The sequence below is a fragment of the Vibrio sp. 03-59-1 genome, assembly GCF_013114135.1.
Classification (GTDB): domain Bacteria; phylum Pseudomonadota; class Gammaproteobacteria; order Enterobacterales; family Vibrionaceae; genus Vibrio; species Vibrio cortegadensis.
In genome coordinates this window covers 115,343-230,685 of record NZ_VTYA01000004.1, presented here as the reverse complement: position 1 = coordinate 230,685, position 115,343 = coordinate 115,343, and the positions used below count along the sequence as shown (strand labels likewise).

The following is a 115,343-nucleotide window of genomic DNA, read 5'->3' as shown; positions in this document are numbered from 1 at the left end:
TCACTGGCGACAAAATAGTTTTGTTTACTTTTCCAGTTATCTTCAATGGCGGACAGATCCATTTTTACCACCACAACCCCTATAATTTCGGCCGCATAAGTAACTGGGTAAGAGTAATAGTAACCACGTAAACCAGATGTTGAACCGAGTGCGAAATATTGACTTTCTGAGCCGACAATTGCTTGCTTGAAATAAGGGCGAAAAGCGAAATTTCGTCCGACAAATGAGCGCTCTTTATCCCAATTACTGGCAGAAATCGTGGTGCCATATTGATCAATGAGGTAAGTATCAGATGCTAGAACGACATCATTCACATGTTCTAAATATCGGTTGGTTAACTCAATTTGAGCGCTGTTTTGGGGCTGAATAAGCGCATCAACGAGCTCCTGATCCTGAGAGAGTAATTCAGGAATATGGGCGTATTTATCCAGTTTACTGGTGATATGACTGGCAAAGCGATCGAGCTGCGCTTGGTGTTCTAATACCAACAGATTGTAGCTGTGTTTCCATACCCATTGGCCGCCTAATAGAGCACAAAATAGATAAAGTAAGACAAAAATCAGCGAGATACGTTTGAGTTTGGACATCCTTTTCTCCATGTACAGCTCCTATAAATAGGGTACGGCTTTGAATGTCTCGGTGGCGAAAAAATTATCAACTATGTGCTGCAAAACAAGAGCAAGATCTCTTTTTGAGCTTTTTAATAAAAAAAGCCCTTCATTCCCTTGAAAAAGTCGCTATTGTCCCCATTTCTGATGTGTCTAATGATAAGTTGATGCTTTTTTTATCACTTAGCACGAGAATTTAGGACATTAAGCACCATGCATAGGTGAACGACTCGACAGGTCTGATTCAGATCGCTAGAATGTCGCGTCTAAATTTCTGTCCTGAGGCTAATAGGAGATACCTTTTATCACTCATTTTTGAGTTGAATAAAGATATCGCTGATTAGTCCGATATTTAACCTTGGTTTCACCCGTTAGGTATCGATGCTCAATTTTAAATTAGGTGTTCGGATAGAGCACTACACAAACATGATGCTAACAACGAAAGGCAACTGCCTCAGTTACGGCTCATACGCTCAGATTACTGAGCCAGTTTTGAGGTTTATATAATGCAAGTTACTGTTGAAAAACTAGAAGGCCTAGAGCGCCGTCTTAACATTACTGTTCCAGCTGCTAACATCGAAGATGCAGTAACAGCTGAACTACGCAACATCGCGAAAAACCGTCGTTTCGATGGTTTCCGTAAAGGCAAAGTGCCAATGAAGATGGTTGCTAAGATGTACGGCAAAGCTGTTCGTCAAGACAAAATGGGCGAAGTAATGCAACGTCACTTCATCGAAGCGATCGTTAAAGAGAAAATCAATCCAGCTGGCGCACCAACATTCGCACCAGTAGAGACTGAAGAAGGCAAAGACATCGTTTTCAACGCAACTTTCGAAGTTTACCCAGAAATCGAACTTGCTGGTCTTGCTAACATCACTGTTGAAAAACCAGCAGTAGAAGTTAAAGAAGAAGACGTTGCTGAGATGATCGAAACTCTACGTAAGCAACAAGCAACTTGGGCTGAAGTAGAAGAAGCTGCAACAGAGAACTCTCGCGCAACTATCGATTTCGTTGGTTCTATCGACGGTGAAGAGTTTGAAGGCGGCAAAGCTGAAAACTTCCCTCTAGAGATGGGTGCTGGCCGAATGATTCCTGGTTTTGAAGATGGCATCGCTGGTAAGAAAGCAGGTGACGAATTCGAAATCGAAGTAAACTTCCCAGAAGATTACCATGCTGAGAACCTAAAAGGTAAAGCAGCTAAGTTCGCTATCAAACTAAACAAAGTTGAAGCGCGTGAACTTCCAGAGCTAAACGATGAATTCGTTTCTAAGTTTGGCGCAGCTGAAGGCATCGACGGTCTTAAAGCTGAAGTTCGTAAGAACATGGAACGTGAGCTTAAGCAAGCTGTTAAAAACCGCATCAAAGAGCAAGCGCTTGACGGTCTAGTTAAAGAGAACGACATTGACGTTCCTTCTGCTCTAATCGATCAAGAAATCGGTACTCTACGTGAGCAAGCTGCACAACGTTTCGGTGGTAACCCTGAAGCTGCTGCACAACTTCCACGTGAGCTATTCGAAGAGCAAGCTAAACGTCGCGTAGTTGTTGGTCTTCTTCTTGGTGAAGTAATCAAGTCTGAAGAGCTAAAAGCTGACGACGAGAAAGTGAAAGCACTTATCGAAGAGATGGCGACAGCATACGAAGATCCAACAGAAGTTATCGCTTACTACGAGCAAAACGAGCAAATGATGCAAAACATGCGCAACGTAGCTCTAGAAGAGCAAGCAATTGATGCGATCATTGCTAAAGCTCAAGTTTCTGATAAAGAAGTTAGCTTCAACGAGCTAATGAATCAGCAACCAGCTTAATAAGCAATATATTTCGTAGATGGTTGACTTAACGTAAACTATTCTGCTAACAATGGTCCGTGTGATTATATCATCCGGGCCATTTATTTTAGGGACATAAGAATATGAGCTACCAAGAAAACAATGCAATGTCGCCGATCATGAACGCACTCGTACCTATGGTGGTTGAACAGACTTCCCGTGGTGAGCGTTCTTACGATATTTATTCTCGTCTATTAAAAGAACGAGTTATTTTCTTAACAGGTCAAGTGGAAGACCACATGGCAAACCTTGTCGTGGCTCAACTGCTTTTCTTAGAATCTGAAAATCCAGATAAAGATATTTTCCTATACATCAACTCTCCAGGTGGCAGCGTTACTGCGGGTATGTCTATTTACGACACTATGCAGTTTATTAAGCCAAATGTGAGCACAGTATGTATGGGCCAAGCTTGTTCAATGGGTGCTTTCCTGTTGGCTGGTGGTGCGCCGGGTAAACGTTATGTATTACCTAACTCTCGCGTAATGATTCACCAACCACTAGGCGGCTTCCAAGGCCAAGCTTCAGATATCCAAATTCATGCTCAAGAGATCCTTACTATTAAGCAAAGGCTAAATAATTTATTAGCTGAGCATACGGGGCAACCATTAGAAGTGGTAGAGCGTGATACCGATCGTGACAATTTCATGGCTGCAGATCAGGCAGTAGAATACGGTTTGGTGGATGCAGTTCTTAATCATCGTGGTGAATAGTTACCAAGGGTAATTGTTTAACGCAAATTGATTAAAATTGATATACACTCAAAGCATAAGAGTAAAGGCTAAGAGGTTAGCGAATGACAGACAAAAGCAAAGAGAGTGGAAGCGGTAAATTGCTTTACTGCTCTTTCTGTGGCAAAAGCCAGCACGAAGTTCGCAAGCTAATCGCCGGTCCTTCAGTTTACATTTGTGACGAATGTGTCGATCTATGTAACGACATTATTCGTGAAGAAATCAAGGATGTTTTGCCTAAGAAAGAATCTGAGGCACTTCCTACGCCACGTGATATTCGTGAGCACCTTGATGACTATGTAATTGGCCAAGATTACGCGAAAAAAGTGCTAGCTGTTGCGGTATATAACCACTACAAGCGTTTACGTAATGGTGATACAACGAGTGAAGGTGTTGAGCTAGGTAAGAGTAACATCTTGCTTATCGGTCCTACTGGTAGTGGTAAAACATTACTAGCAGAAACACTGGCTCGTTTTTTAGACGTACCATTTACAATGGCAGATGCAACTACATTAACCGAAGCTGGTTATGTAGGTGAAGATGTAGAAAACATCATTCAAAAACTGCTACAAAAATGTGACTACGACGTGGCAAAAGCTGAGCGTGGTATCGTCTACATCGATGAAATCGACAAGATTTCACGTAAAGCTGAAAACCCATCAATTACACGTGATGTATCTGGTGAAGGTGTACAGCAAGCGCTATTGAAACTGGTTGAAGGTACAATTGCTTCTGTTCCGCCACAAGGTGGTCGTAAGCACCCGCAACAAGAGTTTCTACAAGTAGATACATCTAAGATCTTATTTATCTGTGGCGGTGCATTCTCCGGCTTAGATAAAGTGATTGAGCAACGTGTAGAAAAAGGTTCAAGTATTGGTTTCGGAGCAGAAGTTCGCTCTAAAGACGAAACGAAGACGGTTGGCGAGCTATTTAGCCAAGTTGAACCTGAAGACCTAGTGAAATATGGATTGATTCCAGAGTTCATTGGTCGTCTTCCTGTTACCACAACGCTAACTGAGTTGGATGAAGAAGCACTGATTCAAATTCTTTGTGAACCAAAAAATGCGCTAACTAAGCAGTATGCTGCATTATTTGAAATCGAAGAGACCGAATTAGAGTTCCGTGAAGATGCCCTACGTGCTATTGCTAAGAAAGCGATGGAGCGTAAAACAGGTGCTCGTGGACTTCGTTCTATTCTAGAAGGTGTATTGCTAGATACTATGTACGAGCTTCCGTCTTCAACAGATGTAAGCAAAGTAGTGATTGATGAATCTGTAATTAAAGGTGAATCTGATCCTTTATTAATTTATAGCAATTCAGACAATCAAGCCGCTGGCGCAGAGTAAGCGATAAGCAAATATACGAAGGAGGTAAGCAATTACCTCCTTTTTTTTATTCTTTCATTGAATCCAACCAATTAGCCCCCATATACTGCTCATAAGACTAAGCGGAAGAGAGAAAAATATGAACTTGGAACGTTCCGAGCGTATCGAGATCCCCGTACTACCTCTACGTGATGTAGTGGTTTACCCTCATATGGTTATTCCATTGTTTGTTGGCCGTCAAAAATCAATTAGCTGTCTTGAATCAGCAATGGACGCAAACAAGCAAGTATTACTTGTCGCTCAAAAAGAAGCCGACACCGATGAACCTGCCATTGATGATCTATTCACTGTTGGTACGGTCGCGACCATTCTACAGCTCTTAAAATTACCAGACGGTACCGTTAAAGTACTTGTCGAAGGGCAACAGCGCGCGAAAATTCATCAGTTTAAAGAAAATGAATTTTTCTTAGCGGATGCTGAGTATCTAACGACGACTGAACTTGATGATAAAGAGCAAGAAGTGATTGTTCGCAGTGCGATTAATCAGTTCGAAGGCTTTATTAAGCTGAATAAGAAAATACCACCAGAAGTACTGACTTCCCTTAACGGTATTGATGAAGCAGCGCGTTTGGCTGACACCATTGCTGCACATATGCCTCTTAAGTTAGTGGATAAGCAGCATGTATTAGAGATTCAAGATGTGACAGAGCGTCTTGAATTCTTAATGGGACAAATGGAATCGGAAATTGACCTGCTACAGGTTGAGAAGCGTATTCGAGGTCGTGTTAAGAAGCAGATGGAAAAATCACAGCGCGAGTACTATCTGAATGAGCAAATGAAAGCGATTCAGAAAGAGCTTGGCGAAACGGAAGATGGCGTTGATGAATTCGAAGTTTTAAAACAGAAAATCGAAGAGTCTAAAATGCCACAAGAAGCGCGTGATAAGACCGAACAAGAGCTTCAAAAACTGAAAATGATGTCGCCAATGTCTGCTGAAGCCACCGTTGTGCGTAGCTACATTGATTGGATGATTGGTGTTCCTTGGACGAAGCGTTCAAAAGTTAAGAAGAATCTTGCGAAAGCCGAAGAAATTCTTAATGAAGACCATTTCGGTTTAGATCGAGTGAAAGAAAGAATCCTTGAGTATTTGGCGGTTCAAAACCGAATCAACAAGCTTAAAGGCCCAATTCTGTGCTTGGTTGGTCCTCCTGGTGTAGGTAAAACGTCATTAGGTCGCTCAATTGCTTCTGCAACAGGACGTAAGTACACACGTATGGCACTGGGTGGTGTTCGTGACGAAGCTGAAATCCGTGGCCACCGCCGTACTTACATTGGCTCAATGCCGGGTAAGTTAATCCAGAAAATGTCGAAAGTTGGCGTGAAAAACCCACTATTCCTTCTGGATGAGATCGATAAGATGTCTTCTGATATGCGTGGAGACCCGTCATCTGCACTTTTAGAGGTGTTAGATCCTGAGCAAAACAATGCTTTCAACGATCATTACCTAGAAGTCGATTACGATCTGTCTGATGTCATGTTTGTTGCAACATCGAACTCAATGAATATTCCAGGCCCTCTTCTGGACCGTATGGAAGTGATTCGTCTTTCGGGCTATACCGAAGATGAGAAACTAAACATTGCGAAGCGACATCTTGTTGAGAAGCAAGTTGAACGTAATGGTTTGAAACCTAAAGAGATCACGATCGAAGACTCTGCCATTATCGGCATAATCCGTTACTACACACGTGAAGCCGGTGTACGTAGCCTTGAGCGTGAAATTTCCAAGATTTGCCGTAAAGCAGTGAAGAACATTCTTCTAGATAAAGACCTGAAGAGTGTGACTGTCTCTATGGATAACTTGAAAGAGTATCTTGGTGTACAACGTTGTGATTTCGGTAAAGCTGATGACAGTAACCGTGTCGGCCAAGTCACGGGTCTTGCGTGGACGGAAGTTGGCGGTGATCTATTAACTATTGAAACAGAATCAATGGTTGGTAAGGGCAAACTGACTCAAACGGGTTCTCTTGGCGATGTGATGCAAGAGTCAATTCAAGCGGCAATGACAGTGGTACGCGCACGTGCAGAGAAGCTTGGGATCAATACCGACTTCTACGAGAAGCGTGACATCCACGTTCATGTTCCTGAAGGTGCAACACCTAAAGATGGCCCAAGTGCTGGTACCGCGATGTGTACAGCGCTTGTGTCTAGCTTAACGGGCAACCCCGTGAAAGCAGAAGTCGCAATGACCGGTGAAATTACGCTTCGTGGTGAGGTGCTTCCTATCGGTGGACTGAAAGAGAAGTTACTTGCTGCGCACCGTGGTGGTATTAAAACGGTCCTTATCCCGAAAGATAATGAGCGTGATTTGGAAGAGATTCCAGACAATGTTATTGCTGATTTAAAAGTCATTCCAGTGCAATGGATTGATGAAGTGCTTAAAGTGGCATTAGAGCGAGACCCTACTGGTGTTGAGTTTGCTGCTGAAAAATAGTGATGTACAGCATAAATAAGTAAAAGATTACGCTGATAAGTTCAAAAAAACTTGTCAGCGTTTTTTTTGGACGCTAAGTTAATCCACTAAAGCGTGCAGCCCAGTTACAGTAAGGCTTTAGGCTAAATTTAAATCTAAAACGGAACGAAGCCACCTTAAAAAAATAATCATAGGTGACACAAAGGGGAATCACAGTGAATAAAGCACAATTAGTAGAATCAATTGCAGAAAACGCAGATATTTCAAAAGCATCAGCTGGTCGCGCATTAGACGCATTTATCAGCGCTGTTGGCGATACACTTCAATCCGGTGACCAAGTGGCACTTGTTGGTTTTGGTACTTTTAGCGTACGTACTCGTGCAGCTCGTACTGGCCGTAACCCAAAAACTGGCGAAGAGATTCAAATTGCTGAAGCAAAAGTTCCAGCATTTAAAGCAGGTAAAGCACTAAAAGACGCTTGTAACTAGATTCGATTATTCGAGCAGACAAGCACTTGATACTGAGATAGGCACAAATTCTCAAATATTAAGTCGAACTTTTTTAATTTATGCGCATCCTACTGATGCGCATTTCTTTTTCTGATATTATCGCGCAATACATAATATTGATTTTGAAGTCCTTACTTCATTTCCGGAGAGCAGTTAAATTATGATGGATCGATTACGCGAAGGCGTGAATAGCATCGCGATAAAAATTATCCTTGGATTAATCATCCTTTCATTTGTTTTTGCTGGTGTAGGTAGCTACATCACTGGTGGTGGTAATAACGCAGCAGCGAAAGTTGGCAATACAGAGATTGGTCGTGGTGAGTTTGAACAAGCATACCAAAATGAACGCAACCGCATGCAATCTCAAATGGGTGATTACTTTGCACAGCTTTTAGGTGATCCTGCTTATGTCGAATCATTCCGTAGGTCTGTATTAGATCGTATGGTGAATGAATTGCTTTTAGAGCAACATGCAGACGCATTAGGCTTGCGAGTAAGCGATGCTCAAATTCGTACTATGATTTTAGAAATGCCTCAATTCCAAAATGATGGCAAATTCGACCAAGATATTTACCAGTCCGCACTTCGTCGTGCTGGTTTTAGCGCTGAAAGCTTTGCGGAGTACATGCGTCGTGACGTAATGCGTACTCAGCTTCTTACGGCACTAGAAAGTAGTGAGTTTACGCTGCCAAGTGAGATTGATGCTCAGAGCAAGCTAATTACTCAAACTCGTGATATTCGCACGGTAACTTTGTCACTCAATGAATTTGCGAAAAACGCAGAATTGACGGACGAAGAGATTCAACAGTTTTACCAAGATAATGCCGCACGCTTTACTCGCCCAGAGCAGGTAAAAGTCGCTTATGTTGAGCTATCTGCTGAGCAACTAAAATCGCAAGTAACCGTTTCTGATGCGGATGCACAACAGTACTACCAAGATCATATGGATAAGTACTCAACAGCAGAACAGCGTAAAGTGAGCCACATTCTGACTCAAAGCGAAGACGCTGCAGACGCTATTTTAGCTGAACTTAACAATGGTGCTGATTTTGCGACACTCGCTGAAGAAAAATCAGAAGATTTCGGCAGTGCAGAAGCGGGTGGTGATCTTGGTTGGGTTGAACGTGACGTAATGGACCCTGCATTTGAAGCTGCAGCATTTGGTTTGCAAAAAGCGGGTGACATTAGCGCCGTGGTGAAATCTGATTTCGGTTTCCACATCATCAAATTAGATGAAGTGAAAGCGTCTGAAGCTCAACCGTTTACTGATGTTGTTGGTGAAATCAAGACTGAACTGGTTGATCAGAAAGCCGTTGATCAGTTCTACGAGCTGCAATCTGAATTAGAGAGAGTGGCGTTTGAATACCCTGACTCATTAGATGATGCTGCTCAAGCTATCAGCCAAGAGATCAAAACCACTGACTTCATCTCTCAAGTTGATGCGCCAGAACTACTGAAAGCACCTGCGGTTATTGACGCGATTCTTAGCCCTGAAGTGAAAGAAGATGGTTTGAATTCAGAAGCGATTGAAGTTGCTCCTGAGCATATTATCGTTGTTCGTGTAGAAGATACTCGCGATGAGAAAGTGCTGCCTTTAGAAGACGTGAAAGCACAAGTGGTTACTCAGCTTTCAAAAAATAAAGGTGAACAGCAAGCTATCGAACTTGGTTCGACGTTGGTGTCAGAACTAGAAGCGGGCAATACTGCGATTTTAGCTGACAATGGCCTAGAGTTTGGTGATGTTGAGACTATCGACCGTAGCTCTCCATTGGCAACGTCAGTATTTACTTTCGCTAAGCCAGAAGCTGATAAAGTGACATTTGGTCAATCTAAAGATGCTGAAGGCAATATCATTGTTGTTGAACTGTCTAACGTTGCAGCAAATATTAACCCTGCATACAGCGAACAGATTGGTGCTCAACTTGAGCGTAGCAACACTCAGCAAGATCTGAATGCCGTGCTAAGTGTATTACGTAAAAATACCAGCATTGAGTATTATGTTGTGAGCCAGTAGGCAATTAACATGTAATAGATATGAATATGAAAACGGGTCACATTTGCGGCCCGTTTTATTTTTCTGGCTTCCCCAACCTTCATTTCTGCATCATCGCTATTATTTCATTCCAATCTATTTAAAAGGAATTGAATATGCTTTTACGTAAATACCTATTGACTCTGATTCTGGCGATATCATTACCCATTTCTGCTTTTGCGGCTGAAGAGAGTACGCTCACTAAGCATGATGGCATTGAAATTACGGTGAATATTAATACCGCTTCTGCAGAGGAGCTTGCCACCTTACTAAAAGGTGTTGGTAAGAAGAGAGCACAAGATATTGTGGACTATAGAAAAGCCAATGGTGAGTTTCAATCGGCTGAAGAGTTGACGAATGTGAAAGGTATTGGAAGGTCAACATTAGAAAAAAACAGTGAAAGAATACAGTTATAAAGCTACGTAAATAGAGCTACATAAATAGAGCGCAAGGTACTGTTACTTTGGCTATGTCTCTAACCGCTTAAAGGGTCTCATGAAATATCATGAAAAGATTTACTCATGAGACTCGTTATCTGATGCGGTGATTTTTTGGACTGATAGGGTGAGCAAAGCTAACAAAGTTCCTCCGAGAGCCCCTACTAGGTGTGCCTCAATGGCCACTCGGGCGTTGATCATTGCACTCGTGCTTATTGACGCTCCGTATGATTGCTCCCAAGCGACTTTAGCTACTAATCCACCCACGAGTAGCCAGCTGCTTTTCCTTCCCTCTAAAGCTTCTCTGAGTGCGAAATATCCAAATAGTCCATGCAGGACACCTGACAACCCAACATAGCGTTGCATCTCTGTTGCCAATAAAGCGATACCAACCACTGCACTGCAACAAAACAGCACAAAAGCAACATGCTTAGCCGTCGGTTTAAATAAGTGAGTAATAACCCATAGCCCTGCAATGTTCATGATAAGGTGCATGGCATTGGTATGAGTGAGGTTTCCTGTTAGGATCCGCCACCACTGGCCAGAAACAATGGCGGATGCATCCCATGTTGCCCACGATTGTAATTCTGGTATCTGAAAAGCAAGGCAAACGCCGCTCATTATTACTAAAAATAGGTACACTGTTACTCCATGTATAGATATTGCAGTAAATGTCGAAAATCACTCAAAGCATGCATATGTGACTGGATTAAAACCCTTTCGACTTCGGTTGAGCTTATCATTCTTCAGCATTCGACAGAAGAAAATAGACCGATGGGAACGGCGAGAATTCTATCTCTTTCATTGCCGAACAGTCGACTAATCGTAGGTGAAGACTTTTCTGATAATGTAGAACTCAATGGTTTGCTCAGTGAAAGTGAGGTCGAGCATGTCATTCTTTACCCAAGCGAAAAATCGACAGATATTCAGGCGTTCAAGCAGGTACAAGATCCTGACAGAAGGTTTGGAGATGAAAAGAGACTACGTGTGATTCTGTTGGATGGAACATGGAAGAAAGCATTTAAAATGTGGCAAGTATCGAACAATTTGCGCGACTTAACTTGCATCCACCTGCCAACGGATCTGCAGGGGAATTATCGAATTCGGAAAGCCCCTTCAAGTAATAGTCTTTCAACGGTAGAGGCGGGCTATCATATTTTGTCTTTGCTAGAGCCTGAAAATGATTTTTCACCGTTGCTTGAAGCATTTGATAACATGATTGAGTTTCAAATTAAGCAAATGCCCCCTGGAGTGTTTGAAAAAAACTATCTATCAAAACTCAGTGATTAGAGGGCAATGATTGGGTTTTGAGCCCACTTTTAATGGGATGAGAACAATTGTTGGTGTAACTGCTGGGCAAAACCATCGGTCATCGCAGAAATATAGTCAGCGATAACTCTCATTCCATCGCCATGCTTCTGGCTGGCATCTCGCCACAATTGTTGTGTTGATTCGGGTAGTAATCTTTCTGGATCGGCGCTAAAAGCTTCAAACATATCCATTATGATCTGTTGACCTTTGTACTCAACAATTTGGACTTGAGGTATTTGGATAACAAACTGGCTAACAAAGCCTTTTAAGACTTCTAGGGCGTCGGCCATCGGTTTCTCTAAGTATGCATTGTACGCAAGTAGTTCTGATTCGAAGGGTGCAGGAACCTTTTGAATGCTAATACTGGTCAGCAGGGCGTTGACCATTCCGCCTATGGCATCTTTTCTTAAATGATGTTTTCCAGAAAAAAGCATCTCATTGATCGACTCTAGGTTGGATTCAAACCACTTATCACCACATTCTGCTAATTGACTTGCTGCAGACTCTTGCCATTGTTGGCGAGTCACTAAACCTAGCACGATGGCATCTTCAAGATCGTGGATCCCATAAGCGATGTCATCGGCAAGCTCCATAATCGAACAATCAATGGATTTATACTGGGTTTTCTGGTGCTCAAACTCTGAAACATCACTTTCACGCATTGTGGAGAATAGCGCTTTATCTTGGGTGCTAAGAGGAGAGAATACCCAATCAAGAATCGGTTTATCTTGGTCGTAAATACCTTTTGCCGGAGACCAATCTTTCGCTTTTAGTCGACGTTGATGCTCAACAGGTTTGGGCTGAACTTGCGAACGAGTTTGGCTCAATAATGCTGGGTACTTAATTAAACCCAATAGAGTACGTCGAGATAGGTTCATACCGTGATGCTCTGTGTATGGTTCTAAACGGCTTACTATTCGAAAAGTTTGGGCATTGCCTTCAAAGCCGCCATGATCACGCATCATATAGTTGAGCGCGACTTCTCCTCCATGTCCATACGGTGGGTGACCAATGTCATGGGCAAGGCAAATGGACTCAATTAAGCTATCAGAAGGTAACAGGCAGCGATACTCAGGCTGTTTCTTTTTGATCTGAGCCACAATGCCAGATCCTAGCTGTGCAGCTTCTAAGGAGTGAGTGAGCCGCGTTCGGTGGAAATCATTAACCGACGTACCATGAACCTGGGTTTTAGCTTGTAGGCGTCTAAAAGCCGCAGAGTGTAAGATCCTAGCGCGATCTCGTTGAAATGGGCTTCGATGATCATCACGTCTAATTTTATGTTCGTCATTATCTCTTTCTAACCACTGAGGGTTTAAGTCAATATCCATGCTGTGACTCCTCTGTTATCCCCTTACGTTACAGTGTGTTAGTTGATTTCGTCTAGTGTTAATTCAAAGCTTGGTGCGAAGGTTTGCAGAAAGTACTCCATTTCAGGCGTATGTCGCTGTTGCAAAGTCTCTTCTAAGCGGCGTTTGGCGAGTGCATATTCATGGTTTCCGGCGCTGAGTTCTTCCAAGCATTTTAAGTAAGCACAGATAGAGTCCGCTTGCTTCACAATGGCAGCGTCTTCAGAATGAGCTGAATGTGAGACAAGAAACGGTGCAAAGTCCTCTTTAAATTCGTCAGGTAGCATAGAAAGAAGTTTATGCTCTGCCGCTGCTTCGATTTTTTTATACTCTTTGGCAATTTCGGGGTTGTAGTATTTGACTGGAGTCGGAAGATCGCCAGTAAGGACCTCGCTGGTATCGTGGTACATGCCTAAAATGGCTATTCTTTCTGGGTTTAATGTGCCGTCAAATTTCTTATTTTTTATTACTGCAAGAGCATGAGCAACGAAAGCGACTTGTAAGCTATGCTCAGATATATTTTCTTTGGATATTGATCGCATCAGTGGCCAACGCTGAATCAGCTTCATGCGGGCTAAATGAGCAAAGAAATGGCTCTTTTGAGGCGTTTTTCCTTCTATAACGGTCTCTTCCATAACTATCTAATCCTTTATTGTTTATCTCTTAGTGCTTATTGGTTTCATAATGCTTATTGGTTTAATAGTGGCTTGTTGATTTTACATCATAAAAAAATAGGCGCTGTAATGTACAGCACCTATTAAGAGTAGAGATAAAGGTTTACGAAAGAAAGGTTTACTGGCTATAACCCGATAAGAAACGCTCAAATCGACCAATGGCGAGTTCTAAGTCTTCCACTCGTGGTAGTGTCACAATGCGGAAATGGTCCGGTTTTGGCCAGTTAAACCCAGTGCCTTGTACGAGTAACACTTTTTCCTGTTTAAGAAAGTCGAGAACCATTTTTTGATCGTCCTTGATGTTGTACATCTTGGTGTCGATCTTAGGGAATAAGTACATCGCACCTTTCGGTTTGACACAGGACACCCCTGGGACTTGGTTGATCAGTTCCCAAGCACGATCTCGCTGTTCGAGTAATCGCCCTCCAGGAAGAATTAATTCGTTGATACTTTGATAACCCCCCAACGCTGTCTGAATAGCATGTTGCATAGGCACATTGGCACACAGACGCATGGAGGCAAGCATCTCTAGGCCATCAATGTAGCCTTTAGCAAATTGCTTAGGTCCTGTGATAAACATCCACCCACCACGGAAGCCACATACACGATAAGCTTTAGATAGCCCGTTAAAGGTCACCATTAATACGTCATCGGCTAGTGTTGAGATAGAGGTGTGGGTTGCACCGTCATAAAGTACTTTGTCGTAAATTTCATCAGCAAAAATAATGAGCTTATGCTTACGAGCAATTTCTACGATCTCTAATAGGAAATCGCGGCTGTAAACCGCACCTGTCGGATTGTTTGGGTTAATAAGAACAATACCGCGAGTTTTTGGCGTTATTTTTCTCTTAATATCATCCAGATCAGGGTACCAATCTGACTCTTCATCACACAGGTAATGAACCGCGGAGCCCCCAGACAAAGCAACTGATGCCGTCCATAGTGGGTAATCCGGTGCTGGAACCAGCATTTCATCGCCATTATTCAGTAAGGCTTGCATTGCCATCACAATCAGTTCAGATGCACCGTTTCCGATATAAACATCTTCAACATCAAGATTGAGTAGTCCGCGACGCTGGTAGTGCTGAACCACCGCTTTTCTCGCGGAATAAATGCCTTTGGAATCACAATAGCCTTGAGACGTGGGTAAGTTACGGATCACATCCACAAGAATCTCATCTGGGGCGTCAAAACCGAATGGGGCTGGATTACCAATATTGAGCTTCAGTATTTTATGCCCCTCTTCCTCCATGCGCTTAGCATGTTTGAGCACAGGTCCTCTAATATCGTAGCAGACACTGTTGAGTTTTGACGACATCCCGATATTTTGCATTGCCAAATTCCTAAAAAATAATTAATTACTTTATTAAAGTACATCAAATCACTGTTTGATAGAATAAAAATCTGTAAATAAGCGCATTAACGGGTGAGCTTTGTACATTTTGTTATGTGTGTTTATTGTTAATAAACACAAAACCTCAATCGCATCCTTGATTTGATAGTGGTCTATAAATAGAGTATCCCCCAATATACGAATTTTTGATGTGTACGAGGTTGATTTGTCCCATTTTTATCAAGCCATACAAACGTTAGTTGAGCGAGTGAAGAGCTCGACTCCCAAAGAGGTTCGCCTTGTTGAAAGGTTGGATGAAAAGCCTCCGTTTGTATTTATTGACTGGCTTGAAGCTCAACCTATATTTCCTAAGTTTTACTGGCAATCTCGTGATACTCGTGAAGAAGTGGTTGCTTTAGGTAAGGTACATACGTTTTCAGATCCCGCTCCCGCTTATACGATTCTCGGTGAAGGCCAACGGATCTGGGGAGGGCGCTCGTTTGACGGCCATACAGAAAAGAATCGTCGTTGTATGGAGTCATTTTTCTTTTTACCGCAAATAGAATTGATTCGATATGATGATCAATGGTCGATAGCGGTGAATTTACCGTCTGAAAAGCAAACTTTGATCAACGCTCTCAATAAAATAGTTTGTGACGTGCAGAGTCTGCTTCCGTTGAGTGCTCAGATAGAGCATACCGAGCATACGCCATCAAAAGCGATTTGGGCTGATTTAGTGGAACGAGTGCTTTCTGGCATTGAAGCGGACGATTTCAAAAAGGTGGTTCTGGCAAGAAAGACTGTCTTAAAACTCGATGCTCCAATTTGTTCGGCACAATTACTTAAAGCAAGCTATGAACAGAATCACCATAGTTTTCATTTCATGGTGTCGTTAGATTCGAAGCATAGCTTTATGGGATCAACACCTGAAAGGCTTTATAGTCGCTTTGGACAAGAGCTACATACCGAAGCGCTGGCAGGCACGATTGGCCGTGGTAAGAATGCGACGCAAGATATGGAATTGGCGAATTGGTTATCTCAAGATGCAAAAAATCTTAATGAAAATCAGTACGTTGTTGATGACATTGTTGAAAGGTTAACCCAGCACTCAGAAACCGTGAATGTTCAGCAAGAGGCAAGATTAGTTCGACTAAGAAAAGTGCAGCATTTAAAGCGAAGCATTCACGCACAACTCAAGCCGAACACCAATGGTGTGCAACTGCTTGGTGCTCTTCAGCCAACCGCTGCTGTAGCGGGTTTACCTCGAGCAGAAGCGATGCAATTTATTCAAGAGAATGAACCTTTTGCTCGCGGTTGGTATGCTGGATCTGTCGGTTATATTAGTCACCAGAAAGCGGAATTTTGTGTCGCGATCCGCAGTGCATTGATTGTTGATAATCAAGTTCAATTATTTGCTGGCGCAGGGATTGTACCGGGTTCTAATGCCGAACATGAATGGCAAGAGTTAAATAAGAAGATGGCAACGTTACTTAGTTTAATATCAGACAATCCACCGTTAGGTGTTGCATCATGAGTACTGACCAAGCGGTTCTTAATCGTATTTGGTCTGAGACCTTATTGGAAGAGTTGGTAAGACTAGGTGTTGAAGAGGTTTGTGTTGCTCCGGGGTCACGTTCGACACCGTTAACACTGGAAGCCGATGCAAACATGCACTTGAATCTGCATACACACTTCGACGAAAGAGGCTTAGGCTTTTTAGCATTGGGATTGGCGAAAGCGAGCAATAAACCTGTGGCGATTATTGTCACATCGGGTACTGCTGTCGCTAACTTGTTGCCAGCCATTGCAGAATCAAAATTGACAGGGGAGAAGTTGGTGGTGTTAACCGCAGATCGCCCTGTCGAATTAGTCAATTGCGGTGCGAATCAAGCCATCGATCAAGTCGGTATTTTCTCTTCTCATGTGGTGGCAGTTCAAAATTTACCTAGCCCATCAACGTCCGTCCCTCTAGTTTGGCTATTGACGACAACGGATAAGTTACTGCACCAGCAACGTTTAGCGGGTGGCAGTGTACACATCAACTGTCCATTTCCAGAGCCTTTGTACTCTTCAGGCTCAAAAGAGGCTTTTTCTGACTACTTAGCGCCATTATCTCGCTGGAAAAGCAGTAGTGAGCCTTACACTCATACTTTTCAAACTTATTCAGCAGCGGTAAGCGATGTTCAACCTGCAGATTGGATTGATAAAAAAGGCGTGATTATCGTGGGAAGCTTGCCGCTGCAAGAGTCTCAGAAAGTGGCAGATTTTGCCCAGTCTATTGGCTGGCCGTTACTGTGTGATCCTCAATCGGGGATAAGTAGTGCATGGCGTCATTATGATTTGTGGATGCAGAAAGCCGAAACAAAAGAGACGCTGGCTCAGTGCGATGTGATCATTCAGTTTGGTGAGCGAATTGTCTCCAAACGCTTAAATCACTGGATTGAGCAGACTGTGCCTAAAATGTGTGGCCAGTATTTAGTGGTTTCACCTGATGCACATCGTATTAACCAAAGTCACCTTCCGCAACGGCATGTTGTGAGTTCGGCGAGCCAATTTATTGAGTCTTGTTCTCTACCATTGATAGGGATGACAAACTCGGGCTGGGCAGACGGCCTTATCTGCTCATCGGAAAAAATTACTCATCTCGCTCAAGCTCAGGCATCTAGTGGCGAGGACTTAACCGAGTTGGTGGTTGCTGTTGATGTCGCGACTCAAGCTGAGCAACATGATGTTTTTCTAGGTAATAGTTTGATTGTTCGCTTAGTGGACATGCTAGGGGATTTATCCAATAACGAAGTGTTCACTAACCGAGGTGCTTCGGGAATTGATGGGTTAGTGGCTACGGCTTCTGGTGTCCAGCGAGCTCGTCAACGTTCGATGCTGATGCTTATTGGAGATACTGCGCTGCTCTATGACTTGAATTCATTAGCGTTGTTAAACCATTGCCCCCAAGCGATGGTGATTGTGGTGACAAACAACGATGGTGGGGCAATTTTCGATCTACTTCCTGTGCCAAAACAGAAGAAACAGTCGTTATATCAAATGCCTCACGGGTATCAATTTGAGCATGCCGCGAAGCAATTTAATTTAGCTTATTGCCAGCCGCAAACGCTTTCTGCATACCGTCAGGCAATTGCTGAGCATTTTGAATCGGGAACGGGTGTTTTACTTGTTGAAGTGATTACCCAAGCAGAGCAAGCGTCAACTCAATTGAATCAACTTATGCAGCAGATCAATGCTTCATAGTCAGCTGATGTTACCGAGCGGTTCGGACGAGAAACCACTACTGTTGTTTCTGCATGGCCTGCTTGGAACGGGCAAAGATTGGCAAGCGTGTTTGAATGAGCTGCACGATTACCCACAGCTTATCGTTGATCTTCCCGGTCATGGGCAGAGTCAGCATTTGAGTTGCGATGGGTTTGAGCATTGCTGTCAGCTCATCAAACAAACCATACTTTCTGCGTTAGATCGTTCCTTGATGTCTCCCCAATATCCTATAATTCTCGTGGGCTATTCTCTTGGTGGGCGGATTGCGATGTACGCAGCTGCAAAAGAGTTACTGTCTTGTTTTAATATTCAGTTGATGATTATTGAAGCCGGAAATTTCGGCTTATCAGATGAAGAGGCTCGAACTGCACGCTGGGATAGTGACCAATATTGGGCTGAACGATTCACTACCCAACCGATCGAACAGGTTTTATCCGATTGGTATCAACAAGGTGTCTTTTCTTCACTAAACCATGAGCAAAGACAAACCTTGATCGCTAAGCGCAGTGATAATCTTGGTGACTCGGTCGCAAAAATGCTGTTATCAACCTCTTTGGCGAAACAGCCTTATTTATTAAGTGATTTGCAGCAATCGTTGCTACCTATTCATTACCTCTGTGGAGAGAAAGACGCCAAATTTTGTCAGCTTGCAAAAGAAAGTCAGCTCTCTTTTTCGCAAATAGACAACGCAGGGCATAATGTTCATCAGGAGCAACCAAAGCAAGTCGCAACCGTTATTCGCTTATTAAGTGAATCAATTAAATCGATTAATGACGTTAAACATTAATCATGAAATAGAACAATGGGAACAACCATGGCAAAAACAGTAGGCATTTCAGAAGAAGAACTATACGCACCGGTAAACTGGAAAGATTGCGGGACTGAATACGAAGACATTCATTACCAAAAATCGAGAGATGGCATCGCAAAGATCACTATTGCGCGTCCTCAAGTTCATAATGCATTCCGCCCACAGACTGTGAAAGAGATGATTAATGCGTTGGCTGATGCGCGTTATGACGAAAAAGTAGGTGTGATTATCCTGACGGGTTTAGGTGAAGATGCATTCTGTTCTGGTGGTGACCAAAAAATCCGTGGCGATTACGGCGGCTACCAAGATGACAGCGGAACTCATCACTTAAACGTGTTGGATTTCCAGCGTCAAATTCGTACTTGTCCAAAACCTGTTATTGCAGCCGTTTCTGGCTGGGCTGTTGGTGGCGGTCACGTATTACACATGATGTGTGATTTAACCATTGCGGCTGAAAATGCTCAGTTTGGTCAGACAGGGCCTAAAGTAGGCTCTTTTGATGGTGGCTGGGGCGCATCTTATATGGCTCGTATTGTAGGACAGAAGAAAGCGCGTGAGATTTGGTTCTTATGTCGTTTCTATAATGCTCAAGAAGCAGAAGCGATGGGTCTGGTTAATACTGTTGTACCTGTTGCGGATCTTGAAAAAGAGACGGTACGTTGGTGTCGTGAAGTTCTACAACATAGCCCAATGGCGTTACGTTGCCTGAAAGCGGCGCTTAATGCGGACTGTGATGGTCAAGCGGGCCTTCAAGAGTTGGCTGGTAATGCGACGATGATGTTCTACATGACTGAAGAAGGCCAAGAAGGACGTAACGCATTTAATGAAAAGCGTCGTCCTGATTTCGATAAATTCCCGCGTAACCCATAATTCATTTGGTGATTTTAAGTTTAGGTGATGAATTTCACCTAAGCTTATGACTCTTCTATTCTCAGTGACTTACTTATCACCGTTACCAACTTATCACCGTTACCAACTTAGGACTCAAATTATATGCGCACTGCCAAGCTCTATCGCTACGCTCTCCCTATGGACAGTGGGGTGATACTTCGCGAAAACAAACTGACAGAACGTCAAGGCTGGATTGTTGAAATTGAACAGGACGGAAAGCAAGGGCGTGGAGAGATAGCGCCATTACCCGGTTTTAGTCTTGAATCGATGGAAGAGGCGGGCCAGCAAGCTCAAGCGCAACTGGAAACATGGGTAAATGGTGGTGAATTCTCGTTTGAGGCGTTAGTACCTTCAGTTGCATTCGGCCTATCAATGGCAAAGATGGAATTGAACAGTGAGTTACCCATAGAGGGGAATTATCAAGCGGCTCCTTTGTGTAGCGGAGACCCTGATGAGTTAATTCCTGTCTTGAATCAGATGGATGGAAAGAAAGTTGCCAAAATTAAAGTCGGACTGTACGAAGCCATTCGCGATGGAATGATTGTTGATCTGTTTTTAGAGTCAATTCCAGATTTATCACTTCGTTTAGATGCGAATCAAGCATGGAAGTTAGCCAAAGCTCAGCAGTTTGCCAAGTATGTTACGCCTTCTGTTCGTCAACGGATTGCGTTTATTGAAGAGCCTTGTCAGTCGCCTGCCGATAGCCTTGCCTTCGCCATTGATACCGGAATTGCGATCGCTTGGGATGAGACATTGCAAAAAGCAGTTCGAGAGCCAAACTTTTCGTTAGGTGAACTAACGGGGGTGAAAGCGATCGTGATTAAGCCAAGTTTGATCGGTTCTGCCTATTTTTGTATTGAATTGATTGGAAGAGCTCAAGAGCTTGGTATTCAGGTCGTGATCAGCTCTAGTATTGAGTCGAGCTTAGGTTTAACTCAGTTGGCTCGTTTTTCAAAATGGCAATTGCCGGATGAAGTCCCAGGGTTGGATACGATAGGCTTGTTTAAGTCGCAATTGGAAATCTCTTGGCCTGATTGCGATATTCCGGTAACACCACTCGCAGAGCAAGAATTGGTGTGGCAGGGGTAATATGTCAGCATCGGCATTACTAAAAAAATGGGCTCAGCAGAGCCCTTTTTCAACAGCGTTGATCTCAGGAAAAATGCAGATCAATTGGCAAACGTTGAAATGTATTATTGATGATTATGCTTTGTCTTTACGCTCCCAAGGGCTTGGTCGTGGTGACGTTTTGGTTTTTGTTGGTAAGAATCAACCCGAATTTCCGCTTGTTTATCTGGCCTGCTTACGTCTAGGCATTCTACCTGCGATTTGTCCTCCTCAGCCCTTGGCGCAGCTTAAGCGTAAATTAGATATTTTGTATGCAGAGACTCAGGTTCCGTCAATTTGGATGCCCAACCCCAGTGAGCTTCCTCTCTCTAAGGCAGAGTTAGAGCGACTAGCGACCACAAATCAAATAGTAAACGTCACTCCGCTGCACTTGCTCGAACTCTCACCGGAGAATGAGGGTGGATTAGTGTTAGAAACGCCTCACAGTCACCCTAAGGGACTTGGCTCAATTATCTTCACCTCTGGCTCAACGGGAGAACCGAAAGCGGTCGCACATACTGAGTCGCAGCATATTGCTTCAGCGGAAGGCCTTCTGGAATGTTTTGAATATCAAGCATCCGATCTGTGGCTATTAAGCTTACCGATGTATCATGTGTCTGGATTGGCGATTATCTGGCGTTGGCTGGTGGCCGGGGGGGAGCTCAAGATCGGTTCCGGGGATTTGGACATCGATATTCAAGAGGTTACGCACGCCTCTTTAGTGAGCACCCAGCTAAAGCGATTACTCGATAGCAAGCAGCCACTTACCCTCAAACGCGTACTGCTCGGGGGAAGCCATATCCCGCATACGCTAACGCAACAAGCACAGTTAGTCGGTATTGATACTTGGCTCGGCTATGGGATGACAGAAGCCGCTTCAACGGTGACGGCCAAACGACTCGATTCAATATCCAGTGCGGGATTCTTATTACCGAAGCGGAAACTGAAAATCGTTGATCAGCGCATCTATATTAGTGGTGAAACGCTTGCGAGTGGTTATTACCATCAAGGCCAATTAAAGCCGCTGAATGAGGGAGGTTGGTTTGATAGTAAAGATTTAGGTCAGTGGCAATCTGATGAGCTAATGGTATTAGGAAGGGCGGATAATCAGTTTATTTCTGGTGGAGAGAATATTCATTGTGAAGAGATTGAAGCAGTGCTGAACCGTCATCCTCAAATTCGGCAGACGTTTATTATTCCCGTCGAAGATGCTGAGTTTGGTTTTCGACCTGTGGCGATCATCGACAGTGAGCGGTTAGATGAGGATTTCGCTTATCGTCAGTATTTGGATGGGAAACTCGATAAGTTTAAGTTTCCAATCGCATACTTTCGGATGCCTGTAATAGAATCGGTAGGGATAAAAGTGTCACGTAAAGCGCTATCAAACTGGCTTCAACAGACAGAGTGGATGCACCTGCGATCAGAAAAGGGCGAGTAGTCAATTTGCCTTTTTGAATTAACTTATTTGAATTGGATATGTGTTAGTTCAAAACGGCATTTATTATTTTTATAACCTAGCTTCATAATAAGCATCAAAGATAAAGGACTTTGGAATAACGGACTTATTATGAAAATCATTATCCTTGTGGCAATAGTGCTGCAAATTACCTTAGCGATTCAGAGCGAAGGTCTCGTCCGCTCTATTGCCGAATTAACCGCTTTTTTGCTCGTTGCCTCATTGGTACTCAATTACAAGCAATCCGCTCAAACCTCATCTGCTCAGCAGTAACCATGTTAGCGATCCGACGGAGATCATCAGCCATAATGAGACTCCGAAAATTAGCGGTTTAGCACCTGCGGCTTTAAGCTTTTCAACTGAAATACTGCAACCAATCAAAAATAGGCAAACCACGAGTGCCTGTTTTGATAGTTGGAAAATCCCTTGATAAACCACATCAAATTGCGGCAAAGCGTCGCTGACAAAAATCGCAAGACAGTAGAAAACAATGAAAAATGGAATGGTGATTTTTTTCTGTTTATTGCTAAAAATGAGCGAGCTGATAAATGCGACAGGGATGATCCAGAGTGCGCGCGCAAGTTTTAAGGTAGTCGCGGTTGTCAGAGCCTCTTCACCATAGGCAGAAGCCGCGCCTACGACAGAAGAGGTATCGTGAATCGCAATCGCTGCCCAAGTTCCAAATGTATGCTGGCTTAACTCTAGAGCATGTCCAATGACAGGAAATAGAAATAGAGCAATAGAGTTCAATACGAAGACGGTTGCAAGGGCGATCCCAATTTGGTCATCGTCCGCTTTGATCGCTGGAGCGACGGCTGCGATCGCGCTACCCCCACAAATGGCGGTGCCAGCAGAGATAAGATAAGCGGTATGCTTTTCAAGTTGCATTTTTTTCGCCAGTATCCAGCCAACACTGAGAGTGGTGAGGATACTAGTGACAATCAAACCGATACCATCACTGGTAACGGACAGAGCTTGCTGAAAGTTAATCCCAAAGCCAAGCCCAATAATGGAGTAGGCCAGTAGCTTCTTGGTAATTTTAGCCACTGCAATCTCTTTTGGAACTAAACCCAATGTGGCTAATAAAAAGCCAATGACTAACGCTGTCGGCGATGTGATATACGGGGTTAGGCAGATGATAATTGCCAGAAAAAAGGCAGCCTTTTGTTTAAAGTTAGTCATTGTGTTTTTCTAATATGGATGTGAGTGAGCATTCTACCGTTAAGCCTCTGGTAAGTAAGTCTAAATGTTTTGAACTCTTGTTCAGAAAAACTTAACGCCAATCTCCTCTTAGCTCTGATACTTTTTCACGCATTAACTGTGTTGTCGCGAGCTTTGCCTCAACCGGTGTTCCCGCTTCAATTTCTAACTTTGACCATAATCGGGTCGGTAGGCCTTTGCAGGCGGAACCTTTGTGTCGACTGAAGTAGCTTCCCCATAATCCTTTCAAACTCATTGGAATGACAGGAACAGGAGATCGTCTGATAATGATGTCCATCCCGCGCATAAAAATGCCAATTTCGCCATCTGATGTCAGAGTGCCTTCTGGGAAAATACAGACTAAATGCCCCTCAGAGAGAGCTTGTTCAACATCGGTAAAAGCTTGTTTTATTGATGAACGATTTGTCGCGGAAATAGGTATGACCCCCGCTCTTTTTAAGAATCGTTTTAAAGGAGGAAGGTTTGCGTACTTCTCTTCCATCACAAATCGAATCAAACGCGGACAGACGGCACTGAGCAATAAAGCATCCATATAGCTTACGTGATTGCACACGATGAGTGCGCCACCCTGTTCTGGAAGGTGGTGCAAATTTTTATGCTTAACGCGGTACATGGTGTGAGTGAGTACCCACATTAAAAAACGAACTAAAAATATAGGGACTTGAAAACATAAATAAATGGTAACAAGTAGATTCAACACGGCGAGAACACTAAAAAGTTGCGGTATTGATAGCGATAGAACGGATAAGCAGACAATACCAAGAATCGCACTGCCAACCATAAATAGAGAGTTATAGATGTTCAGAGCCGCAATCACTTGCGCCCTTTGAGTGACTTTTGCTCTTTGTTGCATTAGTGCATACAAGGGCACAATGAAGATCCCACCAGAGATCCCTAGAAACAGTAATGAGAAATAGAGCGGCCATAACGGTGCGTAACTAACGAATTCAGCAAAGTGGGTAAATTGAGGTAGTTCGCTCGGAATAGAGGTGGCCATTAAGAAGCCAAAGATGGAAATACCCAGGCTACCAATAGGTACAATGCCGATTTCAATTCTATGTCCTGACAGTTTGTCGCAAGTCAGTGAGCCGATTGCGATACCAACAGAAAACAGAGCGAGCAGAAAGGAAACACTGCTTTCGGTACCTTGCAGGTAAATCTTGGTGAAATTTGGAAATTGAGTTAAATAAGACGCGCCAAGAAACCAGAACCAGCTTATAGCCATGATGGCTTGGAAAATCGTACGATCTTGTTTCGCAATGCCTATGGTTTGCTTTGTTTGAGCAATAGGTCGCCATTTAAACTGAATATCAGGTGCTGAAGCGGGAGAGTGTGGAATAGAGCGACTAGCCAAGTAACCCATGAGAGCAAAGAAAATGACGCAGCCTGCTGCGATATATTTTGCATATTCAGCGGATGCGATAACACCAGCGCCAAGAGTTCCCAGTAAAATGGCGATAAACGTTCCCGTTTCAACCAAGGCATTGCCCGGGACGAGTTCTTTTGGCTTTAACTGTTGCGGTAATAATGCGTATTTAACGGGGCCAAAAAATGCAGATTGTGTTCCCATCAAAAATAGTAAGACCAATAGGATCGCATAGCTTTCAAAAATGAAGCCGATGGCTCCTAACGTCATGATTGCAATTTCAGCTAACTTAACTTTACGGATAAACCATGACTTCTCATACTTATCCGCGAGAATCCCAGCGGAAGCCGAGAATAGGAAAAAGGGAAGAATGAAAAGGCCTGCCGCAAGATTGATGAATAAGTGGCTAGAGACGGGAAGTGCCTCTTTACTCGCAAATGCGACGAACAGTAACAAGACATTTTTGAAGATGTTGTCGTTGAAAGCTCCGAAAAACTGCGTCACAAAATAGGGAAGAAATCTTCTTTGAGTTAACAGCGAAGACTGGCTGCTATGAGACATTTTGTATCCTTTGAATTACCAGTTCATCAGGTAATTTGAGATTAGGTTATTAATAAGTTCTTTGCCATCAATTGGTTCAGAGGAAAAGAATTTGTCATCAACGCTGAGTAGTGTAATTCCGTGTACGCCAGACCATAGTACTCGACTTGCTTGTAGTACTTCTTGTTTTGAGCGAGAAGGCGCTAGCTCAGCAAGCAGCGACTCAAGCATTCCAGTCATATTATCAATACGTTCAGCTTGCCATTCAGGTAGCTGATCACCATTCATATTATGTTGGAAAATTAACTGCCAACGATAAGGGTGTTGCTGCGCGAAATCATGATAGCAAAAGGCGAGCTCATAAAGTGCATCTTTAGAGTTAGTTGTTTTTGAGACAACAGTATTCGCTTGTTCGGATAGTTCATCTAATGTTTGTGCTATGGCATGTAGCAGCAATAGATTATAGTTGCCAAACACATTGACTAAGGTGCTTGGAACGTAGCCAATCATATTTGCTACTTTTCTTAAACTCAGCTCGTGATGCGTATTTTCTTCTAAAAAAGCTTTTACGGTATCTAACGTGAGGCTAACTAACTGTTCTCGGGTGTGATCGTTTCTACGTGCCATGATTAACTTCTTAAATGAACAACGTTCAATATACTAGTCAGCTGTTGGATAGGCGTCAACAAGCACCCATGATTATCTTAATAAAAACGGTGTAATTTGTGTGGTGTCGCAATATTCTGATACATGTCCAGCATAGGTTGAATATTTCATTGTGTATAGTTAACGAGTATGATTGCGAGATAGGCAAGATAGAAACCTAAGGATAAACATGAAACGTTTTTTTTCGCTTGTAGCACTATTGATGGTATCAGTGGCTATAACGCCAATCGCTGAAGCTAAGAAATTTGGTGGTGGCAAGTCATTCGGTAAGAGCTTTAAAACTGCTCCTGCTCCTAAACAACAGAATACGAATACGCTGAAGCAAGATCAAACGGGTAAAACCGCGGCTAAGAGTTCAAGTAAGAAAGGCTTGATGGGCGGTCTATTGGGTGGTCTGTTAGCTGGTGGTCTGTTGGCCGCTTTCTTTGGTGGTGCTTTTGAAGGGATCCAATTTATGGATATCCTGATCATGGGCCTGATTGCATTTGTCATCTTCAAGCTCATGCGAGGTATGCTTGGTGCAAAGCAAGGCTCTATGAACCAGCATCAAAGGCAGGAAGCCTTCGGAGGCGCTCACTCTCAGAAGTTTGAACAGCAGCCTAATGTACATAATTTTGAACAAACCCAATCCAATGGTGGCGGTTTTGGAAATGTTGCGCAAAGTGATATCCCGCACAACTACCCACCGGGTTTTGATCAAGTTGCATTTATCAATGGTTCTCGCGAGCACTACAGAACGTTACAGGGTGCATGGAATCATAATGAACTGCATACGATTGAAGAGTATGTATCAGCAAGCTTGTTTGAAGATCTTAAATCTGAGCGTGCAAAATTAGAAGGTGAGCAACATACAGACGTTATGTATGTAGACGCTGAGATTGTTCGTGCAGATTATGACTCATCTAAGGCTCAGTTAAGTTTGCAATTTAGTGGTCGATACCGTGATGCTTCAGAGGGTATTGAAGAGAGCATCGAAGATGTTTGGCACTTAGAACGTGACTTAACAACATCAAATGCCCCTTGGCTTATCGTTGGCATTCAAGGCTAGAGTATACTGTAGCTCGATAACACCATCATTTAAGCGCCTAGCATGAACCTGCTAGGCGTTTTTTTATACCTGTAACTTTCAAATAAAATAGATTAGGCATTCTATTTGTTGGGTTTTTGTTAAATCTAACTTCCCTTTCAGTTAACTAACTGGTAATAATATTGGCAGATGCGCAAAAAGCGCACAGTTTATATTATAAAAAGTACCAAATTCACAACATCCTATTACTACGTTGCTTAAATCAAGGAGTTAAGATGAAAGCAAATCAGATCATTGTTACTGCATTCCTCGCTGGAGCTGCACTGCTATCTTCGACCAGCCTTTTAGCTAAAACAGCGAAAGTCGCGGTATCACAAATTGTTGAACACCCAGCATTAGATGCAACACGCCAAGGCTTACTTGATGGATTAAAAGCCAAAGGTTATGAACAAGGTAAAAATTTAGAATTTGATTTTAAAACCGCTCAAGGGAACCCTGCAATTGCTGTTCAAATTGCGCGCCAATTCGTCGGTGAAAGCCCTGATGTTTTAGTGGGCATCGCGACACCAACGGCTCAAGCTCTTGTCTCGGCCACTCGCTCGATACCTGTTGTGTTTACTGCGGTGACGGATCCTGTCGGTGCAAAACTGGTTAGAAAGTTAGAGAAACCGGGGAAAAACGTTACGGGTCTCTCTGATTTATCTCCCGTTGAACAACATGTGGCATTAATCAAAGAGCTCATGCCGACAGTTAAATCCATTGGCGTGGTTTACAACCCTGGTGAGGCGAATGCTGTCAGCTTGATGGAGCTGTTAAAAGCGAGTACTGATAAACATGGCATCGAACTGGTTGAAGCGACAGCATTAAGAAGTGCTGATGTGCAGTCGGCGACACAAGCTATTTCAGCTAAATCTGATGTGCTGTATGCACTGATTGATAATACAGTGGCAAGTGCGATAGAAGGGATGATTGTAGCTGCAAACCAAGCGAAAACACCTGTTTTTGGAGCCGCAACTTCTTATGTTGAACGCGGTGCTGTTGCGAGCTTAGGCTTTGATTATTACCAAATTGGTGTACAAACATCTGATTACGTCGTTGCTATTCTTGAAGGTCAAGATCCAGGTTCACTTGATGTGAAAGTGGCAAAAGGTTCTGACTTAGTCATTAATGCAGGCGCGGCAAAAAAATTGGGTATGGTCATTCCTAATTCAGTCTTAGATCGAGCGACGAAAGTTCTAAAATAAGGAGTTAAGCGTGGTGAATTATCGCCACGCTTAAAGCAGAAAAGGAGAATTTATGTCTGCTTTTGCGTTTTTTGGCGCGATTGAAATAGGTCTTATCTATGGCCTAGTCGCGTTAGGTGTCTACCTAACATTTCGAGTTTTAGACTTCCCCGATTTAAGTGTCGATGGCAGTTTTCCTATGGGTGCTGCGGTTGCTGCTACTGCTATTGTGGCGGGAATTGATCCGTGGGTTGCGACGGGAATGGCGATCGTTGCAGGGTCAATGACGGGCTGGGTGACTGCCTTTTTAGCGATAAAGTGTGGAATTTTGCATCTGCTCGCCTCTATTTTGACTATGATTGCAGCGTTTTCTATCAATATTAGGATCATGGGTCGCCCAAACATGGCTTTGCTTGGTGAGGATACAATTTTAACGCCTTTTGAAGCGATGGGAGATTCAATGTATGTCCGGCCATTAGTCGTTGGGGTCCTTGTCTTGTTTTCAGCTTGGTTTGTTATCCGATTGCTTAATAGTGATTTTGGTTTAGGGCTAAGAGCCACAGGTGTGAACTCGCGAATGGTGTCAGCACAGGGGGGAAGCACCTCGTTTTACACTTACTTTGGTTTAGCGCTATCGAATGGCTTCGTGGGTTTCGCGGGTGCGCTATTTGCTCAAACCAATAGCTTCGCTGATGTCACCTCTGGCGTAGGAACCATTGTTGTCGGTTTAGCGGCTGTGATTTTGGGGCAGACACTCATACCAAGTCGTAAGATTTGGATGGCTGTGGTTGCTGTTATTGTCGGTTCTGTTTTGTATCGTTTAGCCGTAGCTTTCGCGTTGAGTTCAGGAATGTTTGGTCTACAAGCATCAGATTTAAACTTAGTCACAGCTGTACTTGTTGCCGCGGCGCTGATTGCACCAAAAATGAAAGGGAAGCTGAAAGCAAAAAAGCTCAGTAAGCCGATAAAGATCGAGGCACGAACAGAGTCAAGTAAATCATCAGGGGAGGCGGTATGATTCGTTTAGAAGATATTCAGGTCACGTTTAACCCTGGAACGATATTAGAAAACCGAGCGTTGAGAGGGGTTGACCTCGAAGTACCTGAGCATCAGTTCCTCACTGTGATTGGTTCGAATGGTGCGGGTAAATCGACCCTGCTAGGGGCGGTAACGGGTGAAACACCGATGATCGGAGGAAACGTTATCATTGATGAGTTAGACGTTACCCGAAAAACGGTCGACCAGAGAGCGACTCAATGTGCTCGTGTGTTTCAAGATCCTTTAGCGGGAACTTGTGGTGATCTCACCATTGAAGAGAATATGGCGCTCGCGTATATGCGAGGAAAGCGTCGAGGTTGGAATCTTTCTCTCTCTTCAAAGCGCCGTAAACTTTTTCAAGAGCGAATCAGTATTCTTGGTTTAGGTTTAGAAGATCGTTTAGGTGATAACATTGGATTATTGTCTGGAGGGCAACGCCAGGCTGTTAGCTTGGTTATGGCGACTCTGTCAGATAGTAAGCTATTGTTGCTTGATGAGCATACGGCGGCGCTCGACCCACGCATGGCTGCGTTTATTATTGATTTAACAAAGAAAATAGTTAAAGAATTTAATCTAACCGTCATGATGGTTACTCACTCAATGAAAGATGCATTGGCGTGCGGTGACCGTACGGTAATGCTTCATCAAGGCGAAATTGTGCTTGATGTTGCTGGTGAGCAACGTGCCAATATGCAAGTCCCCGATCTACTAGAAATGTTTACTAAAGTCCGAGGCGAAGAGTTGGCTGATGATAGCTTGTTGCTCAATTAGATCTTATTGTTCAACCTAAAGCTTGTTACTCAACCAAAGCTTATTAATTAGTCAAAGCTGATGTTATCGGCGCTACGCCCTCTAGCTCAGCCTACTAAATGTGATCCCCCTTTCAGTTTTTAACGATTTTTGAAAACGAGAAGGGGGATTTTTCTTATCTGTACATGTTTTAAAATGGGAAAAAACAGACATGTGGGATGCTTATGAATACGCCATTTCTCTACCACGCTCAAACTACTGATGGTTTGAGTTGCGACAATGATCTACTCACCGTTGTTTTCAAAACGGAAGCTATTGAGTTCGATAAAGTTCAAGTCAGACATGAACCTGACAATGAGGAGTACCTTGTTGATCTGCATAAAACCCATCGCCACGGTCGGCTTCAATGCTGGGAAGCGACGTTTGTCATCAATAAAGATCGCCCACTTACTCACTACGTATTTAAAGTTGTTATCGGCACTCAGCAGTATTGGCTAGATGCGAAAGGCGTCAGTAAGCGGATCCCTGCAAAAGAGTTTCATTTTAAATACAACGCCACTCAACAACCTCCAGAGTGGGTGAGTAAACAAGTTTTTTATCAAATTTTCCCGGATCGTTTTTGTAATCAAGATCCTGCTCTTAATATTGTCACCGGTGAATACCAAGTCAAAAATGGCACTCGTGACGTTATCGCGAAATCTTGGGGAGAGCCTGTGAGCCTTCAACCAGGAGAAGGGGGAATTGAGTTCTATGGCGGTGATCTTGCTGGTATTGAAAGTAAGCTCGATTATTTGCAGGATCTAGGAATCACTTCGATCTATCTGAATCCAGTTTTCAGTTCGCTGAGTAATCACAAATATGACACAACGGATTATTTCAATATCGATCCGCACCTTGGTACAAATCAACAATTTGCCTCTCTGACAGCCAATATCCATCAGAGAGAGATGAAAATTGTGCTGGATGCCGTATTCAATCATACGTCAGCTGAACATCCTTGGTTTGATAAAAGTGGCAAGACCGAGTGTGGTGCTTTTCATCATCCAGACTCCCCTTATCGGGATTACTATTTCTTTCAGGGAGAGTCGAAAGAGTATATCGGTTGGAAAGGCGTAAGCAACTTGCCAGTTCTGAACTTCGAAAATCAACAGGTGAAGGATTACATCTATCAATCAGATGACGCGGTGATCAAGCATTGGCTACGCAGTCCTTATAACGTTGATGGGTGGCGCTTTGATGTGATCCATATGCTTGGAGAGGGCGAGGGCGCGAAAAATAACGCTCACTATGTTCAAGAGTTTAGAAAAGCATCCAAGCAAGAGAATAAAGACGCTTATGTGCTAGGAGAGCATTTCTTCGAAGCGACCTCTTGGTTGCAAGGGGATCAGGAAGATGGGTCGATGAACTATTATGGCTTCGCACACCCATTAAGAGCGCTACTCGCCAAACAAGATATTAGCTACGATCCCATTGATATCGATGCTTGTGATTTTGTTGACTGGCTGCTGGAGGCTAAAGCCAAACTACCTTGGGCTAACCAACTGACACAGTTAAACCAAATGGATAGCCATGACACCGCGAGGTTCATTTCTCTGGTTAACGGTGATCAAGCCTTAATGAAAATCGCATCAACGCTATTGATGACTTATGTGGGTGCTCCGTGTTTATATTACGGAACTGAGATCGGGCTTGAAGGGGGGAATGACCCTGATAATCGCCGTTGCTTCCCTTGGGGAGAGGTCGGCAATTCGCCGTGGTTTAGCCACTACCAATCTTTAATTCACTTAAGAACATCAAGTCATGCACTACAAAAGGGCTGGTTACATCCTTTGCATGTGGATGAAAAGAGCTTTGTGTTTGCCAGAGTGTTAGAACAGGAAATAGTTCTTGTCGCAATTAACCTGAGCGATGATGAGTTGGAGTTAGTTCTGCCTGTTTGGCAGTTCGGGTTTGAAGGTGGTAAAGCGATGAGCCTGATGACTGAAAAGCAAGATTGCATTATTGATGGAGGAGAATTCCGTTTAGTGCTATCACCACTAGAGTCTCAGATCATCAGGTTGGAGCACACACCTAACGTGACATAAACGAATCTTGAAATACAGAGCCATATCGCTGTTACTGGCTTCTAGCTAGATCAGCGATAGGCTTATACGGTAGGTGAGAGGTAAATTACGCCGGTAAAGCATCTCTATAGCGTTGAATATGTTCAACAATTGGCGCTGCCTTTTTGAACGTTCGAATCTCTCTAAACAGTTCATCTGCTTGATCGTACTCTTTACGTAAATAAGCAAACCATTGTTTTGCCCTATTTGGATAGTACAGGCCTTTATCACCCTGAATTTCAAATTCTGAATAGCGAAGTAACAAGTTAACGACTTCAGGCCACGGCATTCTCGGATGGTTATGTTTAACCACATTGCCTAGATTTGGGATGTTAAAAGCTCCGCGGCATACCATCAATGAGTCAACCCCGGTTGCTGCTTTGCAAGCTTGGCCATCTTGATAGTTCCAAATTTCGCCGTTCGCAATTAAAGGTAAACTCGTTTTTTCTCGAATCTTATTGATGTATTCCCATTTTATTTCGCTCGCTTGGTAACCACCTGATTTAGTACGTGCATGGACGGTTAATTCGTTGGCTCCAGCTTGCTCAATGGCATCAACAATTTCAAAACAGTCTTCAGGATCTTCCCAACCTAATCGAATTTTAGCGGTGACTGGAATGTGGGCAGGAACGGCTTCTCGGCAAGCTTTGATTACTTGATACATGAGTTCAGGATGTTGCAGTAATGCTGCTCCGCCCTTACTTTTATTCACCATTTTTGCAGGGCAACCAAAGTTAAGATCGATGCCTTTCGCGCCAAGCTCCGCCGCTCTAATCGCATTTTCCGCCATCCAATTAGGCTCTTGACCAAGTAATTGAATATGTACAGGCACGCCAGATTGAGTTTGAGAGCCTTGAAGCAATTCAGGACACAAACGGTGAAACACATGTTCTGGCAGCAGTTGATCGACAATCCGCACAAATTCGGTGACACAGAGATCGTAATCATTAATCTCTGTAAGAATTTCACGCATTAAATGGTCTAACACGCCCTCCATAGGGCCCAGTATCACTCGCATAACCAACCGCCGACTAAATTAAGAGGCGCGATTGTAGTGGTTAGAGCTCGAAATGTCACTAGATCTGACGGCGTCTCTATTGGGAGGTGCTGTGATAATGGCTATTATCAAATAAACGGCTAACAAAATAGGTAGAGACGTTTATAATGTTTCGCAAATGGTATCTTTAAAAAGTTAAACAAGACATGTATCAATTACTGACATTACCCGACACAGATTTTCCTCTTTCAAGTGTGTATTTAGAAGGTGCGATTTTTGCGAGTAACCTAGCCACTAAACCTCTTGATCCTGAAGTTTGGCTACAGCTGCTGCTTGGTGAAGAGCTAAATACGGTGAAAGCCGTCGTTGTGGAGCAGATTAATAAACAGCACAACTTACTTCAGCGTAGCGAGTTTGAATTAACACAGTTACTTAGTGAGGGTGACTTCTCTGACAATTTAGCGGACTTCGCTGAAGGCTTTATGAATGTATGGCCTGTGATTGAGACACAGTGGGAAGAGGCAAACATTGGAGAAGGGAGTATGCGCATGTTGCAGGCATTCCTAACCACTCTAATGTTGGCGATTGATGAAGAGCAGACGCAACAGCAGATGAAAGAGGCTGGCTTTGATCAAGTCCCTGCACTTGCCGATTTTACTGATCAATTGGATGTCATGGTGGTAGAAGTAGCGCTTGCAGCAGATGAAGCGATGCTTGGCAATAAATCACAGATAGTTAACCCATTTAAGGGAATTGGTCGCAATGATCCTTGCCCATGCAACAGTGGGAAGAAATTTAAGCAATGTTGTAGTAATAAGTAGCGTTGCAGTAAATAGCCATATCGATTAAAGAAAGGGCTCATTACGCTAGCCAGCACGACTTAGTGGCGCTGAAGCGTAATGAGCTTTATACATTAAGAACTATCTACAAACTAAGAACTATCTACAAATTAAGAACTATCTACAAATTAAGAGCTATCTGCAAAGAGTTAAGCTTTTGGCTGCTTAACAAATTGTGCAAGGATAATGATGGCAAGGGCCACTAAATTACCTGCAAAAATGATAACGAGCCATTGCGGCATTGATAACGTTAAAAATTGCCAAACGACTTCACTGCAATCCCCATAAGCTTCAAACATCCACGGAACCCATTGGTTTAATGGAGCCCAGTCAGTGAAGGTGACAAAGAGGTCACAAGTTGCGAAGGGAGAAGGGTTAAATTGATAATCCACATGTTGCATCGCTAACGCTAACCCTTTGTAGGCGCTTGCCCCCCAGGCCGCCAGTCCTAACCAGCGAATAATAGGATTTGATGGATTGATTAATCCTAATAATGCAGCACCACCAATCCCCATCATGGCAACTCTTTCATAAATACACATTACACATGGGGATAGCATAACAACATGTTGGAAGAACAGTGCGCATGCTTCGAAAAAAACGATAAAGATCAGTAAGAGAAGCCAAGACAGTCTGCGTGCAGAGAAAGCCTTAATAGCGGCAAGAGCATTCACAAATAATATCCTTCTATACTTAAGTTACTTGAATTTGGTCTGATCGAAAAAATGGAACGGACCAAAAATGAAAAAGCCCTGAATACTCAGAGCTTTTTATCTTGGATTAGTTTCGTAATCAACTAAAAAATTTAGTGACCACCTGAAACTGCCGATGTTGCGGATGGAATATGGTGAGAAATCCAACCTGCATCGTAAAAATAAGCTGTGGATGGTTCTAAGAAGAACACGATACCGACCAAACCAACAACAGCTAATACAACCGTATATGGAAGTGCCATTATGACCATTCGTCCGTACGACAAACGAATAAGTGGTGCTATCGCTGACGTTAGTAGGAATAGGAATGCAGCTTGACCATTTGGCGTTGCAACTGAAGGTAAGTTAGTACCTGTATTAATGGCAACCGCAAGTAAATCAAATTGATCTCGGTTGATTAACCCTTCAACTAACGCTGTCTTCACTTCGTTGATGTATACCGTTCCTACGAACACGTTATCCGACACCATAGAGAGCAAACCGTTTGCGAGATAGAAAAGCGCCAGTTGCGTTCCTTTATCTTCAACGGCAAGTACTGAGTCGATGATTGGCTTAAAGAGTTCTTGGTCGATGATTACAGCAACAATCGAGAAGAAAACCGCAAGTAAAGCGGTGAACGGAAGTGCTTCTTCGAATGCTTTTCCTAAAGAGTGTTCTTCAATCACGCCAGTAAATGCAGTGGCAAGGATGATAACAGAAAGGCCGATAAGACCAACGGCAGCTAAGTGCATCGCTAGACCAACAATTAGCCAGACCGCAATCGCGCCTTGAATCCAAAGTTTTGCTACGTCCTGATTAGTGCGGCTCTTACGCTCTGCTGTATCAAAATCGACTAGAATCTTACGTACGTTATCTGGCAGTTCTGCGCCGTAACCGAAGACTTTTAGTTTCTCTACTAGGATACAAGTGATAATACCGCAAATGAATACTGGTACCGTCACTGGAGACATACGAATCAGGAACTCACCAAATAACCAACCCGCTTGATCGGCAATGATTAGGTTTTGAGGTTCACCAACCATTGTGGTTACACCACCTAGGGCAGTACCAACACCAGCATGCATTAGAAGTGAGCGCAAAAATGAACGGTAATTTTCTAAATCGTCACGAGTCAGCTCAGAAAAATGCTCATCTTTCGTATGATCATGCGCTGAGTTAGTTCCTTGCCCAGAAGCAACTTTGTGATAAATCGAGTAGAAACCTACAGCTACACTGATTACGACGGCAATCACGGTTAGTGCGTCTAAGAATGCTGATAAGAAAGCGGCTGCAAAACAGAAGGCAGCAGCGAGCATTGCTTTAGAGCGAATACCAAGTAGGATTTTGGTGAAAATGAACAGAAGTAGCTGTTTCATGAAGTAAATACCGGCAACCATAAAGATCAGCAATAGTAGTACTTCAATATTGGCAACAAGTTCGTGTTTAACTTGTTCAGGGCTTGTCATTCCGATGGCTATTGCTTCAATTGCAAGTAAGCCACCAGGTTGTAAAGGGTAGCATTTTAGTGCCATTGCAAGCGTAAAGATAAACTCTACAACGAGCAACCAACCAGCAGTAAACGGGTCGACATAGAAAAAAACGAATGGGTTTATAATAAGAAAGGCAATGATGGCAAGTTTATACCAATCAGGTGCTTTACCAAGGAAGTTCTTGATAAACGCATTTCCGAGTGACATCGGCATGTTAATACTCTTAATGTTAGTAATGAATAGACATTGCAAAAGTGTTTGAAATTCATATAACGGAGCTGTACTAATTATCCATTATAAAACAGCAACTTAGAAAAATAACAACGCTATGGTTTATTATGTAATTTTGCCAAGTCACTTCCTAGTAATTACAAGCACTCCCTGCTTCGCACGCAACTCTACTCTTAGATAACATTTAGTCAACAAGAATTGTACCGACGTACGATATAAAGGCAATTTTTGTTAAAAAACGCGATCAGAGTAGTGTGTGCTTCTATAGATGTTTATGAAAATAGCGCATGGATATCATAATCGTAATTAAGCATTCAAAAAAGATATTTAAAGCTATCTCTAAGAGAGATTTTTACAAAATTACATTGCAGATTGAGATTTGACAAATGTGACTAATATATCGGTTAATTTGTCGATTTTGTGTATTTAAGGGGGAGTGCCAAAATCTTTATCTGGACTTAAAAAATTGTAAGGCTCTAAATTATATTAGAGTTTGTACTCTAAATGTTTTTGTGCTTACGATTCACTGAGAGAGGTTTCCGCTGACACAAAACTAGTGGTATGATGAGTCTATCAATATAAAAAATTATAATCGGATACCAATATAAATGGTCATTAAGGCAAAAAGCCCTGCCGGCTTTGCAGAAAAGTACATTATCGAGAGCATCTGGAATGGCCGCTTTCCACCGGGTTCAATTCTACCCGCAGAGCGTGAGTTATCTGAATTAATTGGAGTGACACGAACCACCTTACGTGAAGTTTTACAGCGTTTAGCTCGTGATGGTTGGTTGACTATCCAGCACGGTAAACCAACGAAAGTAAACCAGTTCATGGAAACATCAGGTTTGCATATTCTAGATACTTTGATTTCCCTTGATAGCGACAATGCGACAAGCATTGTGGAAGATCTTTTGGCGGCTCGCTCTAATATCAGTCCGATTTTCATGCGCTATGCGTTTAAAGTGAATAAAGAAAGTTCTGAACGTACGATTCAAAATGTGATTGAATCATGTGAAAGTCTGCTTGCTGCTGAATCTTGGGATGCGTTTGTTGAGTCTTCTCCATACGCCGACAAAATTAAGCAAAGCATTAAAGATGACAACGAAAAAGATGAACAGAAACGTCAGGTTATCTTGATGGCGAAAACGTTCAATTTCTATGATTACATGCTGTTTCAACGATTAGCATTCCATTCCGGGAACCAAGTTTATGGCTTGATTTTTAATGGTGTGAAGAAGCTATATGATCGCATTGGCAGTTACTACTTCTCTTGTCCGCAATCTCGTCAGCTAGCGCTGAAATTCTACCGTGATCTTCTTGAGATTTGTCAAAGCGACGAGCGCGATCAACTGCCAGCCTTAATTAGACAGTATGGTCTTGAAAGTGGATATATTTGGAACGAGATGAAAAAAACGTTACCAACTAACTTCACAGAAGATGATAGCTAAGAATCCCAATCGCACTGTTTGATTTCTTTCGAATTTGTACCAGAAAGGTCAACACACTGTATTTACAAAGCGTATGATTTTACAGCGCATTGTAGCGTTTGAATAGTTATAAAAAAGCCAGTATCTCAATCAGATACTGGCTTTTTATTTGGTACGGCTTAGATGTGGACCAAGCCCTCCAGCGTGATTACATTACACGCATGCCAGGCTGTGCGCCTTCATGTGGCTCAAGGATCCACAGATCGCTGCCACCAGGGCCAGCGGCTAGGATCATGCCTTCTGACATGCCGAACTTCATTTTACGAGGTTTTAGGTTAGCAACCATTACGGTTAGCTTTCCTTCAAGCTCTTCAGGTTTGTACGCTGACTTAATACCAGAGAATACCTGACGGGTTTCACCGCCGATGTCCAGTTGGAACTTAAGCAGTTTGTTAGCCTTTGGCACTTCTTCACAAGAGATAATGCGAGCAATACGCATATCAACTGCAGCGAATGCATCGAACTCAATCTCATCAGCGATTGGCTCTTTGTCTAGCTCGGTTTGGTTTGCTTTGTTCTTTTCTGCTTCCGCTTTCTCTTTCGCTGCAATTTCAACAGCAGCATCTTCTTTTGATGCTTCAACCATCGCTTCTACTTTCTTCGGATCAATACGAGCAAATAGAGCTTTGAACTTAGTGATTTCATGAGAAGTTAGCGGTTGTGCAATACATTCCCACGTCAACGTTTCGTTTAAAAACGCTTCAGTGCGAGCAGCAAGCTCTGGCATTACTGGTTTGAGGTATGCCATCAATACGCGGAACAAGTTGATACCAACAGAAGAAACTTCTTGTAGCTCCTGCTCTTTACCTTCTTGTTTCGCTAGAACCCAAGGGGCTTTTTCATCAATGTATTGGTTCGCTTTGTCAGCAAGCGCTGTAATTTCGCGAATAGCACGGCTAAATTCACGAGTTTCGTAAAGTTCAGCAATGCGCTCAGAAGCCGCTACAAATTCAGCGTAAAGCTCAGGTTCTGCAAAGTTGTCCGCCAGTTTGCCTTCAAAACGCTTAGTAATAAAACCAGCGTTACGAGATGCAAGGTTAACGATCTTGTTTACAACATCAGAGTTTACACGTTGTGTGAAGTCTTCAAGGTTCAAGTCTAGATCGTCAATACGGCTGTTGAGTTTCGCAGCGTAGTAATAACGTAGGCATTCTGGATCCAAGTGGTTTAGGTAAGTACCTGCTTTGATGAATGTGCCTTTTGACTTAGACATTTTAGCACCGTTTACCGTTACATAACCGTGAACGAATACGTTGTTTGGCTTGCGGAAACCAGAGCCTTCCAGCATGGCTGGCCAGAATAGGCTGTGGAAGTAAACAATGTCTTTACCGATGAAGTGGTACAGTTCAGTTTTGCTGTCTTTGTTCCAGTACTCATCAAAATCAAGGTCATCACGTTTGTTACATAGGTTTTTAAATGAGCCCATGTAGCCAATTGGAGCATCTAGCCAAACGTAGAAGAACTTGTCTTTTTCACCTGGAATTTCAAAACCAAAGTATGGCGCATCGCGGGAGATATCCCACTGTTGCAAGCCAGACTCAAACCACTCTTGCATCTTGTTTGCAGTTTCAGTTTGAAGAGAACCTGAACGAGTCCACTCTTTCAGCATGCTCTCAAATTGAGGAAGATCGAAGAAGAAGTGTTCTGAATCTTTCATTACAGGTGTTGCACCAGAAACTGCTGATTTAGGTTCAATCAGTTCTGTTGGGCTGTAAGTTTCACCACAGTTATCGCAGTTATCGCCATACTGATCTTCAGACTTACATTTCGGACATGTACCTTTCACGAAACGGTCAGGAAGGAACATCTCTTTTTCAGGATCGAATAACTGAGAAATCGTGCGGCTAGAGATAAAACCGTTTTTCTTCAGCTCAAGATAGATATGAGATGCAAGCTCGCGGTTCTCTTCACTGTGAGTGCTGTGATAATTATCAAAGCTGATATCAAAACCTGCGAAGTCTTTTTGATGCTCTTCGCTGACTGCTGCGATCATCTCTTCTGGAGTAATACCCATCTGTTGCGCTTTAAGCATAATTGGCGTGCCGTGAGCGTCGTCAGCACAGATGAAGTTTACAGTGTTGCCACGTAAGCGTTGGTAACGTACCCAAATGTCAGCTTGGATGTGTTCAAGCATATGACCTAGGTGGATAGAACCGTTAGCGTACGGAAGGGCACAAGTTACCAGCAGTTTCCTTGAAGAAACGTTTTTTGGGTCAGTTGCCATACTTAATATTCGCTTTACTAGATAGGGATAAAAATTGATTGTTGATATTACCTTATGCGCCGCCTGACTCCAAGGCATGAGAGTGAGTAATACCTTAGTTTTTTTAGGGTTCTGTCAAAATCAATGAGGTGGTAGCATGAATAAAAAAGGAGCTTATATGCGTCAGTTTACGAGTAAACAAGATTTCTGTGATTGGTTGAATCAGTATCAGCATCCACTGCTGATTGAAAATTGGGCAAGTAGCGCGGGTATTGTCTCGGTGAAAGCGACAGGTACGTTTGATATCGCGATTCCATTTGCCTCCAAAGTGCTTCAGCAGTCCTTATCGACATGGATTGCAACAGAACAAGAACAGAAGAATGTAGCACCTTTTGAATATACGGTTTCTTGCGTAGTTAAGTCACTAGAGACAGAAGTGCCTCAAAGTATAAAAGGGATCAAAAATATTATTGCTGTTTCTTCTGCCAAAGGCGGGGTAGGGAAATCGACCACGGCGGTCAACCTTGCACTATCACTGGCAACCAGTGGCGCAAAAATTGGTTTACTGGATGCGGATATCTATGGACCCTCTGTCCCAATGATGATCGGCAAGGTAGATGCAAAGCCAAGTGTTCGTGATAACAAATGGATGCAGCCGATAGAAGCATTTGGCATTTATACTCACTCAATTGGCTACTTGGTTGATAAAAATGAGGCGGCAATCTGGCGTGGACCAATGGCATCGAAAGCATTAGCTCAATTGCTGAATGAGACAGAGTGGCCAGAGCTCGATTACTTGGTGATCGATATGCCACCGGGTACAGGAGATATTCAACTCACTTTATCTCAACAAATTCCAGTGACAGGTGCTGTGATCGTTACAACACCACAAGACTTAGCATTAGCCGATGCACAAAAAGGTGTGGCGATGTTTGATAAGGTGCATGTACCTGTTGTCGGTGTCGTCGAAAATATGAGCTATCATATCTGTAGTCAGTGTGGTGCAAAAGAACATATATTCGGACAAGGTGGGGCGGCGCAGATGGCCTCGGAATTTGGGTTGTCAGTATTAGCTCAGATACCACTGCATATTGATGTAAGAAATGACATCGACATGGGGAAACCGACGGTGGTATCAAGACCTGATAGCGAACATGCGCAGCAATATCAGCTACTGGCTGATCGAGTTGCATGCAGCCTGTTTTGGCAGGGAAAAGTTAAGCCTGATGCAATTAATGTTATGACGATTAGCTAATAATGTGATCGCATCACTAATTTAGGATTTTATATGGTCTTTAATTGTACAAATACAATAAATACTCTGACTTAGGTCTCATCCTGACTAGTATCTGTTGACTGAAGTCCCTATAATTAGGCGGTTTATCTATTCCTATCACCATACAGTATTGGGTGCACAAATAATGTCTGATAATAATCAATGCGTCATCGTAGGTATCGCGGGCGCTTCTGCTTCTGGAAAAAGTCTGATCGCGAGCACCATTTATAATGAGCTACGTGAAAAAGTAGGCGACCATCAAATTGGTGTTATCACGGAAGATTGCTACTACAATGATCAAAGCCATTTGAGCATGGAAGAGCGAGTGAAAACTAACTATGATCATCCGAGTGCACTTGATCATGACCTACTATGTGAGCATTTAGAGCAGCTTATCAAAGGCGAAGCTGTAGATGTGCCAGATTACAGCTACACTGAGCATACACGTACTGAAAATTCAGTGACGTTGACGCCAAAGAAAGTGATCATTCTTGAAGGTATCTTATTACTGACTGATCCACGTCTACGTAGCCTAATGCATGCGACTATTTTTATGGACACACCTTTAGATATCTGTTTACTACGCCGTGTTAAGCGTGATGTAGAAGAGCGTGGTCGTACAATGGACTCTGTTCTTAAACAATATCAAGAAACAGTACGCCCAATGTTCATGCAGTTTATTGAGCCGTCTAAGCAACATGCGGATATTATTGTGCCTCGTGGTGGTAAGAACCGTATCGCAATCGACGTATTGAAAGCTCACATCGCTAAGTTGCTGAAAAGCTAAGTCATTAAAGCGAAGTCGCTATCAGTCATTTGCATAGAGTCAAATAACTATAGTGATCTTACCGACGTTATCATTACTTCAATTTGTTAGGTTGACAGAAAATTGTCTTAAACCTGAACGAGTTGAGTAAAATGAAAGCTGAATGTAAGTTGCATTTTTTATATAATAAGTGGCACTTTATGTGCCACTTTATTTTTGGATATTAATCAAGGAAAACGCTTATGAAAAAGTTACTGTTGTTCATTAGTGTGCCGATTTTCGTCATTGTTCTTGCAGTGGCCGCACTGGTGTTATTCGTCAATCCAAATCAATTCAAGCCACTTATTACTGAACAAGCACAAAAACAGACCGGACTGGAACTTAATATTTCCGGAGATATCGGCTGGACGTTTTTCCCTACCATTGGTTTTGAAATGGGGAAAACAGAGCTAAAGAATCCACAAGGGTTCAGCAACGACAATTTTTTCAAAGTAGACCGTGTTGGTATTGAAATAGATGTAACGCCACTGTTTAGCCAACAGCTGCAGATCGGTAATATCTATCTAGATGGCGCTGAAGTTCATCTGGAAACGCTAAGTGATGGTAAATCTAACCTTGATGCGCTTACTCAAACTTCTTCAACCGCCCCTTCTGAAACCGTAGCAAATGAGAATCCGGCTCAAAGCGATGAGCAACCAACAGCCTCATCTAGCAGTGCATGGTCTATCGATTTAGCTGGCATTACAGTCACTAACGCGCTTCTTGAAATTCAAGATCATAAAGCCAAAACGTACACAAAACTCTATGATGTCGGCTTTAGCATGTCTGAGTTTAAAGCAGAACAGTGGACATCGATTCTTTTTGAAGCGAAAGGTAAAAATAATCAGCAAAATTTTACAGCCAAAGGAGAAGCTGAGCTTAAGCTTTCTAAAGGCTATAAGGAATATGCGGTTAGAGACATTGCATTTGATGCCACATTTGATGATGGCGTGAATATGATTAAAGACGCAAGAATCACGTTAGATCGATTTGAATTTGATCAGCCAAACTCGTTAGGTTATAGCGTTAAAGGTAACGCTGCGGATCTTGCACTTGATGTGAAAGGTGACGCAGTATTTTCTATTGATAGTGCAGTCTCTCTTCTTGCGGTTGAGTCACTCACACTAGATTCATCTTTTGTTGGAGATAGCTTGCCGCAGTCGCCAATGAAAATACAGATGAATTCAGACTTTAGCTTTGACATTAACAAAGGTTATTTGGACTTCGTTCTAGAAAAACTGACCCTAAATAAAATCCAGTTAGATGGTAAAGCGAATATTACGCTTGCTGATATTCCTAAAGTACGTTTTGCACTTCATAGTCCAAATATCGATTTAGATGAGTTTTTGGGGCTAGGGCAAGCAACGGACAGTAACAATAAGATGGACTCGGCAGGTAACGAACCATCCCCAGCGAAAGCAGGGCCTGAAGTTGAACCCGATCTGAGTGCTTTAAAAGGACTTGATGTTAAAGGCAAGATTACCATCGACAAATTTAAAGCGAACAATGCTCGAATGCAGAGTGTGAATACTGCGTTTTCTATTAATCGTGGTGTGGTTGATCTGCAATCATTTAGCTCAAACCTTTATCAAGGTTCAATTAAAGCAAGCGCCCGATTAGATGCTCGTAAAGTACCAGCGACTTATAGTGCCAAAAAACAAATCATCGGCGTTAAAGTTCAACCATTGCTTAAAGATGTGGCGAACAATGATAAGTTGGAAGGAAGCGGTAACATCAACGTTGATGTAAAAGGTAAAGGCTTAACGCCAACAGCCATAAAGAAAAATATTAGCGGGACGATCAAAATTAACTTTGAAGATGGCGCGGTAAATGGGATCAATGTAGCTCAATTGATTCGTACTAACTACGCTAAAATCAAAGGCGAAGAAGTTAAAGAGGGTAGCGAAGCTCAAAAGACTGACTTTAGTGCGATGACCGCGACGCTGACATTGAACAATGGTGAAGTTTCAACAAACAATCTAAACATGCAATCGCCACTGCTTCGGATCCACGGTGAAGGTAAAGCCAACTATATTAGCGAGACTGCTGACTTTCTAGTGAGAACATCGATTGTTGGTTCACTTGAAGGGCAAGGTGGTCAAAATATTGATGATCTTAAAGACGTAACGATCCCTGTTAAAATTACGGGAAAATGGGTAGATCCTAAGTTCAAACTTGTTTTTGATGATGTTTTAAAACAAAAAGCTAAGAAAGAAGTTGATCGTGGTGTTGAAAAACTCACCGATAAAATTAAAGACGAAAAGACCAAAGAAGCCGTCAATGGATTGTTGAAAGGTCTGTTTAATTAAGTCAGTTATTCAGATTCAACTTTAATAGATAAACGTCCCTGGCTAGGGACGTTTTTTTGATCGCTAAATATTCGATGGCTAAGCACTAACAAGATAAGCACTTAAAGGAAATCGATTTACCAATCGACGCCTTTCAGGGCTTTAATACCTGATTCAAAAGCATGCTTTACATTTCTTACTTCAGATACGGTATCCGCAAGCTCAATGAGGCTACGGTGTGCCGCTCTGCCTGTGATAACAACAGATTGCATCTTAGGACGTTGCGTCAGTGCTTCAATGACTTCGTTGAGGTCGATGTAGCCGTAAGTGACCATATATGTCAGTTCATCCAGTAGCACCACATCGATAGAATCATCTTGCAGCATGCGTTTGCACTCTTTCCACACTAACTGTGCGGCATCGGTATCCGATTGCTTGTCTTGAGTCTCCCAAGTAAAGCCTGTCGCCATCACTTGAAATTCAACCCCAAGCTTTTCAAGTAAATTTCTTTCGCCATTATCCCAAGTTCCCTTGATGAATTGAGCAACAGAACAATTTAAGCCATGACCAACCGCTCTTGCGACGGTTCCAAACCCGGAGGTTGATTTTCCTTTGCCGTTGCCAGTGATCACAAGCAGTAGCCCTTTCTCTTCTTGCGCTGCCGCCACTCTTTCATCAACCTGATCTTTTACTTTCTGTTGGCGCGCTTTGTGTCGAGCTTCTTTATTGTCATCAATTGGCATAGGTATTCCTTTTCAGCCTAGTTTTTCAGAATAGTTTCCTTGCATGATAACGCAATGTTGGAGAGCTAAAAACCTTCAAAATTTGGGTGAATAGGCGCTAAGTTTCCTCTGTTGGTCAATAGAGACATATACAAAGAAATAATACAGGCAGATGCCGAGGTCTAAGAAGGTGGGGGCGGCAAGCCATGAGGCATAAAAATGATGAGGTATAAAAACAAAGAGGTATAAAAAAGGCCAATGCAAATCGCATCGGCCTTTGATAGGTATAATCTAGATTAGCCAGCAAGTAAGTCGGTTGCAACTTTATAGCTAGGGTCTTCTTTTACATTGATTTCAACAAGGCTGCCTGCTTTATGAAGAAGAGCGCGGCAATCTTGGCTCAGGTGACGTAAATGTAGAGTCTTTCCTAACGCCGTGTAACGCTCTGCAATGGTTTCAATTGCTTCAATTGCTGAGTGATCAGTCACACGAGAATTTGCAAAATCAACGATAACGTCTGCAGGGTCATTTTGTGCGTCAAAAAGTTCTAAGAAGTTTGCCGCAGAGCCAAAGAATACAGGGCCGTGAATTTGGTAAACTTTTGAACCTTCTTCGTTTAGTGAACTGCTTGCGTAGATATGTTTCGCATGTTGCCAAGCAAACATAAGCGCTGAAGCGACAACACCTACTGCTACTGCAACGGCTAAGTCAGTCATTACTGTTACAACGGTAACCAAAACGATGACAAAGAAATCTTGTTTAGGTACGCGACGTGCAAGTTTAAATGTTGCCCATTCAAATGTACCAATTACAACCATAAACATTACGCCAACTAATGCAGCTAGAGGAATCATCTCGATTAGGGCAGAAGCGAATAGGATGAAAATCAGCAGAGCAACAGCAGCCACAATACCTGATAAACGGCCACGGCCACCTGAGTTAATGTTGATCATCGATTGACCAATCATTGCACAACCACCCATCGCACCAAAAACAGAACATGTCATGTTTGCGATACCTTGACCAACACATTCACGGTTACTTTGACCGCGAGTATTGGTCATTTCGTCTAGTACTGTCAGTGTTAGCAGTGATTCAATTAAGCCGATAGCTGCAAGAATAACCGCGTATGGCAAAATAATCTGTAGCGTTTCTAGAGTAAACGGTACAGAAGGGATTGAGAATGTTGGTAGTGAACCAGCAAGCGTTGCTGCTTCATCGCCCGACATGGTGCGTAGGAAATCCACAACAGTACGTGTTTCTAGATCTAGGCCAACGACAAGCGCCGTTACCGTGACAATCGCCACTAGAGAAGACGGGACAGCAGTCGTTAGCTTAGGAAGGAAATGGATAATACCCATCGTTAGAGCAACTAAACCAAGCATGATCGTCATTTGACCACTAGGAAGCCAAGTTAACGCTCCAGACATATCAGGCGCTTTAAATTGTCCTAGTTGTGCTAAGAAGATAACGATAGCAAGCCCGTTAACAAAACCGATCATTACTGGGTGCGGAACAATTCGGATGAATTTGCCAAGCTTAAATATGCCCGCTGCGATTTGCAGGATACCTGCAAGTAATACGGCTGCAAATAAATACTGAACACCATGTGTTGCGACAAGGCTGACCATTACAACAGCCATTGCGCCTGTTGCGCCAGAAATCATGCCTGGACGACCACCAAAGACTGAGGTAATTAAACCAACAATGAAGGCTGCGTATAGACCAACCATTGGGTCAACACCGGCAACAAATGCAAATGCTACGGCTTCAGGAACAAGAGCTAATGCTACTGTTAAACCTGATAACACATCGTTTTTTACAGAGTGTTTCGAAAATTGGGGGAATTCAAACATGGGGGCTCAGTATGCTAAAGATGGATTTTACCCGACACAAATTTCTATACGCGTACTAAACAGTGGTGGAAAAGAGCTGCATAAGAATCTGGTGTCGAGAACTTAAGTCGGCGCATGCTACCTAAAAGTGTGACTAAGTTCAAGAATGAACCGCATATTGGCTAAAAATCGTCACAAATACATGATCTTCATCATGTCTCTATTTTAGACCAAAAAAAACGAGCCGCACATAATGCGACTCGTTTGTTTCAGATATAGTGCTTTAGACTATATGAGGCTAGGTTAGTAACCTTGTGGCTTGGTCATTCCTGCAGATGCGCTGCTACGAGCGACTTGGCTACCAGCCCCTTTCGGTTGGTAACGCTCTGCTTTAAATGGTGCAGCTACGACTTCAATCTCTTTTAAAGTTTGAGGGCCTGGTGCACTTGCCATTGCTGAACCCGCCTGAGATTTAACACCCTTAACGGCTGCTTTAACCACTGGCTTAGATACAGCTGGTTGCTCTTCAAGAACTACAGCTGGCTTTTCTTCAACCGTAGGTGCTTCAGTGATAGGAGCTTCAACCTTAGTTTCGATAGTCTGAGTTTCGACAGTCTTAGTCTCTTCAGTATTCGCCTCAACAACCGCTATTGGAGCTTGTTCAACCGTTGCTTCTTCTGCAACGCTTGTCTCTTCAATAGCAGGAGTCTCAACAACAGGAGTCGTTTCAACTACGGGTTCAACTACAGCTTCTACTTCAACTGTTTCAGCTTTTGTTTCTGCAACAGAAGCCGCTACAACTGCTTCAACCGTCTCTTCACGCTTGATGATGACTTTACCCATTGCTGTTTCAGGGAAAGCGTAGCCACCTAATGGAGCATTTTGTTCAACAGTCTCGGTATTAACCACTTCTTGTTCAACTTTAGGTGCAGCATGGTGATGAGGCTTAGGTACGTACATCGGCATTACCTTACCCATTGCCATCTCAGGAGAGGCAACACCACCTGGGCGAAGGCGGAATGGATTTGGTTTGCGATCACGACCACGACGACGACGTTGACCACTTGCTCTTAAGTGACGAGGAGAGCGGCGGTTACGACGTTGTTTCGGTTCTTCTTTTTGAACTGTATCGTTAGTCGCTTCAACTTCTGGTTTTTTACCATTAACGCGAATCTGCTTATTCAATTTACGACGTTGACGGCGCTCTTTGATTTTTGCAGTTTTCTCAACAGGTTTAGCATCTCGTTTTGCGTTAGTGTCAGCAGACGGTGCCGCGTTTGCTTCAGCAGCAAGTTGTTGGCCCTGTTCAGCTAGCTTAGATGGCGCTTTAACTTCCGTTTTCGGCTTGTTACGGCGATCTTGGCGTGGCTTGCGGTTTTGTTGTTGACGAGGCTGTTGCTCATTCGCTTTGTCGCCTTGTTCTTCAGTTTGCTCTTCGCGTGCAGGTTTACGGCGACGTTTGTTATCGCGGTTACCATTGTCACGAGAGTTACGACGACGTTGATCATTACGATCGCGACGTTGACGATTGTTCTCTTGTTTTGGCTCTTGCTTAACTTCTTCTTTCACTTCTTCTGAAGGGCTAGATAAGAAATTAGTCAATGCTTTAAAGAAACGACTGAATAAACCAGGCTGAGAATCTGTTTTTTCTTCAACTTTAGCAGGTTTAGCTGCAGGTGTTGGAGCGGGTGCTGGCGCTGATTGTGCTGGCGCGGCAAACCCTTTTAATACAGGTTCTTCAATTTTCTTCGGTTTGATGTCAACTTCAACAGGCTCTTTGCTTTCCGCTTCTTTCAAAGCATCCAGTTTTTGAGGCAGTAGGTAAGATAACAGATCGAACTCTTCACCTTCTCTCACTCGAATTACTTCGAAATGAGGTGTTTCCATATCAGAGTTTGGAACAACCGTGATCTTCACACCTTGATTCTTCTCGATGTGATTTACTGAGCGACGTTTTTCGTTCAGAAGATAAGAAGCGATTGGAACCGGCACAACAGCAAGTACTTGTGCTGTGTTGTCCTTCAGAGCTTCTTCTTCGATAAGACGTAGAACAGATAGTGCTAGAGATTCGTTATCACGCACAACACCAGTACCCGTACAACGAGGACAAATGTGGTGACTTGCTTCCGCTAGTGATGGGCTCAAACGTTGACGAGACATCTCTAGAAGACCAAAGCGTGAAATGCGACCAATCTGAACACGAGCGCGATCTAAACGAACAGCATCACGTAGACGGCTTTCAACTTCACGTTGGTGACGAACTGGCGTCATATCGATAAAGTCGATAACAACTAGACCACCTAGGTCACGTAGACGTAATTGACGTGCAATTTCATCGGCCGCTTCTAGGTTAGTGTTAAGCGCTGTCTCTTCAATATCGCTGCCTTTTGTTGCGCGTGCGGAGTTGATATCGATAGAAGTCAGTGCTTCAGTTGGGTCGATTACGATAGAGCCACCAGATGGAAGGCGAACTTCACGTTGGAAGGCAGATTCGATCTGGCTTTCAATCTGGTAGTGGCTAAACAGTGGCACCTCACCATCGTATTTCTTAACACGATTCATGAAATCAGGACGAATCAACTGAATATGAGCTTGAGCACGTTCAAAAATAGTATTGCTATCAATTAAGATTTCGCCAATGTCGCGACGTAGGTAGTCACGAATTGCACGAACGATTACATTACTTTCTTGGTGAATCAAAAACGGAGCTTGGTTAGTCTCAGAGGCTTGTTTAATTGCACCCCAGTGATTAAGCAGTACGTTTAAATCCCACTCTAACTCTTCTGCACTTTTGCCAACACCAGCAGTACGAACAATAAGACCCATGCCCTGAGGCAATTCAAGAGTGCTTAATGCTGCTTTAAGTTGCGTGCGTTCATCACCTTCGATACGGCGAGAAATACCGCCAGCACGAGGGTTATTTGGCATAAGAACTAAGTAGCTACCCGCAAGAGAAACAAAAGTCGTTAAAGCAGCGCCTTTGCTGCCACGTTCTTCTTTTTCTACTTGCACAATTACTTCTTGGCCTTCTTTTAGCACTTCTTTAATGCTTGGACGGCCTTGGTAGGTATAACCATCAGGGAAGTATTCGCGGGCAATTTCTTTAAGAGGTAGGAAACCGTGTCTTTCTGCACCATAGTCGACGAATGCCGCTTCTAGGCTTGGTTCAATACGGGTAATACGTCCTTTGTAGATATTCGCTTTTTTTGATTCGTGGCCTGGGCTTTCGATATCAAGATCGAATAGTCGCTGACCATCAACCAAAGCGACACGCAACTCTTCTTTTTGAGTTGCGTTAATTAACATTCTTTTCATTTTAGAAATTCTCGTTGTCTTTTCTTTTATTTTGATCTTATCGCTTTATTTCGTTTCTCATGGTGCCTGATCCCACGGCTTTAACGTTGCAACCTCCCGGCTGGAAGGGATGCTCTAGGGCACTTCAGTCATCATAGGTATGTTGCCTATGATCCGCGATGTGGCGGTGAATACTCAACATGAGTTTACGATGAGTAGAGCGATAAGGTGACTTAGCTCTTCGTGTCTTACGCCGGTTGCTGCACTGGATACTAAGTTTTCTACTCAATTATTATTGCTTGTCGATAACTGACGAGTACAAAAAACAATCAATTAATCAATAGCAGCTGAGAACTATAACAGTGGAGGGAATTCACAGCAATCTGCTTTGTTATAAACAGGCAAAATAAATATTTTTAGGTTCTTTTTTGAGCTGAGTAAGCCTATGTTTATATAGGGTTTAAAGACAATAAACGCACATTTGTGCTAAATAAGGGCTATTTTTATACACAGCTTTTTAGTTCTCATAAATTTTGATGCAAAAATCAGCAATATTTGGCAAATTGGTGACAGTAAAAGAGAAGTAAGAAAATGTGATGTGATAGACATTTGAGTGATACAATAACGGCATGAGTGAAATTAGAACTAAAGTCCAATTTGTCGATATTGACGACGATATGGCTGGTCAACGTATTGATAATTTCTTACGAAACCAACTAAAAAGCATCCCTAAAAGCATGATTTATCGAATCGTGCGTAAGGGAGAAGTCCGTGTAAATAAGAAGCGAATTAAAGCTGAATATAAGTTAAAAGCTGGAGATATAGTTAGAATTCCGCCAGTAACGATTGAAGAAAAAACAGAAGACAACGTTCCAAATACCAAATTGAATAAGGTCTCTGAATTAGAGCATGCGATCATCTTCGAAGATGATCATATGTTAATTCTGAATAAACCATCTGGTACTGCGGTACATGGCGGAAGTGGTTTAAAGTTTGGTGCAATCGAAGCATTAAGAGCTTTAAGACCTGACGCTCGCTTTCTGGAGTTAGTCCACCGTATAGATAGAGACACATCTGGTATTTTGTTAGTGGCGAAGAAGCGTTCTGCGTTACGCCACCTGCAAGCACAGTTTCGTGAAAAAACCGTACAGAAATATTATTTTGCTTTAGTGATGGGCGCTTGGAAATCGAGCTGCAAAGTGGTGAATGCGCCACTGCTTAAAAACGAAGTAAACAGTATTGTTCGAGTTAACCCAAACGGAAAAGCGTCTGAGACTCGTTTCAAAGTGTTGGAAAAATTTGCAGATGCGACACTTGTGCAAGCGAGCCCTATTACCGGGCGTACGCACCAAATTCGTGTACATTGCCAATATGCCGGCCACCCAATTGCATGGGATGACCGATATGGCGATCGTCGATTTGATGCCTACACCGGTAAGGTTGGTCTCGGCCGTCTGTTTTTGCATGCCGCGAATATTAAATTTGTTCACCCGGGATCGGATGAAAAGATGGACATCTCGGCACCGATGGAAAAACGTCTCGAAGAAGCTTTAACGGGGTTGCGACGTTTATGATAAAACGGTGACGCCTTGTTCCTCTAGCATATCGATGAGAGTGATAAGGGGTAAACCGATCAGAGCATTTGGATCTTTGCCTTCGAGTTGTTTAAAGAGGGCAATGCCTAGACCTTCGCTCTTGAAGCTTCCAGCACAATAGTAAGGTTGCTCTGCGTCAACATATGCTTCGATCATTGAACGGCTGAGTTGGCGAAAATGAACGATAAATGTATCGAGCTCAGTAGTGCAATGACCTGTCTCGGTATTCCAGAGTGAGATGCCGGTATAAAATGTAATACTTTTGCCGCTTTGAGCTTCTAGCTGGGAAATGGCATTTTTTCTGTTGTGCGGTTTACCAACAATTGTATTATTGATAACACAGACTTGATCTGAGCCTATGATTAAGCTTGGTTCAGTAACGGAACATGATTTAGCTTTTTCCTCTGACAAGCGCATCACTAAGTCCTGAGGAGACTCCTGTGCTAATGGTGTTTCATCGCAATCTGGCTGAGCAGTAATGAAAGGCATAGCTAACTTTGAGAGTAACTGCTGCCTAAATGGTGAAGTAGATGCCAAAACTAGTTGGTAATTTTTCATTTTAATTTACAATTATTTCGAGTTCTTGCTGAAGGATATACGAACTTATGTCCGTCTTCATAACTCTCTTTGCGGGAAGGGGAGAAAAGTACACTTTTTTCTTCTTTTCCTTTGACTAAATACATTTTGGAAGATAAGATTCGCGCCCTATGCAAAAGGTAAAAATACCGCGCTCGGTAGACCCGGGTAAAACGGCACAAAAGAGATTGGATTTAGTTGGAGTTATTCAACCTAGTCTTTTTAAACGTTTATCTGAATCTGTTGAAAGCGTAAAACGCGACGCGCAAGTCTCATTGTCATTTGGGCTTGATGAACAGCGATTAGTCGTTATCTCTGGTAAAGCTAACGTCGAAGTCGATTTAGAGTGTCAGCGTTGTAATGAGATTTTCGCACATGAGTGCGAAGTACAATTCACTTGTACTCCCTATTATAGTGAGGAAAGTGAAGAGGAAGCACCGGAAGAGTACGATTTGGTAGATCTGAACGAGTACGGTGAAGTAGATCTCATACAACTAGTTGAAGACGAGTTCATTCTTGGATTGCCACAAATAGCAATGCATGACGAAGCGAATTGTAGCGTTAACTCAAATAATATGGTGTTTGGTGATATTCCAGAAGAAATTGTGGAAGAGAAACCGAATCCATTTGATGTTTTAAAAAACTTAAAAAGCTAACTTATTTATAGGTAAGTGTTTTTAAGAATTTACATAGGAGTAGGGTCAATGGCCGTACAAAAGAGCAAGAAATCACGTTCAATGCGTGGCATGCGTCGTTCACATGATGCACTAACTACAGCTGCACTATCTGTAGACGCAACTTCAGGTGAAACTCACCTACGTCACAACGTGACTGCTGACGGTTTCTACCGTGGCAAAAAGGTTATCAACAAGTAAGGTTGATCCTTTGCAAAATATAACCGTTGCACTTGATGCAATGGGCGGGGATTTCGGTCCTCGCGTAACAGTGCCTGCCGCCGTGCAGGCACTGTCGCATTTCCCAGAGCTAAAAGTGGTCCTTATTGGTGATCAAAATACGATCACATCTCAATTATCTTTACTTGATTGTCAGCCTCATTCTCGTTTGAGTATTAAGCATTGCGATCGAGTGATTTCAAACTCAGAAAAGCCCTCTCTTGCACTTCGAAACAGTGCGGGTAGTTCCATGCGAGTCGCCATTGATCTGGTTGCTGATGACGAAGCCGACGCATGTGTGAGTGGCGGGAATACTGGCGCCTTGATGGCTCTTTCTCGTTTTCGTCTTAAGCTTCTTCCCGGCATCGATCGCCCAGCCCTTGTTTCTGCTCTTCCTACCGCATCAGGAAAAAGAACGTGGATGCTCGATCTAGGCGCGAATGTTTCTAGTGATGCTGATTCTCTATTCCAATTTGCCGTAATGGGCAGTGCACTTGCTGAACAGCATTTAGGGACATCTGCGAGAGTCGCGATTCTTAATATTGGTGCTGAAGAAATTAAAGGCAATGATTTAGTCAAACGTTGTGCCGAAATGTTATCGCAAACACAATCTGTCAATTTTACTGGCTACATTGAAGGTAATCAGCTATTACAAGATAGTGCTGATGTCGTAGTATGTGACGGGTTTGTGGGTAATGTTTGCCTAAAAACTTGTGAAGGCACTGCACAACTCTTCATTGATAAATTAAAAACGCACATGATGGCGTCTACAATTAAAGGCTGGATAGCTAGAAAATTGTTTTCTGAGTTATTTTCTGAATTAAAAACATTGAACCCCGACCAGTATAACGGCGCAAGTTTGCTAGGATTGCGCGGCATTGTCATTAAAAGTCATGGAAGTGCCGATGTAAGCGCGGTTGTCAACGCGATAGGCGAAGCTTTGCACGAGGTCAAACGACAAGTACCAAGCCGTATTAGCGATCGTTTGGAAGCGGTTTTACTCGAGAGGCATTATTAGTTTTCATGTATAGCAAAATTTTAGGTACTGGCAGCTATCTGCCATCTAAAGTGCGTACTAACGCAGATTTAGAAAAAATGGTAGACACAACAGATGAGTGGATTGTAACTCGTACTGGTATTAAAGAGCGCCGCATTTCAGCTGATGATGAAGCTGTTGCGGATATGGCTTTTTATGCGTCTGAGAAAGCAATAGAAATGGCGGGCATTGATAAAGACGCTATTGATCTGATTATTGTTGCAACAACCAGTAGCAGCCACACGTTCCCATCTTCAGCTTGTCAAGTTCAAGGTAAGCTAGGCATTGTCGGTTGTCCGGCATTTGATCTGGCTGCGGCATGTTCTGGTTTCGTTTATGCATTATCAGTGGCAGATCAACATATTAAATCGGGCATGTGTAAAAATGTCTTGGTTGTCGGTGCTGACGCGCTTTCAAAAACGTGTGATCCAACAGACCGTTCTACCATCATTTTATTTGGTGATGCGGCAGGCGCTGTCGTCGTTGGTGCGAGTGAAGAGCCTGGAATTCTTTCTACCCATATCTACTCTGATGGTCGCTTTGGTGAATTACTGAGCCTTGAAGTACCTGAGCGTGGTGGTGATGTCGATAAATGGCTTCATATGGCGGGTAACGAAGTATTTAAAGTGGCAGTAACTCAACTTTCGCGTTTAGTTAAAGATACGCTAGCGGCTAATAATATGGATAAATCTGAATTGGATTGGCTTGTACCACATCAAGCGAACTATCGTATTATTTCCGCAACCGCGAAGAAACTGACGATGTCTTTAGACCAAGTAGTGATGACCCTTGATCGTCACGGTAATACTTCCGCTGCTACGGTACCGACTGCGTTAGATGAAGCGGTCAGAGATGGTCGTATTAAGCGTGGACAGACGTTGCTATTAGAAGCATTTGGTGGCGGTTTTACTTGGGGCTCAGCTCTAGTTAAATTCTAGTTAGCATTAAAAAAATTAATAGGTAAAAGTAAGTCACTTTCACCTTTATTGCATTTATATATTGAATTTCTGAAGGTAAATGAAATGAGCAAATTTGCTATCGTATTTCCAGGTCAAGGTTCACAAGCTCTTGGCATGTTGGCTGATCTTGGCGAAAAGTATGATGTTGTTAAGCAGACTTTTTCAGAAGCGTCAGATGTGCTTGGTTATGATTTGTGGGCTCTTATTCAAGATGGCCCTGTTGAAAATCTTAACGAGACATTCAGAACTCAACCTGCATTACTTGCCGCTTCTGTGTCGATTTGGCGTGTATGGCAAGAACTGGGTTTAGAGCAACCTGTAAACCTTGCGGGCCATAGCCTAGGTGAATACTCTGCATTAGTGTGTGCTGGCGTTATCGATTTTAAACAAGCGATCAAGTTAGTTGAACTGCGCGGCCAGCTTATGCAAGAAGCTGTACCCGCTGGCGTTGGTGCAATGTACGCTATCATCGGTCTAGGTGATGAGGCGATTGCTAAAGCGTGTGAAGAAGCAGCGCAAGATGAAGTTGTGTCTCCTGTTAACTTTAACTCTCCAGGCCAAGTTGTTATCGCAGGTAACAAAGCCGCAGTAGAGCGTGCAGGTGTACTATGTAAAGAAGCAGGCGCAAAGCGTGCACTTCCTTTACCTGTTTCTGTTCCTTCTCACTGTGCTCTAATGAAACCAGCAGCAGACAAACTAGCTATTGCGCTTGAAGTACTAGAGTTCAACGCGCCAGCGCTGCCAGTTATCAACAATGTTGATGTAGCGGCTGAAACAGATCCTGCAAAAATTAAAGAAGCATTAGTTCGTCAACTTTACAGCCCAGTTCGTTGGACTGAAGGCGTACAAGCGATGAATGAACAAGGTGTTGAAAAACTTCTTGAGTTAGGCCCTGGTAAAGTTCTTACTGGTCTAACAAAACGAATCGTAAAAACTATGACAGCTGCAGCAGTTAATGATACTGCATCACTAGAAGCTGCTAAGTAAATAACCACTTAATAGAGAAGTTATGATGAATTTAGAAGGCAAAGTTGCACTGGTTACAGGCGCAAGCCGTGGTATCGGTCGTGCAATCGCTGAACTTTTAGTTGAGCGTGGTGCTAAAGTTATCGGTACTGCTACGTCTGAAGGCGGCGCAGATGCAATCAGTGAGTACCTTGGTGAGAATGGTAAAGGTCTTGCTCTTAATGTCACTGACGTTGACTCAATTGCTGCTACACTGAAAACCATCAACGATGAATTCGGTGCGATTGACATTCTTGTTAACAATGCAGGTATCACTCGTGATAACTTGCTAATGCGTATGAAAGACGATGAATGGAATGACATCATCGATACAAACCTAACGCCTATTTTCCGCATGTCTAAAGCGGTTTTGCGTGGCATGATGAAAAAGCGTCAAGGTCGTATCGTTAACGTCGGTTCTGTTGTTGGTACCATGGGTAACGCTGGTCAAACAAACTATGCCGCTGCAAAAGCTGGTGTAATTGGTTTTACTAAGTCTATGGCTCGTGAAGTTGCTTCACGCGGTGTAACAGTAAATACCGTTGCACCCGGTTTTATTGAAACAGATATGACAAAAGCGCTGAATGATGAGCAACGTGCTGCTACACTAGCAAATGTACCAGCAGGTCGTTTAGGTGATCCTCGTGAAATTGCGGAAGCTGTAGTATTCTTAGCATCTCCAGCGGCAGCATACATCACTGGAGAAACACTTCACGTTAATGGTGGAATGTACATGGTTTAAGTCGTTGCATAAAATTTATGCATGATTTAGGTCAAAAATGTATGTATTTTCGGTTAAAATCGCGTAAATTGTGGTTTGACCAGCAAGGTCTTCCTTGCAACTTTTAAAGTTTTGAATAAACTACGGAAAACATCGCATAAAGCGAACTCTGTAAAGGAAAAGAAAAATGAGCAACCTCGAAGAACGCGTAAAAAAAATTATCATCGAACAGCTAGGTGTTGACGAAGCAGAAGTTAAAAACGAAGCTTCATTTGTTGACGATCTAGGTGCTGATTCTCTAGACACAGTTGAGCTAGTAATGGCTCTAGAAGAAGAATTTGACACTGAGATTCCAGACGAAGAAGCTGAGAAAATCACTACTGTTCAAGCTGCTATCGACTACGTGACCAGCGCTCAGTAAGATTCTCTCCCAGGCGGTCATCTAGACCGCCTGTGTTTTTTCTAAAGCCTTCTATCCCTCATATAGAACCCTTTCATCAATTCCCGGAGAGTAAAATCGTGTCCAAGCGTCGTGTAGTTGTCACTGGCATGGGTATGTTGTCACCGGTAGGCAACACTGTAGAATCATCTTGGAAAGCCCTGCTAGCTGGTCAAAGTGGAATCGATAATATCGATCATTTTGATGCCACCAATTTCTCAACTCGTTTTGCAGGTCTAGTCAAAGACTTTAACTGCGAAGAGTACATGTCTAAAAAAGATGCACGTAAAATGGATTTGTTTATCCAATACGGCATCGCAGCAGGAATCCAAGCCTTTAGTGATTCAGGCCTAACCATTACTGAAGAGAATGCACCAAGAGTTGGTGTAGCTATCGGTTCAGGTATTGGTGGTTTAGGTTTAATTGAAGCAGGCCATAAAGTGCTTTCGGAAAAAGGTCCTCGTAAAATCAGTCCTTTCTTCGTGCCTTCAACCATCGTAAATATGATTGCAGGTCACCTGTCTATCATGAAAGGTTTACGTGGTCCGAACATTGCAATCTCAACAGCTTGTACAACAGGCTTACACAATATCGGCCATGCAGCACGTATGATCGCTTATGGTGATGCGGATGCCATGCTAGCTGGTGGTGCTGAAAAAGCATCAACGCCTCTTGGTATGGGCGGCTTTGCAGCAGCAAAAGCGCTCTCTACTCGTAATGACGAACCGCAAAAAGCGTCTCGCCCATGGGATAAAGATCGTGATGGTTTTGTTCTCGGTGATGGTGCTGGCGTGATGGTTGTTGAAGAGTACGAACACGCAAAAGCTCGTGGTGCTAAAATCTACTGTGAAATCGTTGGCTTTGGTATGTCTGGTGATGCTTATCACATGACGTCTCCAAGTGAAGACGGCTCTGGTGGTGCACTTGCGATGGAAGCTGCCATGCGTGATGCCGATGTTACGGGTGAGCAGATTGGCTACGTCAATGCTCATGGTACATCAACACCAGCGGGTGATGTTGCAGAAGTTAAAGGCATCAAACGAGCACTGGGTGAAGCAGGAACTAAGCAAGTACTAGTCTCTTCTACTAAATCGATGACTGGTCACCTATTAGGTGCAGCAGGCTCTGTAGAAGCGATTATTACAGCGTTAACTCTTGTTGATCAAATTGTTCCGCCAACAATCAATCTAGATAATCCTGAAGATGATTTAGGTATTGATCTTGTTCCACATACGGCGCGTAAAGCAGATCTTACTTATGCTGCGTGTAATTCGTTTGGATTTGGTGGTACAAATGGTTGCTTAATCTTCAAAAAGATTTAAGTTAACCCAATAGGTCACATTTAGACTTGTTTTCGAACGGCTTGATGCTTAGCATTGAGCCGTTTCTTTGTTTGTGGGATAGCAAAAATGTACTGGGTGAATGGACAACCAAGTGACACAATCTCTTTAAGTGATCGATCTTTTCAATACGGAGATGGTTGCTTTACCACGATGCTCACACTAAACGGTGAGATTCAATATTGGCCGAAGCATATCCAGCGGATGAACCGGAGCCTTGATGCTTTGCAGATTCCTAGGCCCGATTGGGATCTCATCTTTACCTGGTTAGAGCGGGCAAGCCAAAAAGTGTCCAAAGCGGGGCTTAAGTTGCACATCAGTCGTGGTCAAGGTGGGAGAGGGTATAGCCCTAACAATATTTCACCAATTACGGTAACGATCAGTAATTTCAGCTTTCCTGAGTCATATGATCTATTTTCACAGAGCGGAATAGCCCTAACCATTTGTGAACACCGCTTAGGCTTAAATCCGTATTTAGCCGGCCACAAGCATAATAATCGACTTGAGCAGATCTTAATGAAGTCTGAAGCCGAGCAACGTGGATTTGTGGATGGCGTTGCGATGGACATCAATGGCTATGTTATCGAGACAACAATGGCGAATCTATTTTGGGCGAAAGACAATGTGTTATATTCCCCGAGTCTTGTTAACTGTGGTGTCGCGGGTGTGATTCGTGGACAAATACTTGAATTCGCAAAACGAAATGAGATTGAGACAAAAATAGGACACTTTGAGCTTACTAGGCTATACGACGCCGATGAAATTTTTATTACCAACTCTATTTTAGGTGTCGTCCCTGTTACTCAAATAAATTTTTCTTCGGATCAGCACAGGGCTTATTCGATAGGAACAATGACAACAATATTTCAGGAGACGATCAACTCGTGATTAAGAAGTTACTACTCTTGCTTACAGTTCTAGCGGTATTGGCGGCAGGCGCTTTTTTTTATACCACATCGCAAATTCAACAATTTCTCGATCAACCTGTTCAGATCCAAGATGAGGAAATTGTAACCATAAAACCAGGCATGAGCTTTAATCGTGTCCTGAATCAATTTGTTACGGATAGCTGGATTGTAAGTAACCCAACATCAAAATTAGTACGCCGATTACATCCTGAGCTGACTCACATTAAAGCGGGTACTTTTTTGATTGAGCCTGAACAATCACTGCGAGAAGTGTTAGCGTTTCTCGTTGAAGGAAAAGAGCACCAATTTTCGATTACTTTTGTGGAAGGTAGCCGATTCAGTGAATGGCTAGAGCAATTTAAACAAGCGAAGTATTTGGATCACAGTCTAGCGGGTTTATCTGAAACCGAAATTGCCCAAAAGTTAGGGATAGATAGAGATAAGTTAGAAGGCCTATTTTTAGCTGAAACCTATTATTACACTTTAGGAACGTCGGATTTCGATATATTGAAGCGAGCACATGCAAACTTAAAGCAAGTATTGGACCTGCACTGGTCATCACGTCAGGATAAGCTACCTTTGAAAAGTGATTATGAGGCTTTAATCCTCGCTTCAATCATTGAAAAAGAGACAGCGGTTGCCTCTGAGCGTGAAAGAGTCGCTTCTGTGTTTATCAATCGATTGAATAAACGCATGCGTTTGCAGACGGATCCTACGGTTATTTATGGGATGGGTGACAACTACAAAGGCAATATTCGTAAGAAGGATTTACGAGCTCGCACGGCTTATAACACTTATGTGATTAACGGTTTGCCACCAACACCAATCGCGATGGCTGGTGAGGCATCAATTAAGGCAGCATTGAACCCTGAAAAAGGAAAATATCTCTACTTTGTTGCTAGCGGAACTGGCGGCCATGTATTCTCTAAAACACTAGCTGAACATAATCGTGCGGTTAGAGCGTACCTAAAACAATTAAGAAAGAATAAATGAATCAAACAAAATTTATTGTAGTCGAAGGGCTAGAAGGGGCGGGGAAAAGCACCGCAATTAATGCAATTTTAGATACGCTCAATCAGTTTGGAGTCGATCAAATTGTTAATACGCGAGAGCCTGGCGGTACGGTTTTAGCCGAAAAAATGCGCTCATTAGTGAAAGAGGAACATGACGGCGAAGTGCTTCAAGACATGACTGAATTATTGCTTATGTACGCTGCTCGAGTTCAACTAGTGGAAAATGTCATCAAGCCTGCTCTAAATGCCGGAAATTGGGTGGTAGGTGATCGCCACGATATGTCATCTCAAGCTTATCAAGGTGGTGGTCGTCAAATCGCAAGATCGACGATGGAAAACCTTAGAGAGACAACCCTAAAAGGATTTAAACCTGATTTGACTCTATATCTTGACCTTGATCCTCGCGTTGGTCTTGAACGAGCAAGAGGCCGCGGAGAGCTCGATCGTATAGAGAAAATGGATATTAGTTTTTTTGACCGTACAAGAGAGCGTTATTTAGAAATAGCGGCATCTGATGATTCTGTGTTTGTCATTAATGCTGAGCAAGAGATTGCTAATGTTGCTAAAGATATTAAAGTGACTTTAATTACATGGCTTAAGGCTCAGTAGGTTCACTTATGAGTACACTCTATCCATGGTTGCAACCAACATGGGAACAGTTAAAAGATAAGTTAGACAACCAGCGCTTATCTGGTTCAATGCTGATTTCAGCGTGTAATGGCGTGGGGATCTTACAGTTATTGGAGCACTTTAGCGCAGCGCTGATGTGTTCTAATTACACTAGTGAGGCGTGCGGATTTTGTCATAGCTGCGAACTGATAAAGTCGGGTAGCCATCCGGATCTACACTGGATAAAACCAGAGAAGGAAGGTAAATCAATCACGGTTGATCAGATCCGACAATGTAATCATATTGCTCAGCAGTCATCACAGCTAAATGGAACTCGATTGATCATCGTGACGCCAGCTGAAGCTATGAACGAATCGGCGTCTAATGCTCTACTTAAAACACTAGAAGAGCCCGCAGATAATTGCGTTTTTTTGTTGGTGACAGAGAACTCTCATAAGCTTTTACCCACCATCATTAGTCGCTGCCAGCAAATGCAAATTGTTTTACCTTCATCTGCAGAGCTGACGGATTGGGTTGGCCAACAAACCAGCAATGAAATTCCAAACTATGTAGCAAGTTTGAATCATCATGCTCCTCTTAAAACTCTAGAATTTGTCAATGAGAATGGCGTTGAAAGCTATCGTGGTGTTGAGTCCGCGTTTATTACCTTTATTGACGGAAAATCTACGGATGTTTATGAGTTGTGGTCAGCACTAGAAAGTGACACGTTGACGAAGTTGAGCTGGATCTGGTATTTACTCAGTGATACTCAAAAAGCTCACTTTGGTATAAATAGTCGTGATTTGCTTCCTGGGAGCGATGCATTAGCCAAATTATTAACTTATGAAGCAAGCTACCAGTTGTCACACTTATTAAAAGATTTGATGGATCAGCTTTCAAACCATACGGGTTTAAACACAGAGTTGATGGTTATTAATTGGTTACTGAAATTGCAAGAGGCATCATGTTCGTAGATTCACACTGCCACCTAGATAAGCTTGATTACACTGATTTACACAATGGAATTGAAGACGTAATTAACAAAGCTAAGCAAGCTAAAGTGGAGTCACTGCTATCGGTAGGGGTAACTTTAGACTCTTTTCCTAAAATGCTTGAGATGATTGCCCCATATGAGCAAGTTCATGCCTCTTGTGGTGTTCATCCACTCGATGTCGAAAGTGACTTCTCACTCGACAAGTTATATGAATACGCCAAACATCCCAAAGTGGTTGCGATTGGTGAAACGGGTCTAGATTATCATTATCAACCAGAGACTGCGGAGTTGCAGAAATTGCGATTTGAGCAGCAGGTTGAATTAGCAGTTGAGGTGAACAAGCCACTTATTATTCATACTCGCAATGCGCGTGAAGATACTTTATCGATTTTGAAAAATGGCGGCGCAGATAAATGTGGTGGTGTGATCCACTGCTTTACTGAAGATTTAAAGTTTGCTGAATCTGCTATGGAGCTTGGCTTCTATATATCAATTTCGGGAATAGTGACGTTCAGACAAGCCAAAGAGTTGAAAGAAGTGGTGGCGGCATTGCCGTTAGAAAGGCTGCTTATTGAAACGGATTCTCCCTACTTAGCTCCAGTTCCGCATCGTGGAAAAGAGAATCAACCAGCGTATGTTGTGGAAGTTGCATCCTATATTGCACAGTTAAAAGGGGCGTCGTTATCCTCAGTTGCTGAAAAAACCACCAAAAACTACCACGATCTTTTTTTGCGATGAAAAATCAAATTGGACTGTAAAAAGGAGCGAAAGCTCCTTTTTTATTGTTTTTATCTTATTCTATGCTGTGTTTGCTAATGTTTACGGATTTTGTTGAAGCCGAGATGTCAAATAAGTCAAAATGTAAATTTGTTACATAAAATAACAACTGCCAATATTTTATTTACGCAGTAAAATAAACCTTGTTGATTGTAAAGTTGATTAATAACAATGATTTAAGTTACCTGTAAAGCATTGCAGAGTGGGTTTTGCACTGTGATCTATAATGGGTTTTGAAACTAAATTTCGTAAGTAGCTAGATATTTAGGGGGGCAACAATATATATTTAGAGGCGAAAAATATAACGGAACACATGGTTACATTTTCATTGGGTGCTAACATTTAGGCTGCGGGGGTGTGCCGTTAGGACCCATAAAAAACTTATAAATTTTATCAGGAGCATAAAAATGTTTAAGAATCTTTTTGCCAACCTGCAAAAAGTCGGTAAGGCTCTGATGCTACCAGTATCAGTTCTTCCGGTTGCAGGTATTTTACTTGGTGTTGGTGCTGCAAACTTTAGTTTCCTTCCAGAAGTGGTTTCTCACTTAATGGAACAAGCTGGTGGTTCAGTATTCGGCCAAATGCCACTACTATTCGCAGTAGGTGTTGCACTAGGTTTTACAAATAACGACGGTGTTGCAGGCCTTTCTGCTATCGTTGGTTACGGTATCATGACAGCGACACTAGCAGTAATGGCTACTGTATTTGGTGTAGATAAAATCGATACTGGTGTTCTAGGTGGTATCTTAGCTGGTGGTGTAGCAGGTTGGGCATTTAACCGCTTCTTCAAGATTCAGCTTCCAGAATATCTTGGCTTCTTCGCTGGTAAGCGTGCAGTGCCAATCGTAACTGGTTTCATCTCTATTGCTCTTGGTCTAATCCTTTCTGTTATTTGGCCACCAGTGGGTTCTGCAATCGCAGCATTCTCTGATTGGGCAGCTAACCAAAACCCAGTTACTGCATTTGGTATCTACGGTATTGTTGAGCGTTCTCTGATCCCATTCGGTCTTCACCACATTTGGAACGTACCTTTCTTCTACGAAGCGGGTCAATGTACAAATAACGCTGGCGAAACTGTAAACGGTATCATGACTTGTTTCCTTACTGCAGATGACGCATCTCGCGCTGCTGGTAACGGTTTCGGTCAACTAGCGGGTGGTTACCTATTCAAAATGTTCGGTCTTCCTGCTGCTGCTATCGCTATCGCGCATTCAGCTAAACCTGAAAACCGTGCAAAAGTAATGGGCATCATGGCTTCTGCCGCTCTAACTTCTTTCCTAACAGGTATTACTGAACCAATTGAATTCTCTTTCCTATTCATTGCTCCAGTACTATACGGAATTCACGCGGTACTTTCTGGTCTAGCTTACGTACTAACTAACTCTTTAGGTGTTGTACACGGTCACACATTCTCTAACGGTTTCATTGACTTTATTGTTCAATCTCCTCGTGCTGAGAACATGTTACTTCTAGTTGGTCTTGGTCTTGTATACGCTGTAATCTACTACGTAGTATTCCGTGCAGTAATCAAAGCTATGGACCTTAAAACTCCTGGCCGTGAAGACGAAAGCGAAGACACTGCTTCTGCAGCTACTGGTTCTGAACTAGCGGGTGAATTAGTTGCAGCATTTGGCGGTAAAGCAAACATCACTAACCTAGATGCTTGTATCACTCGTCTACGTGTTTCTGTTGCTGAAACAGATGCAGTTAACCAAGACAAACTGAAACAGCTTGGTGCTGCTGGTGTTGTTGTTGTATCTGGTGGTGTTCAAGCTATCTTCGGTACTAAATCTGACAACCTGAAAACAGAAATGGATGAGTGGATTCGTAACAACGCGTAATCATTAATCTGAATTAACTAAAAAGGAGACTACGGTCTCCTTTTTTTGATCTTGCAAGTGTAGGACTTTACGCTCGTTTTTAAACTTTACTCTTAATCAAAGAGTTTTCACTTCTTTGTGCATCGTTACCGACTTTGGCTACACCACCGCTGTGTATTCGCGTGACTTTCTTCCCGCGATATTAATGAACTTCGTAATGCCACTTGTTTACTTTACTGGTTCGATGCGCTTCTCTTCAGCCATGAGTCCATATATTAGGGTCTGTTGACCTTTCACCGAACCTTTCGGGAAGTGTTTGTGGCTTATCAGGTAAGGTAACGACATTTCAAAGCCTCAGCCTTATATAGAGCCCCAACAAACTGCATAAACCAGCTCGAAAGGTCAATGGACCTTAGTTATTCGTGCACGGTACTAGTCGTTGCATTCGATGCATTAGAAGGACTGATGATGATGTTATTGTTAAAGGCACGTCATGGTATTGGTATCGGTTGGAGTGTAATTTATGGTGGAGTTGGGGTCTTAAGATGTCATCCAATCATTATTGGTCATAATTGTGAGTTCTGTGGGGTAGGCTGAGTATAGAGAGGTAGGTCTAGTCGTGTTGGACTTGCTCTATTGAAAGACTTATCACGATTAATGTTCAGATGTAAAAATGCCGATAGAAAACTATCGGCATTTTGTCATTCAGAGATGAATGTTAAGTTACTTCTTGTCCATCGCTTTCTTGATGCAGATAGCAGCGCCACCCCAAGTAATGCCAAGACCAAGAACCATCATAATAATTGCACTAGTAGTCATAATTAAGCCTCCTTGCGGCTAGTTACGTTAATTACCACGCCGACAGCGAGCAATAGACCAATCATTACCCAACCAAGTGTTAAGTCGTAGCCTGCGTAGCCATCTGTCAGTAATGCTTGCAGTTTAGTAGCAACGATAATGGCTAAAATAACAGGAGTGATGAAGCGTAGACACACATCAAACCAAGTACCGATCGTGAAGTCAGAGATTTTATTTACGTATTCGCGTACATCTGCAATTTTCAATAACCAAGTCATGAGTACGATTTCAACTAGGCAACTCACTACGATGCCAACGTTGTTTGCAAAATGGTCTACTAAATCAAGAAGCAGTAGGCCACCGTTGGTTGCAAATGCCATTGAAATAACAAATCCAGAACCAATGACAATATTGGCCGCTTTCTTACGGCTCCAGTTCAGCTTATCGATTACCGCAGAGGTTACTGCTTCCATGATTGAGATATGTGAACTAAGACCAGCCACAACCAAAGCAAAGAAGAATAGCGGCCCCAGAATGTAAGGAGCAGGCAACAAGTTAATTGCAGCCGGAAGCGTTACAAATGCAAGCCCTACGCCCGCGCTTACCACTTCTGTTAGCGGTTTGCCCTGTTCTTGAGCCATATAGCCTAGTACAGAGAAAATCATGATACCAGCAAGGATAGAGAAGCCACAGTTAATCAACACCGTCATGAACGCGTTGTTTGTGATGTCTGATTTCTCTGGCAGGTAGCTAGAGTAAGCAAGCATAATGGCAAAGCCAATACTTAGGGTGAAGAAGATTTGACCATAAGCAGCAGCCCAAACTTTAACATCCCAAATTTTGCTGAAATCGGGTTCAAACAGGTAGTTAACACCGTTTAGAGCACCAGGTAAGAAAATCATGCGTGCAATTAACAAAACAACCATGATGAACAAAATTGGCATCATAATTTTTGCAGCGCGTTCAATACCAGCTTTTACACCACCAACAATGGCAGCGTAAGTGATTGCCCAGGCTATAAGCATCGAAGCCGCGATACCCCATTGAATGCTACCTAAGCTTGTTGGAGTGTTATCACCAAGAGCAAGGTATTCACTGAAGAAGAAAGCGTTCGTGTCTGCTCCCCAACTTTGAGTAAACGACATACCAAAGTAAGAGATAGCCCAACCAATAACAGCCACATAATAAACCGCAATAACGGCAGCTACGCCAACTTGGAACCAACCAAGCCATTCAAACTTTGAATTGATTTTTGCTAAGGTGGTTGGTGCTGAACCACGGTACTTCTGACCCATACTAAACTCTAGGATCATGAAAGGGATACCTGCGGTGAGCATGGCAAAAAGGTAAGGGATAAAAAAGGCACCACCACCATTCTCATAGGCCATGTAAGGAAAACGCCAAATGTTTCCAAGACCGATCGCAGATCCGACTGCTGCTAGGATAAATCCTGCACGGGATCCCCACTGTTCTCGCTTCATAAATTACTCCTTTTCAACTCCCTGAGGTATGAAGCTTCTCTCTTAGCTTGGTGCTAGATAGTGGAAGAAAGTCCAATAGAGGAAATCTATTGAATGATTGCTCTATCTTCCATGATTTAGCAAAAATGTAGTTATATATGTTGTTTACTTAGAGAGAACTCAGAATATTGTTCTTAATTATACGATGTGTGTTTGCGAAAACTGAAACTATCAGCTACGCATGTCATTGAGACTACCGATTAAATTTGGTTAAGGCAATAGAATGTAGATGTTATTTAATGAGGGTCTGTTGGTTGATATATTGTTAATTCACTTGTTTTTTAGTGAATGAGCAGTGGTGAATGCCTTGGTTCAGTGTGATTGTTCTGGTATTTATTGAGAGAGTAGGATAAAAGACTTAAAAATTAAATAGAGCGTATGACTGAAATTTGTACACCTCTCAGTTAATACCACCGATTACTACCCTATAAATACCAAATTCTTGAACTGATCATTTTTAAGCTAAAAAGAGATTCTGAGCCCCACATTAGTCTGGAATTGATTCATCCAATCGGTTTTAAAGCGAATAGTGCAAGAGTTCCCAGTGGTCGGAAGAGTGCATTGTCCTGAAGTTTCATTATCCACAACCGTCCCTAGCCAGCGGACTTGACTGGTCAGAGCTACATTGCTGCTGAGTTGATATTCGACGCCTCCAAATAGGCTTGCGGAAAAACCATATTTATCTTTGACCCAATCGACATCAACATAAGATCCGCCAATGCCGAGGCCGAGATAGCCTGAAATATTGTTGGTTGCAGGGTAATAAATACTGCTTTGAAAGTGGAGGTACTGGACAGAAGATGTCAACTTTATGTCATCAAGTTCGGATGATTGATTTGAGTAAAAGAGCCCAATTCGCCCCTGATCCAGCGGTGTCTCTAGGGCAATACTGTAGTTTACCGCCCCCGAAAGATCATAATTATTGTCTGACTCATCTTCAACACCACCACCAAGGGTATAGCCAACCATAGGAGTAATGAAAAACTCTGCGGCAGATGAAGTAAAAGGTGCGACCATGAGTAAATAAAGCAAAGAGGTGATGTGAAATCTCGTCATAATACAATCCTTATTCGATGAGGCTTTATTGTGATAGCAATGGCATAAGTTTACGCATAATTTGTTGATTTCTTGAACATACTTCACACAGCTGTTATTACTTTCTTATAACATAAGGAGAAGGTTATGGAACAAGATCTAAAAAGTGCTCTATTTATTACGGCTGCTATCTATTCAATTTTAATCGCCTTTGGAATGGTTGCAATATTGAGTTGAGGCCGTTGATGGGTGAAATAGAAAGGTACGAATGAAAAAAAATAGTGGAATCATAACTAATGTAGATTCGCGAATTGACGCTGTTCAACTCTCGAAATACATATCGGGTAAAACAACGCTCGTTGCCCAAGGTGGTGGGCAACGAGGCATTTTCACCTCTGGCGTTATTGATGCGCTTCTTCTCTCTAATTTCGATGAATTTGACGAATTTTATGGCACATCGGCTGGTGCTCTCAATCTTTGTGCTTATCTGTGTCGTCAACACGGCCTCGGAAAATCCTTCATTATGGATTTAACCACCGACCCCAATTTCTTTAATCTCTTTAGTTATATACGAAGCAAGCAGCCAATGGATATGGAATGGGCGCTTGATCGCATCTCTGAGTATCCGTATAAATTGGATGTCGATATGGGGCGAAGAGTGCTCGCTCAGAGAAAAGCTTACGCTGCTGTGACCGACGAAAAAAATTTGTCAGATGCTTACTTACCTCTACTGACGGACAATTGGTATCAAGTGATGATCGCCACATGCGCAATCCCTAGGCTTTACACCAAAGAGATCATTATTGATAGCAAACACTATATCGACGGTGGGGTATCAGCTTCAATTCCTGTTCAAGAGGCGTGGAGAAAAGAGGCTCGTAATCTGGTGGTTATACGGACTGAGGCTGTCGATGCCGCCCATAAGGCTATCGATGATGAAGAGCAGAGTAAGAGTGTCTCTTCGACTGAAATAGAGTGGTTTCGTGACTCTTTTGACACTATCCAAGAGCAGTGGCAGTCAAGAATGGATCAATGGCGGTCTGATTGGGGGAGTTTTTTCCAACAGCAGATATCGCGCTCTAAAGCACAAAAGAGAGATCATCGCCATTTGGATTTATTGAATGGTGGTCGGTGGCTATTTGGCGCTGATGATATATATCGCTTAAGTCACTTGGTCGGCGATAAATTTGATTCTGGTTTGGCTGATATGCTAATGGTTCATTATCAAACTTATTCTTTAACACAAGATTTTTTAAATGCGCCTCCTGATGATGCTTTTGTTATTCAAATTGCTCCAGCGGAATCACTTCGCTCAAGTTCTTTAATGAGTAAGCCAGAAGATTTGTTGTTTGACTACCAAATGGGCGTCGATGCGGGTTATCGATTTGTAGAACAATACACTGCAATTCAGCAAGGTACTTATCTCAATGAATCTATTCAGAAATGAGCCCAGATTTTGAGTGTCTATTCTGGGCTCTTTAAAATGGATGGAAGTTCAGTTTACATTACAGGTAAAATTCTCATGCAATTCGTTGAACCTGCGACATCCATAATGTCACCTTGAGTAATAATCACTAAGTCACCAAATTTCAGTAACTTTTGCTCTTTTAGTGATTGTAATGCCGCCATCGCAACATCAAATCCAGCCTCAACATTGGTATCAAAGTAGAGCGGAGTTACACCACGATATAAAGCACAACGGTTTAAGGTGCCCTCATTTCGTGAAAGTGCAAAAAGAGGTAATCCGGAACTGAGTCGTGACATCATAAGCGCGGTACGCCCTGATTCAGTCATCGTGACCATCGCTTTAATGCCTTCCATATGGTTGGCGGCATAGATGGTTGCCATTGAAATGGTCTCTTCAGCGGTCACAAAGGTTTTATCAATACGGTAATTTGAGCGTTTAACCACGGCCATTTTTTCTGCACCGACACACACTTCAGCCATAGATTTAACGGTTTCTACCGGATATAGCCCTGCCGCGGTTTCACCAGAAAGCATAACGGCATCTGTACCATCTAAAACCGCATTAGCCACATCCATAACTTCTGCACGAGTCGGCATAGGAGCGCTGATCATCGATTCCATCATTTGGGTGGCCGTAATTACCGTGCGATTTAAGCTTCTTGCTCGCTGTATGAGTTGTTTTTGTACCCCTACGAGTTCCGGATCGCCAATTTCAACCCCTAAATCCCCCCTTGCGACCATAACAACATCTGAAGCCATAATGATGTCATCAATGCTCTCTTGGCTTGCGACGGTTTCGGCACGTTCTACTTTTGCGACTAGGTGAGCTTCTAAACCGGCATCCCGTGCCAATCGACGAGCATAATTCATATCTTCGCCATTACGAGGAAATGAGATAGCGAGGTAATCGACTTTGATTTCAGCTGCGGTAATGATATCTCGCTTATCTTTTTCCGTTAACGCTTCTGCTGACAGGCCTCCTCCTTTTTTATTAATCCCTTTGTTGTTTGATAGAGGTCCACCAATCGTAACCACGGTATGCACTTTATTGCCTTCAACGGCTGTTACTTTTAGTTGAACTCGGCCATCATCCAGCAGCAGTATATCGCCAGTGTCGACATCATTGGGCAGTTCTTTGTAGTCTAGGCCAACGGCATTTTGGTTGCCTTCGCCTAGTCCTAAATCGCTATCTAGTGTGAATTTGTCCCCGATCTCTAGGGCGATTTTTCCATCTTTAAACGTAGAAACACGAATTTTTGGACCTTGTAAATCGCCGAGAATAGCAATGTGAGTTCCGAGTTTTGCAGCAATGGCACGAACTTTATTTGCTCGGTCAATGTGATCTTGAGCTGTGCCGTGAGAGAAGTTCATTCTCACCATGTTGGCACCTGCTTTGATGATTTCTTCGAGGTTATTGTCTTTATCGGTAGAAGGGCCAAGAGTGGTGACTATTTTTGTTCTTCTTGGTTTAGAAGTCATTATTTTCTCCTAATGGTAACGCGACGAGTTTGAGCAACATCGTTAAGTATAAGCAATTTAAATAATTATGATTTAAAAAATAATTGATTACATTTAGTGCGACTTTAGAAGTGTGAACTGGGTTTTTTCTTAGTGAAAAAAAAGTGAGGTGTTCATGTTTTATAGGGTAAATAACCGTTCAATATTTGATTGAAAACCCAAAGATTCATGTATATCCGTGATGGCTGTCACGACAATATACCAAATGACTTCACAATTACTTCGCAAAGTAAAAAAATTGGCAGGTTGTTATTTTTGGAGCACAAAATGTACATGGCTCAACCGGGCCATATTGATCATATCAAACAGGTCAATGCTGGTCGTGTATATAAATTAATAGACCTTAAAGGTCCCATTTCTCGTATCGATTTGTCAAAGCAAAGCGCATTGGCACCTGCGAGTATAACTAAGATCACTCGTGAGTTGATTGAAGCTCACCTGATCCATGAAACAACGGTTCAAGAAGCGATTTCAAGAGGCCGTCCTGCCGTTGGCTTACAAACAAATAATGAAGGCTGGCAGTTTTTATCGATGCGTCTAGGACGAGGTTATCTGACGATTGCACTGCATGAGTTAGGTGGTGATGTCCTCATTGATACCAAAATCGATATTCATGAGATTGACCAAGACGACGTACTTGCAAGACTGTTGCATGAAATTGATGAATTCTTCCAAACCTATTCAGAACAACTGGATCGTGTTACGAGTATCGCAATCACTCTGCCTGGTTTGGTAAACGCTGAGCAAGGGATCGTGTTGCAGATGCCACACTATAATGTGGAGAACCTTGCGTTAGGACCTGAAATATACAAAGCCACAGGGTTACCCGTTTTTGTAGCTAACGATACAAGGGCTTGGGCGCTGGCTGAGAAGCTGTTTGGTCACTCTCAAGAAAACGATAATTCAGTTTTGATTTCCATTCACCACGGTTTAGGCGCAGGGATTATTTTAGACGGTCGTGTACTTGAAGGTAGACATGGCAACATTGGTGAGTTGGGGCATATTCAAATTGATCCTAATGGTAAGCGTTGTCATTGCGGAAATCGCGGCTGTTTAGAAACGGTGGCGAGTTCTAAAGCAATACGTGAAGAAGTCGCATTCCGAATCGCGAATGGGGAAGAGTCCATATTATCTCAGCGTGAGCAGATGACGATTGAATGCATCTGTTCTGCAGCGGCGGATGGCGACCCGTTAGCGGTTGATGTTATTGAGAAACTTGGAAAATACCTTGGTTCTGCCATTGCGATAGTTATCAATTTGTTCAACCCCGAAAAAATATTGATAGGGGGAGTGATAAATCAGGCAAAGAGTGTACTATACCCAGCAATACAGACCTGTATTGAAGAACAAAGTTTGCCTGTTTACCACCAAGATTTAGAGTTAGTCGAATCTCGTTTTTACAAGCAAGCAACCATGCCAGGTGCTGCATTAATTAAGCAGGCTCTTTACGATGGTTTATTATTAATGAAAGTCGTAGAGGGATAACCCTTCGCTTACATTGTCATCAAGTTAATGTTGAACTTGTCAGCTACGTAGCACTTTGGCTACGTGGCTTTGCCTAAGCATTCTTAAATAAGCTATGGTAACTAAACACGATGTAACATAAGTAATTACTGGGAAGTTATATGTCCGGAGTTTTGAATTCAGTTGACCAAAGAACAAATTTGGTTGGTGAGAATCGCTTAGAACTTTTACTATTTTGTCTTAATAGTAGGCAGTTATTTGCTATCAATGTATTTAAAGTTAAAGAGGTTCTAAAAGTGCCTCCGTTGACCAAACTGCCTGGCGCTCATCACAATATTACCGGGGTTGCATCACTGCGAGGTGAATCTGTACCTGTTATCGATTTAAGGGGTGCGATTGGTTTCCCACCGATCCACGGAAAACCGCATGAGCAGAATTTGATCATTACGGAATACAATCGATCGGTTCAGGGGTTCTTAGTCGGTGAAGTTCGCAATATTGTCAACACGGCTTGGACAGAAATTCAGCCTCCACCGAAAACAACAGGCCGCTCTAATTACCTCACCGCGATTACCCATATATCAGAAGAAGAACAGACGAAAATTGTTGAAATTATTGATGTTGAGAAGGTATTAGCTGAAATCATTGATTACGATGTCTCGATATCTGATGGGGTGTTAGATGATGAATTAGCACCATTAATGGTTGGGCAAAACGTTCTTATCGTGGATGATTCATCGACCGCTCGTAACCAAATCAAGGGGACACTTGCTCCTCTTGGTTTTAATATTATCGAATGCTGCGATGGCCTTGAAGCGCTAACACTGCTGAAGCGATGGTGTGATGAAGGGAAAGACGTCACTAAAGAGTTGTTAATGATGTTTACCGATGCCGAAATGCCTGAGATGGATGGTTATAAGTTAACTCATGAGGTACGAACCGATCCTCGCATGAAAGACCTGTACATCGCGCTGAATACATCATTAAGTGGTAGCTTCAATGATGCGATGGTCGAAAAGGTCGGCTGTAACCGCTTTATTTCTAAGTTCCAACCAGATTTGTTAGTAGAGGTTGCGCAAGAACGATTGCGGATGAGTGTGTAAATTTTATCTATAATAAAGGGAGCATTAATTGCTCCCTTTATTATATTTGATAGATAAAATGACGGACTACGGACTACGGACTACGGACTACGGACTACGGACTACGGACTACGGACTATTTAGGCTGAGCGTCGATGCACTGGCCGTTAATCGATGTCTCTGCCGGATCCATTAGTCGCAAGTAATGAGGCATAATGTCCAGTGGTGTTTTTAGCTGATTAGCATCTTCGCCAGGGTAAGCTTTCGCACGCATACGAGTTTGCGTTGCTCCTGGGTTAATCGCATTGACACGAATAGGCGTCGCACTTAGTTCATCAGCAAGGATCTGCATCATCCCCTCTGTTGCAAATTTTGAAATCGCATAGCTACCCCAAAAAGTACGCCCTGAGTGTCCAACCGTTGAAGAGGTGAAAAGAACGCGTGCTGCTTCCGCTTTTTTCAATACAGGAAGTAGAGCTTGAGTCATTAAAAACTCAGCTTTAACATTGATCTGCATAACATCATCAAAAGTATCTTCTTCGATTTGATCAAATGGACTTAATGTCCCTAGTACGCCTGCGTTATGCAATAACCCATCTAAACGTCCAAATTGGCTTTCAATGGTGTCGGCCATATCGAGATAATTTTGTTTAGTCGCGCCTTTCAAATCTAACGGAATGATGGCTGGTTGAGCGTAGCCTGCCTTTTCTATCTCATCGTAGATAAATTCAAGGTTTTTAACATTTCGACCCAATAAAATTACGGTTGCACCATGTTCGGCAAAACTTAAAGCGGCTTGACGGCCAATTCCAGCCCCCGCACCTGTAACGAGTATGACTTTATCTTTTAAGGCATCTTGTGAGACTGAATATTCCACTATGCTCATCCTTTTTAGTAAATGCACCAAATAGTTGCTGACGTATAAACGAACAGAATATCAATTGATTTGGTATAAGTTCTTGGTAATCGTGACAAGATGGTTACAATACACTAATTCACACATTAGGGGATATGACATTGGAATTTTTGTTGGACTATGGCCTGTTTTTGGCCAAGATTGCGACCGTAGTAATAGCGATAATTGCTATTCTAGTCATTGCGAAATCAGTGAGTGGAAAATCAGGAACCGCTAAAGGTGAACTAGAAATCACTAATCTTACTGATCAACATAAAGATACTGTTGAGCAGCTAGAACATCATTTACATGATGAGGCATTTATCAAAGCTAGAGACAAAGCAGAGAAGAAAGTAGAAAAAGAGAAAGCAAAGTCTCGTGATAAAGATATTAAAAAAGCCGTGAAAGATGGGCAACTTGATACTAAGCGCGAACCTCACCTGTTTGTATTGGACTTCAATGGCAGCATAGATGCAAAAGAAGTGACCTCTTTACGTGAAGAAGTGACCGCAATTCTCGCTGTGGCTCGGGATGGTGATGAAGTACTACTGAGACTAGAGTCTGGTGGAGGAATGGTGCATGGATACGGCTTAGCTTCTTCACAACTCGATCGTTTAAAAGCGGCAAAATTACCATTGACGATTTCTGTTGATAAAGTGGCGGCAAGTGGTGGGTACATGATGGCGTGTATCGCTGATAAGATTGTTTCTGCCCCTTTTGCGATTGTCGGTTCGATTGGCGTTATTGCACAGCTACCTAATTTCAATAAATTGCTTAAAAAGCACGATATTGAATTTGAACAGCTTACTGCTGGTGAATACAAACGAACACTGACTATGTTTGGTGAAAACAGTGATAAAGCACGTGACAAATTCAAAGAAGAGTTAGAAGAGACTCACGGCTTATTTAAAGATTTCATACGTGACCACCGCCCTGATCTTGATCTAGAAAAAGTGGCGACTGGCGAACACTGGTTTGGTACACAAGCAAAAGCTCTAGGTTTAGTGGATGAAATTAGTACGTCTGATGATCTAGTGGTTAGCGCATGTAAAGATAAGACAGTACTTGCTATCCATTATGTGCAAAAGAAAAAACTATCAGCCAAACTAGCCGGTGTTGCTGGTGAAGCTGCTGATCATGTTTTGATGAAATGGATCAGCCGTGGACAACGTCCAATCGTATAGACGAATTTGAGTTTATCTAGACAACGCTCACTCTGATTCTTGGAGTGGGCGTTTTTTATGTGCTGGAGGGTGAGAGCTGGCGCGATGGTATTCAATCCATAAAGATTCTTAAGGCTGGTGGCGTGAAGTATTAAATAAGATCGAAATTTTTCTGTTTGAGTCTCGCTCATTGTTTAGATTCAAACTATAATACGTCGCCTATAAAAGCCATGATGAATATCGAGGCTACCAATTAAAATTTCTACAATAGACGTGGAGTAAAACATGTCCTCAAATACACCGGTTATTACCGTTGATGGACCAAGTGGTGCAGGTAAAGGCACACTTTGTATGTTGCTAGCAGATAAACTAGGCTTTCATTTACTTGATTCGGGCGCGATATACCGAGTCCTTGCTCTTGCTGCAATTCACCATGGCGTTGATACAGAGTCTGAGGATGCATTAGTTCCTCTTGCGACCCACCTTGACGTGCAATTTATTGCTGAAGGTGATTTAGTTAAAGTTATCCTTGAAGGTGAAGACGTTTCTGGTGAGCTTCGTAAAGAAGAAACAGGTATGGCTGCATCTAAAGTTGCTGCATTACCAAGAGTTAGAGAAGCATTACTGCGTCGTCAGCGTGCATTTAGCACCTCTCCAGGTTTAGTTGCTGATGGTCGTGATATGGGCACGGTAGTATTTACGGGTGCTGAAGCGAAAATTTTCTTGGATGCAAGTGCGGAAGAACGAGCTCAAAGACGCCTTAAACAGTTGCAACTTAAGGGCTTAGATGTTAACTTTGACGACCTTTTGTGCGAAATACAAGAGCGTGATGATCGAGATCGTAACCGTGCGGTTGCCCCATTGCGCCCTGCTGAAGACGCACTCGTGCTAGATTCAACATCTATGTCTATTGACGAAGTTGTAGAAAAAGCATTGAAATATATTGAATCTAAACTCACACAGTAATCTATACTGGGTGAGTAAAGAACGTTGGTCGCAAGGATGATGACCGGCGAATTTATCAACCCCATGCGGTAGGATACCCATGGACGTTTAATTATTGAAGATCAAATAATGACTGAATCTTTTGCTCAACTCTTTGAAGAGTTTCTAAATGAAACTGAATTCCAACAAGGTAGTATCGTTAAAGGTACTGTAGTAGCTATCGAGAACGGTTACGTTCTTGTTGATGCTGGCCTTAAGTCTGAATCTGCAATCCCTGCTGAACAATTCAAGAACGCTGCTGGCGAACTTGAAGTTGAAGTTGGTGCTGAAGTAGACGTAGCGCTTGACGCTGTTGAAGATGGTTTCGGTGAAACTCAACTTTCTCGTGAGAAAGCTAAGCGCCACGAAGCTTGGATCGTTCTTGAGAAGGCTTACGAAGAAGCTGAAACTGTTGTTGGTATCATCAACGGTAAAGTTAAAGGCGGTTTCACTGTTGAACTAAACGGCATCCGTGCTTTCCTTCCTGGCTCTCTTGTTGACGTACGTCCTATTCGTGACACTGCTCACCTAGAAAACAAAGAACTAGAGTTCAAAGTAATCAAGCTAGACCAGAAGCGTAACAACGTTGTTGTTTCTCGTCGTGCTGTTATCGAATCTGAAAACAGTGTTGAGCGTGACGAACTTCTTGAAACTCTACAAGAAGGTACTGAAGTTAAAGGTATCGTTAAGAACCTTACTGACTACGGTGCATTCGTTGACCTTGGCGGTGTTGACGGTCTTCTACATATCACTGATATGGCGTGGAAGCGTGTTAAGCACCCATCTGAGATCGTAAACGTTGGTGACGAAATCCTAGTTAAAGTTCTTAAGTTCGATCGTGAGCGCACTCGTGTTTCACTAGGTCTTAAGCAACTAGGCGAAGATCCATGGGTAGCAATCGCTAAGCGTTACCCAGAAGGTCACAAACTTTCTGGCCGTGTTACTAACCTGACTGACTACGGTTGCTTCGTTGAAATCGAAGAAGGCGTTGAAGGTCTAGTACACGTTTCTGAAATGGATTGGACTAACAAGAACATCCACCCTTCTAAAGTTGTTAATGTTGGCGACGAAGTTGAGGTTATGGTTCTTGATATCGACGAAGAACGTCGTCGTATCTCTCTAGGTCTGAAACAGTGTAAAGCTAACCCATGGCAGTCATTCGCTGAAGCTCAAGCTAAAGGCGACCAAGTTACTGGTAAGATCAAGTCTATCACTGACTTTGGTATCTTCATCGGTCTTGACGGCGGCATCGACGGTCTTGTTCACCTATCTGACATTTCTTGGAATGTTGCTGGTGAAGACGCAGTACGCGACTACAAGAAAGGCGATGAAATCTCTGCTGTTGTACTTGCAGTTGATGCAGAACGTGAGCGTATTTCTCTTGGCGTTAAGCAAATGGAAAATGACCCGTTCAATGCATACGTTGCAGACACGAAGAAAGGTACTCTAGTAACTGGTACTGTAACTGCAGTAGACGCTAAAGGAGCTACAATTGAGCTTCTAGAAGGCGTTGAAGGTTACATCCGTGCTTCTGAAGTATCTCGTGACCGTATCGAAGATGCGTCTCTAATCTTAAGCGTTGGTGACAGCGTTGAAACTAAGTTCACTGGTGTAGACCGTAAGAACCGCGTAATCAACCTATCTATCAAAGCGAAAGACGAAGCTGAAGAGCAAGAAGCAATGGCTACACTGAACAAACCAGAAGATGGTGGTTTCGGTAACGCTATGGCTGATGCATTCAAAGCTGCTAAAGGCGAATAATCCAATCGCTTAAGAAGGAGCCGTAAGGCTCCTTTTTTTTCGATATGTGCCTGCATTTATTGCTTATATGTCTTATATTTATATAGCAATCAAAGTAATAAAAGAAATGAGGGAAACTATGACTAAGTCTGAATTGATTGAGAGACTCTGCGCAGAGCAAACACACTTATCTGCAAAAGAGATTGAAGATGCTGTAAAAGATATTCTTGAACATATGGCATCAACTCTGGAAAGTGGTGATCGAATCGAGATCCGTGGTTTTGGTAGTTTCTCACTGCACTATCGAGAACCCCGTCTAGGACGTAATCCTAAAACTGGAGAAAAGGTTGAGCTGGAAGGCAAATATGTCCCACACTTCAAACCTGGCAAAGAGTTACGTGAACGTGTAAATCTAGGTCTTTAAGCCTCCATTCTAATTATAAAAAAGCGGTATACTTAAGTGTATACCGCTTTTTTATAACTAGAATATTGCTAATATCCATGGTTTGCAGACCTGTTTTCCTGCATAATCGTATCAGCCAAATTTCCTTAGGATGGAGACGTATGAAAATTATAAAAATAATTGCAGTTATAGCCCTTTTCCTAATTGCACTTGCCCTCGGAGCACAAAACCAAGAAGTCGTTACTTTCAACTACTTAGTCGCGCAAGGCAGCTTTAACTTATCAACACTGCTTGGTGTTATATTTGTCAGTGGTTTTGGGTTAGGTTGGTTGGTTTTCGGTAGCCTTCATTTAAAATCTCAACTTCAAATTCGTCGTCTAAGGAAGCAACTTAATAAACTCAAAACATCAAGCCCAGTCGTTGAAACGAAAGCTTGAGTTATTGCGTAAAGGCGACCATTAATGCTTGAGTTACTTTTCTTATTATTGCCGATTGCAGCTGCCTACGGGTGGTATATGGGAAACCGTAGTGCTCAGCAAGATAAGCAAACCCAATCTCATCAAATTTCTCGTCAATATGTCACGGGATTGAATTTGCTGCTTTCTGATCAATCAGATAAAGCAGTAGATCACTTTATCGAATTGCTTCAAGTCGATGACGATACGATCGATACGCACCTAGCGCTAGGGAATCTATTTCGCTCGCGTGGTGAGGTCGATCGCGCTATTCGTATCCACCAAAACCTTATTTCTCGTACAGGCCTAACGTTAGAACAAAAAAATCTAGCACTTCAACAACTCGCAAAAGATTATATGGTTTCAGGTTTTTTAGATCGGGCTGAGAAAATCTTTGAGCAATTGGTGGAAGAGCCTGAGCATAAAGAGAGCGCATTACAGCAGCTTGTTACTATCTATCAACAAACCAAAGAGTGGAGCAAAGCCATTCATTATGCGACAGCTTTAGTCAAAATGGGTAGAAAAAGAGTCAAATCTCAGATCGCACACTTCTTATGTGAACTTGCCATGCAGGAACAGGGTGAGGGGCAAACGAACAAAGCTATTCAGCATTTTAAAAAAGCGTTGGTCGAGGATCCTAAATGTGCACGAGCAAGTATTTCACTTGGAAAATTATATTTGGAATCAGAGGACTATCAGCAAACCATTAAGTATATGGAAATGGTGCTGAACCAAGACATTGATTTTATCAGTGAAGTGCTTCCTACTCTGGCAGATTGTTATCACCACTTAGGACAAGAAGAGGGATTGGTTGAGTTCCTAAGGGCTTGTATTGATAAGAAGGCGGGCGTTTCAGCGGAATTAATGTTAGCACAATTGGTCGCGAATCATGAAAGTATTGGAACAGCACAAGAGCTACTAACTCGACAGCTAGTGAAAAACCCAACGATGAAGGGCTTTTACCGCCTTATAGATTATCATATTGCTGAAGCTGAAGAGGGAAGGGCGAAAGACAGCCTGACAACCTTGCAATCTATGGTTGGGGAACAACTTAAAATAAAGCCACATTACCGATGCCGTAAATGTGGTTTCTCTACTCATTCAATGTATTGGCACTGTCCTTCTTGTAAAGGTTGGGGGACGATCAAGCCAATTCGTGGCTTAGATGGTGAATAGACATATTATTTTTAATGCAGCTTACGGGCTGCATTTTTGTACGTTTAAGAAAGTAGTGACAAGAATTATTAGGAGATTAAATGAACGACCAAAAAGTTATCGTAGCACTGGATTATGATAAACAGACTGATGCTCTGAATTTTATTGATAAAATTGATCCAACGACATGTCGATTAAAAGTTGGCAAAGAAATGTTTACTCTTTTTGGGCCTGATTTTGTCCGTGAGCTACATAAACGTGGTTTTTCGGTATTCTTGGATTTAAAATTTCATGATATTCCAAACACTTGCTCAAAAGCTGTTCGTGCTGCGGCAGAATTAGGGGTATGGATGGTGAATGTTCATGCGAGTGGTGGTGAGCGTATGATGACAGCTTCACGCGAAATTCTTGAACCATATGGGAAGGATCGCCCGTTATTGATTGGTGTAACCGTGCTTACCAGTATGGAACAGAGCGACTTAGCTGGAATTGGTTTAAATGTTGCACCTCAAGAGCAAGTAATGCGCTTGGCTCGTCTAACTCAACGTTCAGGTTTGGATGGTGTCGTTTGTTCAGCACAAGAAGCTTCGCTCTTAAAGAGTGATTTAGGCTCAAACTTCAAATTGGTGACTCCCGGGATCCGCCCGGCAGGCGCTGATGTTGGGGATCAGAAAAGAATCATGACTCCTTATGATGCAATCCAAGCTGGATCGGATTATTTAGTGATAGGACGCCCAATCACCCAGGCGGCACAGCCTGCGGAAGTTCTTCAGAAAATTAATGCTAGCTTAATTTAGCCCACCTTGAATTAAGGTAAGTAATATCTACTTACCTTTTTCATTGGAAATGATTTAATATTTTGACCTGTATTTTGAAATGCTGCATAAGTTGACAATTACTCATCAAAAAAAAATATAATTACAAACCAATAATTGAGAATGGATGCTAATGAAACTACGAACCAGTGTCGTGTGGTTATTGTTCTGTACCTTTGCGAACGTCAATAGTGCTTTGGCCAATCGTTTGAAGGTGGCATTGTCATGTGAGCATTCGACAACTATTTCGCGACAAGAGTTAATGAATCAGTTCCCTGTTACTTCATTCACCACTCAACTGCCTTGGGATGCTGAACCCGCTAGATTTAGCGGTGTTAAAGTAAGCGATCTAACGGCTTTATTTGCACCACAAAAACCAAAGATTCTCTATTTTTCAGCGTTGAATGAGTTTAGAGCTTCGATTGAAGTTAATGACTTAGTTGAATATCAGCCAATCATCGCCTATTCAATTAATGGTGATGCTATCTCTATTCGTAAGCGAGGGCCGTTTATGTTGCTCTATGATTTGGATAAATTTCCGCATCTAAACGTACCTGAATACCATAATAAGATGATTTGGCAAATTAATGAGGTATCGATTGAAGAGTGTGAATAATAACCCATTTATACAGAATACGAACGTCCAGAGAACAAAGCGTGTCTTAATTTGGCTATCACTAGCGCTATTATTGATGAATATTACGGTTATATTCTCAACTAAAGGTTTGGTCAGTGATTATTACTCTCGAAAAGATCAAGCAACCTGGCATCTACTACAGCTTCAAAAAGAATTCTCTCAACTGGCTGTTTTATCTCCTTTCACTTTGACATCAAAACAAGTGCTTAACGAAGTCAAAGTTCAGTATGACATCACTTGGACACGTCTTGAGTTGATCGTTACTAGCTCTGATTCGCAAGATTTTTATAACATACCAAAAAATAAACAGTTTTTTGATCAGCTATACAATGACTATAAGGTACTTGATGGTTACCTATCCAATATAAATGATGAAAGCACAGCGAATGAATATAATGTTCGGTTGAATAGTTTATACATGAAGTTGGTGACATTCTTGAACAAAAATTATCAATTAAAGAACGCGGACTTTTTGGTGCAAATTGATAAAGGAAACCAACTCGCGAATGTACAAGTCCTATTAGTCATCATTTTGTGTTTTTGTATCGCTATCGTTATTGTCTTATTCAAGAAAGAGAGCATTATCCACCGTAATCTCGCTCTGACGGATTCATTAACGGGGGTAAACAATCGGTTGTCACTTTTCAAGCGCCTTAAACAGCGAGTTCAGAATACATCGCACTTTTCACTGTTTGTCATGGATCTGAATGGATTTAAGTTGATTAATGATACTTATGGTCATCAAGCCGGGGATATTTTATTAAGAACGGTATCTAAAAGGTTCGCTAATGCTATTCAGCCATTTGATGCCGATCTGTTTCGTATGGGAGGTGATGAGTTTGCTATTATTCTGGACTCTGTAGACCCAGAAGTCATTGAACAGTTAAAATTAGATATCATTGGCAGTATGGAGCAGGAAATTGAAATATCAGATGAAACGGCCGCAAAAATTTCAGTAAGTGTTGGTGTGAGCCTTTATCCGAAAAATACGTCTTGCGTGAATCAACTGATCAAGAATGCCGATGATAATATGTATAAGATGAAACAGCTCAACTCGCAATAACGGATAATTGAGCTGTTTCAATTTGCTTACTCTAAGATAGGCACACCACTGTGAAACTTGAAATCATCATCAGGTGTCGAAATTAATTCCGCCTCTGCTTGAGCTAGCTCTTGCACTCGTTTCGAGATATCGACAGGTGAGATTTGTTGTGCCAACGTTAAGTAATCTTGGTAATGGCGTGCTTCAGAGCGTAAAAGAGAAATATAAAACTTTGCCATATCCTCATCTAAATGTGGAGCAAGTTTAGCAAATCGTTCACAAGATCGCGCTTCAATGAGTGAACCAATGATCAGTTTATCGACGAGCGTATTTGGTTCATGAGTCGTCACTTTAGACAACAGCCCTTTGGCGTATCTTCCAGCCGAAATGTTTTCATAAGGAATATTTCTCTCATCCATTATTTCAAGAACTTGATAGAAGTGGTGTAGCTCTTCTTTAATAAGGAGAACCATTTTATCAATAAGATCTTGGCTATAAGGTGAGTTAGTTTTAGCCATAATTGCCTTTGAAATATTACTTTTTCCTTTAAGGCTCTCAAGAGAACCTTCTTTGCGGTAAGCAAAAGCCTCATAAGGTTTAAACCACTCTAACAGTGTATTTGCACTCTCTTTATCCACCGCGTACTTACGGATTAAATACATAGCCGATTGGCCTGCTTTAAGTTCGCAAAGTAAATGGTCGAGTAGGATGATCTTAAGATTTTCAGGTTTCTTCGCCTCATTGATCCAAGCATCGGGCGTTTCGCAATGTAAGAATTGTTTAATGGGAGCGAGTAGCTCTTGAATAGCAGTATTATTGATCATTACTTTCACTGTTGAAAAAGTGTCACTGTAGAAAAAAGGTCGCGAATGGCGACCTTGTGGCTAAATTTGATAATGAGTGAATAGGAAACCTATCGAAGGCTTACCATTTTTTCTTCTCACCAAAAAGTGCGTCCATGTCATCATCACGCTCTTTCTCTTCAATCTGTTGAAGATCCTCAGCATTTTTAACTTGGCGTTTTTTATCAAGCTCGTTCAGCATTAACTGCAGTTTTTCACGTGCTTGATTTGAATAAGCATCATTTTTTGTGCTGAGAGCATCAATGCCTTTACGCAAAAGTTGTACGGCAGTACCAGTTTGACCTCGTGCGATAGAATCTTTGGCACGTTTTACGACATTCTCGATGTTGATACGAATCTGAATCGTTTCAAGACGAGCATTTTCTGCGACGTAAGCCTGTGTTTCAAATCGACCTTTATTGTGCTCATTACGAACGGTATCACGAAGACGTTTTACCAGCTTAAGCATCACAATCGCTTGTTTGTCACTGCTCGGCACTTTAAAAGAAGTGGTGTCACCATCGGGATAATTTTCTTTTAGTTGAGTGATTTGCTGCTTTGTGTGAACAATACGCTGAGCAAGCTGTTTATTTCTAGGATCGAGTTGATACATATTTTCAAGTGCATCTAAAATTCGCGTATTCAGACACACGAGCAGATCTTTACTGAAAGGGACGTGGTGAGCATTCCCAATGAGATCTTCTGTTGCATCAATAAGAGTCAAGTAACGAGATGATTCTTGTTTTTTCGACGTCTCGACCTTCATTTTATATTGAAGCATGATGTTATAGCCAAGGACTAACACCAATAAGACGGCTACAAGAGCTATGATTAAACCAATATTCATATGTTTGATATCTGCTTTATAATTCAATGGCTAGTATTTAAGGATACACGATTCCATTGTACAACTGCACCTACAAATTTAATAATAATGTGCTTTTAATAGCAAAATACGGATAAGTGTATTATGCAATTATGCTTCGGATGCCGACAACTCTCTATTTTGACTACCAATTATCTGCATTACACGTTATAACTATTAATTATATTACATAGCTTAAGGCGTATCTTATCTGTCGGCGTGCAATATTAGCCATTGGTAAAGGATTACGAGGGTCAAAATGAAATTACAGCAATTAAGATATATTGTTGAGGTAGTAAACCATAATCTTAACGTATCAGCGACGGCCGAGAGCCTTTACACTTCTCAACCAGGAATTAGTAAGCAAGTGCGTTTGCTCGAAGACGAACTCGGCATACAAGTTTTTGAGCGAAGCGGTAAGCATTTGACGCAAGTAACCCCTGCTGGCGAAGACATTATTCGAATCTCACAAGAGATATTGGCTAGAGTAGAAAGTATCAAAGCGGTGGCTGGCGAGCATACTCATCCAGAGATGGGGACGTTGAACATCTCTACTACTCATACTCAAGCTCGATACGCTCTACCTGACGTGATCAAAGGCTTTACTGCCCGTTATCCTAAAGTTTCACTGCATATGCATCAGGGCACGCCAAGCCAAATGTCGGAAGCGGTCGCGAAAGGTACAGCAAATTTCGCAATCGCGACAGAAGCGCTCCATTTATATCAAGATGCGATTATGCTTCCTTGTTACCATTGGAATCGGTCGATTGTTGTGACTCAAGATCACCCATTAGCGAATAAAAGAAGAATTAGTATAGAGGATCTTGCTGCATACTCGCTCGTGACTTATGTCTTTGGTTTTACTGGTCGTTCTGAGCTCGATACCGCATTTAATAGAGTCGGACTTACTCCTAGAGTGGTCTTTACCGCAACAGATGCCGATGTGATTAAAACCTATGTACGCATGGGGATTGGTGTTGGTGTTATTGCCAGTATGGCGATTGATAAAGAACAAGATACCGACCTAGTTGCTATTGATGCGAGCCATATTTTCGGTGCAAGTACCACGAGTATTGGCTTTAGAAGAGGAACCTTCTTGCGCTCTTATATGTACGATTTCATGGAACGTTTTGCACCACACTTGACTAAGCCTGTGGTCGAGCAAGCGATCTCTCTTAAATCGAATGCTGAAATTGAAGAGATGTTTAAAGATATCGATTTACCAATTCGTTAAACATCGCATCACAAGGCTGTTCAAGTCTTTGGCTTCCCCCTACAATGCACGGCTAGGGGGAACGCATGCACCAATCATTTCAATTGCTCGATCATTTTTTATTGTCATATCAGTCATTATGGCGATTTGAGCCCTTTCACGCCTGTTCAAATGACGCTTCTCTTTGGCTTGATGAGTATCCTGATTTGTCTCTATGGCTTGATGGATTATCACGATCTGATATAGAAATGTTCAAAAGTGATGATAAAGCCTTGCTTGAGGCAGTCGCTCATTTCATTCCGGAAACATGCATTGCATCTCAATTAACACAATTAAGCGAGGCAACACAAAGCTTGCTGATTTTAGATCGCAACCTTGAAGTTGGAGTCCCAGGAAGAAAACTTGCTCAAATAAAAAGCATGAGTGCCGCTGCGTTAAGCGAGCATAAGGGAGAGGAGTGGTTAGAGTGGTGTGCGGGTAAAGGCTTTCTTGGGCGGATCTTGTCACAACAATCGAAAGAAAAGGTCACGAGTTTTGAATGGCAACAGAGTTTGTGTGACAGCGGAACGGCTGCCGCAAATCAGCAAGCTTTGAATATGCAATTTATTCAAGGGGACGCTTTTTCTACAGATGCAAGCCAAGTGTTTAATTGTAAGCAACATGCGGTTGCGCTCCATGCTTGTGGCGATTTGCATGTCCGTTTATTAGAGTTGGCGACCCAAAATCAGCTTCCTGCAATCACATTTTCACCTTGTTGTTATCATTTAATTCGCAGTGATGAATATCAAGCCATGTCGATATTAGCCAAGCAGTCCCCCTTAAAACTGACGCAAAGTGAACTGAGGATCCCGCTGCAAGAAACCGTGACGGGTGGGGAGAGAGTCAAGCGTCATCGCCAACTTGAAATGACTTACCGCCTAGGTTTGAACCACGTGCTGGTGAATGAACTACATCAAGAAGAGTACTGTCCGATTCCGAGCATTAAAAAATCCCAGTTATCAGAGGGGTTTGAAGCGTTTTGCAAGTGGGCAATCGACGCTAAGAACTTTGATATACCGAAGGTGGATTTTGACCACTATATGGGTGTGGGTGAGGCGTTGTTTTGGAAAATGGAGAAATTAAGTCTGGTTCAGCAAATATTCAGACGTCCGCTAGAGTTGTGGCTTGCTTACGATAAGGCGCTTTACCTTGAAGAAAAGGGTTATGACGTGTCGATTAAAACTTTTTGTAATAAACAGGTCTCACCAAGAAATATCCTTGTACATGCTCAAAAGCGATAATGATGGATAAAAAAATAGCCCGTGTGAGCAACGGGCTATTTTGGTAGTGACTTTTCTAAGCTGCTTTCTTTTCGTTACCTTACCTATTCAGATAGCTAGCATGTCACTCATTTTTTCATTAGTTAAACATTGCAATCGCAGCAGCAGGCTCAACGTATTCTAAGTCAAAGCTTTCTGCTACTTCTTTACATGTTACTTTTCCGTGAATAACGTTTAAGCCTTCAAGGAAACCGTGATCATCAGTAAGTGCTTGCTGATAACCTTTGTTTGCGAGCTTAACAATGTAAGGCAGAGTTGCGTTATTTAGCGCAAAAGTTGAAGTACGAGCAACCGCGCCTGGCATGTTTGCAACACAGTAGTGAACAACCTCATCAACGATGTACGTTGGATCGGCGTGTGTCGTTGCGTGAGAAGTCTCAAAACAGCCACCTTGGTCAATCGCCACATCAACAACGGCCGCGCCAGGTTTCATTTTAGCAATGTGCTCTTTTGTTACCAATTTTGGAGCCGCAGCGCCAGGGATAAGCACAGCACCAATAACAAGGTCTGCTTCTAGAACATGCTTCTCAATTGCGTCTTCTGTAGAATAAACCACTTTTGCGCGACCTTGGAACTCTTCATCTAAGCGACGTAGCGTATCAACATTGCGATCTAAAATGGTTACGTCAGCACGAAGGCCAACAGCCATGCGAGCTGCGTTAGCACCCACAACACCACCGCCTACAACGACAACTTTTGCTGGTTCAACACCCGGTACACCACCGAGTAGAAGACCACGACCACCATGAGATTTTTCTAAAGTTTGCGCGCCAGCTTGAATAGACATTCGACCTGCAACCTCAGACATTGGAGCTAATAGTGGCAAGCGACCCATATTATCTGTTACAGTCTCATACGCTATACAGACAGCTTTGCTCTTGATCAGCTCTTCCGTTTGTGGAAAATCTGGTGCAAGGTGTAAATAAGTAAATAATATTTGCCCTTCGCGAAGCATAGCTCGCTCTACAGCTTGAGGTTCTTTAACCTTTACAATCATCTCTGCTTGCGCAAAAACGTCGGCAGCAGTAGGAAGAATGGATGCGCCTACAGCGATGTAATCATCGTCTGAAAAACCGATACCGTTACCGGCATTGGTTTCTACAAAAACTTGGTGGCCATGTGAGATTAGCTCTCTCACACTAGCTGGAATCATACCAACACGGTATTCGTGGTTTTTGATTTCCTTTGGTACGCCAATGATCATCCTGACTCCTTATTTTATTTTGGTTGTTTTATCTGTGTGTAGGGTAATTCTGTCGAATTAATGTCTAGTATAGTGATGTTTTGTTAGGATTTGATACTAAATATTAAAAAGTTGTAGTATATTTTTTTGCAAGGAAGTAATAAGGTGGAATAAAAAATGGCAGACAACTATAAGAAGCCGTCTAAGGAACTAGACCGTATCGATCGCAATATTCTTAATGAATTGCAGAAAGATGGTCGAATATCAAATGTTGAACTTTCTAAACGTGTTGGTCTTTCACCAACACCATGTTTAGAGCGTGTTCGTCGTTTGGAGCGTCAAGATTATATTACGGGATATACAGCGCTGTTAAATCCGCAGTACCTAGATGCCTCTTTATTGGTATTTGTTGAAATCACGCTTAATCGTGGTGCTCCGGACGTATTTGAACAGTTCAATACTGCGGTACAAAAATTAGATGACATCCAAGAGTGTCATTTAGTTTCGGGTGATTTTGATTATCTTCTTAAGACGCGCGTATCCGATATGAGTGCATATCGTAAACTTTTGGGCGACACATTATTGCGTCTACCTGGAGTAAACGACACTCGTACGTACGTAGTTATGGAAGAAGTGAAACAAACTAATCAGCTTGTTATTAAAACCCGCTGATTCAAGTTAAAAACCTAAGTTAGCCCTAAAGCTGATAGTGCTTCGGTTTTATGGCTATCATTGATTGGGTTTTTGACCTTGATATGGTTAAATTGCTAAACAAACCGAGCGGCTTTTGCCGCTCGGACTGTTTTTACTCATCAAAGAATCAAGTAGGTTATGTTCAGAGAGAACACAGATAAAGTCGAAACTATAGTTAAGACTAGTGAAGAGCCTCAGTCTTCACGTTTAGATGGCGTACAACGCCTTAAAGAGTGTGGCTTAATTTTAGGCGTGCTCGCTTCCATTTTACTTTCTATTGCATTATTCACATTTAACCCAGCAGACCCCTCTTGGTCGCAAACGGCATGGGGCGGTGACATTCAAAATGCTGGTGGTATCGTCGGAGCGTGGATAGCAGATACACTATTTTTCATTTTCGGTTCACTTGCCTACTTAATCCCTCTTATTGTTATCATTGCTGCTTGGGTTCTTTGCCGTAAGCGAGGCGAACAAGACGACTTAGATTTTGTGCTATGGGGCACTCGATTACTCGGTTTGTCTATATTGATATTAACCAGTTGCGGTTTAGCTGATACCAACTTTGATGATATATGGTATTTCTCATCAGGTGGCGTTGTGGGTGATGTACTCACAAACTTATCATTGCCTGTTTTGAATATTCTCGGAACGACCCTAGTTCTTCTCTTCTTATGGGGGGCGGGTTTTACCCTTCTGACGGGTATTTCGTGGTTAAGTATTGTTGAAGGGCTAGGTAACGGTGCGATTGGGGCATGTACTTGGGGGCTAAATAAGCTTCGCGATACTGACAGAGAAGTTCTTGAACCTGTTCTTGATGATATTGATCACCAAGAATTCACGACAGAGAAAGCTCACTTACCTGATGTAGAATCTCGCTCTGAGTCGACTGAACACTTAGTCTCGCAAGAGAATGCAAGCTCACTTGAAGATGAATCTCAAGCCAATAATTATACGGATACCATTGATACTGATGACGCTGAACGCGATGTGAAGCCTCGTTACAATATTCATATGCCGGCCGAGTCTACTTCTGGAAGAGGCGCTTCTATTGCAGCCAGTATTCCAGCTTCATCGTATCAGCCTGAGCATTATGATGAAGAGCCTGAGTTATCAGTCGATCGTTCTAAGCAACTCACTGCAACGATTGAAGAGTTAGAATACGCCGCTCAAAGTGAAGATGACTTTGCCCAAGAAAATCTTGAAGACGAGATCAGCCGTATCGCTTCATTTGCATCAGAGAACGTTGAGGTCAATGCTGAACAAGAGCCTTTGTACTCTCCTCAAACAGAATTTCAGCCAGAACCTGAATATCAGAATGAAGTTAACACTGACTTTTCGGAACCAATCGCAGATTTTACTGTGGAAGATGAGGTGAATCAGCCTAGAATTTCAGAGTTTGGGCTTGAACAAATGACCGATGTAGACACGCCAAATCACATTGAACCAGTTATTTCAGATTTAGATATTCTTGAAGAAGATAGCGACAGCGTTACTCATCATGAGTCGGAAGAGGTTGTCGCATTTTCTGATGTTGATCTCCCTGCTGAAGTCAATGCAACTGAATCTGACATTGAAGTCGTGGAAGGTGAACTTGAGCATCCTGATAAAGATGTACAAGCTTTCCAAGAGATCATCTCTGCTGCACAAGAAAATGTGGCTGGGGCACAAAACCCGTTCTTGGTTCAGCAAGAGATCAACTTGCCTAAACCAGCAGAGCCACTGCCGACACTTCAACTTCTTTATCATCCTGAAAAACGCGAGAACTTCATTGATAGAGATGCGTTAGAAGAGATTGCTCGCTTGGTTGAATCTAAGCTTGCCGACTACAAGATTAAAGCGACGGTTGTGGATATTTTCCCAGGGCCAGTTATCACTCGCTTTGAGTTAGATTTAGCGCCAGGCGTAAAAGTCAGCCGGATCTCAAGCTTGTCTATGGATTTAGCTCGTTCACTTTCTGCCATCGCGGTTCGTGTTGTTGAGGTTATACCTGGTAAGCCTTATGTTGGTCTTGAATTACCAAATGTCAGCAGACAAACCGTCTATTTATCAGACGTTATTAATAGTCCTCAATTTGAGCAATCAACTTCGCCAACCACTGTTGTACTAGGCCAAGATATTGCAGGTGAAGCGGTTGTGGCGGATTTATCCAAAATGCCACACGTTCTTGTTGCGGGTACAACCGGTTCGGGTAAGTCGGTGGGGGTAAACGTCATGATTTTGAGCATGCTCTACAAAGCATCGCCAGATGAAGTTCGCTTTATCATGATTGACCCGAAAATGCTTGAGTTATCAATATATGAAGGTATTCCGCATCTATTATCAGAAGTGGTCACCGACATGAAAGATGCCTCGAACGCATTACGCTGGTGCGTTGGAGAGATGGAGCGACGTTACAAGTTAATGTCAGCTGTCGGTGTTCGTAATCTGAAAGGCTATAACGAAAAGCTAAAAATGGCAGCAGAAGCTGGACATCCTATTCACGATCCTTTCTGGAAAGAGGGAGACAGTATGGATACAGAAGCGCCATTGCTTGAAAACTTGCCGTATATCGTGGTGGTTGTCGATGAGTTTGCCGACTTGATCATGGTTGTGGGTAAGAAAGTGGAAGAGTTAATTGCTCGACTTGCTCAAAAAGCTCGTGCAGCAGGCATTCACTTGATCCTGGCGACCCAAAGACCATCAGTTGATGTGATTACGGGCATCATCAAAGCGAACATTCCTACACGTATTGGTTTTACCGTATCAACCAAAATTGATTCACGAACCATTCTCGATCAGGGTGGCGCAGAATCATTACTTGGTATGGGTGATATGCTCTACTTACCTCCAGGTTCAAACCATACCATTCGTGTACATGGCGCATTCGCGTCCGATGATGATGTGCATGCCGTGGTGAATAACTGGAAGGCGCGGGGTAAACCTGTCTACATTGATGAGATCGTTAATGGCGAACAAACGGCAGATTCACTACTTCCAGGTGAACAGTTGGAAAAAGATGAAGATACCGATCCACTGTTTGATCAAGTGGTTGAACATGTAACGGAGTCTCGCCGAGGTTCGGTTTCAGGCGTACAGCGCAAGTTTAAGATCGGTTACAACCGTGCCGCACGAATTGTGGAGCAACTTGAAGCTCAAGGTATCGTGAGTGCTCCGGGCCATAATGGTAATCGTGAAGTGATTGCACCCCCTCCAATTAAAGATATGTAATCGTCTAAAATATTGAGTAATAGTGAACAGCAACAACACAGCCAAGTGGTTGTGTTGTTGCGGCTTAATTAGTTCACTGAACTTTGAAAATGTCTGATGGTCTACTCAATGTATGCCTATAAGAGAATCTGAATGAAAAAATTATCGTTATTATTGTTTTTGAGCTGCTCAGTGTTTGCGGCCCCTAAAGATGAATTGAGTAGCCGTTTGGCTCTGAACTCAGGGTTTAGTGCTGATTTTTCCCAGCAAGTGATTAGCCCTGAGGGTGATCTTGTCATGGAAGGAGAAGGGACAGTCGAGATCGCGCGACCAGGTCTGTTCCGCTGGACAACAACATTACCCGATGAAAATGTTCTAGTGTCAGATGGAAAGAGCCTATGGTATTACAGTCCATTTATTGAGCAAGTTAGCATTTATTGGCAAGCTCAGGCGACAGAGCAAACTCCTTTTGTGCTACTGACTCGCAGTAAAGAGAGTGATTGGGATAACTATCAAGTTAACCAAAATGGCGATCAATTTGTTCTCACTCCAACGGCTGTCGATTCGAATCAAGGTCAATTCCAAATTGATATTAACAGCAAAGGCGTTGTTCAAGGGTTTAATGTCATTGAGCAAGATGGCCAGCAAGGACGTTTTGAGTTTAAAAACGTAAATTTGACGACACCTAATAAAGCGACGTTTACTTTTGAGATCCCTGATGGGGTTGATGTTGACGATCAACGCAACTGATTCATCCGAGTCAGATATTCAACGAATGAGCCATTATCGTGAGTAATTACAGTCTAGATTTTTCCGGAGATGAAGATTTTCGTCCTCTTGCTGCTCGCATGAGACCAGAAACGGTTGAACAGTATATCGGTCAACAGCATATATTGGGTGTTGGAAAACCATTACGTCGAGCATTAGAAGCTGGCCACATTCATTCCATGATTTTGTGGGGGCCTCCTGGTACAGGAAAAACAACGCTAGCGGAAGTGGCGGCAAATTATGCCAATGCGGAAGTTGAACGGGTATCCGCCGTGACTTCTGGTGTGAAAGATATTCGAGCGGCCATTGATAAAGCACGTGAAAATAAAATGGCAGGAAGACGTACAATTTTATTTGTAGACGAAGTCCATCGCTTTAACAAAAGCCAGCAAGATGCTTTTCTGCCTCACATTGAAGATGGAACGATCACCTTCATTGGGGCGACGACCGAAAACCCATCGTTTGAACTCAATAACGCTCTGTTATCACGAGCAAGAGTCTACAAACTCACTTCTCTCAGTGAGCAAGATATTCGTCAAGTGATCGATCAAGCGGTTGAAGATAAAGAGAGAGGCTTAGGTCAGATCTCGGCAGATTTTATCGATGATGTACTGGATCGCCTATCAGAATTAGTAAATGGCGATGCCCGAATGTCACTTAATTATCTCGAGCTTCTGTATGATATGGCAGAAGATAATAGTGAAGGGCAGAAGAGCATCACATTACCTTTGCTTGCAGAAGTGGCGGGTGAAAAAGTCGCTCGTTTTGATAACAAAGGGGATATTTGGTACGACTTGATTTCTGCGGTTCATAAATCCATCCGAGGTTCGAACCCTGACGCCGCGCTCTATTGGTCAGCTAGGATGATTGCCGCAGGTTGTGACCCTCTCTATATCGTGCGTCGCTTACTTGCTATCGCTTCTGAAGATATTGGTAATGCCGATCCAAGAGCGATGCAAGTGGCGATGTCTGCTTGGGATTGCTTTACTCGAATTGGTCCTTCTGAAGGTGAAAGGGCGATCGCACAAGCTGTCGTCTATTTAGCGTGTGCACCAAAGAGCAACGCCGTTTATGTCGCGTGGAAAAATGCCATGCTAGACGCCCATAATCAGCCTGAGTATGAAGTTCCTCATCATCTACGTAATGCTCCAACAAGTTTGATGAAAGACATGGGCTATGGCGCGGAATATCGTTATGCTCATGACGAGCCTGGTGCTTATGCGGCAGGAGAGAAATATTTCCCTCCTGAAATAGCCGATACTCGTTACTATTTCCCAACAAATCGAGGTTTAGAGGGGAAAATTGGTGATAAGTTAGATTATCTGGCGGATTTAGACGCAAAAAGCCCACAAAAGCGCTATGAAAAGTAGTGCTTTTTGGATATCGTTACCAAGTATAAAAAATTCTTTAACGGTAGAGTTTCTACCGTATCCTCAAATATAACTAAAGCATAGGATTAGCAATGCTGGATTCTAAATTACTTCGAGCTGAGCTGGATGAAACAGCGGCAAAATTGGCGCGTCGAGGATTTATTCTTGATGTAGAGAAAATTCGTGAACTTGAAGAAAAGCGCAAGTCCCTTCAAATGAAAACTGAAGAGCTACAAGCGTTACGTAATTCTCGATCGAAGTCCATCGGCCAAGCAAAAGCGAAGGGCGAGCACGAAGAAGCTGAGCGTATCCTTGCAGAAGTCGGTAGCTTAGGTACAGATCTTGATGAAGCAAAAAAAGAGCTTGCTGAACTTCAAGTTAGCCTAGAAGAGATCACAAACGCGATCCCTAACCTTCCGCATGACTCTGTACCAAACGGTAAAGATGAAGATGAGAACGTGGAAATTTCACGTTGGGGTGAGCCAAAAACTTACGACTTCGAAGTGAAAGATCACGTTGATCTTGGTGAAATGTCTGGCGGTTTGGATTTTGCTAGCGCAGTAAAAATCTCAGGTTCTCGCTTTATCGTAATGAAAGGTAAATTTGCACGCCTACACCGTGCTATTGCACAGTTCATGTTAGATCTGCATACCGATACTCATGGTTATACAGAAATGTACGTACCATACCTAGTGAACTCAGACAGCTTGTTTGGTACAGGTCAATTACCAAAATTTGGTGAAGATCTATTCCACACTAGCCCGCTAACTGAGCAAGTGAGTGACGTACCTCTTAAGAAACTATCGCTGATTCCAACTGCGGAAGTTCCAGTAACAAACATGGTGCGCGATACCATCACTGATGAAGCTGAGCTTCCACTTAAAATGACAGCTCATACGCCATGTTTCCGTTCAGAAGCAGGTTCGTACGGCCGTGATACTCGTGGTCTTATCCGTATGCACCAATTCGACAAAGTTGAATTAGTTCAAATTACTAAGCCTGAAGATTCAATGGAAGCATTAGAAGAACTGACTGGCCATGCTGAGAAAGTTCTACAGATGTTAGAACTTCCTTACCGTAAAGTGGTTCTTTGTACTGGTGATATGGGTTTCGGCTCTAGCAAAACTTACGATTTAGAAGTATGGGTACCAGCGCAAGAGACGTACCGTGAAATCTCTTCATGTTCAAACATGGGTGACTTCCAAGCTCGTCGTATGCAAGCTCGTTTCCGTCGTAAAGGCGAGAAGAAGCCTGAACTGGTTCATACATTGAATGGTTCTGGTTTGGCGGTAGGACGTACTATGGTTGCGATTCTTGAAAACAACCAAGAAGCAGATGGCCGTATCGCGGTTCCAACTGTATTACAACCATACATGGGCGGCGCAACGCACATCGGTTAATGCATCGGTTAAAAATATACCGTTGAATGAATAAACAAAAAACCAGCCACGTGCTGGTTTTTTTATATCTGGAGTTTAAGTTTGACGAATATAGGCCTCTCATTAGATAGTAAAACCAGGCGAGACGTGCCCTCTTCTCTAAACAGTGAGGTGTATTTTATAAATAAGGGGAGGTGGGTTTTATTTACGGTACAGTAAGTGATAGTATATGCACCAATATCACGTGAATTGATGATTAGGTGATCAATTCATTAAGCCATCGCAAAGATTTTTACAATAAATACGGAATTTTATTTAGAAAATCGTTATGCACATGAAGGTCAAGATGATCAAAAACATTTTTTTGTGTCTTCTCTTAATTCTTACATCTCAATTTAGTCTAGCTGAAACTCAAAATAATATTGATAACAGCAAGTTACAAACCTTAACCATTGGTTTCCCTTCTCGATATATTGAACCATTAGCGATGGCTGATGAAGATGGCGAAATTGTCGGTTTGCTTCCATCCCTTTTTCGCCGTTATGCAGAACAAGCAGGCTACAAAGTCGAAATACTGCCTTACGCTACTTTCAGCGATGTTATGAATGCATACATCAAAGGTGAACTGGATGTAATGATTGGGGTGACAGCGACATTAGAACGTGAATCCATCATGACGTTTACTGAACCTATGTTTGCGGTGCGTCGTGCTGCTATCAGCGCAACCCCAGTGACGACATACAAAGAGCTTGAAAACAAAACGGTCGCAACAATTAAAGGTTTTGCTGATGAAAGCTTTTTAAGAAACGTTTTACCTAGCGCGAGTTCGTTATCTGTCCCGAGTAACTTAGAAGCGATTCGAACCGTTGCTTTAGGCTTGGCAGATGCTCAAATTGGCGATGGCGTAATGTTATATGAGCATTACAAAAACAGTCCGTACCTGGAAGATGTGGATATGTACATGCTGGATGATCTTCCAGTCGATACACTGTATGTAGGTGTGCCAAAATCTGATAGTGAAATGCTGGAGCGATTGAACCAAGGCATACGTGAAGTGAATGCTTTACCTGAACATGAACGTATTCTTAATCGCTGGTTAGATGAAAGACAGCAAGAATATATTCGTAAAGCCTCATCACTAACGTTATCAAAAGAAGAGCAGCAGTGGATCGATAATCACCCTGTCATTGGCATTGGTGTTGAAAGTGATTGGGCTCCGATTGAAGTCGTTGAAAATGGTGTTTACAAAGGGATCGCAGCGGATGTTCTTGAAGAAGTAAGCCGATTAACAGGGATCAAATTCGATCCGAAATACTACTCAACTCATAGGGAAAGCTACTGGGCATTCCTAGACGGTGAGTTTGAGATGATGTCGTCACTGTCTCCTACCGCTAAACGACGTGAAAAGATGTTATTAAGCCAAGCGTTCATGCGAGAACCTTGGGTACTTATTGGACGCTCAGACGATTATGAGAAAGAGTTGTCATTCGATAACTTAGAGAAAAGTGATGTCATTGGGGTCATTGCGGCAACGTACGGTCAGTCAATGGCTAAAGAGTTTTGTGTAAGCTGTACCGTGCTTGAATACGATAGTGTTTATGATCTTGTTACGGCCCTAAATGAAAGTAAAGTTGATGTCGCAATTAGCTCCTTATTGCTTGCTTCCCCATATCTACAAGGCCAGTATGCCGGCCAATTAAAAGTCATTAATAACATTAATGAACGTTCCTTTATTCCTGTTACTTTTGCTGTGAATAAAGAAAACCAGATTTTACTTAATATCATAAATAAAGCGCTTAGCGTGATACCGCCAAGTAAAATGGTTGAAATTGAAAAAAAATGGATGAGTACTTCATACCAAACTGGAGTACAAACTCAGAAAGTTGTTTTATGGATCTCGATTATTTCAGTGGCATCACTGTTAATTATAGGTGTGGTTTTTTATTGGAACCGTAAGCTACAAGGTGAGGTTCAGCAGAGGGTCGAAGCGGAAACAGAATTAAAACGACGAGTTCAATTTGAACGATCGTTGCTCAATGCCATCCCATTCCCGATTGTGGTAAAAGATGTTGATGGCAATATCGTTACGACTAACCCTGCTATTTCGATGTTGAGTGCCAGTGATGACGATCTTGCTCAGTTTGTTGCTGGTGGTTCTCTTGAAAGTAAAGAACTTGATGAGATCGTTAACCATAGTAGTGAAGACCAGAGAGTTCTCGCGGGCGAAATGCTCCCTCGAATGGAAAAAAATGTCGTTATTGGTGGCAAAGAAAGACAGTTCTCATACTGGAAATGCCCATATCAACTCTCGGAGAGTAGCAGTGCCGACGGTGTTGTTACCATTCTTAATGATGTTACAGAGTTAAGAAATGCAGAGCTAAGAGCTCGTGAAGCTGAACAGCGGGTTCAGTATCTAGCTGATAACGTTAGCGGAGCGGTTATTCAACACGTTCAAAGTAAAGAAGATTTAGATGATCTCAACTTCACATTTGTGAGTGCGGGTATTCAAGAGTTAGTCGGAGTGAGCTCTGAAGAACTCGTCAAGGATCATCGTAAATTCTTAAATGTATTAGATGAACAGCAACGCGATGACTTTATTGCTCATACTAGAGTATGTGCAGATATAGGTTCTATGTCGTATGAACTGCATATTACGTCAGAAGATCGAGATAAATGGTTACACCTTCAGAGTCGAATTACTTCAAATAGTGATCACTTTACGTGGAATACCGTACTGACCGATATCACTGAGCTTAAAAACCAACAAGCCGAGCTAGAGGCCGCAAAAGCAAAAGCCATTGCAGGGACAGAAGCTAAGTCTCGATTCTTGGCGAATATGAGCCATGAAATTCGAACTCCAATCAGCGGAATTATTGGTTTACTGGAAATATTTAGCCAATATCCAATGCGTGATGATGCTCTGAAAGTCCACAGCAGTTTAACAAAATCGGCTGATAACTTGCTGCATATCGTTAATGATATTTTAGACTTCTCGAAAATTGAAGCGGGCAAGTTAACGCTGTCTCCAATCGATGCTGATATCCATTCGATGTTATCTCGAATTACTCAGACACAAGCCAGTCATGCCCATGCTAAAGGGTTAAAATTTGAGTACTGGTTGTCTCCAAAAGTAGCAAGCATTGTTCATGTCGATGATGTTCGCTTGGGGCAGATTCTAAATAATTTCATCAATAATGCGATTAAATTTACTGAAAAAGGGCACATTCGCTTGGCGGTTGATCTGCTGGCACATGAAGGCTCATATCAAACATTGCGTTTTTCTGTATCAGATACTGGTGTGGGAATTAATGAGGATGCTCAAAACAGCTTGTTTATGCCATTTGTTCAAGCGGACGAAAGTACTCAAAGGAAGTTTGGTGGTACAGGCTTAGGTCTATCTATTACTAATGAGCTTGTTGCGCAGATGGGCGGCGAAATTACCGTCGTTAGCCAACTAGGTGAAGGCTCATGCTTTAGCGTGGTTATTCCTGTTAAAGCGATTGAGCAACAAGAGTCGTTGAACTTTAAAGGTGAGAAGAGCCTTGTAGTTGGCGAGTTTAATCAACTTGATGATCTCATTGAGTATATGTCTCACTGTGATGTCAAAATGGACCACGAAGCATTTGATGATAAGAATCAACTTGCTTTTCTAGCATCTCGAAATCGCATCAGTTCATTATTCATTACTCGTTTTGAATATGAGCGTTTAGATTTGAAACACAGCTGGATTAAAAATCAGCTTCCGGGAGTGAAATGTATTGTTCTTGAGAGAAGAAAAGGGATGCTTTCGCCTGAACCTTACGATGGTTTCTGGGCAATGTCTGTTAACCCAATCATTCCAGATCAGCTTTATCACTGCCTAAAAACACCTGTTGCTGTCGGTGCTTCGATGAATGTGGCTGAAAATCAAAACAAGGTGGTTGTTCAAAGTCGTAAAGAAGCGATTGAAAATGGACGACTTATCCTCGTTGCTGAAGATCATCCGATCAACCGCCAAGTGATCATGACCATGCTGTCTCAGTTGGGTTATACCGCTGATGTTGTTAATGATGGTGCTCAAGCGTTTGAAGCATTGCAAAGTGATGAATATGGATTGCTTCTTACAGACTGTCATATGCCTGAAATGGATGGATATGAGTTAACAAAAGCGGTTCGAGCCAAAGAGGGTGCTGAAAGTCGCGAAGCTATGCCAATTATCGCCCTTACTGCGAATGCAATTCAGGGAGAAGATGAGAAGTGTATTGAGCTTGGTATGTCTGCATTTTTATCGAAACCTGTGAGTAAGGTGAAGTTGACTGAAACGCTAGATCATTGGTTACCACAAATTTTGTCTGCTCAGGAAGAAATCGTTGTCACTGAAGATAATGTAGATGTTGCTGGCGAAAATGATCTAATAGCTCAAGAACATAGCGCAATAGATCAAAAAAGTGCGGACGAATTAGCACTGGCTGCATTTGAGAACGAGTTTGAAGTCGCTGAGCCAGTGCAAAGTAGCGGTTCAGATGACTTATCCGCCATCGATGGTTTTGAGTTTGATTTTGCAGGCGATGATGATTCAGAAGAGACATTCTGGGGTGAAGAGCACCTCAAGAGTAGTGAAGTGGATAAGCCAGAAGAAGCTTTACTCGATATTCCCGCTATCATTGACATTTTTGGTGATGAAGAAGTGGCCAAAAATATTGCTTTCGATTTTGTAAAAAGTCAGAACGAAGATATGAATCTACTGTTGACCGCATTTGATGAGAAAAATCACTCTGATATACAAGAGATATCACATAGAATGAAAGGTGCAGCTAGAATGCTTGCATGTCACTCTTTTTCAATTCCTCTAGAGCGATTGGAATCTGAGGCTACACATGGGAACGATCTTGTGTACGATGAACTTGAAGCCGAACTCACTTTAAAGCTGGCACAATTGAACGCTGAAGCTGAACAAATTGTTTAATAGGATATCTATGAAGTTATTGAAAAACATGGATCTATTGGTTGTTGATGATAGCGATATTATCTGTAAATCTAGCCGTATCCTATTGACTAAAATTGGCTTTAATCGAGACAAAATTCGTTTGGTAGGTCAGGCGAATAGAGCCGTGCTAGAGTGCCGAGTCACGGCCTTCGACATTCTAATTGTTGACTATAATTTAGGTGAAGGAAGCACGGGCCTCCAGTTATTAGAAAGGCTTTATCACGAGAAACTGCTTGCACACGATCCGATCATTTTGATTGTCACTGCTGACAATTCAGCAACTGTAATTCGTAGCTTTTCTGAGTTTGAACCAAGTGGTTTTATCGTTAAACCACTGAGAGTAGATGTACTCACAGAATCATTGAAAGCCTGCATGGATGAAAAAGCATTCATCACACGAGTAGTTGATAGTTATCATCAAGCGGGTTTATCAGAGGCTCTACCGACGTTAAAAGAAGCGAAGAGTAAGAAAATATACAATTTAGCGTTAACCAAATTGTGTAGTGAAATTATATCGGTAGGTGAAGATGATATCGCATCACGATTATTGGTGAATTACATAAAAGCCAATAGTTATGTTCGCGCGCATATTATGTACGTTGACTTAATGCTGAAGGCGGGCAATATCGAAGAGGCGGAGAAAGTATTGCTGCCCCTACGTAAAGCTAATCGCTTCTCTGTTCCTGTGCTTGAATTAGAGTGTCGTTTTCAGTTTGAAAAGGGCATGTATGAACAAGCTGCGGAGAGTATGCTGCATTTACATAAAATGTCGCCGCAAAGGCTTCCTCGTTTGTATGCTCTGATTTTGCAGCATGTTGGATTTCTTGCTAACGAAAATATCTCGAAGTTAATTCAGGAGCTTGCCTTTAAATCTAGCCATTCTATTTGGGAAGAACCAAACCTGTACTTTTTGCTCAGTTGGATCCTTTTACAAGAAGCTGAGTTTAGTAACCGTTCTACCAGTGAAATCTGGGGTATGTTAACTCGGAACAAAAAGTTTACTAAGCCGGATAACTCCCTGCAAAGTCGTTTAGGGGTATGGTCTTTAGCAAACAGCGGCCAATATTCTGCTGCATATGAGTTACTGCAATCCTGCGAAGAAGTTGAAGAGTGTTTCGAGACTATCTTTGTGGCATATCATACGCTGCATGTTCTAGGTATGTGGCAAGAAATGCAGAGTACTTTGCAAAAGTTAGTTGCGGTATCAGATCAAGAGCCTCAATCGCTTTTGCGAGATATCCAAAACAAAATGGCTAAAAAGTTGATTGCAGATTGGCGCAGTCAGAAAAGTACATTAGTCACATTCCCTAAATCATTCGATGGTTTACCAATTGAGTATTTATTCAAGCTATGGGGTGACTACCGGTTCAATATAAAAGTTGCAGAACAGATTGTTAGTCATGATGACTATAAACAGCAAGAAGGAATTGCAGGTAATAAATCGCTATTTAAAGAAGTTAATTTAACAATTGAGCAGAACAAAAAATTAATAGAAGAGTAAATTAATTTATTACTTTCTATATTTTTGCTCGTATATATGGATAACCATAAATGTCTAAACGTATTCTTGTCATTGAAGATCATAACTTTCAAAGAATGGCGCTTCTCGCCTTATTGAAACAGTTTGATCATGTAGAAGCTGAAGGTGTCGGAAGTGCGCAGGAAGCGTTAGATTTAATCGAAATACAGACTCCAGATATGGTGATCTGCGATTTAAATATGCCAGGTATTGATGGTATCACGCTATTAAGGTTACTTGCTGAAGCGGATTATGGTGGTGAAGTCATCATATCGAGTGCGGTAACGGAAGTCGTTTTAAAAGCAGCGGGTCGAATGTGTACGGCTTACAACATGAACCTATTAGGGGCGATCAGCAAGCCGATCAATAAAGTAAAGCTTGATGCCATATTAAATCAAAATTTAAAGCCTAAGCACTACTTCTCAAAACCGTTGCCTGACTTTAGCCGTGAAGACATACTTGAAGCATTAGATAAAGAGCAGTTCATCCCTTTCTATCAGCCTCTCATTAAATTCGAAACGGGTGAGTGGCTAGAGTCTGAGGCTTTGGTTCGTTGGGACCATCCTGAGCACGGTTTGTTATCTCCGATATTTTTTGTTGAAAAGATCATTAAATATGGGCTTTCAACAAAACTGACCCTGCTGTTATTAAAGTGCGCATTGCGTGACTTGCCAACCCTAGGAAACCGTCGTGTGGCGATCAATATCACCGCGCAAGACCTTATGGATGCGAGTTTTGTTGATACTGTATTGGCGTTACAGGTAGAGCACCCATCGTTGCCTCAGCGATTAAGGTTTGAATTGACCGAAACTGATATGATTGAGCATCTTGGTTATACGCTTTCTTCTGCTATCCGTTTATGCATGAAGGGATTTGAGCTCGCAATTGATGATTTTGGAACGGGTTACTCTTCAATGCAGCTTTTAGATGACATGCCTTTTACTGAATTAAAGATTGATTTAAGTTTCGTACAGAAGATGTTGGTGAGTCGCAGTGCTGAATCTATTGTTGCCGCTAGCCTATTTTTGGCAAAAAAACTGGGTATGGAAACCGTATCAGAAGGCATCGAAACCCGAGAAGTATGGATGCATTTACGTTCGATTACTGATGGCATGGGGCAGGGCTACTTTATGAGTCGACCTTTACCTCTTCATGAACTTGAGCAATGGCATCAAGATTGGCAGGTTCGTGTTAAAGATGAAGATCTATTGTCTGGTCCGTTTGCTTGTAAAATGGGTAAATGTTAGTGCAGTAATACTTTAAACGAATATGAAAAGAGCCGTGAATGATTCGCGGCTCTTTTTGTTTATACCGCTCTTATTTTGAGGCGAAACATTGGTCATCATTTAAGGCAGAATCAATGGCATGAATTAATGCCTCGATATGCTCTGGTTGGCTTATATAAGGTGGCATCATGTAGATGAGTTTACCAAATGGGCGGATCCAAACACCATGTTCCACAAATAGAGCTTGAATATTTTCCATGTTAACTGGGCGATGAGTTTCAACGACTCCGATAGCTCCAAGCCAACGAACATCTTTCACTAACTCATGTTTTGTTAGTGGCGGTAGCTGTTTTGAAAATTGCTCTTCAATCATCTTTGTTTGTTTTTGCCAGTCACCTTGCTCGATCAAATCCAAACTTGCCGAAGCCACTGAGCAAGCCAGCGGATTTCCCATAAAGGTAGGGCCGTGCATAAAACATCCTGCTTCGCCTCCACATACCGTATCTGCGACTTGTTTGCTCGCTAAAGTGGCTGATAGTGTCATATAGCCACCAGTTAATGCCTTACCTACACACATGATATCCGGTTGAATTCCAGAGTGTTCACTAGCAAACAATTTACCTGTACGTCCGAACCCAGTCGCGATTTCATCTAAAATCAGCAGTACATTGAACTCGTCACACAATAAGCGTACTTGCTTGAGAAACTCAGGATGATAGATACGCATTCCCCCCGCACCTTGAACAATAGGCTCTAAAATAACAGCGGCTATTTGCGAGTGGTGGTCGGTGATTTTCTGTTTAAAATCGTCAATATCAGTCTCATCCCACGGTTGCCAATATTCCGTTTTTGGCGAGTTTGCAAAAATATGTTCAGGTAAAAAACCTTTATAGAGGCTATGCATTGAATTGTTAGGATCAGTCACTGACATCGCCGCGAAAGTATCCCCGTGATAGCCGTCTCTTAATGTCAGGAACTTTGGTCGCTGCTCCCCTTTGGCATGCCAGTACTGTAGGGCCATTTTTAAACTCACTTCTACAGCGACCGAACCGGAATCGGCAAGGAAAACATGTTCAAGATTATCAGGGGCAAGTTTAAGCAGTTTTTTGCAGGTATCGATTGCAGGTTGATGAGTGATACCACCAAACATGACATGAGATATTTTATCGATCTGCTGGTGGGCGGCTTGGTTAAGGTGAGGATGGTTGTAACCGTGAATGGCAGACCACCAAGAAGACATACCATCAATAAGTCGTTTACCGTTCTCAAGTTCAATGAATACGCCATCAGCATTTGTGACAGGATAGCAAGTGAGCGGGTTCAGTGTTGATGTATAAGGGTGCCAGATGTGTTGACGGTCAAATTCGAGATCCATAGCCATTCCATAATGCATTGTGTAAATATTAACCACTTGTAAACTTGTGTTTTTGTTGATCGTTGACAGTCTACTGTTTGTCGGTAGACTAGCCAAGTAGCAATGCACATATTATTAAAATATCAATAGTGAAATAAGGATCGGCACGTGGAAGTTCGTCATGACTGGACAGTAGAAGAAGTTCGAAAGCTTTTGGATAAGCCTTTTATGGATTTGTTGTTTGAAGCGCAAGTTATCCACCGTCAACATCAACAGCATAATCACGTTCAAGTGAGCACTCTATTATCTATTAAAACGGGCGCTTGTCCTGAAGATTGTAAGTACTGCCCACAAAGTGCCCACTATCGTACCGATGTCGATCGTGAAAGATTAATGGAAGTTGAACGCGTGCTAGATGCCGCTGAAAAAGCGAAGAAAGCAGGTTCAACACGCTTCTGCATGGGCGCAGCATGGAAAAACCCAAAAGAGCGTGATATGCCACACTTGATGGAAATGATCAAAGGTGTGAAGGGGATGGGTTTAGAGACCTGTATGACGCTAGGGATGCTGACCCCAGATCAAGCTGAAGAGTTGGCAACAGCTGGTTTGGATTACTACAATCACAACCTTGATACGTCACCTGAATTTTATGGCAGCATCATTACCACGCGTACTTACCAAGATCGCTTAGATACACTTTCCCACGTTCGTGATGCGGGAATGAAAATTTGTTCTGGCGGTATTATTGGTATGGGTGAAAGCACTAATGATCGCGCAGGACTACTGGTTGAGCTTGCTAACTTGCCAGTGCAGCCTGAGAGTGTGCCAATCAATATGCTGGTCAAAGTCAAAGGCACGCCAATGGAAAACGTTGATGACGTTGAACCATTTGATTTCATTAAGTTGATCGCAATTGCTCGAATCATGATGCCGAAATCAGCAGTACGTTTGTCTGCTGGCCGAGAGAACATGAATGAGCAGATGCAAACTCTGTGCTTCATGGCCGGTGCTAACTCAATATTTTACGGATGTAAGCTACTTACGACGCCAAATCCAGATGAAGATAGTGATATGCAGCTATTTAAAAAGCTGGGTATTAATAGTGAGCAAGTAAGCCAAAAACCGGATGAAATTCAAGAGAACGACTTACTTGATCAAGTCGTTGAACGTGTCGCTTCACGTCCTTCGAAAGACGACATTTTTTATGATGCCAGCGTTTAGTTCACGCATTAAATTCGCCCTTGAGCAGAGACGTAATCAAGGGCTCACTCGCGTGTTGCAGCCAATGTCATCAGGTAATCAAACGCGCTTTGTGCATGATGGCAAGCCATTTATTAATTTCTCTAATAACGACTATTTAGGGCTCGCTGGCGATCCTGAATTGATTCGAGCTTGGAAGGAAGGGCTTGATCAATTTGGAGCCGGGAGTGGCGCATCACCGCTAGTCACGGGGTTTAGTTCCGCTCATCAGAACCTTGAATCAAAGCTATGTGAATGGCTAGGTTTTGAAAGAGCCATTCTGTTTAATTCAGGGTTTAGTGCTAATCAAGCGATGATATTCTCCTTACTTGATAAGCAAGATATTCTGATTCAGGACAAATTAAATCACGCATCGTTGATGGAAGCCGGGATGTTATCGGCTGCAAGCTTAAAGAGATTCAGACATAACGATACAGAACACCTTTCATCAATACTGGCGGCATCAGATAGTGCGCTTGTGGTGACAGAAGGCGTGTTTAGTATGGATGGCGATACCGCTCCTCTTAAACCAATTAAAACGTTGTGTGAACAAAATAACGCATGGTTAGCGGTCGACGATGCCCATGGTATCGGTATACATGGCGAGAATGGCGCAGGGAGCTGCTTACAAGTAGATGTTAAACCTGATTTATTAGTGGTGACCTTTGGAAAAGCGGTCGGGCTTTCAGGGGCTGCGATACTATGCAGTGCCGAAGTTGGTGATTACTTGACTCAGTTTGCAAGACATCACGTTTATTCAACAGCACTTCCTCCCGCTCAGGCTCATGCCATCAGTCATGCTATTTCCATGATTCAGTCTCAACAATGGCGAAGAGATAAGTTAAGTGACTTGCAAGAGTTGTATTCAGAGAAGTTGGCTGGACTTGCAGGGTTTACCGAGACGACGACCCCGATTAAGCCATTTATATGCGGCTCATCAGATCAAGCCATGTTCATTGCAAATAGCCTGAAAGATAACGGGGTATGGGTAACGGCTATTCGTCCTCCAACGGTTCCTAACGGGCTCGCGAGACTAAGAATTACCTTAACCGCTAAGCATACCAACAGTGATATTTTGGCCTTAGCCGAAGCGATCACCGCAGCCGTAGAGATCCATAATCAATGAAATGTGAAGTGTTAATGGATTCACCTGTGATCAATAAAAAACCAGTACAAGATAAAACGGCGATCGCTCAAGCTTTTGGTAAAGCCGCTGAATCTTATGATAAGCATGCAGAATTTCAACGCGATGTCGGTCAGCGATTACTTGATAAATTGCCACAGGACCTAACTGGCTTGGCAGTTTTAGACTTAGGTTGTGGAACGGGATATTTCTCTTATGAATTAGCCAAACGAGGCGCAAAGGTGACGTGTGCTGACTTGTCACAGGCGATGCTCCAACAAGCAGAAATAAGGTGTGGATCGATGGTTTCCGACTATCGCCAAGCGGATGCTGAATGTCTACCGTTTGATGACGACTCTTTCGATGTCGTCTTTTCCAGCTTAGCGCTTCAGTGGTGTGATGACTTATCAGTACCACTGCGCGAAATTAAGCGTGTCACTAAATCTAGTGGTCACTGCGTATTTTCAACACTAATTAAGGGATCGTTATTTGAACTAAGCCAAGCGTGGTCAAAAATTGATACATATCAACACGTGAATGAGTTTATTTGTATCAATCAGGTAAAAATTGCGTTAGCGCAATCTTACTGCTTGAAGCATCAATTAGACTTGCCCTCCATCACAGTTTGGTACGATACCGCTTTTGAATTAATGCGTGATCTTAAGGGGATTGGTGCGAACCACGTAAGCGGACGCTCACATGGTTTGACCAGTCGCAAAGTATTACAGCAAGTTGAACATGAATACCGAGAGTTTCAAAACCAACAAGGTCTTTTACCAGCAACATATCAAGTTTGTTTAGGGGTTATTAATCTATGATTGATGCATTTTTTATTGCAGGTACGGATACCGAAGTAGGTAAAACAGTCGGTTCAAAGGCTATTTTACAGGCACTAGCTGCCAAAGGTTTATCGACGGTTGGCTACAAGCCAGTTGCTGCCGGAAGTAAAAAAACTGAACAAGGGCTGCGTAACTCAGACGCGCTGCATTTGCAGCAAGCGGCGACCAATGACGTAGCATATGAAGATGTAAATCCATACGCTTTATTGCTGCCGTGCTCTCCACATATTGCTGCTAAGCATGAAGATGTGACCATTGAATATCCTTTGTTAAGTGAGAAACTTGCTCAACATAAAGAGATTTCAGACATTGTACTGGTTGAAGGTGCTGGTGGCTGGAGAGTTCCTATTTCGGATACTGAATGCTTGTCGACTTGGGTAAAACAAGAGAAATTGCCAGTTGTTCTTGTTGTGGGTATCAAGCTAGGCTGCTTGAGCCATGCCATGCTAACGGCTGAAACTATCATTGCTGATGGTTTAAATCTTGTGGGTTGGGTGGCTAACCGTATTAATCCAGGTACTGAGCATTACGCAGATATTATCGGCATGTTGGAAGATAAGATTGATGCACCTAAACTTGGTGAAATTCCTTATGTACCAAATGTTAAGTCGAGAGATATTGGCAAATACATTAATGTCGATCCCATTCTAGCTTTAGCGTAAGTCTCGCTTTGGCATAAATCTTAGACAAATAAAAAGGGCTACGTGATTCGTAGCCCTTTTTTTGTCGTTAAATTCCGTCTTAAATCGATGATAACGGTTACTTGTCGTTAGTTAGCCCCATAAGAGCTTGTTGCATTTCACTGATCTGTTGCTGGGTGTGCGTATCAGTTTTTATGCCAAGTTGCTGTTTTGCTTCATCTTCGGATATACCTAAGTGGCAGCAGAGTAGGTCAATTGCCATCTCAAAATTAGTGCCTTCAACCATGATCTTATCCTTTCCTTGCGCTTGGGGTATGTTTCGTATATCACTAATAGACTGAATCTAACCCTATTGTTACCACATCTCAATAAGACCAAAGTCTAAGGAGTTTAGTGAACAGAGAAACGTCAGTAATTAAATGTTTCAATTTACTACTTAACCTTGTTTTCCAAATCTAAGACTATATGTATATATTCATCGTGTGTGAGAGCTATACTCCACGTATAACATAAAAATAAGAAGTTTCCTTCGGAGAAAAGTAATGAAACGAGTAATGTTGTTCTTAGCAACCAACCTAGCGGTTGTGATGGTGCTGAGTGTTGTTCTGAATATTGTTTATGCTGTCACAGGGATGCAACCAGGTAGTCTTTCGGGCCTGCTACTAATGGCGGCAGTGTTTGGCTTTGGTGGTTCTTTTATCTCTTTGCTGATGTCAAAGAAAATGGCGCTCCGTTCAGTGGGCGGTTCTGTTATTGAAAGTCCTCGCAATGAAACGGAACACTGGCTGATGGAAACCGTGAGCCGTCAAGCGCAGCAAGTGGGTATTGGGATGCCAACCGTTGCGATTTATGACTCTCCAGACATTAATGCTTTTGCAACAGGTGCGAAGCGTGATGATTCATTAGTTGCGGTCTCAACAGGTTTGCTGCATAGCATGACTCGTGATGAGGCAGAAGCGGTATTAGCGCATGAAGTGAGCCACATTGCTAATGGGGATATGGTGACGATGACTCTGATGCAAGGTGTAGTCAATACCTTTGTTATCTTCTTATCCCGCTTTATCGCTAACATCGTCGCATCTAATGATAGCGAAGAGGGCGAAGGCGGAAGCAACATGATGGTTTATTTTGGTGTTTCCATGGTACTAGAATTGGTCTTCGGCTTCTTAGCAAGCTTCATTACAATGTGGTACAGCCGTCATCGTGAGTTTCATGCCGATGCAGGTGCTGCGCAATTAGTGGGCAAGCAGAAAATGATCGCCGCATTAGAACGATTGAAGGTAAGCCATGAGCCACAACTTGAAGGGTCAATGATGGCATTTGGTATCAATGGTAAGCGTTCAATGACGGAGTTGCTGATGAGTCACCCGCCACTTGATAAGCGAATTGAATCATTACGTAATATGTAAAACATCACGTGATCTAAATAAATTAAATACAAAGGCTTGGTTACTGACCAAGCCTTTTTTGTGCCTATTAGATGTGAATAAGAAAAATACTTGTACAATTATTTTTTTGTACAATCTAAATTCTTGTACTAACTTATACATAATGATTTTTTGTATAAGAGTGGTGTGGCGATGAATATTGAAGTAGTGAGTGATATTTATCAGAAGTTAAGCCGAGACAACTTACATCTGCTGGATGGCATTTACCATGATGATGTCGTTTTTGAAGATGCAGCACATCGGCTGGAAGGTTGGAATGAATTGTTAGATTACTTTGAATCGCTCTATCAAAATGTCCATCGATGCGACTTTGATATCCATACTCAGCAGCAAGTGGGAGATTCTGGGTTTCTAACTTGGTCAATGTCGTTGCAACACCCTAAGCTCCAAGGTGGCCAAACCGTTACCGTCAATGGAGCCAGTCACTTAAAATTTCAGAATGATAAAGTGATTTATCACCGCGATTATTTTGACCTCGGAGAGATGATCTACGAAAACATTCCTCTGCTGGGAAGCGTTATTCGCTCAATCAAACAGAGGTTGGGCCAATGAAAAGTCATAACCCTAGCGTTTTTATTACAGGGGCAACCTCTGGGATTGGTGAGCAACTCGCTTTAGATTATGCCTCGCAAGGCTGGCACGTTTATGCATGTGGGCGTAATCAAGAAAAGCTCAATAGCCTTGTCGCATCAGGGCACAACATTACGCCATTGTGTTTTGATATTACGGATTTAGAACAAACCAAACGGCGATTAAGGTCGTTAGATATAACAACCTCTCTTTGGATAATGAACGCCGGTGATTGCGAATATATAGATAAAGGTATTATAGATGCTCAACTTATGGCAAGAGTGACGAGCGTGAATGTTATCGGGCTGGCGAACTGCATCGAATCAATCCAAGATTATTTTAAGCCTAATGATCGATTGGTGATTGTGGGGTCAATCGCCAGTGAAGTCGCTCTACCTAGGGCGGAAGTCTATGGCGCATCAAAAGCCGCAGTGAGCTATTTTGCTCGAAGCTTATCACTTAGTTTGAGTCCAAAAGGTGTTGACGTTTTGACTGTGTATCCCGGTTTTGTTCAAACACCTTTGACGGCTAAAAATGATTTTCCTATGCCAATGTTAATCTCTGTCGAACAAGCCTCGAAAGCGATTCGCAATGGGGTAGCAAAAGGATGTAAAACGATCTATTTCCCCAAACGATTTACTTATTTTTTACGAATGATTTCACTTCTGCCTTACCACTGGCAAACCATTTTAGTTTCTAAATTAATAAAAGATTAAAGGAGTTAATGATGAAAATTGCCATTATAGGGTGTGGGATCTCAGGGTTAACCTGTGGCTACCATCTTCACAAGCATCACGATATAACTTTGTTCGAAGCGAATGATTACATTGGTGGACACACTGCAACCGTGGATGTGACGGTTGGGGGAAAGTCATACGCGATCGATACGGGATTTATTGTCTACAACGATCGAACCTATCCGCATTTTATTAAGATGATGGATGACATTGGGGTGAAAGGAAGCCCGACTCAAATGAGCTTTAGCGTTCGAAATGACGCGAATGGTTTGGAGTATAACGGGCACACTTTAACATCGTTATTTGCTCAAAAACGAAATTGGTTTAATCCGAAATTTTACGGTTTTATTGGTGAGATACTCAGATTTAATAAGCTAGCGAAACTCAGCGTTGATGATTTATCTTGTGATAGTCAAACGTTAGACATGTTTTTGAAAAAAAATGGTTTTAGTGACTATTTCTGCACTAACTACATCCTTCCAATGGGAGCGGCAATCTGGTCATCGACCTTAGCTGACATGCGCTCATTCCCACTTCGTTTTTTCTTGCAGTTCTTTCTTAATCACGGGTTACTTGATGTGGTAAACCGACCACAGTGGTATGTGATAGAAGGCGGCTCTAGAGCATATATCGAGCCTTTAACTAGAGGGTTCTCAGCCAATATTCGACTTAATAGCCCTGTCACTTCGGTTCGTCGAGATGCCGTTGGAGTCACCTTGGAAGTGAACGGTAAGCATGAATTTTATGATCAGGTGATCTTTGCTTGTCACAGCGATCAAGCAATGAAAATGATTGCCGATCCGACACCGTTAGAGTTGGATATTTTAGGGAAGATGGAATATCAAGCGAACGAGGTGACCTTGCATACCGATATTAACCTGCTTCCCAAAAGAAAAGCAGCCTGGGCATCTTGGAATTACGTACTTGATGAATCTGATCAAGAGCAGTGTCGATTACCTTCGCTGACGTATAACATGAATATCCTTCAACACATATCTGCCCCTGAAACATTTTGTGTGTCATTAAACAGTAGTGACAATATTAAAGAAGAACGAATCCTACGACGTTTTACCTATCACCACCCTGTGTTCAGCACTAACACGATTGAAGCGCAACGCCGCCGACATGAAATCAATGGGCAATATCATACTTGGTTTTGTGGTGCATATTGGCATAACGGTTTTCATGAAGATGGAGTGAGGAGTGCTGTTGATGTGGTAAACGAACTATTTGATCAATGTAGTCAGGACAGTAGCTCTCATCAGCAGGGAGTGGCTTAGCATGAGTGGTCAATATTCAAGCCAGTTGATGGTAGGGCATGTTCAACACCGTCGTTTTTCACCGGTATTGCATTCTCTTCGTTATCCGCTTTTTATGCCATGCATTGATATTGATGAGTTGCCAGTATTGGAAAAAAACATCTGGGGATTCGGATCGCGTTGGTGGCACTGGGCGCAATTTCGTCGGAGTGATTATCTTGGATCGGGTTGTTTAAAAAAAGCGGTCCAAATGAAAGTGTCTGAGTTAACCGGAGTGACATTATCGGGAAAAGTGCTAGCAATCTGTCATTTGAGATATTTAGGGATCTATTTCAGTCCTGTGAATTTTTACTATTTATTTGATGAAGATAACCATTGGCAGTACATGCTGGCGGAGGTGAGTAACACGCCATGGAATGAGCGGCATTACTACGCCATTCCTGCCGAACCCGGTGACAATGAACTGCACTGGCAACATCAAAAATCATTTCATGTGTCTCCGTTTAATCCGATGGATCAAAAATACGTTTGGAAGTTAAAGCCTGTAGACAATCGTTTGATGATCCACCTGGAGTGTCATCGCGAGAGAAAAGAGTTCGAGGCGACACTCGCCATGAAACCGCAGGCTTTTAGCTCCTCCAATCTCATGAGTCTATTAATGCGCACCCCGGTGATGGCGATAAAAGTGGTACTCGGTATCTATTGGCATGCGCTCAAATTGTGGCTAAAAGGCGCGCCGTTTTATGGACACTCAGTTATACGCAAGAAGGCAACAACGCAAGAAAACAACATAGACGCGCTAGATAACACATTAGTAAGTAAAGGAAAAAGTAAAGATAAGGAGAAATCATCATGTTAGATGCTTCATCACTGAATATTCACAAAACTCAATCTTACCTGCAAAGAGTGACAAGGGATGGTTTACTTAAATGCCTGCAACATCTTGAAGTGGGCAGCTTAACCCTTATCGAATCTTATACAAGTAGTCGTGAATCAGTAAGTCATACTTTTGGCTTACCAAGAAAAGGCGAACCAAACGCGACGATTGAAATCAATCATCCAGACTTTTATGTTCGTCTAATGAAAGGAGGCAGTATTGCCGCAGGTGAAGCGTACATCGATGGTTGGTGGGAGAGTCCAAATTTAACGGATTTAATGCAGTTGATGGCACTTAATATGAGCGCTCTCGACAGTATTGAATCTAAAAGTAGTTGGGTGAGCTCTGTAGTGCATAAGCTGAGTCATTGGTTTAACCGTAACAGCATTGCACAATCACAAAAGAATATTCACGCTCATTATGATTTAGGAAATGCACTTTATGAAACATTCCTCGATGAAAAAATGCTCTACTCCTCTGCATTATATAGTGGCTCAAACAATACTTTAGAAGCGGCTCAAATTAATAAAATGGAAAGGCTATGCCAGCAGCTGCAATTACAAGCGAGTGATCATGTTATAGAAATTGGTACAGGATGGGGGGCGATGGCCATTTATATGGCAGAAAAATATGGGTGCAGAGTGACAACCACAACGATATCTGAAGAGCAGTTTCACTATGCTCAAGATAAAATACGCAGTGCAGGCTTAGAAGATCAGATTACGCTTTTAAAGCAGGATTATCGGGTGCTTGAAGGTGAGTTTGATAAGTTAGTCTCAATTGAAATGATTGAAGCCGTAGGGAAATCGTATTTACCATCATACATAAAAAAATGTCAGTCACTTCTAAAGCCAAATGGATTGATGGCGATCCAAGCGATTACCATTGCCGACCAAAGGTACCAGTCTTATAGCAATAGCGTTGATTTTATTCAGAAATATATATTTCCGGGCGGATTTCTACCATCCATCACTTGCCTGTCCAGTGCGACGACTAAGTACAGTGATTTAATCATTAGAGATTTATTTGATATTGGATTGGACTACGCCAAAACATTAAAAGATTGGCAGATTCGATTTAATCTTGCAGAGCCTAGATTACGAGAGCTTGGCTACGATGAACCATTTATTCGGATGTGGCGATATTATTTATGCTATTGCGAAGGTGGGTTTTTAGCGAGAAGTATCAGTACTATTCATCTCACACTTCAAAGACCACAAGTATGAGAATTTTTTTAATTTCGACCTGGTTTCAAGTGCTCTGGTTTATGGCTGTTCTGGGGCAAGGAGATTGGATCAGTTGGTTAGTGGTCAGCGTGGTCATCACTTTTGTATTATCGTGTAGATATCAAGGCTTGCCTATTTGGTCTTGTTTCAGTATTGCGATACTTGGCGTTATTTTCGACAGCGTTAATTCACTCATTGGTGTATTGGTGTTTGATGATCAATATATCCCTGTGTGGCTAGTTTTGCTCTGGGCTGGATACGCATGGTATGCCTTCCAGCTCTATCCATTAATTCGAGACTATTTGCGAGGTGGCATTATTTTTGTTGGAGCTATCGCGGGTGGCTTAAGTTATTACGCAGGAGAACAACTCGGGGCGGTGATGTTTGGGTTTGATCCATTCAGCAGTGTATTAGTATTGA

100 protein-coding genes (2 of these 100 running past the window's edge) are annotated in these 115,343 nt (G+C 42.5%); 74 read left to right on the top strand and 26 right to left on the bottom strand.

The genetic code is table 11. From position 1 onward, the window contains the following. On the bottom strand, positions 1-587 hold the 5' portion of the coding sequence (locus F0249_RS05835; RefSeq protein WP_171756119.1) for an ATP-binding protein. It extends 1,216 nt beyond the left edge of the window; only the first 587 of its 1,803 coding nucleotides appear in the window; it begins with the start codon at positions 585-587; its stop codon lies beyond the left edge, outside the window. A 527-nt stretch (positions 588-1,114) separates the two neighbouring features. Between F0249_RS05835 and tig the strand changes: the two genes are divergently transcribed. The 7 genes from tig (at position 1,115) to F0249_RS05800 (ending at position 9,914) form a co-directional block, all read left to right on the top strand. Beyond that, positions 1,115-2,413, top strand: a complete 1,299-nt coding sequence (gene tig, locus F0249_RS05830; RefSeq protein WP_017051270.1) for a trigger factor — start codon at positions 1,115-1,117, stop codon at positions 2,411-2,413. A 104-nt stretch (positions 2,414-2,517) separates the two neighbouring features. Beyond that, on the top strand, positions 2,518-3,144 hold the full coding sequence (gene clpP / locus F0249_RS05825) for an ATP-dependent Clp endopeptidase proteolytic subunit ClpP (protein ID WP_171756118.1): 627 nt from the start codon (positions 2,518-2,520) through the stop codon (positions 3,142-3,144). Between the two features lie 83 nt (positions 3,145-3,227). Then, positions 3,228-4,508, top strand: a complete 1,281-nt coding sequence (gene clpX / locus F0249_RS05820) for an ATP-dependent protease ATP-binding subunit ClpX (RefSeq protein ID WP_113795885.1) — start codon at positions 3,228-3,230, stop codon at positions 4,506-4,508. Between the two features lie 118 nt (positions 4,509-4,626). Beyond that, positions 4,627-6,978 carry an endopeptidase La gene (gene lon, locus F0249_RS05815; RefSeq protein ID WP_017051273.1) on the top strand — a complete coding sequence of 784 codons (2,352 nt, stop codon included), beginning with the start codon at positions 4,627-4,629 and terminating at the stop codon, positions 6,976-6,978. Positions 6,979-7,172: 194 nt separating this feature from the next. After that, positions 7,173-7,445 (top strand): HU family DNA-binding protein, encoded by a 273-nt coding sequence (locus F0249_RS05810; protein WP_017051274.1) that lies wholly within the window; start codon positions 7,173-7,175, stop codon positions 7,443-7,445. Positions 7,446-7,626: 181 nt separating this feature from the next. After that, complete coding sequence (gene ppiD, locus F0249_RS05805) at positions 7,627-9,480, top strand: peptidylprolyl isomerase (protein ID WP_113795887.1); 1,854 nt, start codon at positions 7,627-7,629, stop codon at positions 9,478-9,480. Positions 9,481-9,614: 134 nt separating this feature from the next. Then, entirely contained in the window at positions 9,615-9,914 is a 300-nt protein-coding gene (locus F0249_RS05800) for a ComEA family DNA-binding protein (protein ID WP_017051276.1), read from the top strand. Between the two features lie 99 nt (positions 9,915-10,013). Here the strand turns inward: F0249_RS05800 and rrtA are convergent, their stop codons facing one another. Next, a complete protein-coding gene (rrtA, locus tag F0249_RS05795) occupies positions 10,014-10,577 on the bottom strand; it encodes a rhombosortase (RefSeq protein ID WP_171756117.1) in 564 nt (187 codons plus the stop codon). A gap of 9 nt (positions 10,578-10,586) precedes the next feature. On the opposite strand from rrtA, the gene F0249_RS05790 reads away from it, so the two are divergent. Further along, complete coding sequence (locus tag F0249_RS05790; protein ID WP_113795888.1) at positions 10,587-11,225, top strand: tRNA-uridine aminocarboxypropyltransferase; 639 nt, start codon at positions 10,587-10,589, stop codon at positions 11,223-11,225. 29 nt (positions 11,226-11,254) lie between these two features. Here F0249_RS05790 and F0249_RS05785 read toward each other — a convergent pair whose 3' ends face one another. The 3 genes from F0249_RS05785 to F0249_RS05775 all read right to left on the bottom strand — a co-directional run bounded on the left by F0249_RS05785 (position 11,255) and on the right by F0249_RS05775 (position 14,599). After that, on the bottom strand, positions 11,255-12,574 hold the full coding sequence (locus F0249_RS05785; protein WP_171756116.1) for an anti-phage deoxyguanosine triphosphatase: 1,320 nt from the start codon (positions 12,572-12,574) through the stop codon (positions 11,255-11,257). Between the two features lie 38 nt (positions 12,575-12,612). Beyond that, positions 12,613-13,227: a 5'-deoxynucleotidase gene (gene yfbR / locus F0249_RS05780; protein ID WP_171756115.1), complete on the bottom strand. Its 615-nt coding sequence runs from the start codon at positions 13,225-13,227 to the stop codon at positions 12,613-12,615. A 157-nt stretch (positions 13,228-13,384) separates the two neighbouring features. Next, on the bottom strand, positions 13,385-14,599 hold the full coding sequence (locus tag F0249_RS05775) for a pyridoxal phosphate-dependent aminotransferase (protein ID WP_113795891.1): 1,215 nt from the start codon (positions 14,597-14,599) through the stop codon (positions 13,385-13,387). A gap of 226 nt (positions 14,600-14,825) precedes the next feature. On the opposite strand from F0249_RS05775, the gene F0249_RS05770 reads away from it, so the two are divergent. The 7 genes from F0249_RS05770 (at position 14,826) to F0249_RS05740 (ending at position 22,404) form a co-directional block, all read left to right on the top strand. Beyond that, on the top strand, positions 14,826-16,133 hold the full coding sequence (locus F0249_RS05770; protein ID WP_171756114.1) for an isochorismate synthase MenF: 1,308 nt from the start codon (positions 14,826-14,828) through the stop codon (positions 16,131-16,133). Further along, complete coding sequence (gene menD, locus F0249_RS05765) at positions 16,130-17,845, top strand: 2-succinyl-5-enolpyruvyl-6-hydroxy-3-cyclohexene-1-carboxylic-acid synthase (protein WP_171756113.1); 1,716 nt, start codon at positions 16,130-16,132, stop codon at positions 17,843-17,845. The genes F0249_RS05770 and menD overlap by 4 nt, the downstream gene beginning before the upstream one ends. Then, positions 17,835-18,653, top strand: coding sequence for a 2-succinyl-6-hydroxy-2,4-cyclohexadiene-1-carboxylate synthase (gene menH / locus F0249_RS05760; RefSeq protein WP_171756112.1), 819 nt, complete (start codon positions 17,835-17,837; stop codon positions 18,651-18,653). The genes menD and menH overlap by 11 nt, the downstream gene beginning before the upstream one ends. Positions 18,654-18,680: 27 nt before the next feature. Next, positions 18,681-19,547: a 1,4-dihydroxy-2-naphthoyl-CoA synthase gene (gene menB / locus F0249_RS05755; RefSeq protein ID WP_171756111.1), complete on the top strand. Its 867-nt coding sequence runs from the start codon at positions 18,681-18,683 to the stop codon at positions 19,545-19,547. A gap of 123 nt (positions 19,548-19,670) precedes the next feature. After that, positions 19,671-20,657 (top strand): o-succinylbenzoate synthase, encoded by a 987-nt coding sequence (menC, locus tag F0249_RS05750; RefSeq protein WP_171756110.1) that lies wholly within the window; start codon positions 19,671-19,673, stop codon positions 20,655-20,657. A 1-nt stretch (position 20,658) separates the two neighbouring features. Then, positions 20,659-22,113, top strand: coding sequence for an o-succinylbenzoate--CoA ligase (gene menE, locus F0249_RS05745; RefSeq protein ID WP_171756109.1), 1,455 nt, complete (start codon positions 20,659-20,661; stop codon positions 22,111-22,113). A 129-nt stretch (positions 22,114-22,242) separates the two neighbouring features. Then, complete coding sequence (locus tag F0249_RS05740) at positions 22,243-22,404, top strand: hypothetical protein (protein WP_017051288.1); 162 nt, start codon at positions 22,243-22,245, stop codon at positions 22,402-22,404. On the opposite strand, the gene F0249_RS05735 is transcribed toward F0249_RS05740, so the two are convergent. From F0249_RS05735 to F0249_RS05725, 3 genes are all read right to left on the bottom strand, one after another. Further along, positions 22,387-23,313: a YeiH family protein gene (locus tag F0249_RS05735; RefSeq protein WP_171756108.1), complete on the bottom strand. Its 927-nt coding sequence runs from the start codon at positions 23,311-23,313 to the stop codon at positions 22,387-22,389. The genes F0249_RS05740 and F0249_RS05735 overlap by 18 nt on opposite strands. 91 nt (positions 23,314-23,404) lie before the next feature. Continuing rightward, a complete protein-coding gene (locus F0249_RS05730; RefSeq protein WP_171756107.1) occupies positions 23,405-25,279 on the bottom strand; it encodes an MFS transporter in 1,875 nt (624 codons plus the stop codon). Positions 25,280-25,294: 15 nt separating this feature from the next. Then, positions 25,295-25,885, bottom strand: a complete 591-nt coding sequence (locus tag F0249_RS05725; RefSeq protein WP_171756106.1) for a TetR/AcrR family transcriptional regulator — start codon at positions 25,883-25,885, stop codon at positions 25,295-25,297. A gap of 208 nt (positions 25,886-26,093) precedes the next feature. Between F0249_RS05725 and F0249_RS05720 the strand changes: the two genes are divergently transcribed. The 5 genes from F0249_RS05720 (at position 26,094) to malZ (ending at position 32,046) form a co-directional block, all read left to right on the top strand. After that, entirely contained in the window at positions 26,094-26,972 is an 879-nt protein-coding gene (locus tag F0249_RS05720) for a Tim44 domain-containing protein (RefSeq protein WP_017051292.1), read from the top strand. 254 nt (positions 26,973-27,226) lie between these two features. Next, on the top strand, positions 27,227-28,195 hold the full coding sequence (locus F0249_RS05715; protein WP_017051293.1) for an ABC transporter substrate-binding protein: 969 nt from the start codon (positions 27,227-27,229) through the stop codon (positions 28,193-28,195). 52 nt (positions 28,196-28,247) lie between these two features. Continuing rightward, positions 28,248-29,192 carry an ABC transporter permease gene (locus F0249_RS05710; protein ID WP_017051294.1) on the top strand — a complete coding sequence of 315 codons (945 nt, stop codon included), beginning with the start codon at positions 28,248-28,250 and terminating at the stop codon, positions 29,190-29,192. After that, positions 29,189-29,983, top strand: a complete 795-nt coding sequence (locus F0249_RS05705; protein WP_017051295.1) for an ABC transporter ATP-binding protein — start codon at positions 29,189-29,191, stop codon at positions 29,981-29,983. The genes F0249_RS05710 and F0249_RS05705 overlap by 4 nt, the downstream gene beginning before the upstream one ends. A gap of 203 nt (positions 29,984-30,186) precedes the next feature. After that, positions 30,187-32,046, top strand: coding sequence for a maltodextrin glucosidase (gene malZ / locus F0249_RS05700; protein WP_171756105.1), 1,860 nt, complete (start codon positions 30,187-30,189; stop codon positions 32,044-32,046). An 85-nt stretch (positions 32,047-32,131) separates the two neighbouring features. Here malZ and dusC read toward each other — a convergent pair whose 3' ends face one another. Beyond that, entirely contained in the window at positions 32,132-33,082 is a 951-nt protein-coding gene (gene dusC, locus F0249_RS05695; RefSeq protein WP_029203227.1) for a tRNA dihydrouridine(16) synthase DusC, read from the bottom strand. Positions 33,083-33,267: 185 nt separating this feature from the next. Between dusC and F0249_RS05690 the strand changes: the two genes are divergently transcribed. Beyond that, on the top strand, positions 33,268-33,882 hold the full coding sequence (locus F0249_RS05690) for an SEC-C metal-binding domain-containing protein (protein ID WP_171756104.1): 615 nt from the start codon (positions 33,268-33,270) through the stop codon (positions 33,880-33,882). A gap of 167 nt (positions 33,883-34,049) precedes the next feature. On the opposite strand, the gene dsbB is transcribed toward F0249_RS05690, so the two are convergent. Next, complete coding sequence (gene dsbB, locus F0249_RS05685; RefSeq protein WP_171756103.1) at positions 34,050-34,574, bottom strand: disulfide bond formation protein DsbB; 525 nt, start codon at positions 34,572-34,574, stop codon at positions 34,050-34,052. 131 nt (positions 34,575-34,705) lie between these two features. Further along, complete coding sequence (gene nhaB / locus F0249_RS05680; RefSeq protein WP_017051300.1) at positions 34,706-36,295, bottom strand: Na(+)/H(+) antiporter NhaB; 1,590 nt, start codon at positions 36,293-36,295, stop codon at positions 34,706-34,708. A gap of 626 nt (positions 36,296-36,921) precedes the next feature. On the opposite strand from nhaB, the gene fadR reads away from it, so the two are divergent. Continuing rightward, on the top strand, positions 36,922-37,761 hold the full coding sequence (fadR, locus tag F0249_RS05675) for a fatty acid metabolism transcriptional regulator FadR (protein ID WP_017051301.1): 840 nt from the start codon (positions 36,922-36,924) through the stop codon (positions 37,759-37,761). A 187-nt stretch (positions 37,762-37,948) separates the two neighbouring features. On the opposite strand, the gene metG is transcribed toward fadR, so the two are convergent. After that, positions 37,949-40,024 (bottom strand): methionine--tRNA ligase, encoded by a 2,076-nt coding sequence (metG, locus tag F0249_RS05670; RefSeq protein ID WP_171756102.1) that lies wholly within the window; start codon positions 40,022-40,024, stop codon positions 37,949-37,951. 157 nt (positions 40,025-40,181) lie between these two features. Between metG and apbC the strand changes: the two genes are divergently transcribed. From apbC to F0249_RS05655, 3 genes are all read left to right on the top strand, one after another. After that, positions 40,182-41,258 (top strand): iron-sulfur cluster carrier protein ApbC, encoded by a 1,077-nt coding sequence (gene apbC, locus F0249_RS05665; protein WP_113795904.1) that lies wholly within the window; start codon positions 40,182-40,184, stop codon positions 41,256-41,258. A gap of 166 nt (positions 41,259-41,424) precedes the next feature. Then, positions 41,425-42,066 carry a uridine kinase gene (gene udk, locus F0249_RS05660; protein ID WP_017051304.1) on the top strand — a complete coding sequence of 214 codons (642 nt, stop codon included), beginning with the start codon at positions 41,425-41,427 and terminating at the stop codon, positions 42,064-42,066. Positions 42,067-42,287: 221 nt separating this feature from the next. Continuing rightward, on the top strand, positions 42,288-44,393 hold the full coding sequence (locus F0249_RS05655; RefSeq protein WP_171756101.1) for an AsmA family protein: 2,106 nt from the start codon (positions 42,288-42,290) through the stop codon (positions 44,391-44,393). Between the two features lie 116 nt (positions 44,394-44,509). Here the strand turns inward: F0249_RS05655 and cobO are convergent, their stop codons facing one another. From cobO to rne, 3 genes are all read right to left on the bottom strand, one after another. After that, complete coding sequence (gene cobO / locus F0249_RS05650; protein WP_171756100.1) at positions 44,510-45,115, bottom strand: cob(I)yrinic acid a,c-diamide adenosyltransferase; 606 nt, start codon at positions 45,113-45,115, stop codon at positions 44,510-44,512. A 275-nt stretch (positions 45,116-45,390) separates the two neighbouring features. Next, a complete protein-coding gene (locus F0249_RS05645) occupies positions 45,391-46,950 on the bottom strand; it encodes a SulP family inorganic anion transporter (RefSeq protein ID WP_113795907.1) in 1,560 nt (519 codons plus the stop codon). Between the two features lie 282 nt (positions 46,951-47,232). Beyond that, positions 47,233-50,244 carry a ribonuclease E gene (rne, locus tag F0249_RS05640; RefSeq protein WP_171756099.1) on the bottom strand — a complete coding sequence of 1,004 codons (3,012 nt, stop codon included), beginning with the start codon at positions 50,242-50,244 and terminating at the stop codon, positions 47,233-47,235. Positions 50,245-50,852: 608 nt separating this feature from the next. Here rne and rluC point away from each other — a divergent pair. Continuing rightward, positions 50,853-51,797 (top strand): 23S rRNA pseudouridine(955/2504/2580) synthase RluC, encoded by a 945-nt coding sequence (gene rluC, locus F0249_RS05635; protein ID WP_171756098.1) that lies wholly within the window; start codon positions 50,853-50,855, stop codon positions 51,795-51,797. On the opposite strand, the gene F0249_RS05630 is transcribed toward rluC, so the two are convergent. After that, positions 51,792-52,376, bottom strand: a complete 585-nt coding sequence (locus tag F0249_RS05630) for a nucleoside triphosphate pyrophosphatase (protein WP_171756097.1) — start codon at positions 52,374-52,376, stop codon at positions 51,792-51,794. The two genes, rluC and F0249_RS05630, sit on opposite strands and share 6 nt — an antisense overlap. 149 nt (positions 52,377-52,525) lie before the next feature. On the opposite strand from F0249_RS05630, the gene yceD reads away from it, so the two are divergent. The 14 genes from yceD to ptsG all read left to right on the top strand — a co-directional run bounded on the left by yceD (position 52,526) and on the right by ptsG (position 64,929). Further along, positions 52,526-53,050 carry a 23S rRNA accumulation protein YceD gene (yceD, locus tag F0249_RS05625; protein ID WP_113795911.1) on the top strand — a complete coding sequence of 175 codons (525 nt, stop codon included), beginning with the start codon at positions 52,526-52,528 and terminating at the stop codon, positions 53,048-53,050. Between the two features lie 48 nt (positions 53,051-53,098). After that, positions 53,099-53,269, top strand: coding sequence for a 50S ribosomal protein L32 (gene rpmF / locus F0249_RS05620; RefSeq protein WP_113795912.1), 171 nt, complete (start codon positions 53,099-53,101; stop codon positions 53,267-53,269). 10 nt (positions 53,270-53,279) lie between these two features. Further along, a complete protein-coding gene (plsX, locus tag F0249_RS05615; RefSeq protein WP_171756096.1) occupies positions 53,280-54,305 on the top strand; it encodes a phosphate acyltransferase PlsX in 1,026 nt (341 codons plus the stop codon). Positions 54,306-54,310: 5 nt separating this feature from the next. Then, positions 54,311-55,261, top strand: coding sequence for a beta-ketoacyl-ACP synthase III (locus F0249_RS05610; protein ID WP_171756095.1), 951 nt, complete (start codon positions 54,311-54,313; stop codon positions 55,259-55,261). Positions 55,262-55,345: 84 nt separating this feature from the next. Further along, positions 55,346-56,269, top strand: a complete 924-nt coding sequence (gene fabD / locus F0249_RS05605; protein ID WP_171756094.1) for an ACP S-malonyltransferase — start codon at positions 55,346-55,348, stop codon at positions 56,267-56,269. Between the two features lie 25 nt (positions 56,270-56,294). Next, a complete protein-coding gene (fabG, locus tag F0249_RS05600; RefSeq protein WP_170961592.1) occupies positions 56,295-57,029 on the top strand; it encodes a 3-oxoacyl-ACP reductase FabG in 735 nt (244 codons plus the stop codon). Between the two features lie 166 nt (positions 57,030-57,195). Beyond that, positions 57,196-57,429: an acyl carrier protein gene (gene acpP / locus F0249_RS05595; RefSeq protein WP_017051317.1), complete on the top strand. Its 234-nt coding sequence runs from the start codon at positions 57,196-57,198 to the stop codon at positions 57,427-57,429. Between the two features lie 98 nt (positions 57,430-57,527). Further along, positions 57,528-58,769 (top strand): beta-ketoacyl-ACP synthase II, encoded by a 1,242-nt coding sequence (fabF, locus tag F0249_RS05590; RefSeq protein ID WP_171756093.1) that lies wholly within the window; start codon positions 57,528-57,530, stop codon positions 58,767-58,769. 87 nt (positions 58,770-58,856) lie between these two features. Then, positions 58,857-59,675 (top strand): aminodeoxychorismate lyase, encoded by an 819-nt coding sequence (pabC, locus tag F0249_RS05585; RefSeq protein WP_171756092.1) that lies wholly within the window; start codon positions 58,857-58,859, stop codon positions 59,673-59,675. Then, the gene (gene mltG / locus F0249_RS05580) at positions 59,672-60,688 is read left to right on the top strand and encodes an endolytic transglycosylase MltG (protein WP_171756091.1); all 1,017 of its coding nucleotides are present in this window, start codon (positions 59,672-59,674) and stop codon (positions 60,686-60,688) included. The genes pabC and mltG overlap by 4 nt, the downstream gene beginning before the upstream one ends. Continuing rightward, positions 60,685-61,317 carry a dTMP kinase gene (tmk, locus tag F0249_RS05575; RefSeq protein WP_171756090.1) on the top strand — a complete coding sequence of 211 codons (633 nt, stop codon included), beginning with the start codon at positions 60,685-60,687 and terminating at the stop codon, positions 61,315-61,317. The genes mltG and tmk overlap by 4 nt, the downstream gene beginning before the upstream one ends. Positions 61,318-61,325: 8 nt before the next feature. Next, positions 61,326-62,291: a DNA polymerase III subunit delta' gene (gene holB / locus F0249_RS05570; protein ID WP_171756089.1), complete on the top strand. Its 966-nt coding sequence runs from the start codon at positions 61,326-61,328 to the stop codon at positions 62,289-62,291. Continuing rightward, positions 62,282-63,049 carry a TatD family hydrolase gene (locus F0249_RS05565; protein ID WP_017053918.1) on the top strand — a complete coding sequence of 256 codons (768 nt, stop codon included), beginning with the start codon at positions 62,282-62,284 and terminating at the stop codon, positions 63,047-63,049. The genes holB and F0249_RS05565 overlap by 10 nt, the downstream gene beginning before the upstream one ends. A gap of 446 nt (positions 63,050-63,495) precedes the next feature. After that, positions 63,496-64,929 carry a PTS glucose transporter subunit IIBC gene (gene ptsG, locus F0249_RS05560; RefSeq protein WP_113795921.1) on the top strand — a complete coding sequence of 478 codons (1,434 nt, stop codon included), beginning with the start codon at positions 63,496-63,498 and terminating at the stop codon, positions 64,927-64,929. A 702-nt stretch (positions 64,930-65,631) separates the two neighbouring features. Here the strand turns inward: ptsG and F0249_RS05555 are convergent. The 3 genes from F0249_RS05555 to F0249_RS05545 form a co-directional block, all read right to left on the bottom strand. Further along, positions 65,632-65,727 carry a methionine/alanine import family NSS transporter small subunit gene (locus F0249_RS05555; protein WP_017053915.1) on the bottom strand — a complete coding sequence of 32 codons (96 nt, stop codon included), beginning with the start codon at positions 65,725-65,727 and terminating at the stop codon, positions 65,632-65,634. A 2-nt stretch (positions 65,728-65,729) separates the two neighbouring features. Beyond that, positions 65,730-67,187 (bottom strand): sodium-dependent transporter, encoded by a 1,458-nt coding sequence (locus F0249_RS05550; RefSeq protein ID WP_113795922.1) that lies wholly within the window; start codon positions 67,185-67,187, stop codon positions 65,730-65,732. A 501-nt stretch (positions 67,188-67,688) separates the two neighbouring features. Further along, positions 67,689-68,285 (bottom strand): outer membrane protein, encoded by a 597-nt coding sequence (locus F0249_RS05545; RefSeq protein ID WP_171756169.1) that lies wholly within the window; start codon positions 68,283-68,285, stop codon positions 67,689-67,691. Positions 68,286-68,408: 123 nt separating this feature from the next. Between F0249_RS05545 and F0249_RS05540 the strand changes: the two genes are divergently transcribed. Together F0249_RS05540 and F0249_RS05535 are read left to right on the top strand one after the other, a co-directional pair. After that, positions 68,409-68,498, top strand: a complete 90-nt coding sequence (locus tag F0249_RS05540; protein WP_017053912.1) for a YnhF family membrane protein — start codon at positions 68,409-68,411, stop codon at positions 68,496-68,498. A 31-nt stretch (positions 68,499-68,529) separates the two neighbouring features. Beyond that, positions 68,530-69,708 (top strand): patatin family protein, encoded by a 1,179-nt coding sequence (locus F0249_RS05535; RefSeq protein WP_113795924.1) that lies wholly within the window; start codon positions 68,530-68,532, stop codon positions 69,706-69,708. A gap of 53 nt (positions 69,709-69,761) precedes the next feature. Here F0249_RS05535 and pyk read toward each other — a convergent pair whose 3' ends face one another. Next, positions 69,762-71,207, bottom strand: coding sequence for a pyruvate kinase (pyk, locus tag F0249_RS05530; protein ID WP_113795925.1), 1,446 nt, complete (start codon positions 71,205-71,207; stop codon positions 69,762-69,764). A 306-nt stretch (positions 71,208-71,513) separates the two neighbouring features. Here pyk and F0249_RS05525 point away from each other — a divergent pair, with 306 nt between their 5' ends. Both F0249_RS05525 and F0249_RS05520 read left to right on the top strand, forming a co-directional pair. After that, positions 71,514-72,731 (top strand): ROK family protein, encoded by a 1,218-nt coding sequence (locus tag F0249_RS05525; protein WP_017053909.1) that lies wholly within the window; start codon positions 71,514-71,516, stop codon positions 72,729-72,731. 140 nt (positions 72,732-72,871) lie between these two features. Further along, positions 72,872-73,813, top strand: a complete 942-nt coding sequence (locus tag F0249_RS05520) for a chemotaxis protein CheV (protein WP_017053908.1) — start codon at positions 72,872-72,874, stop codon at positions 73,811-73,813. Between the two features lie 115 nt (positions 73,814-73,928). Here F0249_RS05520 and F0249_RS05515 read toward each other — a convergent pair whose 3' ends face one another. Then, a complete protein-coding gene (locus F0249_RS05515; RefSeq protein WP_171756088.1) occupies positions 73,929-74,669 on the bottom strand; it encodes a YciK family oxidoreductase in 741 nt (246 codons plus the stop codon). Between the two features lie 134 nt (positions 74,670-74,803). Here F0249_RS05515 and sohB point away from each other — a divergent pair, with 134 nt between their 5' ends. From sohB to F0249_RS05470, 9 genes are all read left to right on the top strand, one after another. Continuing rightward, on the top strand, positions 74,804-75,871 hold the full coding sequence (sohB, locus tag F0249_RS05510) for a protease SohB (protein WP_040887294.1): 1,068 nt from the start codon (positions 74,804-74,806) through the stop codon (positions 75,869-75,871). Positions 75,872-76,135: 264 nt separating this feature from the next. Continuing rightward, complete coding sequence (gene cmk / locus F0249_RS05505) at positions 76,136-76,816, top strand: (d)CMP kinase (protein WP_113795927.1); 681 nt, start codon at positions 76,136-76,138, stop codon at positions 76,814-76,816. 108 nt (positions 76,817-76,924) lie between these two features. After that, positions 76,925-78,595 carry a 30S ribosomal protein S1 gene (gene rpsA, locus F0249_RS05500; protein WP_017053904.1) on the top strand — a complete coding sequence of 557 codons (1,671 nt, stop codon included), beginning with the start codon at positions 76,925-76,927 and terminating at the stop codon, positions 78,593-78,595. 118 nt (positions 78,596-78,713) lie between these two features. Further along, positions 78,714-78,998, top strand: a complete 285-nt coding sequence (gene ihfB / locus F0249_RS05495) for an integration host factor subunit beta (protein WP_017053903.1) — start codon at positions 78,714-78,716, stop codon at positions 78,996-78,998. A gap of 140 nt (positions 78,999-79,138) precedes the next feature. After that, on the top strand, positions 79,139-79,414 hold the full coding sequence (locus F0249_RS05490; protein WP_113795928.1) for a LapA family protein: 276 nt from the start codon (positions 79,139-79,141) through the stop codon (positions 79,412-79,414). Between the two features lie 24 nt (positions 79,415-79,438). Further along, positions 79,439-80,608, top strand: coding sequence for a lipopolysaccharide assembly protein LapB (gene lapB, locus F0249_RS05485; RefSeq protein WP_017053901.1), 1,170 nt, complete (start codon positions 79,439-79,441; stop codon positions 80,606-80,608). An 80-nt stretch (positions 80,609-80,688) separates the two neighbouring features. Then, complete coding sequence (gene pyrF / locus F0249_RS05480) at positions 80,689-81,384, top strand: orotidine-5'-phosphate decarboxylase (RefSeq protein WP_113795930.1); 696 nt, start codon at positions 80,689-80,691, stop codon at positions 81,382-81,384. 151 nt (positions 81,385-81,535) lie between these two features. Beyond that, on the top strand, positions 81,536-82,018 hold the full coding sequence (locus F0249_RS05475) for a molybdopterin-dependent oxidoreductase (RefSeq protein WP_171756087.1): 483 nt from the start codon (positions 81,536-81,538) through the stop codon (positions 82,016-82,018). A gap of 76 nt (positions 82,019-82,094) precedes the next feature. After that, positions 82,095-83,102 carry a GGDEF domain-containing protein gene (locus F0249_RS05470; RefSeq protein WP_171756086.1) on the top strand — a complete coding sequence of 336 codons (1,008 nt, stop codon included), beginning with the start codon at positions 82,095-82,097 and terminating at the stop codon, positions 83,100-83,102. Between the two features lie 26 nt (positions 83,103-83,128). Here the strand turns inward: F0249_RS05470 and F0249_RS05465 are convergent, their stop codons facing one another. Together F0249_RS05465 and F0249_RS05460 are read right to left on the bottom strand one after the other, a co-directional pair. Continuing rightward, on the bottom strand, positions 83,129-83,905 hold the full coding sequence (locus F0249_RS05465) for a tRNA isopentenyl-2-thiomethyl-A-37 hydroxylase MiaE (protein WP_136993903.1): 777 nt from the start codon (positions 83,903-83,905) through the stop codon (positions 83,129-83,131). Between the two features lie 100 nt (positions 83,906-84,005). Continuing rightward, a complete protein-coding gene (locus tag F0249_RS05460) occupies positions 84,006-84,770 on the bottom strand; it encodes a DNA repair protein (protein ID WP_136993902.1) in 765 nt (254 codons plus the stop codon). A gap of 277 nt (positions 84,771-85,047) precedes the next feature. On the opposite strand from F0249_RS05460, the gene cysB reads away from it, so the two are divergent. Both cysB and F0249_RS05450 read left to right on the top strand, forming a co-directional pair. Continuing rightward, complete coding sequence (gene cysB / locus F0249_RS05455) at positions 85,048-86,022, top strand: HTH-type transcriptional regulator CysB (protein WP_171756085.1); 975 nt, start codon at positions 85,048-85,050, stop codon at positions 86,020-86,022. Positions 86,023-86,087: 65 nt separating this feature from the next. Next, positions 86,088-87,281 (top strand): methyltransferase, encoded by a 1,194-nt coding sequence (locus tag F0249_RS05450; protein ID WP_171756084.1) that lies wholly within the window; start codon positions 86,088-86,090, stop codon positions 87,279-87,281. 118 nt (positions 87,282-87,399) lie between these two features. On the opposite strand, the gene ald is transcribed toward F0249_RS05450, so the two are convergent. Further along, on the bottom strand, positions 87,400-88,524 hold the full coding sequence (gene ald / locus F0249_RS05445; protein ID WP_017053893.1) for an alanine dehydrogenase: 1,125 nt from the start codon (positions 88,522-88,524) through the stop codon (positions 87,400-87,402). Between the two features lie 156 nt (positions 88,525-88,680). On the opposite strand from ald, the gene lrp reads away from it, so the two are divergent. The 8 genes from lrp to F0249_RS05405 all read left to right on the top strand — a co-directional run bounded on the left by lrp (position 88,681) and on the right by F0249_RS05405 (position 103,631). Then, a complete protein-coding gene (lrp, locus tag F0249_RS05440; RefSeq protein ID WP_017053892.1) occupies positions 88,681-89,175 on the top strand; it encodes a leucine-responsive transcriptional regulator Lrp in 495 nt (164 codons plus the stop codon). Positions 89,176-89,334: 159 nt separating this feature from the next. Then, on the top strand, positions 89,335-92,403 hold the full coding sequence (locus tag F0249_RS05435; RefSeq protein WP_171756083.1) for a DNA translocase FtsK 4TM domain-containing protein: 3,069 nt from the start codon (positions 89,335-89,337) through the stop codon (positions 92,401-92,403). Positions 92,404-92,535: 132 nt separating this feature from the next. After that, a complete protein-coding gene (gene lolA, locus F0249_RS05430) occupies positions 92,536-93,132 on the top strand; it encodes an outer membrane lipoprotein chaperone LolA (RefSeq protein WP_171756082.1) in 597 nt (198 codons plus the stop codon). Between the two features lie 38 nt (positions 93,133-93,170). Further along, positions 93,171-94,520, top strand: a complete 1,350-nt coding sequence (locus tag F0249_RS05425; protein WP_017053889.1) for a replication-associated recombination protein A — start codon at positions 93,171-93,173, stop codon at positions 94,518-94,520. A gap of 92 nt (positions 94,521-94,612) precedes the next feature. After that, positions 94,613-95,920 carry a serine--tRNA ligase gene (gene serS / locus F0249_RS05420; protein WP_017053888.1) on the top strand — a complete coding sequence of 436 codons (1,308 nt, stop codon included), beginning with the start codon at positions 94,613-94,615 and terminating at the stop codon, positions 95,918-95,920. 325 nt (positions 95,921-96,245) lie between these two features. Continuing rightward, the gene (locus F0249_RS05415; RefSeq protein WP_171756081.1) at positions 96,246-100,844 is read left to right on the top strand and encodes a transporter substrate-binding domain-containing protein; all 4,599 of its coding nucleotides are present in this window, start codon (positions 96,246-96,248) and stop codon (positions 100,842-100,844) included. Between the two features lie 10 nt (positions 100,845-100,854). Continuing rightward, positions 100,855-102,366 (top strand): response regulator, encoded by a 1,512-nt coding sequence (locus F0249_RS05410; protein ID WP_171756080.1) that lies wholly within the window; start codon positions 100,855-100,857, stop codon positions 102,364-102,366. A gap of 50 nt (positions 102,367-102,416) precedes the next feature. Beyond that, positions 102,417-103,631 (top strand): EAL domain-containing protein, encoded by a 1,215-nt coding sequence (locus F0249_RS05405; protein WP_113795939.1) that lies wholly within the window; start codon positions 102,417-102,419, stop codon positions 103,629-103,631. Positions 103,632-103,701: 70 nt separating this feature from the next. Here F0249_RS05405 and bioA read toward each other — a convergent pair whose 3' ends face one another. Next, entirely contained in the window at positions 103,702-104,985 is a 1,284-nt protein-coding gene (gene bioA, locus F0249_RS05400) for an adenosylmethionine--8-amino-7-oxononanoate transaminase (RefSeq protein WP_171756079.1), read from the bottom strand. Between the two features lie 147 nt (positions 104,986-105,132). Here bioA and bioB point away from each other — a divergent pair, with 147 nt between their 5' ends. From bioB to bioD, 4 genes are read left to right on the top strand one after another with little or no spacing between them, the layout of a single operon-like run. Then, positions 105,133-106,185, top strand: a complete 1,053-nt coding sequence (gene bioB, locus F0249_RS05395) for a biotin synthase BioB (RefSeq protein WP_017053883.1) — start codon at positions 105,133-105,135, stop codon at positions 106,183-106,185. Next, the gene (gene bioF, locus F0249_RS05390) at positions 106,172-107,329 is read left to right on the top strand and encodes an 8-amino-7-oxononanoate synthase (RefSeq protein ID WP_253825281.1); all 1,158 of its coding nucleotides are present in this window, start codon (positions 106,172-106,174) and stop codon (positions 107,327-107,329) included. The genes bioB and bioF overlap by 14 nt, the downstream gene beginning before the upstream one ends. Before the next feature lie 14 nt (positions 107,330-107,343). Beyond that, positions 107,344-108,144 (top strand): malonyl-ACP O-methyltransferase BioC, encoded by an 801-nt coding sequence (gene bioC / locus F0249_RS05385; protein WP_171756168.1) that lies wholly within the window; start codon positions 107,344-107,346, stop codon positions 108,142-108,144. Further along, positions 108,141-108,827, top strand: coding sequence for a dethiobiotin synthase (gene bioD, locus F0249_RS05380; protein ID WP_113795942.1), 687 nt, complete (start codon positions 108,141-108,143; stop codon positions 108,825-108,827). The genes bioC and bioD overlap by 4 nt, the downstream gene beginning before the upstream one ends. A gap of 97 nt (positions 108,828-108,924) precedes the next feature. Here the strand turns inward: bioD and F0249_RS05375 are convergent, their stop codons facing one another. Then, on the bottom strand, positions 108,925-109,092 hold the full coding sequence (locus tag F0249_RS05375) for a hypothetical protein (RefSeq protein WP_017053879.1): 168 nt from the start codon (positions 109,090-109,092) through the stop codon (positions 108,925-108,927). A 256-nt stretch (positions 109,093-109,348) separates the two neighbouring features. Between F0249_RS05375 and htpX the strand changes: the two genes are divergently transcribed. The 7 genes from htpX to F0249_RS05340 form a co-directional block, all read left to right on the top strand. Next, positions 109,349-110,215, top strand: a complete 867-nt coding sequence (htpX, locus tag F0249_RS05370) for a protease HtpX (protein ID WP_017053878.1) — start codon at positions 109,349-109,351, stop codon at positions 110,213-110,215. Positions 110,216-110,386: 171 nt separating this feature from the next. Continuing rightward, positions 110,387-110,806, top strand: coding sequence for a nuclear transport factor 2 family protein (locus F0249_RS05365; RefSeq protein ID WP_113795943.1), 420 nt, complete (start codon positions 110,387-110,389; stop codon positions 110,804-110,806). Beyond that, entirely contained in the window at positions 110,803-111,540 is a 738-nt protein-coding gene (locus F0249_RS05360; RefSeq protein WP_171756077.1) for an SDR family NAD(P)-dependent oxidoreductase, read from the top strand. Before F0249_RS05365 ends, F0249_RS05360 begins: the two co-directional genes overlap by 4 nt. Before the next feature lie 11 nt (positions 111,541-111,551). Continuing rightward, positions 111,552-112,841, top strand: coding sequence for an NAD(P)/FAD-dependent oxidoreductase (locus F0249_RS05355; protein WP_136993890.1), 1,290 nt, complete (start codon positions 111,552-111,554; stop codon positions 112,839-112,841). A 1-nt stretch (position 112,842) separates the two neighbouring features. Then, entirely contained in the window at positions 112,843-113,679 is an 837-nt protein-coding gene (locus F0249_RS05350; protein ID WP_171756076.1) for a DUF1365 domain-containing protein, read from the top strand. Beyond that, entirely contained in the window at positions 113,673-114,923 is a 1,251-nt protein-coding gene (locus F0249_RS05345) for a cyclopropane-fatty-acyl-phospholipid synthase family protein (protein ID WP_171756075.1), read from the top strand. Before F0249_RS05350 ends, F0249_RS05345 begins: the two co-directional genes overlap by 7 nt. Then, positions 114,920-115,343, top strand: the 5' portion of a protein-coding gene (locus tag F0249_RS05340; protein ID WP_171756074.1) for a DUF2878 domain-containing protein. 80 nt of this gene lie beyond the right edge of the window; the window shows 424 of its 504 coding nt (coding positions 1-424); the start codon lies at positions 114,920-114,922; its stop codon lies beyond the right edge, outside the window. Before F0249_RS05345 ends, F0249_RS05340 begins: the two co-directional genes overlap by 4 nt.

Bases quoted from the DNA above. Each gene is read 5' to 3' on its own strand.
- F0249_RS05410 (WP_171756080.1), top strand. From the start codon at position 100,855: ATGAAGTTATTGAAAAACATGGATCTATTGGTTGTTGATGATAGCGAT.
- serS (WP_017053888.1), top strand. From the start codon at position 94,613: ATGCTGGATTCTAAATTACTTCGAGCTGAGCTGGATGAAACAGCGGCA.
- F0249_RS05800 (WP_017051276.1), top strand. From the start codon at position 9,615: ATGCTTTTACGTAAATACCTATTGACTCTGATTCTGGCGATATCATTA.
- tmk (WP_171756090.1), top strand. From the start codon at position 60,685: ATGAATCAAACAAAATTTATTGTAGTCGAAGGGCTAGAAGGGGCGGGG.
- menB (WP_171756111.1), top strand. From the start codon at position 18,681: ATGGCAAAAACAGTAGGCATTTCAGAAGAAGAACTATACGCACCGGTA.
- malZ (WP_171756105.1), top strand. From the start codon at position 30,187: ATGAATACGCCATTTCTCTACCACGCTCAAACTACTGATGGTTTGAGT.
- rpmF (WP_113795912.1), top strand. From the start codon at position 53,099: ATGGCCGTACAAAAGAGCAAGAAATCACGTTCAATGCGTGGCATGCGT.
- nhaB (WP_017051300.1), bottom strand. From the start codon at position 36,295: ATGCCGATGTCACTCGGAAATGCGTTTATCAAGAACTTCCTTGGTAAA.
- dusC (WP_029203227.1), bottom strand. From the start codon at position 33,082: ATGCGAGTGATACTGGGCCCTATGGAGGGCGTGTTAGACCATTTAATG.
- F0249_RS05405 (WP_113795939.1), top strand. From the start codon at position 102,417: ATGTCTAAACGTATTCTTGTCATTGAAGATCATAACTTTCAAAGAATG.
- fabG (WP_170961592.1), top strand. From the start codon at position 56,295: ATGAATTTAGAAGGCAAAGTTGCACTGGTTACAGGCGCAAGCCGTGGT.
- tig (WP_017051270.1), top strand. From the start codon at position 1,115: ATGCAAGTTACTGTTGAAAAACTAGAAGGCCTAGAGCGCCGTCTTAAC.
- pyk (WP_113795925.1), bottom strand. From the start codon at position 71,207: ATGACTTCTAAACCAAGAAGAACAAAAATAGTCACCACTCTTGGCCCT.
- cysB (WP_171756085.1), top strand. From the start codon at position 85,048: ATGAAATTACAGCAATTAAGATATATTGTTGAGGTAGTAAACCATAAT.
- F0249_RS05525 (WP_017053909.1), top strand. From the start codon at position 71,514: ATGTACATGGCTCAACCGGGCCATATTGATCATATCAAACAGGTCAAT.
- menH (WP_171756112.1), top strand. From the start codon at position 17,835: ATGCTTCATAGTCAGCTGATGTTACCGAGCGGTTCGGACGAGAAACCA.
- F0249_RS05740 (WP_017051288.1), top strand. From the start codon at position 22,243: ATGAAAATCATTATCCTTGTGGCAATAGTGCTGCAAATTACCTTAGCG.
- rpsA (WP_017053904.1), top strand. From the start codon at position 76,925: ATGACTGAATCTTTTGCTCAACTCTTTGAAGAGTTTCTAAATGAAACT.
- F0249_RS05645 (WP_113795907.1), bottom strand. From the start codon at position 46,950: ATGTTTGAATTCCCCCAATTTTCGAAACACTCTGTAAAAAACGATGTG.
- F0249_RS05415 (WP_171756081.1), top strand. From the start codon at position 96,246: ATGATCAAAAACATTTTTTTGTGTCTTCTCTTAATTCTTACATCTCAA.
- F0249_RS05360 (WP_171756077.1), top strand. From the start codon at position 110,803: ATGAAAAGTCATAACCCTAGCGTTTTTATTACAGGGGCAACCTCTGGG.
- udk (WP_017051304.1), top strand. From the start codon at position 41,425: ATGTCTGATAATAATCAATGCGTCATCGTAGGTATCGCGGGCGCTTCT.
- yfbR (WP_171756115.1), bottom strand. From the start codon at position 13,227: ATGGAAGAGACCGTTATAGAAGGAAAAACGCCTCAAAAGAGCCATTTC.
- F0249_RS05785 (WP_171756116.1), bottom strand. From the start codon at position 12,574: ATGGATATTGACTTAAACCCTCAGTGGTTAGAAAGAGATAATGACGAA.
- lrp (WP_017053892.1), top strand. From the start codon at position 88,681: ATGGCAGACAACTATAAGAAGCCGTCTAAGGAACTAGACCGTATCGAT.
- holB (WP_171756089.1), top strand. From the start codon at position 61,326: ATGAGTACACTCTATCCATGGTTGCAACCAACATGGGAACAGTTAAAA.
- F0249_RS05350 (WP_171756076.1), top strand. From the start codon at position 112,843: ATGAGTGGTCAATATTCAAGCCAGTTGATGGTAGGGCATGTTCAACAC.
- yceD (WP_113795911.1), top strand. From the start codon at position 52,526: ATGCAAAAGGTAAAAATACCGCGCTCGGTAGACCCGGGTAAAACGGCA.
- F0249_RS05555 (WP_017053915.1), bottom strand. From the start codon at position 65,727: ATGACTACTAGTGCAATTATTATGATGGTTCTTGGTCTTGGCATTACT.
- fabD (WP_171756094.1), top strand. From the start codon at position 55,346: ATGAGCAAATTTGCTATCGTATTTCCAGGTCAAGGTTCACAAGCTCTT.
- ald (WP_017053893.1), bottom strand. From the start codon at position 88,524: ATGATCATTGGCGTACCAAAGGAAATCAAAAACCACGAATACCGTGTT.
- acpP (WP_017051317.1), top strand. From the start codon at position 57,196: ATGAGCAACCTCGAAGAACGCGTAAAAAAAATTATCATCGAACAGCTA.
- clpP (WP_171756118.1), top strand. From the start codon at position 2,518: ATGAGCTACCAAGAAAACAATGCAATGTCGCCGATCATGAACGCACTC.
- F0249_RS05720 (WP_017051292.1), top strand. From the start codon at position 26,094: ATGAAACGTTTTTTTTCGCTTGTAGCACTATTGATGGTATCAGTGGCT.
- F0249_RS05475 (WP_171756087.1), top strand. From the start codon at position 81,536: ATGAAACTACGAACCAGTGTCGTGTGGTTATTGTTCTGTACCTTTGCG.
- rluC (WP_171756098.1), top strand. From the start codon at position 50,853: ATGAGTGAAATTAGAACTAAAGTCCAATTTGTCGATATTGACGACGAT.
- menD (WP_171756113.1), top strand. From the start codon at position 16,130: ATGAGTACTGACCAAGCGGTTCTTAATCGTATTTGGTCTGAGACCTTA.
- F0249_RS05790 (WP_113795888.1), top strand. From the start codon at position 10,587: ATGTATAGATATTGCAGTAAATGTCGAAAATCACTCAAAGCATGCATA.
- bioF (WP_253825281.1), top strand. From the start codon at position 106,172: ATGCCAGCGTTTAGTTCACGCATTAAATTCGCCCTTGAGCAGAGACGT.
- bioA (WP_171756079.1), bottom strand. From the start codon at position 104,985: ATGGATCTCGAATTTGACCGTCAACACATCTGGCACCCTTATACATCA.
- F0249_RS05345 (WP_171756075.1), top strand. From the start codon at position 113,673: ATGTTAGATGCTTCATCACTGAATATTCACAAAACTCAATCTTACCTG.
- F0249_RS05705 (WP_017051295.1), top strand. From the start codon at position 29,189: ATGATTCGTTTAGAAGATATTCAGGTCACGTTTAACCCTGGAACGATA.
- F0249_RS05630 (WP_171756097.1), bottom strand. From the start codon at position 52,376: ATGAAAAATTACCAACTAGTTTTGGCATCTACTTCACCATTTAGGCAG.
- F0249_RS05715 (WP_017051293.1), top strand. From the start codon at position 27,227: ATGAAAGCAAATCAGATCATTGTTACTGCATTCCTCGCTGGAGCTGCA.
- ihfB (WP_017053903.1), top strand. From the start codon at position 78,714: ATGACTAAGTCTGAATTGATTGAGAGACTCTGCGCAGAGCAAACACAC.
- F0249_RS05540 (WP_017053912.1), top strand. From the start codon at position 68,409: ATGGAACAAGATCTAAAAAGTGCTCTATTTATTACGGCTGCTATCTAT.
- lon (WP_017051273.1), top strand. From the start codon at position 4,627: ATGAACTTGGAACGTTCCGAGCGTATCGAGATCCCCGTACTACCTCTA.
- sohB (WP_040887294.1), top strand. From the start codon at position 74,804: ATGACATTGGAATTTTTGTTGGACTATGGCCTGTTTTTGGCCAAGATT.
- F0249_RS05465 (WP_136993903.1), bottom strand. From the start codon at position 83,905: ATGATCAATAATACTGCTATTCAAGAGCTACTCGCTCCCATTAAACAA.
- lapB (WP_017053901.1), top strand. From the start codon at position 79,439: ATGCTTGAGTTACTTTTCTTATTATTGCCGATTGCAGCTGCCTACGGG.
- F0249_RS05735 (WP_171756108.1), bottom strand. From the start codon at position 23,313: ATGACTAACTTTAAACAAAAGGCTGCCTTTTTTCTGGCAATTATCATC.
- F0249_RS05655 (WP_171756101.1), top strand. From the start codon at position 42,288: ATGAAAAAGTTACTGTTGTTCATTAGTGTGCCGATTTTCGTCATTGTT.
- F0249_RS05610 (WP_171756095.1), top strand. From the start codon at position 54,311: ATGTATAGCAAAATTTTAGGTACTGGCAGCTATCTGCCATCTAAAGTG.
- menC (WP_171756110.1), top strand. From the start codon at position 19,671: ATGCGCACTGCCAAGCTCTATCGCTACGCTCTCCCTATGGACAGTGGG.
- F0249_RS05775 (WP_113795891.1), bottom strand. From the start codon at position 14,599: ATGCAAAATATCGGGATGTCGTCAAAACTCAACAGTGTCTGCTACGAT.
- F0249_RS05470 (WP_171756086.1), top strand. From the start codon at position 82,095: ATGAATATTACGGTTATATTCTCAACTAAAGGTTTGGTCAGTGATTAT.
- F0249_RS05355 (WP_136993890.1), top strand. From the start codon at position 111,552: ATGAAAATTGCCATTATAGGGTGTGGGATCTCAGGGTTAACCTGTGGC.
- fadR (WP_017051301.1), top strand. From the start codon at position 36,922: ATGGTCATTAAGGCAAAAAGCCCTGCCGGCTTTGCAGAAAAGTACATT.
- ppiD (WP_113795887.1), top strand. From the start codon at position 7,627: ATGATGGATCGATTACGCGAAGGCGTGAATAGCATCGCGATAAAAATT.
- F0249_RS05460 (WP_136993902.1), bottom strand. From the start codon at position 84,770: ATGAATATTGGTTTAATCATAGCTCTTGTAGCCGTCTTATTGGTGTTA.
- F0249_RS05520 (WP_017053908.1), top strand. From the start codon at position 72,872: ATGTCCGGAGTTTTGAATTCAGTTGACCAAAGAACAAATTTGGTTGGT.
- metG (WP_171756102.1), bottom strand. From the start codon at position 40,024: ATGGCAACTGACCCAAAAAACGTTTCTTCAAGGAAACTGCTGGTAACT.
- F0249_RS05565 (WP_017053918.1), top strand. From the start codon at position 62,282: ATGTTCGTAGATTCACACTGCCACCTAGATAAGCTTGATTACACTGAT.
- F0249_RS05450 (WP_171756084.1), top strand. From the start codon at position 86,088: ATGCACCAATCATTTCAATTGCTCGATCATTTTTTATTGTCATATCAG.
- F0249_RS05490 (WP_113795928.1), top strand. From the start codon at position 79,139: ATGAAAATTATAAAAATAATTGCAGTTATAGCCCTTTTCCTAATTGCA.
- rne (WP_171756099.1), bottom strand. From the start codon at position 50,244: ATGAAAAGAATGTTAATTAACGCAACTCAAAAAGAAGAGTTGCGTGTC.
- pyrF (WP_113795930.1), top strand. From the start codon at position 80,689: ATGAACGACCAAAAAGTTATCGTAGCACTGGATTATGATAAACAGACT.
- bioD (WP_113795942.1), top strand. From the start codon at position 108,141: ATGATTGATGCATTTTTTATTGCAGGTACGGATACCGAAGTAGGTAAA.
- F0249_RS05365 (WP_113795943.1), top strand. From the start codon at position 110,387: ATGAATATTGAAGTAGTGAGTGATATTTATCAGAAGTTAAGCCGAGAC.
- bioC (WP_171756168.1), top strand. From the start codon at position 107,344: ATGGATTCACCTGTGATCAATAAAAAACCAGTACAAGATAAAACGGCG.
- cmk (WP_113795927.1), top strand. From the start codon at position 76,136: ATGTCCTCAAATACACCGGTTATTACCGTTGATGGACCAAGTGGTGCA.
- cobO (WP_171756100.1), bottom strand. From the start codon at position 45,115: ATGCCAATTGATGACAATAAAGAAGCTCGACACAAAGCGCGCCAACAG.
- F0249_RS05730 (WP_171756107.1), bottom strand. From the start codon at position 25,279: ATGTCTCATAGCAGCCAGTCTTCGCTGTTAACTCAAAGAAGATTTCTT.
- htpX (WP_017053878.1), top strand. From the start codon at position 109,349: ATGAAACGAGTAATGTTGTTCTTAGCAACCAACCTAGCGGTTGTGATG.
- apbC (WP_113795904.1), top strand. From the start codon at position 40,182: ATGCGTCAGTTTACGAGTAAACAAGATTTCTGTGATTGGTTGAATCAG.
- menE (WP_171756109.1), top strand. From the start codon at position 20,659: ATGTCAGCATCGGCATTACTAAAAAAATGGGCTCAGCAGAGCCCTTTT.
- ptsG (WP_113795921.1), top strand. From the start codon at position 63,496: ATGTTTAAGAATCTTTTTGCCAACCTGCAAAAAGTCGGTAAGGCTCTG.
- F0249_RS05710 (WP_017051294.1), top strand. From the start codon at position 28,248: ATGTCTGCTTTTGCGTTTTTTGGCGCGATTGAAATAGGTCTTATCTAT.
- F0249_RS05690 (WP_171756104.1), top strand. From the start codon at position 33,268: ATGTATCAATTACTGACATTACCCGACACAGATTTTCCTCTTTCAAGT.
- F0249_RS05375 (WP_017053879.1), bottom strand. From the start codon at position 109,092: ATGGTTGAAGGCACTAATTTTGAGATGGCAATTGACCTACTCTGCTGC.
- pabC (WP_171756092.1), top strand. From the start codon at position 58,857: ATGTACTGGGTGAATGGACAACCAAGTGACACAATCTCTTTAAGTGAT.
- F0249_RS05550 (WP_113795922.1), bottom strand. From the start codon at position 67,187: ATGAAGCGAGAACAGTGGGGATCCCGTGCAGGATTTATCCTAGCAGCA.
- F0249_RS05435 (WP_171756083.1), top strand. From the start codon at position 89,335: ATGTTCAGAGAGAACACAGATAAAGTCGAAACTATAGTTAAGACTAGT.
- lolA (WP_171756082.1), top strand. From the start codon at position 92,536: ATGAAAAAATTATCGTTATTATTGTTTTTGAGCTGCTCAGTGTTTGCG.
- F0249_RS05535 (WP_113795924.1), top strand. From the start codon at position 68,530: ATGAAAAAAAATAGTGGAATCATAACTAATGTAGATTCGCGAATTGAC.
- F0249_RS05725 (WP_171756106.1), bottom strand. From the start codon at position 25,885: ATGGCACGTAGAAACGATCACACCCGAGAACAGTTAGTTAGCCTCACG.
- clpX (WP_113795885.1), top strand. From the start codon at position 3,228: ATGACAGACAAAAGCAAAGAGAGTGGAAGCGGTAAATTGCTTTACTGC.